The 115,343-nt window shown below is 42.4% G+C and carries 107 protein-coding genes (2 of these 107 only partly in view); 29 read left to right on the top strand and 78 right to left on the bottom strand.

Going from position 1 to position 115,343, the window contains the following annotated elements:
• From hemL to CYL31_RS06480, 3 genes are all read right to left on the bottom strand, one after another.
• Positions 1-877: the 5' portion of a glutamate-1-semialdehyde 2,1-aminomutase gene (gene hemL / locus CYL31_RS06490; RefSeq protein WP_212918123.1), read on the bottom strand. It extends 407 nt beyond the left edge of the window; only the first 877 of its 1,284 coding nucleotides appear in the window; the start codon lies at positions 875-877; the stop codon falls past the left edge of the window.
• Between the two features lie 126 nt (positions 878-1,003).
• Positions 1,004-2,671 (bottom strand): chloride channel protein, encoded by a 1,668-nt coding sequence (locus CYL31_RS06485; protein WP_249411714.1) that lies wholly within the window; start codon positions 2,669-2,671, stop codon positions 1,004-1,006.
• Positions 2,672-2,829: 158 nt separating this feature from the next.
• Positions 2,830-3,258, bottom strand: coding sequence for an Lrp/AsnC family transcriptional regulator (locus CYL31_RS06480; RefSeq protein ID WP_212918122.1), 429 nt, complete (start codon positions 3,256-3,258; stop codon positions 2,830-2,832).
• 157 nt (positions 3,259-3,415) lie between these two features.
• Here CYL31_RS06480 and yjeH point away from each other — a divergent pair, with 157 nt between their 5' ends.
• Positions 3,416-4,693: an L-methionine/branched-chain amino acid transporter gene (gene yjeH / locus CYL31_RS06475; protein ID WP_212918121.1), complete on the top strand. Its 1,278-nt coding sequence runs from the start codon at positions 3,416-3,418 to the stop codon at positions 4,691-4,693.
• 64 nt (positions 4,694-4,757) lie between these two features.
• A complete protein-coding gene (luxS, locus tag CYL31_RS06470; protein WP_212918120.1) occupies positions 4,758-5,270 on the top strand; it encodes an S-ribosylhomocysteine lyase in 513 nt (170 codons plus the stop codon).
• A 91-nt stretch (positions 5,271-5,361) separates the two neighbouring features.
• Here the strand turns inward: luxS and CYL31_RS06465 are convergent, their stop codons facing one another.
• Positions 5,362-5,997, bottom strand: a complete 636-nt coding sequence (locus CYL31_RS06465) for a LysE family translocator (RefSeq protein ID WP_212918119.1) — start codon at positions 5,995-5,997, stop codon at positions 5,362-5,364.
• Positions 5,998-6,310: 313 nt separating this feature from the next.
• Here CYL31_RS06465 and CYL31_RS06460 point away from each other — a divergent pair, with 313 nt between their 5' ends.
• Entirely contained in the window at positions 6,311-7,186 is an 876-nt protein-coding gene (locus CYL31_RS06460; protein ID WP_212918118.1) for a DMT family transporter, read from the top strand.
• On the opposite strand, the gene CYL31_RS06455 is transcribed toward CYL31_RS06460, so the two are convergent.
• The 3 genes from CYL31_RS06455 to CYL31_RS06445 form a co-directional block, all read right to left on the bottom strand.
• Complete coding sequence (locus CYL31_RS06455; protein WP_212918117.1) at positions 7,183-7,629, bottom strand: Lrp/AsnC family transcriptional regulator; 447 nt, start codon at positions 7,627-7,629, stop codon at positions 7,183-7,185. The genes CYL31_RS06460 and CYL31_RS06455 overlap by 4 nt on opposite strands.
• 101 nt (positions 7,630-7,730) lie before the next feature.
• Positions 7,731-8,222 carry an acetolactate synthase small subunit gene (ilvN, locus tag CYL31_RS06450; RefSeq protein ID WP_012069034.1) on the bottom strand — a complete coding sequence of 164 codons (492 nt, stop codon included), beginning with the start codon at positions 8,220-8,222 and terminating at the stop codon, positions 7,731-7,733.
• Position 8,223: 1 nt separating this feature from the next.
• Complete coding sequence (locus tag CYL31_RS06445) at positions 8,224-9,936, bottom strand: acetolactate synthase 3 large subunit (RefSeq protein WP_212918116.1); 1,713 nt, start codon at positions 9,934-9,936, stop codon at positions 8,224-8,226.
• Between the two features lie 438 nt (positions 9,937-10,374).
• Here CYL31_RS06445 and CYL31_RS06440 point away from each other — a divergent pair, with 438 nt between their 5' ends.
• Together CYL31_RS06440 and queG are read left to right on the top strand one after the other, a co-directional pair.
• Positions 10,375-10,635, top strand: coding sequence for a hypothetical protein (locus CYL31_RS06440; RefSeq protein ID WP_012069032.1), 261 nt, complete (start codon positions 10,375-10,377; stop codon positions 10,633-10,635).
• Between the two features lie 59 nt (positions 10,636-10,694).
• On the top strand, positions 10,695-11,768 hold the full coding sequence (queG, locus tag CYL31_RS06435) for a tRNA epoxyqueuosine(34) reductase QueG (protein WP_212918115.1): 1,074 nt from the start codon (positions 10,695-10,697) through the stop codon (positions 11,766-11,768).
• Positions 11,769-11,787: 19 nt separating this feature from the next.
• Here the strand turns inward: queG and CYL31_RS06430 are convergent, their stop codons facing one another.
• Positions 11,788-12,645 (bottom strand): acyl-CoA thioesterase, encoded by an 858-nt coding sequence (locus CYL31_RS06430; RefSeq protein ID WP_212918852.1) that lies wholly within the window; start codon positions 12,643-12,645, stop codon positions 11,788-11,790.
• 175 nt (positions 12,646-12,820) lie between these two features.
• Here CYL31_RS06430 and moaA point away from each other — a divergent pair, with 175 nt between their 5' ends.
• From moaA to CYL31_RS06410, 4 genes are all read left to right on the top strand, one after another.
• Positions 12,821-13,846 (top strand): GTP 3',8-cyclase MoaA, encoded by a 1,026-nt coding sequence (moaA, locus tag CYL31_RS06425; RefSeq protein WP_212918114.1) that lies wholly within the window; start codon positions 12,821-12,823, stop codon positions 13,844-13,846.
• A 13-nt stretch (positions 13,847-13,859) separates the two neighbouring features.
• Complete coding sequence (moaB, locus tag CYL31_RS06420; protein WP_212918113.1) at positions 13,860-14,399, top strand: molybdenum cofactor biosynthesis protein B; 540 nt, start codon at positions 13,860-13,862, stop codon at positions 14,397-14,399.
• A 5-nt stretch (positions 14,400-14,404) separates the two neighbouring features.
• Positions 14,405-15,598, top strand: a complete 1,194-nt coding sequence (locus tag CYL31_RS06415) for a molybdopterin molybdotransferase MoeA (RefSeq protein WP_212918112.1) — start codon at positions 14,405-14,407, stop codon at positions 15,596-15,598.
• A gap of 121 nt (positions 15,599-15,719) precedes the next feature.
• Positions 15,720-16,148, top strand: coding sequence for a HepT-like ribonuclease domain-containing protein (locus CYL31_RS06410; protein ID WP_212918111.1), 429 nt, complete (start codon positions 15,720-15,722; stop codon positions 16,146-16,148).
• Between the two features lie 17 nt (positions 16,149-16,165).
• On the opposite strand, the gene CYL31_RS06405 is transcribed toward CYL31_RS06410, so the two are convergent.
• On the bottom strand, positions 16,166-17,086 hold the full coding sequence (locus CYL31_RS06405; RefSeq protein WP_249411712.1) for a LysR family transcriptional regulator: 921 nt from the start codon (positions 17,084-17,086) through the stop codon (positions 16,166-16,168).
• 136 nt (positions 17,087-17,222) lie between these two features.
• Positions 17,223-18,134: a phosphoserine phosphatase SerB gene (serB, locus tag CYL31_RS06400; protein WP_212918109.1), complete on the bottom strand. Its 912-nt coding sequence runs from the start codon at positions 18,132-18,134 to the stop codon at positions 17,223-17,225.
• A 146-nt stretch (positions 18,135-18,280) separates the two neighbouring features.
• On the opposite strand from serB, the gene CYL31_RS06395 reads away from it, so the two are divergent.
• Positions 18,281-19,720 carry an AhpA/YtjB family protein gene (locus CYL31_RS06395; RefSeq protein WP_212918108.1) on the top strand — a complete coding sequence of 480 codons (1,440 nt, stop codon included), beginning with the start codon at positions 18,281-18,283 and terminating at the stop codon, positions 19,718-19,720.
• A gap of 72 nt (positions 19,721-19,792) precedes the next feature.
• Here CYL31_RS06395 and rpoS read toward each other — a convergent pair whose 3' ends face one another.
• From rpoS to CYL31_RS06330, 13 genes are all read right to left on the bottom strand, one after another.
• The gene (gene rpoS / locus CYL31_RS06390) at positions 19,793-20,809 is read right to left on the bottom strand and encodes an RNA polymerase sigma factor RpoS (protein WP_212918107.1); all 1,017 of its coding nucleotides are present in this window, start codon (positions 20,807-20,809) and stop codon (positions 19,793-19,795) included.
• 27 nt (positions 20,810-20,836) lie between these two features.
• The gene (locus tag CYL31_RS06385) at positions 20,837-21,583 is read right to left on the bottom strand and encodes a peptidoglycan DD-metalloendopeptidase family protein (protein ID WP_249411711.1); all 747 of its coding nucleotides are present in this window, start codon (positions 21,581-21,583) and stop codon (positions 20,837-20,839) included.
• A 130-nt stretch (positions 21,584-21,713) separates the two neighbouring features.
• Entirely contained in the window at positions 21,714-22,643 is a 930-nt protein-coding gene (locus CYL31_RS06380) for a DUF368 domain-containing protein (protein ID WP_212918106.1), read from the bottom strand.
• Entirely contained in the window at positions 22,636-23,301 is a 666-nt protein-coding gene (locus CYL31_RS06375) for a protein-L-isoaspartate(D-aspartate) O-methyltransferase (RefSeq protein ID WP_212918105.1), read from the bottom strand. Before CYL31_RS06375 ends, CYL31_RS06380 begins: the two co-directional genes overlap by 8 nt.
• Positions 23,298-24,044 (bottom strand): 5'/3'-nucleotidase SurE, encoded by a 747-nt coding sequence (gene surE / locus CYL31_RS06370; RefSeq protein WP_212918104.1) that lies wholly within the window; start codon positions 24,042-24,044, stop codon positions 23,298-23,300. Before surE ends, CYL31_RS06375 begins: the two co-directional genes overlap by 4 nt.
• Positions 24,022-25,116: a tRNA pseudouridine(13) synthase TruD gene (truD, locus tag CYL31_RS06365; RefSeq protein WP_212918103.1), complete on the bottom strand. Its 1,095-nt coding sequence runs from the start codon at positions 25,114-25,116 to the stop codon at positions 24,022-24,024. Before truD ends, surE begins: the two co-directional genes overlap by 23 nt.
• Positions 25,113-25,604: a 2-C-methyl-D-erythritol 2,4-cyclodiphosphate synthase gene (gene ispF, locus CYL31_RS06360; RefSeq protein ID WP_212918102.1), complete on the bottom strand. Its 492-nt coding sequence runs from the start codon at positions 25,602-25,604 to the stop codon at positions 25,113-25,115. The genes truD and ispF overlap by 4 nt, the downstream gene beginning before the upstream one ends.
• Positions 25,605-25,620: 16 nt before the next feature.
• Positions 25,621-26,370 (bottom strand): 2-C-methyl-D-erythritol 4-phosphate cytidylyltransferase, encoded by a 750-nt coding sequence (ispD, locus tag CYL31_RS06355; protein ID WP_212918101.1) that lies wholly within the window; start codon positions 26,368-26,370, stop codon positions 25,621-25,623.
• Positions 26,367-26,645 carry a septum formation initiator family protein gene (locus CYL31_RS06350; RefSeq protein WP_012069014.1) on the bottom strand — a complete coding sequence of 93 codons (279 nt, stop codon included), beginning with the start codon at positions 26,643-26,645 and terminating at the stop codon, positions 26,367-26,369. Before CYL31_RS06350 ends, ispD begins: the two co-directional genes overlap by 4 nt.
• Positions 26,646-26,754: 109 nt before the next feature.
• Positions 26,755-28,056, bottom strand: coding sequence for a phosphopyruvate hydratase (gene eno, locus CYL31_RS06345; RefSeq protein ID WP_212918100.1), 1,302 nt, complete (start codon positions 28,054-28,056; stop codon positions 26,755-26,757).
• Between the two features lie 195 nt (positions 28,057-28,251).
• Positions 28,252-29,886, bottom strand: a complete 1,635-nt coding sequence (gene pyrG / locus CYL31_RS06340; protein WP_212918099.1) for a CTP synthase — start codon at positions 29,884-29,886, stop codon at positions 28,252-28,254.
• A gap of 209 nt (positions 29,887-30,095) precedes the next feature.
• Positions 30,096-31,052, bottom strand: coding sequence for a PDR/VanB family oxidoreductase (locus tag CYL31_RS06335; RefSeq protein WP_212918098.1), 957 nt, complete (start codon positions 31,050-31,052; stop codon positions 30,096-30,098).
• Between the two features lie 74 nt (positions 31,053-31,126).
• Positions 31,127-32,230 carry an aromatic ring-hydroxylating dioxygenase subunit alpha gene (locus CYL31_RS06330; RefSeq protein WP_212918097.1) on the bottom strand — a complete coding sequence of 368 codons (1,104 nt, stop codon included), beginning with the start codon at positions 32,228-32,230 and terminating at the stop codon, positions 31,127-31,129.
• Positions 32,231-32,484: 254 nt separating this feature from the next.
• Between CYL31_RS06330 and CYL31_RS06325 the strand changes: the two genes are divergently transcribed.
• Positions 32,485-33,210 (top strand): GntR family transcriptional regulator, encoded by a 726-nt coding sequence (locus CYL31_RS06325; protein ID WP_212918096.1) that lies wholly within the window; start codon positions 32,485-32,487, stop codon positions 33,208-33,210.
• Here CYL31_RS06325 and CYL31_RS06320 read toward each other — a convergent pair.
• Positions 33,207-33,503: a DUF6482 family protein gene (locus CYL31_RS06320; protein ID WP_212918095.1), complete on the bottom strand. Its 297-nt coding sequence runs from the start codon at positions 33,501-33,503 to the stop codon at positions 33,207-33,209. The two genes, CYL31_RS06325 and CYL31_RS06320, sit on opposite strands and share 4 nt — an antisense overlap.
• 127 nt (positions 33,504-33,630) lie before the next feature.
• Here CYL31_RS06320 and CYL31_RS06315 point away from each other — a divergent pair, with 127 nt between their 5' ends.
• A complete protein-coding gene (locus CYL31_RS06315; RefSeq protein WP_212918094.1) occupies positions 33,631-34,311 on the top strand; it encodes a P-loop domain-containing protein in 681 nt (226 codons plus the stop codon).
• 333 nt (positions 34,312-34,644) lie between these two features.
• Here CYL31_RS06315 and CYL31_RS06310 read toward each other — a convergent pair whose 3' ends face one another.
• From CYL31_RS06310 to rpsB, 21 genes are all read right to left on the bottom strand, one after another.
• A complete protein-coding gene (locus CYL31_RS06310) occupies positions 34,645-36,690 on the bottom strand; it encodes an FUSC family protein (protein ID WP_249411768.1) in 2,046 nt (681 codons plus the stop codon).
• 19 nt (positions 36,691-36,709) lie between these two features.
• Positions 36,710-37,570 carry an efflux RND transporter periplasmic adaptor subunit gene (locus CYL31_RS06305; RefSeq protein ID WP_212918092.1) on the bottom strand — a complete coding sequence of 287 codons (861 nt, stop codon included), beginning with the start codon at positions 37,568-37,570 and terminating at the stop codon, positions 36,710-36,712.
• Between the two features lie 4 nt (positions 37,571-37,574).
• Positions 37,575-37,778, bottom strand: coding sequence for a DUF1656 domain-containing protein (locus tag CYL31_RS06300; protein WP_212918091.1), 204 nt, complete (start codon positions 37,776-37,778; stop codon positions 37,575-37,577).
• 139 nt (positions 37,779-37,917) lie between these two features.
• Positions 37,918-39,228 carry a tRNA lysidine(34) synthetase TilS gene (gene tilS, locus CYL31_RS06295; protein WP_212918090.1) on the bottom strand — a complete coding sequence of 437 codons (1,311 nt, stop codon included), beginning with the start codon at positions 39,226-39,228 and terminating at the stop codon, positions 37,918-37,920.
• An 84-nt stretch (positions 39,229-39,312) separates the two neighbouring features.
• Entirely contained in the window at positions 39,313-40,260 is a 948-nt protein-coding gene (gene accA / locus CYL31_RS06290) for an acetyl-CoA carboxylase carboxyl transferase subunit alpha (protein ID WP_212918089.1), read from the bottom strand.
• A gap of 126 nt (positions 40,261-40,386) precedes the next feature.
• Positions 40,387-43,863, bottom strand: a complete 3,477-nt coding sequence (gene dnaE, locus CYL31_RS06285) for a DNA polymerase III subunit alpha (protein WP_212918088.1) — start codon at positions 43,861-43,863, stop codon at positions 40,387-40,389.
• Positions 43,864-43,867: 4 nt separating this feature from the next.
• Positions 43,868-44,467 (bottom strand): ribonuclease HII, encoded by a 600-nt coding sequence (rnhB, locus tag CYL31_RS06280; RefSeq protein WP_212918087.1) that lies wholly within the window; start codon positions 44,465-44,467, stop codon positions 43,868-43,870.
• The gene (gene lpxB, locus CYL31_RS06275; protein WP_212918086.1) at positions 44,467-45,624 is read right to left on the bottom strand and encodes a lipid-A-disaccharide synthase; all 1,158 of its coding nucleotides are present in this window, start codon (positions 45,622-45,624) and stop codon (positions 44,467-44,469) included. The genes rnhB and lpxB overlap by 1 nt, the downstream gene beginning before the upstream one ends.
• A gap of 64 nt (positions 45,625-45,688) precedes the next feature.
• Entirely contained in the window at positions 45,689-46,465 is a 777-nt protein-coding gene (gene lpxA, locus CYL31_RS06270; protein WP_212918085.1) for an acyl-ACP--UDP-N-acetylglucosamine O-acyltransferase, read from the bottom strand.
• Positions 46,465-46,902: a 3-hydroxyacyl-ACP dehydratase FabZ gene (gene fabZ, locus CYL31_RS06265; protein WP_212918084.1), complete on the bottom strand. Its 438-nt coding sequence runs from the start codon at positions 46,900-46,902 to the stop codon at positions 46,465-46,467. The genes lpxA and fabZ overlap by 1 nt, the downstream gene beginning before the upstream one ends.
• A gap of 6 nt (positions 46,903-46,908) precedes the next feature.
• Entirely contained in the window at positions 46,909-47,940 is a 1,032-nt protein-coding gene (gene lpxD, locus CYL31_RS06260) for a UDP-3-O-(3-hydroxymyristoyl)glucosamine N-acyltransferase (RefSeq protein ID WP_212918083.1), read from the bottom strand.
• A gap of 3 nt (positions 47,941-47,943) precedes the next feature.
• A complete protein-coding gene (locus CYL31_RS06255) occupies positions 47,944-48,438 on the bottom strand; it encodes an OmpH/Skp family outer membrane protein (RefSeq protein WP_212918082.1) in 495 nt (164 codons plus the stop codon).
• Positions 48,439-48,470: 32 nt separating this feature from the next.
• Positions 48,471-50,786, bottom strand: a complete 2,316-nt coding sequence (bamA, locus tag CYL31_RS06250; RefSeq protein ID WP_249411710.1) for an outer membrane protein assembly factor BamA — start codon at positions 50,784-50,786, stop codon at positions 48,471-48,473.
• A gap of 10 nt (positions 50,787-50,796) precedes the next feature.
• A complete protein-coding gene (gene rseP, locus CYL31_RS06245; protein ID WP_212918080.1) occupies positions 50,797-52,143 on the bottom strand; it encodes an RIP metalloprotease RseP in 1,347 nt (448 codons plus the stop codon).
• Positions 52,140-53,315, bottom strand: a complete 1,176-nt coding sequence (ispC, locus tag CYL31_RS06240; protein ID WP_212918079.1) for a 1-deoxy-D-xylulose-5-phosphate reductoisomerase — start codon at positions 53,313-53,315, stop codon at positions 52,140-52,142. Before ispC ends, rseP begins: the two co-directional genes overlap by 4 nt.
• Positions 53,315-54,118, bottom strand: coding sequence for a phosphatidate cytidylyltransferase (locus tag CYL31_RS06235; RefSeq protein ID WP_212918078.1), 804 nt, complete (start codon positions 54,116-54,118; stop codon positions 53,315-53,317). Before CYL31_RS06235 ends, ispC begins: the two co-directional genes overlap by 1 nt.
• Positions 54,119-54,120: 2 nt before the next feature.
• Entirely contained in the window at positions 54,121-54,852 is a 732-nt protein-coding gene (uppS, locus tag CYL31_RS06230; protein WP_212918077.1) for a polyprenyl diphosphate synthase, read from the bottom strand.
• Positions 54,853-54,901: 49 nt separating this feature from the next.
• Positions 54,902-55,459 (bottom strand): ribosome recycling factor, encoded by a 558-nt coding sequence (gene frr, locus CYL31_RS06225; RefSeq protein ID WP_212918076.1) that lies wholly within the window; start codon positions 55,457-55,459, stop codon positions 54,902-54,904.
• Between the two features lie 7 nt (positions 55,460-55,466).
• Positions 55,467-56,189 carry a UMP kinase gene (gene pyrH, locus CYL31_RS06220; RefSeq protein WP_212918075.1) on the bottom strand — a complete coding sequence of 241 codons (723 nt, stop codon included), beginning with the start codon at positions 56,187-56,189 and terminating at the stop codon, positions 55,467-55,469.
• A gap of 130 nt (positions 56,190-56,319) precedes the next feature.
• A complete protein-coding gene (gene tsf, locus CYL31_RS06215; protein ID WP_212918074.1) occupies positions 56,320-57,180 on the bottom strand; it encodes a translation elongation factor Ts in 861 nt (286 codons plus the stop codon).
• Positions 57,181-57,265: 85 nt separating this feature from the next.
• Complete coding sequence (gene rpsB, locus CYL31_RS06210; RefSeq protein WP_072839633.1) at positions 57,266-58,000, bottom strand: 30S ribosomal protein S2; 735 nt, start codon at positions 57,998-58,000, stop codon at positions 57,266-57,268.
• Positions 58,001-58,331: 331 nt separating this feature from the next.
• Between rpsB and map the strand changes: the two genes are divergently transcribed.
• From map to CYL31_RS06185, 5 genes are all read left to right on the top strand, one after another.
• A complete protein-coding gene (map, locus tag CYL31_RS06205; protein ID WP_212918073.1) occupies positions 58,332-59,189 on the top strand; it encodes a type I methionyl aminopeptidase in 858 nt (285 codons plus the stop codon).
• Between the two features lie 88 nt (positions 59,190-59,277).
• Entirely contained in the window at positions 59,278-61,971 is a 2,694-nt protein-coding gene (glnD, locus tag CYL31_RS06200; RefSeq protein ID WP_212918072.1) for a [protein-PII] uridylyltransferase, read from the top strand.
• 6 nt (positions 61,972-61,977) lie between these two features.
• Positions 61,978-63,165: a succinyldiaminopimelate transaminase gene (dapC, locus tag CYL31_RS06195; protein ID WP_212918071.1), complete on the top strand. Its 1,188-nt coding sequence runs from the start codon at positions 61,978-61,980 to the stop codon at positions 63,163-63,165.
• Positions 63,166-63,211: 46 nt separating this feature from the next.
• The gene (gene dapD / locus CYL31_RS06190; protein WP_212918070.1) at positions 63,212-64,249 is read left to right on the top strand and encodes a 2,3,4,5-tetrahydropyridine-2,6-dicarboxylate N-succinyltransferase; all 1,038 of its coding nucleotides are present in this window, start codon (positions 63,212-63,214) and stop codon (positions 64,247-64,249) included.
• Positions 64,250-64,322: 73 nt separating this feature from the next.
• The gene (locus CYL31_RS06185; RefSeq protein ID WP_212918069.1) at positions 64,323-64,667 is read left to right on the top strand and encodes an ArsC family reductase; all 345 of its coding nucleotides are present in this window, start codon (positions 64,323-64,325) and stop codon (positions 64,665-64,667) included.
• On the opposite strand, the gene CYL31_RS06180 is transcribed toward CYL31_RS06185, so the two are convergent.
• A complete protein-coding gene (locus tag CYL31_RS06180; protein WP_212918068.1) occupies positions 64,664-64,867 on the bottom strand; it encodes a hypothetical protein in 204 nt (67 codons plus the stop codon). The two genes, CYL31_RS06185 and CYL31_RS06180, sit on opposite strands and share 4 nt — an antisense overlap.
• 79 nt (positions 64,868-64,946) lie before the next feature.
• Here CYL31_RS06180 and dapE point away from each other — a divergent pair, with 79 nt between their 5' ends.
• The 4 genes from dapE (at position 64,947) to panD (ending at position 67,225) form a co-directional block, all read left to right on the top strand.
• Positions 64,947-66,089, top strand: coding sequence for a succinyl-diaminopimelate desuccinylase (dapE, locus tag CYL31_RS06175; RefSeq protein WP_212918067.1), 1,143 nt, complete (start codon positions 64,947-64,949; stop codon positions 66,087-66,089).
• 42 nt (positions 66,090-66,131) lie between these two features.
• Positions 66,132-66,398, top strand: a complete 267-nt coding sequence (locus CYL31_RS06170; RefSeq protein WP_212918066.1) for a hypothetical protein — start codon at positions 66,132-66,134, stop codon at positions 66,396-66,398.
• A 4-nt stretch (positions 66,399-66,402) separates the two neighbouring features.
• Positions 66,403-66,777 (top strand): hypothetical protein, encoded by a 375-nt coding sequence (locus tag CYL31_RS06165; RefSeq protein WP_212918065.1) that lies wholly within the window; start codon positions 66,403-66,405, stop codon positions 66,775-66,777.
• A gap of 67 nt (positions 66,778-66,844) precedes the next feature.
• The gene (panD, locus tag CYL31_RS06160) at positions 66,845-67,225 is read left to right on the top strand and encodes an aspartate 1-decarboxylase (protein ID WP_212918064.1); all 381 of its coding nucleotides are present in this window, start codon (positions 66,845-66,847) and stop codon (positions 67,223-67,225) included.
• Between the two features lie 80 nt (positions 67,226-67,305).
• On the opposite strand, the gene tpx is transcribed toward panD, so the two are convergent.
• The gene (tpx, locus tag CYL31_RS06155; protein WP_212918063.1) at positions 67,306-67,803 is read right to left on the bottom strand and encodes a thiol peroxidase; all 498 of its coding nucleotides are present in this window, start codon (positions 67,801-67,803) and stop codon (positions 67,306-67,308) included.
• Between the two features lie 26 nt (positions 67,804-67,829).
• The gene (locus CYL31_RS20810; RefSeq protein WP_012068975.1) at positions 67,830-68,300 is read right to left on the bottom strand and encodes a cold-shock protein; all 471 of its coding nucleotides are present in this window, start codon (positions 68,298-68,300) and stop codon (positions 67,830-67,832) included.
• 289 nt (positions 68,301-68,589) lie between these two features.
• Between CYL31_RS20810 and CYL31_RS06145 the strand changes: the two genes are divergently transcribed.
• On the top strand, positions 68,590-68,802 hold the full coding sequence (locus tag CYL31_RS06145) for a SlyX family protein (RefSeq protein WP_072839623.1): 213 nt from the start codon (positions 68,590-68,592) through the stop codon (positions 68,800-68,802).
• Between the two features lie 11 nt (positions 68,803-68,813).
• On the opposite strand, the gene CYL31_RS06140 is transcribed toward CYL31_RS06145, so the two are convergent.
• The 9 genes from CYL31_RS06140 to cysM form a co-directional block, all read right to left on the bottom strand.
• Entirely contained in the window at positions 68,814-69,608 is a 795-nt protein-coding gene (locus tag CYL31_RS06140) for a class I SAM-dependent methyltransferase (RefSeq protein ID WP_212918062.1), read from the bottom strand.
• Positions 69,609-69,809: 201 nt separating this feature from the next.
• Positions 69,810-70,610 carry an undecaprenyl-diphosphate phosphatase gene (locus CYL31_RS06135; protein ID WP_212918061.1) on the bottom strand — a complete coding sequence of 267 codons (801 nt, stop codon included), beginning with the start codon at positions 70,608-70,610 and terminating at the stop codon, positions 69,810-69,812.
• Positions 70,611-70,614: 4 nt separating this feature from the next.
• The gene (tsaB, locus tag CYL31_RS06130; RefSeq protein ID WP_212918060.1) at positions 70,615-71,322 is read right to left on the bottom strand and encodes a tRNA (adenosine(37)-N6)-threonylcarbamoyltransferase complex dimerization subunit type 1 TsaB; all 708 of its coding nucleotides are present in this window, start codon (positions 71,320-71,322) and stop codon (positions 70,615-70,617) included.
• A 7-nt stretch (positions 71,323-71,329) separates the two neighbouring features.
• Positions 71,330-71,986 (bottom strand): adenylate kinase, encoded by a 657-nt coding sequence (gene adk, locus CYL31_RS06125; RefSeq protein WP_212918059.1) that lies wholly within the window; start codon positions 71,984-71,986, stop codon positions 71,330-71,332.
• A 225-nt stretch (positions 71,987-72,211) separates the two neighbouring features.
• Positions 72,212-74,842, bottom strand: a complete 2,631-nt coding sequence (ppc, locus tag CYL31_RS06120) for a phosphoenolpyruvate carboxylase (RefSeq protein WP_212918058.1) — start codon at positions 74,840-74,842, stop codon at positions 72,212-72,214.
• A gap of 69 nt (positions 74,843-74,911) precedes the next feature.
• Positions 74,912-75,721: a nucleoside triphosphate pyrophosphohydrolase gene (mazG, locus tag CYL31_RS06115; RefSeq protein WP_212918057.1), complete on the bottom strand. Its 810-nt coding sequence runs from the start codon at positions 75,719-75,721 to the stop codon at positions 74,912-74,914.
• Entirely contained in the window at positions 75,718-77,967 is a 2,250-nt protein-coding gene (relA, locus tag CYL31_RS06110; RefSeq protein WP_212918056.1) for a GTP diphosphokinase, read from the bottom strand. Before relA ends, mazG begins: the two co-directional genes overlap by 4 nt.
• A gap of 16 nt (positions 77,968-77,983) precedes the next feature.
• On the bottom strand, positions 77,984-79,300 hold the full coding sequence (rlmD, locus tag CYL31_RS06105; protein ID WP_212918055.1) for a 23S rRNA (uracil(1939)-C(5))-methyltransferase RlmD: 1,317 nt from the start codon (positions 79,298-79,300) through the stop codon (positions 77,984-77,986).
• Between the two features lie 153 nt (positions 79,301-79,453).
• Positions 79,454-80,347, bottom strand: a complete 894-nt coding sequence (cysM, locus tag CYL31_RS06100; protein ID WP_212918054.1) for a cysteine synthase CysM — start codon at positions 80,345-80,347, stop codon at positions 79,454-79,456.
• A gap of 382 nt (positions 80,348-80,729) precedes the next feature.
• On the opposite strand from cysM, the gene CYL31_RS06095 reads away from it, so the two are divergent.
• Positions 80,730-83,522: a response regulator gene (locus CYL31_RS06095; RefSeq protein WP_212918053.1), complete on the top strand. Its 2,793-nt coding sequence runs from the start codon at positions 80,730-80,732 to the stop codon at positions 83,520-83,522.
• Positions 83,523-83,528: 6 nt separating this feature from the next.
• Here the strand turns inward: CYL31_RS06095 and acpS are convergent, their stop codons facing one another.
• From acpS to glgC, 8 genes are all read right to left on the bottom strand, one after another.
• Positions 83,529-83,912 (bottom strand): holo-ACP synthase, encoded by a 384-nt coding sequence (gene acpS, locus CYL31_RS06090; RefSeq protein WP_212918052.1) that lies wholly within the window; start codon positions 83,910-83,912, stop codon positions 83,529-83,531.
• 28 nt (positions 83,913-83,940) lie between these two features.
• Complete coding sequence (recO, locus tag CYL31_RS06085) at positions 83,941-84,678, bottom strand: DNA repair protein RecO (RefSeq protein WP_212918051.1); 738 nt, start codon at positions 84,676-84,678, stop codon at positions 83,941-83,943.
• A gap of 5 nt (positions 84,679-84,683) precedes the next feature.
• The gene (gene era / locus CYL31_RS06080) at positions 84,684-85,586 is read right to left on the bottom strand and encodes a GTPase Era (RefSeq protein ID WP_169459435.1); all 903 of its coding nucleotides are present in this window, start codon (positions 85,584-85,586) and stop codon (positions 84,684-84,686) included.
• Positions 85,579-86,262, bottom strand: coding sequence for a ribonuclease III (rnc, locus tag CYL31_RS06075; RefSeq protein ID WP_212918050.1), 684 nt, complete (start codon positions 86,260-86,262; stop codon positions 85,579-85,581). Before rnc ends, era begins: the two co-directional genes overlap by 8 nt.
• A gap of 17 nt (positions 86,263-86,279) precedes the next feature.
• A complete protein-coding gene (gene lepB / locus CYL31_RS06070; protein WP_212918049.1) occupies positions 86,280-87,104 on the bottom strand; it encodes a signal peptidase I in 825 nt (274 codons plus the stop codon).
• A 50-nt stretch (positions 87,105-87,154) separates the two neighbouring features.
• Positions 87,155-88,960, bottom strand: coding sequence for a translation elongation factor 4 (gene lepA / locus CYL31_RS06065; protein ID WP_212918048.1), 1,806 nt, complete (start codon positions 88,958-88,960; stop codon positions 87,155-87,157).
• Between the two features lie 245 nt (positions 88,961-89,205).
• A complete protein-coding gene (locus CYL31_RS06060; RefSeq protein WP_212918047.1) occupies positions 89,206-89,838 on the bottom strand; it encodes a riboflavin synthase subunit alpha in 633 nt (210 codons plus the stop codon).
• 369 nt (positions 89,839-90,207) lie between these two features.
• On the bottom strand, positions 90,208-91,461 hold the full coding sequence (gene glgC, locus CYL31_RS06055; RefSeq protein WP_212918046.1) for a glucose-1-phosphate adenylyltransferase: 1,254 nt from the start codon (positions 91,459-91,461) through the stop codon (positions 90,208-90,210).
• Positions 91,462-91,554: 93 nt separating this feature from the next.
• On the opposite strand from glgC, the gene glgA reads away from it, so the two are divergent.
• On the top strand, positions 91,555-92,979 hold the full coding sequence (glgA, locus tag CYL31_RS06050) for a glycogen synthase GlgA (protein ID WP_212918045.1): 1,425 nt from the start codon (positions 91,555-91,557) through the stop codon (positions 92,977-92,979).
• Positions 92,980-93,065: 86 nt separating this feature from the next.
• On the opposite strand, the gene CYL31_RS06045 is transcribed toward glgA, so the two are convergent.
• On the bottom strand, positions 93,066-93,893 hold the full coding sequence (locus tag CYL31_RS06045; protein ID WP_212918044.1) for a substrate-binding periplasmic protein: 828 nt from the start codon (positions 93,891-93,893) through the stop codon (positions 93,066-93,068).
• Between the two features lie 285 nt (positions 93,894-94,178).
• Complete coding sequence (locus tag CYL31_RS06040; protein ID WP_212918043.1) at positions 94,179-96,479, bottom strand: transglycosylase domain-containing protein; 2,301 nt, start codon at positions 96,477-96,479, stop codon at positions 94,179-94,181.
• 288 nt (positions 96,480-96,767) lie between these two features.
• Between CYL31_RS06040 and CYL31_RS06035 the strand changes: the two genes are divergently transcribed.
• Positions 96,768-97,097, top strand: coding sequence for a Rieske (2Fe-2S) protein (locus CYL31_RS06035; protein ID WP_212918042.1), 330 nt, complete (start codon positions 96,768-96,770; stop codon positions 97,095-97,097).
• Between the two features lie 6 nt (positions 97,098-97,103).
• Here the strand turns inward: CYL31_RS06035 and CYL31_RS06030 are convergent, their stop codons facing one another.
• Positions 97,104-97,742: an HD domain-containing protein gene (locus tag CYL31_RS06030; protein ID WP_212918041.1), complete on the bottom strand. Its 639-nt coding sequence runs from the start codon at positions 97,740-97,742 to the stop codon at positions 97,104-97,106.
• 128 nt (positions 97,743-97,870) lie between these two features.
• Positions 97,871-98,485 carry an OmpW family outer membrane protein gene (locus CYL31_RS06025; protein WP_212918040.1) on the bottom strand — a complete coding sequence of 205 codons (615 nt, stop codon included), beginning with the start codon at positions 98,483-98,485 and terminating at the stop codon, positions 97,871-97,873.
• Positions 98,486-98,800: 315 nt separating this feature from the next.
• Here CYL31_RS06025 and CYL31_RS06020 point away from each other — a divergent pair, with 315 nt between their 5' ends.
• A complete protein-coding gene (locus CYL31_RS06020; RefSeq protein WP_212918039.1) occupies positions 98,801-99,676 on the top strand; it encodes a carboxylate/amino acid/amine transporter in 876 nt (291 codons plus the stop codon).
• A gap of 75 nt (positions 99,677-99,751) precedes the next feature.
• Here the strand turns inward: CYL31_RS06020 and CYL31_RS06015 are convergent, their stop codons facing one another.
• Positions 99,752-100,471 carry a YccT family protein gene (locus CYL31_RS06015; RefSeq protein WP_212918038.1) on the bottom strand — a complete coding sequence of 240 codons (720 nt, stop codon included), beginning with the start codon at positions 100,469-100,471 and terminating at the stop codon, positions 99,752-99,754.
• 264 nt (positions 100,472-100,735) lie between these two features.
• Here CYL31_RS06015 and CYL31_RS06010 point away from each other — a divergent pair, with 264 nt between their 5' ends.
• A complete protein-coding gene (locus CYL31_RS06010; protein WP_212918037.1) occupies positions 100,736-101,773 on the top strand; it encodes a GGDEF domain-containing protein in 1,038 nt (345 codons plus the stop codon).
• A 1-nt stretch (position 101,774) separates the two neighbouring features.
• On the opposite strand, the gene CYL31_RS06005 is transcribed toward CYL31_RS06010, so the two are convergent.
• The 8 genes from CYL31_RS06005 to CYL31_RS05970 form a co-directional block, all read right to left on the bottom strand.
• The gene (locus CYL31_RS06005) at positions 101,775-102,203 is read right to left on the bottom strand and encodes a GNAT family N-acetyltransferase (protein ID WP_212918036.1); all 429 of its coding nucleotides are present in this window, start codon (positions 102,201-102,203) and stop codon (positions 101,775-101,777) included.
• Position 102,204: 1 nt separating this feature from the next.
• Positions 102,205-102,684 (bottom strand): MgtC/SapB family protein, encoded by a 480-nt coding sequence (locus CYL31_RS06000; RefSeq protein WP_212918035.1) that lies wholly within the window; start codon positions 102,682-102,684, stop codon positions 102,205-102,207.
• A 171-nt stretch (positions 102,685-102,855) separates the two neighbouring features.
• Positions 102,856-104,847, bottom strand: a complete 1,992-nt coding sequence (locus CYL31_RS05995) for a hypothetical protein (protein WP_212918034.1) — start codon at positions 104,845-104,847, stop codon at positions 102,856-102,858.
• 204 nt (positions 104,848-105,051) lie between these two features.
• Entirely contained in the window at positions 105,052-106,470 is a 1,419-nt protein-coding gene (locus tag CYL31_RS05990) for an esterase-like activity of phytase family protein (RefSeq protein ID WP_212918033.1), read from the bottom strand.
• A gap of 153 nt (positions 106,471-106,623) precedes the next feature.
• Positions 106,624-106,896 carry a hypothetical protein gene (locus CYL31_RS05985; RefSeq protein WP_212918032.1) on the bottom strand — a complete coding sequence of 91 codons (273 nt, stop codon included), beginning with the start codon at positions 106,894-106,896 and terminating at the stop codon, positions 106,624-106,626.
• Between the two features lie 119 nt (positions 106,897-107,015).
• On the bottom strand, positions 107,016-108,833 hold the full coding sequence (locus CYL31_RS05980) for an ATP-binding protein (RefSeq protein ID WP_212918031.1): 1,818 nt from the start codon (positions 108,831-108,833) through the stop codon (positions 107,016-107,018).
• 188 nt (positions 108,834-109,021) lie between these two features.
• Positions 109,022-110,623: an isocitrate lyase gene (locus CYL31_RS05975; RefSeq protein WP_212918030.1), complete on the bottom strand. Its 1,602-nt coding sequence runs from the start codon at positions 110,621-110,623 to the stop codon at positions 109,022-109,024.
• Positions 110,624-110,683: 60 nt separating this feature from the next.
• Positions 110,684-112,855 (bottom strand): malate synthase G, encoded by a 2,172-nt coding sequence (locus CYL31_RS05970; protein WP_212918029.1) that lies wholly within the window; start codon positions 112,853-112,855, stop codon positions 110,684-110,686.
• Between the two features lie 143 nt (positions 112,856-112,998).
• Here CYL31_RS05970 and CYL31_RS05965 point away from each other — a divergent pair, with 143 nt between their 5' ends.
• Positions 112,999-114,525: a DUF3612 domain-containing protein gene (locus CYL31_RS05965; RefSeq protein WP_212918028.1), complete on the top strand. Its 1,527-nt coding sequence runs from the start codon at positions 112,999-113,001 to the stop codon at positions 114,523-114,525.
• A 532-nt stretch (positions 114,526-115,057) separates the two neighbouring features.
• Positions 115,058-115,343: the start of a hypothetical protein gene (locus CYL31_RS05960; RefSeq protein ID WP_212918027.1), read on the top strand. 305 nt of this gene lie beyond the right edge of the window; the window shows 286 of its 591 coding nt (coding positions 1-286); the start codon lies at positions 115,058-115,060; the stop codon falls past the right edge of the window.

Here is a 115,343-nt window from a genome sequence, read left to right as displayed (position 1 = left end):
AAACTGGACCTAACGGTGAAATACATTCCATGATGGCGCGTTTACCACCAAAAGCACCAACCGGCATACCAGCACCAATAACTTTACCTAGTGTTGTCAGATCAGGAACAATGCCAAAGTGATCCTGCGCACCACCAAGGGCAACACGGAAACCAGTCATAACTTCATCAAAAATCAATACAGCGCCTGATTCATCACAAACTTGACGCAAGGCTTCAAGGAACCCTTCAACTGGCAAAATGCAGTTCATGTTGCCAGCAACAGGTTCGACAATGATACAAGCGATTTGATCCCCGATTTCTTCAAAACAACGAGTCACTTCTTCAATATCGTTGTATTGCAGTGTAATAGTATGTTTCGCCAAATCTGCAGGTACACCAGGAGAATTCGGAACGCCAAGCGTTAATGCACCAGAACCCGCTTTAACAAGCAAAGAATCTGAATGACCATGGTAACAACCTTCAAACTTAACGATTTTATCGCGTCCGGTATAACCACGAGCCAAGCGGATCGCACTCATAGTGGCTTCGGTACCCGAATTCACCATGCGCACCATATCCATAGAAGGAACAAGTTCACAGACTTTCTCTGCCATTGTGATTTCAACTTCTGTAGGGGCACCAAAGCTCAAACCAAAATCAAGCTGCTTTCTAACCGCATCTAACACATCTGGGTGCGAGTGACCTAAAATCATTGGTCCCCAAGAACCTACATAATCTATATAGCGTTTTTTGTCTTCATCATAGACATAAGCCCCTTCCCCACGCTGGAAAAAAATAGGCGTACCACCGACACCATTAAAAGCTCGAACTGGAGAGTTAACACCTCCAGGAATACGGTGTTGGGCACGTGCGTATAGATCTTCTGAACGACTCATATTTATTCAAATCCCATAACTGATAATTTACAAAAGCAAGCAAGCTTTAACATAAGAAGCATTACTGCCAATAAAACTTTTAATAAAGAACTAGAAAACACTCCCCCTACTAAAAAACAGGTGCAACTAGTCACTTTTTAACAAAAACTGATCGAGACGATGACGAGAAACCAGACTAAAAGAAGAATCAGATACCGCCACCAGCACCTCTGGCAAACCTGTTTCCTGAAACCAACCCAACATAGCCTCTAATGAAGGAGGCTCATCAATCACAGAAACAAGAGTCGACTCTAATGCCAAAGATAAGTTCATCTTCACTCTATCGCCCTCTGAAACAAGCCATAACTGAGGGCCTTCCTCCAAAGTTTTCAATGTATCCAATACAGCAATTCTACGGACCAAACGCCGCTCGTTTTCAATCTCGAAAACTACATAGTCTACCATACTTGACGCTAAATCTTTCACCTGTTCGATAGCAACGACTTTAGGCAGAAGCAAAACCTCTTCAGCAACTGGCTTAACTGTATGGTGTCGCAGATATCGCTGAAAAGGGCTAATAGTCGAAGACATTCCCATAAAACTCAATCTTTCGACAAACACAGATTCCTGATGAAAAAACACTCGCATCAACAGACAAGAAAATACAATAACAAACAACGCAGGAACGATCGCTTCCGACGAATGGGTCATCTCTATAATAGCAACCAAAGCTGTTAATGGCGCCTGAAAGCTAGCCGCCATCATAGCCGCCATTCCTAGTAATGCGAATAAAGCCACATCCGCTACGCTATCATCAAACACCAAAGCAACCTGAACACCTGCCAATCCACCAATAATAAAAGTCGGCCCTATCATTCCTCCCGGAATTCCCAGACCTATAGTAAAAGCAGTCAAGACCGTTTTAACTAAAATCAATAACAGCAGAGAATATAAAATTAAATCACCAGACAACAAACGAGAAAGAGAAAGGTAACCGCTGCCCAATGATTCCGGCAAATAAATAGCTGCAAAAGACGTGGCAATTGCCACTAAAGAAAAACGCCACCAAACAGATACACCACTGAACCGCCAAAGACTCTTTTGCGTATGAAGAAACAAAGCAGACAGTAATACGATAAAAACAACTAAGACAAAACAAGCGATAAATAAGTCAGTTGAAAGCAGTACAGAAGAGATACTTTCGATACTAAAAATATCTAAAGGCCCAATAACGTAATGACTTACTAAGGTAGCAATAACAGAAGAGAGCAAAACAGGTAAAACATAACGCTGTCGATATTCCAGAAAAATCACTTCAAAGGCAAACAAAACACCCGCTAAAGGCGTTTGAAATACCGCTGAAATCGCTCCGGCAACACCACAGGCCAACAAGGTTTCAACGCCATACTGAGGCAATTTTGCTTTTCCCGCCAAGTAGCCACCAAGTGTCGCACCAAGGTGCACAGCAGGACCTTCCTTACCAATTGAAAGACCACCAGCCAAACCTATTGCCGCTGAAAAAAACTGCACCACCGCATTCCACACAGGCAAATTACCATGATGATAATTTAGACGTTCAACAACATAAGGAACACCCACTTTATGTAATCGGTTCGGCAGCAATGTAAAAAGCAGCGCCAAAACAACACAAGCAGCAAAAGAAAGTCCAACACGCCACTCAACAGCCAAAGACTCAAAAGAATCAAAATCAGCACCGATAAAGTATCGAGTAGGTAAATAAATGACGGCATAAAAAAACACCATCAAAAGCCCACTTAGTAAACCACACAAGGCACCAAGTATTGCCAGAATCAATAAATCATCGTAAGACTTTGCCTTACTAGACCACCTTTCTCTTAAATTTAACCTTTTCAGAGCACGACCTCACTTATAACGCGGGCGGATTTTGTACACAATTCAAGCAGTTATCAGATAAATTCGCAATTGCTCTGACAGAGCCTCTAAAATACGACTCACCAACGATCAAGACGATTTGATAAGCACATGTGCGTCACTATTTTATGAAGGTTCGGCCAGCTGTCCATCTCACTACGAATCGCATTTAAACGTGCCATGGAGCTCGCTTGAACTAAAAGCAACAAATCCAAATCACCACTAATAGAATGGGCAAGCTTTACCTCTGGAATAGCCTCAATCAAAGGCTGCACAAGATCGCAAGACAAAGGTCTAAAAGTTAAGGCCAAATAAGCAGTAACGCCGTCTTCTTTTGAAACCGAAGTATGTGCATGATAGCCAGTGATGGTTCGATTATCTTCCATGCGACGAATGCGCTCTGTCACCGCGGAACGAGATAAATTAACTTGCCGACTAATGTCTGAAACAGAAAGCCGAGCATCGTCAACCAGTAAAGCTAATATTTTTTGATCATAATGATCGGCCACCCAAACCCCCTTTTATTATTAGTTATTCAACTTGACGGTCATTCCGGCAAAATGCGCCTTAATGGGGTCAACTTGTATAGCGTATTGCTAATATAAGTATTTTATCCTTAGCGACAACAAATAACAGCTACAGAATTTAACAAGTAAAGGCAAACAAATGAACCAATACCAAAAAACTCTTGGCCCGCTACAAGGCATAGCAATGACGGTGACTACCTTTATTGGTACTGGCCTGATGATCTTGCCCGCCATGTCTGTTGCAGAGGCGGGATCCTTTGCTTTTTATGCTTGGTTAATCACCGCCACAATGATTATCCCAATTGCATTTATTTTTGCGTTACTTGGCTCCAAGTATCCTTCCGCTGGAGGAGCATCACATTATATTGGTCGAGCATTTGGGTCGCGCTATGAAAAAGCAGTGGGCTGGTTGTTTTTAAGTATTCTATTGGTTGGCCCTGCAGTTGCTATAAAGGTCGCAGCGGCGTATTTGACCATTATTTTTAAAACATCTGATGAATGGATTCTTGCCTTTAGTTTATTAACCCTTGCTGGCATGCTTTTCTTTGCCATCGTAGGCATGCAAACCTCAGCTAGGTTTCAAACTGCTATTGTCATCGTGATGATTGGTACTATTTTGTGGCTTTGCTATATTGGTGATATTTTAGACAGTCGCCAAGTTATTGAAGCACCCGTAACCGCCGTTGAGTGGCAACAAACACTTTACGCCACAGGCGTTATATTTTGGTGTTTCTTAGGCATTGAAGTCATGGCCCATATGGGCGCTGAGTTCAAAAATCCAACCAGAGATTTCCCAATCGCATTACTGGGTGGCATCACTATAGTTATTCTTGCTTACCTAAGTTTAGTACTACTCATTGCTTGGCATCACACTTACGGCGACGAAATTACCAACAGCCAATCTCTAGCATTGTTAGTTAGCAAATTAATGGGCGAAACGAGCAGTCGATTCTTTGCTGTTGGCGCTTATATTATCGCCTTCGCCAACGTGGCCATTTATATCTTAGGTTTCTCTCGTATGGTGCAATCTATGGCACAGCAAGGCGCCTTACCTAAAACTTTTATCGGGCTTAATAAAAATGGCGCACCTGAAAAAGCAGTATTACTGGTTGGTTTAATCACTTTATTCTCTATTGTGTTTTCAGAGGTCTCTGACTGGAAAATGTCATGGTTCATTGAAATGACAAACGGCAGCTTTCTGCTTATTTACACATTAACCTGCGTTGCCGCTTTCAAATTGGTCAATCGTGCAGCCCAAATATTGGCTATAGTTGCCTTAATAAGCTGTAGCTGCATGGTGTTTTTCATTGGTCAAAGCATGCTGTTTGCTATTATCGCTTTCTGCTTAGCTCTCAGTTATGAATATTTACGATCACCAAAAAGTCCGATCAAAGGTTCAAAACTTCATGTACAATAACGGCAATTGATATCACCATTTATAAAGCAACGATGATTTCGTTGAGTTCAGTAGGAGAGATTTTATGCCATTATTAGACAGTTTCCGTGTCGACCACACTCGTATGGATGCACCAGCCGTTCGTGTTGCTAAATCCATGTCTACACCTAAAGGTGATGACATCACAGTGTTTGATTTACGCTTCTGTGTACCAAACGAAGAAATCCTTTCTGAGAAAGGCATTCACACATTAGAACATTTGTTTGCGGGCTTCATGCGTGAACACCTAAATGGTGATAGCGTCGAAATTATCGACATTTCGCCAATGGGTTGCCGTACTGGTTTTTACATGAGCTTAATCGGCACACCTTCTGAAGACACTGTTGCTGCTTCTTGGAAAGCAGCAATGGAAGACGTATTGAAAGTAAAAGCTAAATCTGACATTCCAGAGTTGAACGAATACCAATGCGGCACTTACGAAATGCACTCCTTAGAAGAAGCGCAAGAAATCGCGAAAATGATTCTAGACCGTGATGTGAAAGTAAACAGTAACGAAGAGTTGTACCTAAGCGAAGAGTTCTTAAAAGAACACAGCTAAAAAAGTTATTTAAGCTAAAACACAAAATGTAAAAAATAAAAAAAGGTGACCTAGCGTCACCTTTTTTTATTTAAATTACACTACAAACTTTTTAAGAACGTGTTGCCGTTGCTAAAAAAGCACTCGCCAAAACGAACACACTGCCCATTCCGCGGTTAAGGTTTTTCATACCTTTAGGGCTGCGAATCAAACGGCGAATCTGCTTGCCGCTCATTGCGTAAATATAAGCCGCAATAAACTCCGTACAACAAAAAGTTAATCCCATCCAGAAAAACTGCATAGGAACAGGCTGACTAAGATCCAGTAACTGCGGAAAAATAGCCGTAAAAAGCAATACCGCTTTAGGATTGCCGATCGCTACTAAAAACTCTTGGCGCATTCTCGCAAGGTGTCCACGTTTCGCCTTGATTCCGACTTCACTTTCATGTTCTTCAAGCACCATGGCTGCACTACGCCATGTTTTGATGCCAACATAAAACAGGTAAGCGACACCGAACCATTTGATAACACTAAACCAAAAGCTAGAAGAAACAATAATAGCCCCTAAACCTAGCGCGGAAATTAACATCAAGATGCTAAAAGCTAGATTTCGACCAACCACAGCAATAACAGCTTTAGTCGCGCCAACCTGAATGCCATTGTGCATCGCAGTAAAATTATTTGGGCCGGGCCCTAAAGACAGCAACATTAACAACGGCGCCGTTGCCAACCAAACACTGAATGTCATAACAATTAATTCTCTTAAAATTGAGCTAAAGACGGTCTAAATTAACAGCTAAAATCGACCATATAATTTGGCGCAACTGTACAGCCTAATAATTCGCCTGTCAGCCTATTTTTTAACCTTTTAGGTGACACAAAAGTAAATATATTAAGATGTCCGAAAATCAATTAGTTAGAACTCTGCATTGCAAAAGAAAAACCTTAAATTTACTTTTTTATCCAAAGCCAAGCGCTCGAATAACCTTTTCTTTCATCTGTGGAAACTTACCATCACTCCGTAAAATAGCCACTCCGTTACCAATAATTGGGGATTAGCTATGTCTATTGCACATATTTTTTTATGGGCTACCGCCGCCATTTGGGGCTTTGCCTTTGTTGCCCAAAGTGTTGGCATGGAAAGCCTTGGGCCACACAGCTTTAACGCTATGCGTTTTCTATTAGCAACATTGTCGCTTTTACCTTTATTGTTTATTTTTAAACCCAAGCAATCTCAAAATAATCGAAAGCTTTGGTTAGGGGGGCTCGCTGCAGGAAGCTGCTTGTTCTTGGGCTTTACGTGTCAACAAATAGGTTTGCAATACACTACGGCAGGGAATGCTGGATTCATCACCAGCATGTATATTGTGTTCGTGCCGATATTAGGACTTCTGCTGGGCCATAAAACCGAGAGACATACTTGGATTGGAGTAGGACTAGCGTTAGTTGGCCTTTACAGTTTAACCGTTGGGCCAAACCTATCCATCAATAAAGGTGATGCGATAGAGCTACTAGGTACTCTTTTTTGGACAGGACATGTATTGCTAATAGGTTATTTATCTCGATATGTATCCGCTTTGCCACTTTCTATTGTTCAGTTTTTCGTAGCAACGCTATTAGCCTCTATCACCGCTTTCACATTAGAAACACCGACACTTGAAGGCATTAAAATGGCTTGGTGGCCTCTGGTCTATGCTGGCGTCGCTTCATCCGGTATTGCCTTCACATTACAAACGCTAGGGCAAAAAAATGTTTCGCCGAGTATAAGCGCTCTTATTCTCTCATCTGAAGCGGTATTTGCCGTATTAGGGGGCTGGATATTTATGGAGGAAATTCTTTCAACTCGTGCTCTGGTTGGTTGTGGTTTTATCATGACAGGGATGATTATTAGTCAGTGGCCAAGAAAAGCCATCACAGCAGAAGTCGCGGTAAGCTAATCCTCTTGAGCGATATTTAATGGCATGATGCGTTTGACTGGTGTGGTCATTATCATCATGGTGTTGGTATCGCTCAAATCAATTAACCGCTCTAACAATGCATCAAGTTTAGACATAGACTTCACCCCTACTTTGAGTACAAAAGCATAAGGCCCTGTTACGTTGTAGCATTCAATCACTTCATCTAAGCCCATAACGAGTGCTTTAAATTCTCGCTCTTTGGTACGATAAACCTGACATTCTACCAAGGCAGTAATCGGTATCCCTGCTTTTTCTAAGTTGACTTGGACACTGTAGCCAGTAATCACGCCAGACTCTTCTAATTTGCGTACTCGCTCCGCGACCGCAGGTGCAGTCAGATGAACCATTTTACCCAATTCTGCGTAGGTCAAACGGCCATTCTGCTCTAGCAACTTGAGCAGTTTCCAATTCGTTTTATCCATTTAACCCTCACTTAATACCCATCATTTACGCATAAAAAAAGCCGCGGATAAGCGCGGCTTTTTCAGTCTATCTATAAGACCACTACAAAAATAGTAGACGATTATAAAGACAGTGTCTTTTCACCGCGAGCGATACCAGATACACCAGTACGAACTACTTCAAGCAAATGAGCGCCGCCCAACGCTTGTAAGAACCCATCAAGTTTATCTGACTCACCAACGATTTGAATCGTATAAATAGACGGCGTCATATCCACAATGTTGCCACGGAAGATATCAACTGTACGTTTCACTTCAGCGCGCTGAGCACCAGTAGCACGAACCTTAACCAGCATCAACTCACGCTCAATGTGCTGACCTTCAGTCAAGTCCACCAGCTTCACCACATCAATCAACTTATTAAGTTGTTTGGTGATCTGCTCTACAACCTGATCTGAACCAAATGTCGTCAATGTAAGGCGAGACAAGGTTGGATCATCCGTTGCCGCTACGTTCAATGATTCGATGTTAAAGTTACGCTGTGAGAACAAACCAACTACTCGCGACAAAGCACCCGGCTCGTTTTCCATCAATACAGAAATAATATGTCGCATATTAGGTACGCTCCGTCTTGCTCAAGAACATATCTCGCATAGAGCCGCGAGGCACTTGCATTGGATATACATGCTCTTCTGGATCCACGTAACAGTTAATGAAGACCAATTGATCTGTCATTGCAAACGCTTCTTCCATCTTGGCATCGAGTTCATCTTTAGTTCGAATTTCAACATACTTATGACGGTAAGCATCCATCAATATTTTGAAATCAGGCAATGAGTCCATGTAGGAGTTTGAGTAACGACCTTCATAGTTCATGTCTTGCCACTGGCGAACCATGCCTAAGTAACCGTTGTTCAAACACAAGATTTTAACCGGTAAACCATATTGCAAGCAGGTAGAAAGCTCTTGAATATTCATTTGAATACTGCCTTCACCTGTTACACAAACTACGGTTTCTTTAGGGAAGTTCATCTTCACGCCCATTGCAGCAGGAAGACCAAAACCCATCGTGCCTAAACCACCAGAGTTAACCCAACGGTTTGGCTTATCAAATTTATAATACTGAGCGGCAAACATTTGGTGCTGGCCTACGTCAGACGCAACATAAGCATCGCCTTTAGTAGCACGCCAGCACGCCTCGATCGCTGCTTGAGGCTTGATCTTTTCGCTGCTCGTGTCATAGCGACCACCGTGCACTAAACGCCATTCATTGATTTGCTTCCACCAACCAACAAGCGCTTCTGTGTTTGAACTTTGACCTTCAACCAAAGACAGCATTTCTTCTAAAACCTGACTAACAGGGCCAACAATTGGCACATCTGAACGAATGGTTTTAGAAATAGCAGCAGGATCAATATCAATATGGATAATTTTTGCGCCAGGGCAAAATTTATCAGGATCATTTGTAACACGATCATCAAAACGAGCGCCAACAGCCAAAATCACATCACTGTGATGCATGGTCATATTCGCTTCGTATGCGCCATGCATACCTAACATACCAACAAACTGCTTATCTGTTCCTGGGTATCCACCCAGGCCCATCAAGGTATTAGTTACAGGTACGTTTAAAGACTTAGCCAGTTTCACCAAAGATTCAGACGCACCGCCCATAATAACGCCACCACCAGCATAGATGATTGGACGCTTAGCGGCTAACAGCAAATCGACTGCTTTTTTGATCTGACCACTGTGACCTTTCGTTGGTGGCGTATAAGAGCGAATAGAAACAGATTCTGGGTATTTGTATTCGTACTTATCACCTGGCATGGTCATGTCTTTTGGCACGTCAATCACAACAGGGCCAGGACGACCAGTACTGGCAATGTGATAAGCCTTTTTCATGATCATAGGAATTTCAGAAGGATGCTTAACCGTAAAGCTGTGCTTCACAATTGGACGTGATACACCAATCATATCGGTTTCTTGGAACGCATCTTCGCCGATCAGGTAGCTCATAACCTGACCACAAATAATGACCATGGGAATAGAGTCCATATAGGCTGTCGCAATACCAGTAACAGTATTAGTTGCACCTGGACCCGATGTTACAAGAACCGTACCCGCTTTGCCCGTGGCACGTGCATAGCCATCAGCCATATGCGTTGCAGCTTGTTCATGCCTAACCAGAATATGCTTTACGTCAGACTGACGATGCAAAGCATCGTAAATATGAAGTGCGGCTCCACCTGGATAACCATAGATATATTCAACTCCCTCATCTTTGAGGAAGCGGGCGATCATTTCACCACCGGATAATAACTCCACCTTGTTACCCTCTATAGTATTTATCTGTCTTTTAATTTTAGTGCAGCTATTGTAACCGCATAAGACAAGCAGATTAAAGTTGATAGAACGAAGTTTGCTAAACTAACTGAGGTAACTTTTAAAAATAAGGAACATTTATCTAAAAGTAAGAAACACTCAAACGCAATAAATCGCAGTTTTTACACTGCCCGCGTCTTTTCGCGAGGAGAAGTATAGGACAACAATATTGCGCCATTCTACACTTGTGCTTATCAGAACGAATCTGACTGAGATGAGCTAGTGGCCCATAAAAAGGAGTCATCGACATGGTGTCGTCGAATTATATTGCGTTTCATTTTGTCTTTGTGCCTCAGATTTGTCAACACAAAGCGTATAAAAACTTGCTCTAACCTACGCTTCATGGTGTCATAGCGGCATAAATTGATTAGGAGTTTTACCATGGCTAATGAGCTTAACCAACAACGAGTTATTGATGAATTTTTGCGCTGTTTTCGTAAGATGCTTATGGATCCAGAACTCGCTGGAGAATTAGTCCGTATCGCCAAAGAAAATATCAACCAGCCAAATGCTTACCAACGTATTGCAGAAGAAGTGTCCAACCAAACCACCATTAAAATACAAGAAGAACACACGGAAGCCGATCGTAAGTTCATCAAGCTATTGATGGATGTTGTTAAAGGCGACTCTCAGCTTTACTAATTTTTTGTTCTTCACGCTAGGCTGCTTTTTAGCCTAGCGTCCAATGTTTTGGTACTCCCTTGCTTCCTTCGTCTTTATCCAGCCCAAAAGAATTAAGCCAACTTGCTGATGACATCAAATCATGGGCAATTGAATTGGGCTTTGCCGAAGCCCGTATTGTCGAGCCTGATCTAGCGCAATACAAAGATGAATTTAATGAATGGCTGAATAACCAATACCATGCAGGTATGGACTATCTTGCCAATCATGGAGACATGCGTTTTTACCCAGAGCAACTCCATCCAGGGACGCGCCGTGTCATCTCACTTCGCATGCATTACCTTCCCCAATCGGTCGAAACAGTCGAAAGACTAAAAACCAAAGACAAAGCCTATATTGCACGTTATGCCTTGGGGCGCGACTACCATAAATTAATTCGCAAACGCCTTACTCAACTGGCTAAGAAAATAGAGCAACAAGTTGGCGATCATGGCTACAGAGCTTTTGTAGATAGCGCGCCTATTCTGGAAAGACAAATTGCGGAACAAGCCGGCATGGGCTGGATTGGCAAAAATACCTTATTACTAACACCAAAAGCGGGCAGCTGGTTTTTGCTCGGTGAAATATTTACTAACCTGCCGCTTCCTGTCGATAAGCCAACTGAGACAAGGCATTGCGGAAGCTGTACCGCCTGCCTCACTCAATGCCCAACCGATGCCTTTGTTGAGCCTTGGGTACTTGATGCGGGAAAGTGCATTTCTTATCTAACCATTGAGCATAAAGGTCCTATTCCAGAAGAGCTACGCAATAAAATGGGCAACCGGATTTTTGGTTGTGATGATTGCCAGCTAGTTTGTCCTTGGACAAAATTTGCCAAATACACGCAAGAAGACGATTTCCAACCTAGGCACAATCTCGATTCAGCTGATCTGGTTGAATTATTTGAGTGGGATGAAGAGACCTTCTTGAAAAATACCGAAGGCTCTCCTATTCGTCGTACAGGCTTTGAAAACTGGCGCAGAAACATTGCTGTCGCACTTGGGAACGCGCCGACAAACAAAGTCACTATCCAAGCCTTAGAAAGCGCACTCTCTCATTCTTCTGAATTAGTGAAAGAGCACATTATCTGGGCATTAAAACAACACAGCCTTTAACAAGATTTCGATCCAAAACCTAACGGGAATAACGTAATAAACCCTCCTGAGCAGTAGAAGCGACTAACTCCCCTTTCTGATTAAAGATTTGCCCGCGAACAAACCCTCTACCTGAATCAGCCGATGGGGAATCCGCCACATAAAGCAACCATTCATCCAATCTAAATGGGCGATGAAACCAGATTGCATGATCCAAACTAGCAGCAGTCAGATAAGGACTACCAATTGAAATACCATGAGGCATCAAGGCGGTTTCAATAAAACCGTAATCCGTTGTGTAAGCCAACATAGATTGATGGATTAACGCATCATCAGGCAAAGCAGACACACTACGAATCCACATATGGCGTTTAGCAATCCCTGGACGAGGACGAAATGGGTTCTGGTTTTCTACGATTCGATACTCAATTGGTCGATCAGCAGTGAATAATTCCCGTACTTTAGAAGGAATTTCATCAGCATGCTCACGATAGAGAGACAATTCAGACTTAAACGATTCAGGACCTGGGACATTAGGCATAGCATCTTGATGAGCCAGACCTTCTTCCTCAATATGAAAAGATACCGTCATCGCTAAAATACTTTTACCAAATTGCGAGGCAATTACCCGTCGGACACTAAAACTTCTTCCATCACGAACTGCTTCAACCTCGTACTCAATAGGATGAGATGAATCCCCTGGACGCAAGAAGTAACAATGTAGAGAATGCGGAAATCTCCCTTCAACTGTTTGAGTGGCCGCACTCAAGCCTTGACCAATAACCTGACCACCAAATAACTTGGGAAAGCCGATATCCTGACTACGACCAATAAACTGAGTCGCAGACACACGCTCCAGCTTTAACAAACCGATTAGATGATTAACGACTTGATTCACCATTTCCCCCTATGTATATGATTATCCATGTTTTGCCATTTTTTCAGTGACGACCTGAATAAAACCATCATAAACTAAAATAATATTAAAAATCTTATCGAAATCTTTTCTAGCGCTTTGCTAAATAGGCATTTTTTTGCTTTGATGAACACTTATATATAAAGGGTAATTTTTCTTGTCAACGTCCGCTTTAATCGATCCATTTGGTCGAAAAATAGACTACCTACGCATTTCCGTCACTGACCGATGTGATTTTCGCTGTACCTATTGCATGGATGAAGATGTCACTTTCATGCCTAGAGACCATATATTGTCTTTAGAAGAAATTGTTCACGTGGCCAAAACCTTTATATCTATGGGCACCAAGCGCATTCGAATTACGGGTGGCGAGCCTTTAGTACGCAAAAATATCCTTTGGGCCATTGAGCAAATAGCCAATACTGAAGGCTTAGAAGAACTCACCATTACCACCAACGGTTCTCAACTTTATAAAATGGCACAAAGCCTACTCGATGTTGGTGTATCGCGTATCAACATCAGCCTTGATACCCTTAAAGCAGAACGATTTTACGCCTTAACTCGCAGAGATAAATTTCAACAAGTTATCGATGGCATAGAAGCTGCCAGCAAACTGCCGTTTAAACGCCTAAAAATTAACAGTGTGATGCTTAAAAATCATAATGATGATGAGCTTTTTGATCTGGCTCAATTTGCCTTAGAACGAAAAATGGACATCAGTTTTATAGAAGAAATGCCGCTTGGCGTTATCACTGACCATAACCGAGCAGCAACTTACTTGTCTAGTGACGACGTCATCAATACGCTTGGCAGACATTATGAACTCACGCCAAGCTCGTCAACCACAAGCGGCCCAACCCGCTATTATCAGGTAGCAGGTTATGACCACAAAATCGGTGTGATTTCGCCACACAGCCATAACTTTTGCGATACCTGTAATCGCGTCAGGCTGACAGCTGAAGGCCGTTTATTACTCTGCCTCGGCAATGAACATGCAAAAGATTTAAAAACCGTACTGCGCAATAGCTCATATTGCTCAACGCCATTAGATTCAAAAAACCATAATTCAACAGAACTAGAAAACGCGATTATTGAAGCACTAGCACTCAAACCTGAAAAACATCATTTTAATCTCGATGAAGCCCCGCAAATTTTACGCTTTATGAGCGCTACAGGAGGCTAAACAAGGAATTCCCATGGCTAAAACACCGACACCTTTTCGTCCACTAAATATCAGCGTCTTAACCGTTTCTGATACTCGATCTATTGCAGAAGACACATCCGGTGACGCTCTAATTGAACTGTTGACTAAGGCTGGTCACACACTCAATGAAAGAAAGCTAGTGAAAGACGATGTTTACCAAATGCGCGCCGTCGTATCAAACTGGATTGCCGACAAACAAACCCACGTGGTTTTGATCACTGGCGGGACAGGTTTTTATTCACGCGACAGCACTCCAGAAGCCATGACGCCACTATTTGATAAAACCATCGAAGGCTTTGGTGAACTATTTAGACAAATTTCTTATACAGAAATCGGCACATCCACCATTCAATCGCGCGCGATTGCTGGATTAGCTAACCAAACACTGGTGTTCTGTTTGCCTGGCTCTACCGGTGCCTGCAAAACAGCATGGAATGGTATTTTAGAAGAGCAACTTAATGCCTCTCATAGACCCTGTAATTTTGTCAGCATGTTGATTGGCCCATACACAACAAACCAACATGAGGCATAGTTTACATGTCTACTTTACTCGCCTTTGAAGATGCTCTAGAAGAAATTAAGCGCAGCGCTAGCATTCGTGTGGAACAGCAGACAATCCCCCTTATAAACGCAGTTGGACGCATTCTCGCAACGGACGTTATCGCAGGAATATCAGTTCCTCCTCACGACAACAGTGCGATGGACGGCTACGCTCTTGCCTGTGCAGATTGGCACGCTGGTAAGCGCTTTAACGTTAGTCAACGAATTGCAGCCGGCCAACACCCTAAGCCTTTAATGCCGGGCACTTGTGCGCGTATTTTCACTGGTGCGAATATCCCAAGTGGCGCAGATACCGTGATAATGCAAGAAAATGCCGAGCTTGAAGGTGACAAAGTCATCTTCAGTAAACAGCCGACGACTGGCGACAATATTAGACCGTTAGGGCAAGATATGCAGATCGGCCAAACGGTCGTTAAATCAGGTGAAAAAATCACGCCAATACACATTGGCCTTTTGTCTAGCCTTGGGATCATTGAAGTTATCGTCTACAAGCAACTCAATGTCGGAATACTAACAACAGGTGATGAGCTGATTCCTACCGGCGAGAATCTAAAAGCTGGGCAAATCTACAACTCAAACGGTCCAATGTTAAGCGCGCTTGTCACTCAAGCTGGCCATAATGTCAGCCACTGTATTCACGCAGCAGACACAGTAGAAGACACTAAAGCGGCCCTAAAAACCTTGATACAATCCTGCGATGTTATTCTGTCATCTGGCGGTGTTTCTGTCGGTGAGGAAGATCATGTGAAAGGTGCCTTAGAAAAGCTAGGAAAAGTACATTTATGGAAAATTGCCATTAAGCCAGGCAAGCCACTCGTTCATGCAACACTTCAGGGTGTCCCCTTCCTTGGGCTACCTGGGAATCCAAGCTCGACCTTAGTGACTTATCATTGGTTCGCACAATTTTTGCTGTCTATTTGTTCCGGTCAAATTGCTGAACTCCCCCAGTATTATCATGTCGATGCAGGCTTCAACCGTAACAAAACGATCCAACGAGACGAGTTCTTACGAGTTTCCATTGGAAAAGATGGATTAGCTTATGCGCATCCACAACAAAGCTCTGGTGCGCTTCTCGCTGCGGCTGAAAGCCAAGGTTACTTGCACGTAAAAGCCAATACACAAGTAGAGTACGGTCATTCCTATCCTTTTTATCCTTTCTCTGCTTTCTAACTTTCCTCTTTCTTCATAACTCACCTAGACTAAGAGAACCAGCATGCTGAAAAATCAGTATGCTGGTTCTCTTGATTTGAAAGATACTAAAATCAATTAGCACTCAAAAGAGGCAAAGAATATGAGAGACGTAGAATGGGAAACATCCCTATATGAACATCAGCACGCGATGATCAAGCGACTCGATGCTTTTAGAAAGGGTGCGAGAACTATCACGTATTCAAAAGATGAAAATATGGTGATTGAGCATTCTTTTCAGCTACTTGTCGCTTCTATGCTAGATCTTGCTCGCTATGTTCTAAAACACCACTACAAAACCGAGATCTCGTCACGTAAAGAGGTTCTAAACGCGCTTATTGCGAATAAAGATGTTACCTATGAACAGGCGGAACAAATTAGATCTCTCATCGCTTTAAGGGACAAAATCCTTCACGACTACCTAGACGAGAATTTTGCAGATTTAGAAGAGGCCATGACACTTAGACGCTACAGCTTAGTAGAAGTATTAACAAAAGAGTGGATTACTCGCTTATCAAGTTCACCTTGTTAAGCGTCAAAAATTTTAAATTAAGCAGAGGCCTCAAGAAAAGCCTGCCTTAATAATCCTCGAAACCAAACATGAGCGGCATCATGTTGGAAGCGTTCATGCCAAATCATCGAATAATCAAATTCACGCGAAGCAAATGGCAGCTCATATACCACTATTTCAGATACCGTTGCCGCCATATCTTCAGCAAAAAGTTTTGGAACAGTCAGTAACAAATCACTGTCCATTACCACTCTTGCGGCCGGCACAAAATTAGGCAAATGCACAGCAACATGACGCTTATGTCCTAATTTATCTAATTCTCGATCAACAGCGAAATACTCTCGACGACCTAACACCACTTGCACATGACTTGCTTGCAAATAGCTTTCTAAGGTTAATTCACCTTGAATGCTAGGGTGACCTTTACGCGCTAAACACACCATACGATCGCTCTTTAAGCGCATTGCTCGAATACCAGCTGGAGGCTCCTTAGACAAAACAGCGACCGCTACGTCAATGCTCGTTTGATCTAATTCAGCCACCATATCTTCATTCCAAGACTTTACATCCAAGATAGCATCAGGGGCTTTTTGCCGAAATTGATCAAGAATTTTAGGCAAAACGGTTAGAGTGCCAAAGTCAGTAGTCGATAAAATAAACCGACGTTTACTATTTTCGGGAGTAAATTTACTCGGCTGTATAAGACTTTCGAGGCCCTTTAACGTATCTGCTAAAAGTGGTGACAAGCCTTGAGTCTTAGCAGTAGCAGACAAGCCATGAGAGGTGCGTATAAACAATGGGTCATCGAATACATCACGTAGTCGAGATAGTGAACGACTGACAGCTGGCTGAGAAACATTAAGTCGCGTGGCCGCTTTGGTAACATTCAGCTCTTCAATTAAAACCTGAAAAACATACAGCAGATTCAAATCTATATCAGACAAACGTATTTCTGACAAAACAACACCCCAACAAAGCTTGTTATCATTATAACTAAGAATCATAACAAGCTTTTAAAGGGGACAATAGCTGTCTCTATCGCAAGTACAAAAAATTACGTTAGCACCTTAACAAATGACGCCTGATGATGAATGACTAAACAGACAACGCTCTAATTTGTTCAGATGTCATACCTAATAAATATAAAATCCCCTCTAGACCAAGGTTATTCATAGGACATGGTGCCTGCTCTCGAACCAAAGGCTTAGCATGCAAAGCCACACCTAAAGCCGCATGATTTAACATCAGCAAATCGTTAGCACCATCGCCACAAGCAATCGTCTGTTGCCAATCAACGCCTTGCTCAGCCACAATATTCGTCAACAAACGCTTCTTACGCTCACCATCGACAATATCACCTAAATGCTTACCTGTTAGTTCATTGTTTTGAATCTCTAACACGTTCGCATGTACTTCAGACATACCATATTCTGCTTGAACACGATCTGCAAAATAGGTAAAACCGCCAGATAAAATCGCTGTATGCCAACCATAATGATGTAACACCTTCATCAAGGTTGAAATACCATCCATGTGCTGGATTCTAGTATAAACACCATCCATGACCTCGCTACTCAACCCCTTTAACAAAGCTAAGCGCTGCACAAAACTTTCAACAAAATCGATTTCACCACGCATAGCGCTCGCAGTAACAGCGGAAATTTGTTCGCCAATTCCAGCCTCAACCGCCAATTCATCCATCACTTCAGCTTTAATCAGGGTTGAATCCATATCGAACACAGCAATACCTGATGCTTTAATATCTAGCATTGTCGACTGATAAATATGGTCAATTCCGGTGTCATTAGATAAGGTTAACAGTTCAGCACGAATAACAGCGCTATCCATTACACCATCACCAACCATAACTTGTGCCACAGAAACGGCATCCTGAGCATCCGTCAATAAACGAATTGCCCCTTGCAGACCTCGTACGTCTAACCAAGCGTTAAATTTTTCAAGATATTCAGGGTTCAAAGAACCAATAAGAGTAATACTGGCAGACATAAACGCTCCTAATTCGATAAGACGCCTACTATAACAAATCGTTTTCTTTTCGCTAAGCACCTGTTCTACTTTAAAGAATTCAGAAAACGGCCGTTATGATGTGTATACTTTAGTTACTGTCATTTGAGTTACCCCGAAGGAAATGAATGGACACCCAATCGAAAACCAAGGCTATCGCTGCTTTTATACGCAAAAAACTGAGTGCATCAGTCATCACCGTTGCCACCTTTATCTCGCTCATGATCCTCACTGTGTGTATTTTCTGGTACACGATGACCCATGCGCTAGGCAATTATTTATCTCAGCAAACCGAAGTACTTGGCAGCAGCCTAGCAACTCAAGCCGCTTTCAACGCTACACAGTCTATCTTAAACAATGATTTATTAAGCTTGAATGTATTGCTCAACCGTCTCGTTGTCGATGACAATATTCTGAGTGCTCGAGTCTATAACAAAAAAGACGAGCTACTGGCTGAAGCGGATAGTGGTAATTCAGGTATGCAATCTGAACAAGACTTTCGACCTAGTGAAACCCACAGAGTGTATAGTTCCAGTATTAAGTTCCGAGACGAAATCGTCGGTCACGTATTAATTACGTTAGACAAAACTCCCGCCCAAGCAACATTACAGCATCTCAACAACTTATTAATTGGCGTGGCCATATTTACTTGTACGATTGCATTATTGCTAATCATCTTAATTACAAAATGGCTTTTTGCACCAATTAATGAAGCCTCTTCCGCCCTGATTCACTATAGCAAAGGCAGGAAACCAAACGATTTACCAGTACCTGCATACAAAGAAGCTAAAGCACTATTTCAAGCAGTTGAAACAATACAATCAATAGAACGACCAAAAGAAGCGATTGAACAACCTGTCAAGGCGGAAGAAACCATCTCGCCAGTGGTAAAACCTCAATTTGAAATAAACTTCGATGCCATCTTTGAAGAATCAAGACAACGCAGCTGTGTACTCTATTTTGATATTCTTAATTTAGAAGAATGGCATAAAGACATGACGCCACTGCAAGTAGCCAACTTATTAACACCGATATATCGAGCAATATTTCAAGCGAGCGAAGTCTACTTAGGCCAAGTCCATCAATACAAAAATGATTCTGCTATCGTACTTTTCAGTGCGCATAACTCTGAAGATAACCTTTATATAAATGCCGTTAGCACTGCACAACTATTTTTGGGCTTAGTCGATAAGTTATTGGAAAATGAACTCTATACTGACATCCCTAAACTAAACTTTCATTTAGGGATGCATCAAGGCAACATCCAAGTCACCAATATGGTAAAAGAAAATCGTTTCGAGCCAGATAAAATAGAAAATCTTTTAACCAACATTCATCAGCTAAGTGAATCAGAAAGTATTAACAAATTAGTCATTAGTGATGATATTTTCACATTATCCCATATCCAGAATCGTGTTTTCACAGGCCTTCCAGAAGTGATTGAAGATAATGGCAAAGAAATCTTGGCCTATGAGGTAAAAGGCATGTCTGATAAGTACAAACAGCAAATCCATCAACATATTCTTGAAATCACCAATCCAGAAGAGCAAGAAGATAACGGGTTATAGCTTGATTAAAAACAAGACACAAAAAAACCCGCTTAAAGCGGGTTTTTTTAAGTTCTATATTTGGTCGAAAACCTAGTCATCAAAACGAATTACATCGTCCAACGACAAACCTTCTTTATCCATAATCAAGCGTAGTTTTCGCAACGCTTCAACTTGAATTTGACGAACACGTTCACGAGTTAAACCAATTTCAGCGCCAACATGCTCTAACGTACTAGCTTCATGTCCACGCAAGCCAAAACGACGTGTAATAACCTCACACTGCTTCTCACTCAACTCATCAAGCCAAAGCTCAATACTGTGCAGGACGTCACCGTCTTGGCGATCTGCTTCTGGGCCTTGATGAATAGTATCCGCTAAAATTTCAACTAGGCTCTTGTCATTATTTTCTCCGCCGAATGTCGCATCAATGGAGCTAACCTTTTCGTTAAGGCCCAACATCTTTTGCACATCTTCGACAGGACAATCTAACATTTCAGCGATTTCTTCAGCGCTAGGCTCATGGTCTAGCTTTTGAGTGAGCTCACGAGCTGCTCGTAAATAGACATTAAGTTCTTTCACTACATGAATGGGCAAACGAATAGTTCGTGTTTGATTCATGATAGCGCGCTCAATGGTTTGCCGTATCCACCATGTCGCATACGTTGAAAACCGGAACCCTCGCTCTGGATCAAACTTCTCCACCGCTCGAATCAAACCAAGGTTACCTTCCTCAATCAAATCCAGTAGAGATAGCCCCCGATTTAGATAACGCCTGGAAATCTTCACCACCAAGCGTAGATTACTTTCTATCATGCGCTTACGCGCCTTCTGATCACCTTTTAGAGAAAGACGAGAAAAATATACCTCTTCCTCCGCAGTAAGCAATGGAGAAAAGCCAATCTCGCTCAAATACAACTGAGTCACATCAAGATTACGACTTGAATCAGCTTCAGCATAACGAGCGCTTACTGCGGACTCAAATTCTTCATCAATCATTTCCTCATCAACAAGCTCATCACCCACCAGCTCGTCGTCTACTGTATCAAGGTCAAAATCTCCAATATTCGAAACCTTAGCTGCTTCTTTATCCATGCTTGCAAACTTCATGTCCCCTCCTTAAAACGCTAATTTCGCTTAATTTATTTTGGGCAAAACATCCAACGGATCAATAGGCTGCCCATCACGACGAACCTCAAAATGAAGTAGCGGTCTATCCTCCCCCTTACCACCAATGACAGCAAGGGAGTCTCCTGCCCGAACATTTTGCTTTTCTTTTACTAGTATCCTTTCGTTATAGGCGTAAGCACTAAGATAAACATCATTGTGCTTTACAATAACGAGATTGCCATAACCAATAAGACCGCTGCCAGCATAAACAACTGTTCCATCTGCTGCAGCTTTGACGAGTGCTCCTTTCTCAGCCTTTATATCTATACCTTTACTACTAACGCCAGCATTTGAAAACCCCCTAGAGACTTTTCCATCAACAGGCCAAGACCAACCACCTGATATTTTTTCGTCTTTCGTGTCGCTTTTTGGCAATTTTTCAGGCGCTTTGATTGCAACAACTGGATCAGATTTGGGTGTTGTATTTTTAGGAGTTGATACAATTAATGGGATAGAAGATGTCGAACTATTTGTGGCTGAGGACGCCGTATTTTGAACACCATTCAAACGAATTTTTTGCTTAGGATAAATAGTGTAAGGCGGATCAATACGATTCGATTTTGCAAGCTCGCGATAGTCCAAACCGTAGCGAAAAGCGATAGAAAACAAGGTCTCACCGCTTTGAACACGATGAAAACCAGACGATGGAATAGAAGATACACTGGCATTATTTGAAGCATAAGTTCGATTATTTTTTGCAGAATAATGCAACACTTCATAAGAGCATCCAGACAGCAAAAAACACAAAAAAACAAGCCGACTTATTAACCAAGTTAGCGATGAAAAATCATGATTTTTAAAGACGCAACGGAAGATAATTCTTTACCCCAATATCCAATTCAAATTAATTATTACTATTTGTCGAATTTCGTAAAAATATGTAAGAAATAAGAATCACACTCAAAAAGCCTATAAAAACAAACACTACTGGCAGCAAAAAATCAGTCGGCCAATAATAGTTTGGCAGCCCCCAAGGCAATACAAGGTGCTCTTCTAATGGTAGCTTTTTGTCACCTACCACACTCCACGCATCCGTCACTTTCCAAGGCCACACTTTTACCAGAGCCCCCAGCATAACACCTGTAAGAAACGACAAAGTCATAGACCTTACATGATTTAGCAAATAATGAAGAATTTTAGAAAAGGTTAACAAGCCAATCAAAGCACCTACAGCAAAAGTAAAGATGACAGCAAAATCCATACTCTTAACTGCTGATAAGATAAATCCGTACATCCCCATCATCAGCAACAGAAAACTACCTGAGATCCCTGGCAAAATCATTGCACAAATGGCAATCATTCCAGAGAAAAAAACCATGACATAGGATGTATTTAACTGGGTAGGTACTAGTAATGACAAACTAGCGCCAACAGCCACTCCGACAATAAGCCCAAAAAAATGACGCCAAGAGAATCCTGATATCTGGTTAATCAAGAAATAAGCTGACGCCAAGATAAGTCCAAAAAAGAAACTCCACAGATAACTTGGATACACAGCTAAAAGATGTGTAATCAAGCCTGCTAGTAGAAAAATACTAGTGACAACACCCGCGCCTAATGGCAATAAAAAACCGCCATCAAAATGGCGCCATAAGGCTTTTACATCACCTTTAAATAACATAGCCAAACTCGCCTTATTAACACCACTCAATGCGTTAATAAGTCGATCATATACGCCCACAATAAAAGCAATCGTCCCACCAGAAACACCTGGGACAACATCTGCAGCGCCCATTAACACGCCACTCAAATATACTCTAAGCCATTTAGGCATGTTCCATTCCTTCTAATAAGGGTACAAAGTAAGCAGGCTCTGTCCCTAAGCACTTCCAACGATCACCCTCTTTACGCCAACAGCCTATCTGTGGACTAGGATGATCAATCGGCATAATTAAAATACCTTGCTGCTTCAGGCAATCCGTCAAGGCTAACGGAATTTTACTTGCCATTGCGGTAATAATAACCGCATCCATCTCTACTTTATTAGGCCAACCCATCTGCCCATCAGCAAATAAGTACTCGACATTTTTAATACCCATTGATGACAAGCGTTTTTTAGCCTGTACATAAAGCGGCTCGTGACGCTCGATGGTATGAACTTTATTAAAAAAATGCGACAAAATACGAGTTTGATAACCAGATCCAGTGCCAATTTCCAACACGCGACCAAGCCTAGAGTAGGCTAAAAGCCATTCGGTCATTCTCGCTACGGTAAGCGGCTGGCTAATGGTTTGATTGCGACCTATAGGAAGTGGCGTTGCTGAATAAGCCAGGTGCGAAAATGCAGGTTCCACAAATTCATGACGAGGAATAGAGCCCATAAGAGCTAATAATTCTTCATGTGTAATCCCATGATCTCTAAGCTGATCAACCATCTTAGAGGCTTTGGATTCAGAATGTGAAACTAACCAGTTGAGATCGTGCAGGCTCATAGCGTTATTGTGTCGGTCCATTTATTAAGAGGTAATTTAGCTTCATGGCAAGTCATATCCGTATGAATTGGCGTAATAGAAACATAACCATTTTTTACTGCACAAAAGTCTGTTCCTTCAGAAACATCATAAGGTTCAGACAAGGCACCAATCCAAAAGCTAGGCAAGCCTCTAGGATGCTGAGCAGAAATAGGTGCCTGTGCTTTATGGCGATAACCAAGACGTGTCACCTGTATTCCTTTGAGCTCACTATATGGGACATCAGGGACATTGATATTCAATAAAATACCAACCGGTAACTCAAGGGTATGAGAGTCTTTTAAAAGCTGCATGATAACCTTCGCAGCTGTATCGAAATGCTGATTACCAACCAGTGACACTGCCAAAGCAGGACGGCCTAAATGACGCGCTTCCATAGCAGCAGCAACCGTACCAGAATAAATAACATCATCACCTAAGTTAGCACCGTGATTTATCCCTGAAACGACCAAATCCACATCGCCATCAATTACTCCAGACAGTGCAAGGTTGACACAATCTGTCGGAGTACCATCGACACGATACTGCCCTTCTTCGACCTCAATAGGCTGTATAGGGCGGGATAAAGTCAAAGAATTACTAGCGCCGCTGCGATTACGATCTGGCGCTACCACTAAAAGGTCATACTTTGGGCGTAAATACCTAGCCAATGTTTGTATGCCAACCGCATCAAGACCATCATCATTCGCGATCAATATTCTCATGATATTTCTCTACTGACTTATCCGTATAATCTATCATTTCGCGCAATAGGCTGGTCGCAAAACACCCTTTAGGTAAAGAAAACTCCACGATTAACTGCGCATTCCCTTCTTTCTCTCTAAGCAATTCCCACGCCATATTCATTGGCACAAGGCGCGCCAGCCGGCTATCTCTAGAAAGATCAAAAGCAATTAAGGCATCCACTAAATCCATTCGCTCAGATAAAGACGCTTTCATCACTCGTTCACGCTGATGGCCAGTACCAGCCTCCCAACCTTCACTAATCATAGGCAAAACGGGACTTACGCTGCCACGCATTACACTCAAGTGCATCAAGGCATCAACCTCTTTCACTCGAAACTGCTCATCTTTATGCTGAAACTGAGCAATATCGCCATCACATAAACGCATCCACATACCGTTTTCAACTTGATCACTTAGCGCCTCATTGAAACACCAAGAACGTATAGCTGATAACCAAAAGGATTCTGTTTTTGATAATTTGTGGCGACTTTGCCGCCCTTTTAAAACAAAGTCCTTGCCGTAGTGCAAATTATTACCGTTTATCCCAAAACGCTGAGGACCATAATAATTCGGCACGCCAGCCTGTTGAATGAGATTTAAACGCCCTTCTAGCTCGTCTAAATCCCCATGAACACCACGTAATCTAATCACAAAACGATTAGCCAAATGTGCGCCTGTACGAAGCTTTTTAGAATGACGCAACTGCGCAATTACACGTACACTCTCTGGCTCTCTAAACGCTTCCTGAATGGTCGATAAATCAGGTTCTTGATTTAACACATGCAAACAAAACCATTGGCGCGTACAAGCATGACGATCTTTTACACCACTGTAAGTCACTTTGTTCGGAGCAATACCAGCAATTTGAGCCAAGCGCTTGGCGAGGAAATCCGTATTCACCCCTTCCTTCTCAATAAACACAAAACAAAACTCACCTTTGCCATCAGGTTCAAAACCTAGCTGTTCTTCAACATAAAAATCTTGTACATGGGTTTTCAAATCCCCGGTAACCGTCGGCTTTGACCAAGCGTATCGCCATTCGGTATTCATATTTGATCCTGTTTAAAAATGAGAGCAACCGCCTCGACAGCGATGCCTTCTTTTCGACCAGTAAAGCCAAGCTTTTCCGTCGTCGTTGCTTTTACATTCACAGCACTGATATCCACCGCTAAGTCTTCGGCTATATTTGCTCGCATAGCATCAATATAAGGACGCATTTTAGGTGCTTCAGCAATAATAGTGACGTCAATATTGCCCACACAAAAACCGAGAGCCCGTACCTCCTGATAAGCGCGCTTTAACAAAATCCGACTATCCGCACCTGCAAAAGCCACATCGGTATCTGGAAAATGCTTTCCAATATCCCCCAATGCCGCAGCACCTAACAAGGCATCGGTCAAAGCATGCAGTGCAACATCACCATCAGAATGAGCAATCAAGCCCTGAGAGTAAGGGATAGAAACGCCACCAATAACAATGTGATCGCCCTCACCAAATTTATGAACATCAAAACCATGGCCAATACGAAAAGGCGTCATGATAGTTACTCCTGTGCTATGAATTGCACTTACTGTTTAAACTTGAACTATTTGAATTAGAAAGATTAGAACCTAAAAGATAAGAAAAAAGTGCTTCTGCGATCAGCAGGTCTTCAGGTAAAGTAATTTTAATATTACTGCTTTCTCCAATAACAAGATCAGGATGCCAGCCGACAAATTCCATTGCAGAGCATTCATCTGTCACCATGACGCCTTGTGCTTGAGCTTGCTCCAATGCCTCTAATAACGCTTGGGCAGGGAATTTCTGTGGCGTCTGTGCCAACCAAATAGCACTTCGGTCAAGTGTGGCATCAACCGACGGTTGATCTGATACCTGAAGCTTCACCGTATCTTTTGCTGGCATTGCCAACAACGCACCTTGATCAGAGGCATGATGAATAATTCGATTCAGCGCAGCTTGGCTTAACAAAGGGCGCGCGGCATCATGCACCAAAACCTCTTGCTGCATGACGTCTACCGTATCCAATAAATAACGCAGACCTTTCTGTACAGTATCACTTCGTTCTTTACCGCCAATAAAGCTATGAACCAAATCGTGCTGCTGCCATTTTGAATCTAGCCAATAGGCATCATTTTCACCCACACCAATCAGTACACCAGCAACAAGCGGATGCGAAATAAAGATTTCGATAGTGCGGTCTAAGATAGTTTGTCCGGCAAGAGAGAGGTATTGTTTTGGGCAATTAGCTTGCATACGCTGCCCAACACCCGCTGCGGGAATGATAACCCACAAAGGCTTGATCATTTTTTATTCACCATCCGATAAAACACTTCACCGTCTTTTATGTATTGAAGTTCACTACGAACATGCTCTTCTACCGCCTCTTCCCCAAGGCGGAGATCATGTACTTGCGCTCTAAGGGCTTGATTACGGTGTTTCAGACGTAAGTTAATACGCTCTTGATAGGCGATCTGCTTTGCCAGTTCTTCTTGTCGCTTAACGCCCTGCTCACCAAAATACAAATGATAAGATTGATAGCCCACGGCACAGACAAAGAAGAAAATTAACAAACGTGCCATATAACACCCTCAACATCTACAAAATACATTCCTCATTATCAAAGGAATTGAAGCAAAAAAAAATAAAAAAAGGGAGAACCAAGTTCTCCCTTTATAAAATCAAGCGATATTAAGCCTGACCTTTGATCTCAGAACGACCTTTATAAGGTGCTTTACCACCTAATTGCTCTTCAATACGAAGCAATTGGTTGTACTTAGCAACACGGTCAGAACGGCATAGAGAACCCGTTTTAATTTGACCTGCCGCTGTACCAACTGCAAGATCAGCAATCGTCGCATCTTCTGTTTCACCAGAACGGTGAGAGATAACAGCCGTAAAACCAGCATCTTTTGCCATTTTAATGGCCGCTAATGTCTCAGTTAAAGAACCGATTTGGTTAAACTTAATCAAGATTGAGTTAGCAATACCGTTATCGATACCACGCTGCAAAATCTTAGTATTAGTAACGAAAAGATCATCACCCACTAGCTGAATTTTATCGCCCATTAGTTTGGTTTGATGTGCGAAACCATCCCAGTCAGACTCATCAAGACCATCTTCGATAGAAACAATTGGATATTGCTTAGTAAGGTCTTGTAGGAAAAAGTTGAACTCTTCTGAGGTGAATTTTTTACCTTCACCTTTAAGGTCGTAGATATTTGCTTCTTTGTCGTAAAACTCAGAGGCAGCACAATCCATCGCCAAAGTAATGTCTTTACCTAGTTCGTAGCCTGCAGCAGCAACCGCTTCTTTAATAACAGCTAAGGCTTCAGCATTAGAAGACAAATCAGGTGCAAAACCACCTTCATCACCAACCGCAGTACTTAAACCACGATCACTCAATACTTTTTTCAGTGCATGGAAAATTTCAGCACCGTAGCGTAAAGCTTCACGGAAGTTTGGTGCACCAACGGGTTGAATCATGAATTCTTGAATATCAACGTTGTTATCTGCGTGCTCTCCACCATTGATAATGTTCATCATAGGCACAGGCATAGAGTAAACGCCTGGTGTACCATTGATGTCTGCAATGTGAGCGTATAATGGTACTTTCTTAGAAATCGCTGCCGCTTTCGCCGCTGCCAAAGAAACCGCTAAAATAGCGTTAGCACCAAAAGTAGATTTGTTTTCTGTGCCATCAAGATCAATCATAATATGATCAAGTTCAGCTTGAGCAAGGGCATCTTTACCGATCAAAGCATCACGGATTGGACCGTTAACCGCTGCAACCGCTTTTAATACGCCTTTACCTAGATAACGACTTTTGTCGCCATCACGCAATTCTAAAGCTTCACGAGAACCGGTAGAGGCACCAGACGGTGCACACGCTGAACCTACGGAGCCATCGGCCAAAATAACATCAGCTTCAACAGTAGGGTTACCACGAGAATCTAAAACTTCTCTGGCTTTAATATCAACGATTTGACTCATAACAAACCTCTTAAAATAAATGAAAAATCACAAACTGCCTGTTTGCACGACTGAGTCCTTTGCACGATGTTACGAGCGAAGCCAAGACGAGGCAAAAATAGACGAAAAAGCGGAGTTTATAAATTATAAATGAGCATTTTGAGTCTATTTTTAACAAAGTATTGGCAAGCACAGTAGTCGTGCGAGGGACTCTATTTATTTTTCTTTTCCTGCGTATTTAAGTGCCGCATGTACAAAGGCACTGAACAGGCCGTGTCCATATCTAGGTGTTGAAGTGAATTCTGGATGGAACTGACAAGCAACAAACCATGGATGATCAGCAATCTCAATCATTTCTACCAAGGAGTTGTCTTCTGAACGACCTGAAATCGTCAAACCTGCTTTTTCCAATGCATCAACATAAAAGTTGTTCACTTCATAACGATGGCGATGACGCTCTTTAATGACTGCTTTACCGTAAGCATCAAACGCTTTTGTGCCTTCAGTAAGATTACAGTTCTGCGCGCCAAGACGCATGGTGCCACCTAGATCGGATTCCTCTGACCGGATTTCTTTGGAACCCTCTGCATTAGTCCATTCTGTAATCAGACCAACAACTGGGTTCTCTGCTTTTAAATTAAACTCGGTGCTGTGCGCACCGGCTAAATTTGCCACATTACGAGCAAATTCGATTACTGCTACTTGCATACCCAAACAAATACCTAAGTAAGGCACTTTGTTTTCACGAGCATACTGAGCAGTTAATATTTTACCTTCAACACCGCGCTCACCGAAACCACCAGGAACGAGAATTGCGTCCATTCCTTTCAGTACTTCCGTACCTTTTTCTTCAATGCTTTCGGAGTCAATATAGTGCAATTTCACTTTTGTACGGGCATGAATACCAGCGTGATCCATTGCCTCAATCAAGGATTTATAAGCGTCCAACAACTCCATGTATTTACCAACCATGGCGATATTGATTTGCTTCTCAGGGTTCAATTTAGCCTGAGTTACCTTGTTCCAAATGTCTAGATTTGGCATATCGCAATCTAGATTAAAATATTCAACGATCAAGCTATCTAAGCCTTGGTCATTCAACATTTGTGGAATACGGTAAATAGTGTCGGCATCGGGAAGAGAAATAACCGCACGTTCTTCAACACTGGTAAACAAAGCAATTTTCTTACGCTCTGGCGCTTCAATAGACACTTCAGAACGACAAATAAGAATATCAGGTTGAATACCGATAGAACGAAGCTCTTTTACAGAATGCTGAGTCGGCTTGGTTTTGGTTTCGCCAGCAGTACGGATATAAGGAACCAAAGTCAAATGCATAAATAATGCGCGACGTGGACCCAATTCTACTTTTAACTGACGAATAGCTTCTAAGAAAGGTTGTGACTCGATATCACCAACCGTACCGCCGATTTCAACCAAAGCAACATCTGAGCCTTCGGCACCAGAAATAACGCGACGTTTGATTTCATCTGTAATATGAGGAATTACTTGAACGGTTCCACCAAGGTATTCACCGCGACGCTCTTTTTTAAGAACATGTTGATAAACACGACCACTGGTGAAGTTATTGCGTTTGCCCATTTTAGTTGAGATGAAACGCTCGTAGTGACCAAGATCTAGATCAGTTTCAGCGCCGTCTTCTGTGACATATACTTCGCCGTGCTGGAAAGGACTCATGGTGCCTGGATCCACGTTGATGTATGGATCTAGCTTTAACATGGTGACTTTTAGACCACGAGATTCAAGGATTGCGGCCAGAGATGCTGCTGCCAAACCTTTACCAAGAGATGAAACTACACCACCTGTAACGAAAATATATCGTGTCGCCATGAGTGTTTAACCCGCCTTAAAATATAAAAAAATGAGATTTGAAAGCACATAACAATATACCTTCAGGACGGGGGAAAATAATAACATCGGAAGGCATTTCACTCAATGTAAAACACAGTTGTTTTACATTGAGTGAAAGATTCATACCAAGAGACCTTTGCACGAAGTCGCGAGCAAAGCTAAGAAAGAAGAAGCCAGTTGAAACAGGACTATAAGTCTAACTCCAAGACGGATGTTTTAGAACGAGAACAGCAAGGCATCACTAGCTTACCTTGAGCGTGTTCTTTGTCTGTTAAAAAGACATCTCTGTGATCAGGAACGCCATCTATAACACCTGTTTGACAGGTACCACATACGCCCGATTCGCAAGACACGGCAAGGAATACACCATTCTCATCCAAAACCTCAAAAATACTTTGATCAGCCCCGACATCAAAAACCTCACCAGTGCTATGGATTTTCACTTTAAACGGAGTATTTTCGCTAACATTTTCATCCAAGGCTGGTGCTGCGAAAAACTCTCGGTGCAAACGGTCTTCAGGCCAACCTAGCATTTTTGCCTGTAATAAGACGTAATCAATAAAGCCTGCAGGACCACAGATATACAATTCAGAGTCATTCGCATGACGAGACAAAACACTCACCACATCCATTTGACTAGATTCTGGCACTTCACTAAAGTGAAAATGCATTTTATCAGCAAAAGAACCACTTTCTAATGCCGATGCAAACGCAGCTGTCTCTGGAGTCCTTGCACAATAATGAAATTCAAAAGACAGTCCCATTTTTTGTAGCTTTTGCGCCATTGGCAATATAGGCGTTACACCAATACCACCAGCAATCAAAACACTATGACGTTTTGTGTCTATCAAAGGAAAGTGGTTCTTAGGCGCACTAATCAACAGAGCATCACCAATCTTCAAGCAATGTACCTCTGCCGAACCTCCTCTTGATTGCGGATCTTTTAATACAGCGATTTCATAATACTGCGCTTCAGGCTGTATACGACACAATGAATATTGACGAATCAAACCACTGGGCAAATGAAGATCAATATGAGCTCCAGGTTCAAAACTCGGCAAATTAGAGCCATCCTCAGAACCCAACACCAGCCGAACCACACCTTGTGCTTCGGTAACAACGTTTCTTACCACTACCGGAATCATCTGGCTCTCCTAACTTATTGTTTTTTTTTAAACTAGAGAGCAACTTACACTCCCCCTAGCTGGCATCGATTAAGTTAAAATGACGCTGTTTGAAGCGGTGCATTTGATGATGAAGACGCTTTAGGTTGCTGTTTAGCCGCCTGCTCTTTCGCAATAATTCGGTCAATTATTCGTCTTGATTGAACACCACCAGCATCTATATCCAGTTTTAATAAATCATAGTCTGGAAAAGCCAATAAGTTTTGCTGTTGACGCTCAAGCACTTCCAAATCTTCAGAAAATATTTTGCCCTGCCCTTCACGAATAGTATCCGTTAACGCCTGATCCTCTGGTTTGAAATTACGTGCCATACCCCAAAAATACCAAATAGAGGTTTCCGTTTCAGGGGTGATAAAATCCACTACAGTGCTACTGGCTTTTTTATCAGCTGGCGCATCAAATCCCCCATTTCCCGCATGGGCAACACCAACATCAATCATCACATGAGAAGGTGGACTGAAACGACAAATCTGCCAACGATCTACTAAAACATCATCCGCCAAACCATTACCACGTAACGCTGCTTGCCAAAAAGGTGGTGCCATAATATTTTCCATGAAGCGACTGGTAATAACCTTATCGCCATCCACCGTAGTAGAAACAGGAGACTCATCGATTTCTTTCTGCCCAATACTGCTGGCATGAACATAAGTCTCGTGAGTCAAATCCATTAGATTATCGACCATCAAACGATAATCGCAGTTGATATGATACAAGCCGCCGCCATAAGCCCACTCAGGACTTACCGCCCATTCTAAATGAGGAATCAAAGTTTTATCGGCTTGAGATTGGTCTCCTGGCCACACCCAAATAAAACCATAACGCTCTTCAACCGCATAGGATTTCATGCAAGGGAAACCTTTTACTCGCTGCAAAGGCATCTCTTTAGTTTTGCCATCAGCTCCCATTTTTAAACCATGATAGCCACAGACCAAAAGACCTTCTTCGACATAACCTAAAGACAAAGCGGCTCCGCGGTGCGGACAAAAATCCAATACCGCCGCAATTTCGTTATCGTGGGAACGGTAAAAAGCAATGCTTTCACCGCAAATTTTACGACCAAGAGGTTTGCTGCCCGCAACCTCTTCAGACATGGCTGCGACATACCACGTATTTTTAGGGAAAGTTTGCTGACTCATTGAAGTTCTCCTGCTGTTATTTTTATTAATTGGATCCAATATAAATAAAATAAATCAAAAAACAATAGAGTTATGCACTAATTGGATCCACTTGATGCATAATGAATAATAGTTTTGTGGCTAAACAATTGATAACTAAAAGTTTATGTATTGGATCCAATGGTTACTCTTTTCACTACATTTACGTTATGATTATTTTTCCATGAAAAGCACTGAGACAAGAGCAATGAGCACTTCCAAATGAGTACGTTCCAATGAGTAAACCTGGACAACAAGTAATCAGCCGATTGCGACAAATGATTTTGTCTGGAGAGCTAGAATCAGGACAAAGGCTTGTCGAAATACCCACCGCAGAGCAACTGAATGTATCACGTACGCCAGTACGAATTGCCTTTCGCACCTTAGAGCAAGAAGGTTTGCTAACGAAATTATCAGGACGTGGCTACATTGTGCGTCAAGTGACGCAAGCTGAAATTAGCGGATCTATTGAAGTACGAGGTGTGCTAGAAGGCTTAGCTGCAAGGCAAGCAGCTGAAAATAAGTTATCAAAATCACAGACCAATGAATTGCTAAGACTGTTAAAACAAGGAGATGAGTTGTTTGTCAAAGGCAGCATTAATGAGCAAGACCTCGCCATCTACCACGATATGAATCAGCGCTTTCATCAAATTATTATAGAAGCCAGTTTAAACCCAGCCATATCAGAAGCACTGAGCCGAAATGAGCACTTACCCTTCGCATCGGTTAGCGCACTGGCCTTTGATAGAAACAACCTAGCTCAAGAATACCGCCGCTTTAACTTCGCTCACATGCAACATCATGCGGTATTTGACGCCATTACCCACGGACAAGGAAGCCGCGCCGAAGCTATCATGCGCGAACACGCCAATGCCACACTTGGTTATGCCAAAATATTTTCCCAGATGGAAGATAACGGCGAAAAAATGCATATTTTAAAAAATATAGACTCGATCATTTAAGCCAAATCTGTATTACCAAGCGGCACTTCTAATGTATTACAAGCACCAATAGGCTGTCCGACCATTTCGTCATAAGCACTCTGATGACAAAGCACCATAGCTCCAACGCTTTTACCTTTGAACAAGGCCTGAAGGTCTAACTTGTTATGACTTGTTAGAAAACGACCTTGATCCGTTTGTATGTATTCTTCTGTCCCTGCGATTATCACGGATAACTGATATAGATTTGACTCCAAAGAATGTAGTTTCACTTTATCAACATGAGAAATCTTTTTAAGCTCTTGTAATAGCATGACAGTGCACCTTTTCTGCTTTTCCTTAGATACGTATTTCAACATCATTCAGTTCACATAAAAGTACGAATCATGGCAATAAGTTCATGCTAAAGTACTGCGATAGAAAATAAAAACAGGAAAATTTATGGCCCTTCATATGATTAATGACAGCTACGCAAGTTCGACCGATATACAAAACGCTTTAGATAAAATACAAGCTTATATGAACAAACCAAGCCGAACCCTAATTGGCCTAACTGGTGGACCAGGTTCTGGTAAAAGCACGCTTGCAGAATATTTACTCGATCATTTTGCAAAGCAACAAAACTCACAAGTCACTTGCCTTTCAATGGATGGCTTTCATCTATCTAAAGCTCAACTTAGCGCCCAACCTAATGCAGAAGAAGCTTTTGCAAGACGAGGGGCTCCTTGGACATTTGATAGCACGGCCTTTGTAGAACGTGTTAATAAGATTAAACAAAGCTATCAGCAAGAAGATATTTTGTGGCCAAGCTTTGATCACACCCTTGGCGACCCCGTTGAGGATGATGTATCGATAAAGAAAGAAACAAACGTCATACTGATTGAAGGCTTATATTTACTCCACCAGCAAGATGGCTGGCAAGAATCCAAAGCGCTGTTCGATGAACATTGGTTTTTAGATATTCCTATCGAAGTAGCAATAGAGCGTTTAGCAAAACGCCACATGAAGGCTTGGGGCTTCAGTCATGGACAAGCCATGGATAGAATCAATCAAAGCGATGGATTGAACGCGGAATTAGTTGCGACATACAAAGATCAAGCGAATTGGCTATTAAGAGTCTAGAGTTTCTCTAGGGAAGGTGCGAATAAGTCTACTAAGCCTCAGTCTTTCAGAGAAATCGTCAGATAAGGCGCGGCTCTGAAAGAATGTAGGTACCTTTCAAAGAGTCGCAACGACATGTGGCCTGTTACTTTTAATAGTAAGCTCTGAAAGACCCGCAGGGCATGGTCTAAAAGCCTGTATTCTTTGTTGAGCACCTCGAAAATAGAACCACTATTCACATTCGGTACTCGTCTCGAATAACAGGCTTTTATCAACATGCTGAGGCAAGAGGACTTGTTCGCACCTTCCCTAGGTACTTAGCCGTTCCACTTATTTTGTTATGGCTTTCCCTATTTACCCCCTCCCTCTCTGAGCAGCAATAGCTTCTGCGCTTCTTTCAAAGGTCAAGTTGATCCGCAAGAACATACCTTCAATAGCTTCAACCTGATTAGAGTCTCCCACCAAAGCCAGCAATTCTTCATATAAAGAGCTGCTGGCTTTTTCAAAGCTATCATCACAGCGACCTTTACTTGCCAATAAAAAAGCATTTGCCAAGGCAGCCTGCCAATTTTCTAATAAGCGCAGCTGCTGCTTACCAGCCAAGCTTTCACAAATCGAACGCAAACGAATGGAGACATGCCCAAGGTTTAAAGCAGTTAATGCTAAATCTGTAATTGCACGCGATTTAGAACCTTGGTCATAATTTGTCAGGCGCAACAATCGATCAGCCATACGGCGGTTATACCAAGCTGTTGGACTGGTATGTTGATTAATCTCCAATAAGTCTTGATAGGTTGTTTTAAAAATACGATGCACTAATAATTGAACACTTGGCCCAGTAATCAGATGAAACACCCAAAATAAAATACACACGCCGGCAAAAATTGCCATAGCAGAGCTTACAGTATAATCGATAGAAAAAGCCCGACTCATGTCCCTACTTGGGCTCACTAGAATGGAAAAAGGAATACAGAAGCCCAAACCATATGGCAGAGTTTGCCTATCAGCAAGAAGCAATAAACCAATAAAATACGGAGCGGCTAACACAAGCAATAAAAGCTCTAGCTGACCCGAGCTTTGCGATAAGAGATTAAGCGCGAAAAAAACCGCAACAATAACCGCTGCGACAACACCAACCAGCAACCTTTTTAAAACTACTTTTAAGATCATCAAGGGCAATCGGGCCAGCATAATGGAAAAAATTACTGGCAAGATCATAATCATTAGCGCCGCAGCCGAGCCTGTACTAACCCAGATACAAGCACCAATCAAAAATACAACAGTAGTACGAACACCTATAATTAATCCTGCTAACGGGTCTCGATAGGTCAACATACTAGGCGCATTTAACAAGGTGCTATCCCGTTCTTCCAATGCTCGATAAGCTCTCAACAATACAGTCAGCTCAGATGTAATCTCTGCACCGACATTCAGCATATGGGATTCGAAAGGAACATCCGAATCATTACTCGAACGATAATTTGCAAGGTCGCTTCGTAATGCTTTAACCTGCTCCAAGCAATAATCAAAATCATCAGACTCTGCAATTCGCCCAAATGCCCCACGCAATCGATCGAGAAGCTCAGTTAAAGCCGGCGTCATTAGCTCTGCGTGTCGACGCTGCAGGCGACCAAATATTTGCACCAAAGCCAATAGAGATAACACTTTTTGGGCTAATTGATTCGCCGCTCTTGTTCGCCCTGGACCTTTTGGCCCCTCATAGCTAACCGCGCTAGAGTCTTCACTCACCATCCCCAATGTCGCCATAATACTATCTATTTGCTTATGGCGAGTTTCGTGAGTACCTGATTTATCTAGCTCGGTTACTAGGTACTGTAAAGTCTGATTGATGACCGATCGTGCCTGCCGCTGCAGACTGTCTTTCACTTTGACAGGCCAAAACATGTGACTAACAACACCCGCACAAATGGACCCTATAATAATCTCACTGACACGAGCTTGAGCGATATCAAACACGGCCTGACTGTCTGCTGTTGACGGGCTTACCATCACCATCAGTACAATAATCTCTGATGTTACTGCAGCCATTGCAAACGCATAAACAAAATTCGCTTGTCGCACCATAGCAGATAAAGCTGAATTTAAACCTAACCACAACGCCAATATCCCCAGAGCCAAATAGGGATACGGCATAAATTGAGTCAACAATAAAATGCCAAATAAGCCACCGATAATGGTGCCGACAATTTGGCAAATGGCCTTTTCAATAACCAAGCCACTTTCAGGGCGCATTTGCAAAAAGACAGCGGAAACTAACGCCCAATAAGGGCGATCAAGATTTAAAGAGAGAGCAATCGTTAACGCCATCGCCATAGCAATGACACCTTTAAGCGCAAAAATAACCGCCTGCTTTTCAGGTAAAAACAGATTACGAAGCACGATTCCCAAGGCTATCTCCTTACTGCTTAGTAAGATGAATAGTGGCCGTCATACCAGCGCTCAATAGTGTTTCTTCTGCTAACGGATCTAACTTGATATCCACAGGAATCCGCTGCGACAAGCGTACCCAGTTAAACGTTTGTTGAATCTGGGGTAAAAGCTGGCCATTACTTTGAGTATTGGTATTCGCGATAGCCTTACCAACACTCACCACATGACCTGTTAATGGCTTACCGCCACTGAGCAAGGTTATTTTTGCTTCTTGATTCAAATGAACCAATGGTATTTTGGTTTCCTCAAAATAGCCTGTTACATAAAATGAATCAGACCGGACAATGGCAAAAACTGCGCTACCTTGCCCAACATAATTCCCCTGACGTAAATTCAAGTTAATAATATGTCCGGACACGGGAGCACGCACTTGGGTTCGATCTAAATTAAGCTGAGCGGTTGCCTGCTGAGCGACAGCCAAATCATAATTGGCTTTCGCTATTTCTGTGCTAATACGTGACGATTCTAAATCTTCAGCACTAATGGCTTTTTGGCTAAGCAATGCCGTGCGTCGCTCATATTTATGTTTCGCCAACTGCCAAGAATACAAAGCATTTTCGGTATTCGCTTTACTCTGACTAAGTGCCGCTTGATAACGCTGTTGGTCGACACTAAACAGTAAATCACCTTCTTTAACAGCTTGATCATTGGTGATATTCAAGTTCGTGACCCAACCAGAGACATCGGGTGCGACGGTTACTATGTCTGCACGAATTCGGCCATCACGAGTCCAAGGCGAATGCATGTAATCATTCCACACCCAACGTCCTGCAAAAATCGCAGCCACAACAACCAACACAGTCACAAGAATACGCAGATATTTCGCCATTGAGTTATCTTCCACCTAATAAATAAACAGTTAATGCCAAATAACAAACAAATAACGACACTTCAAACCAAGCCACTCGCCAAATACGATCGTGCCAGTCCAAGCGATGAAGAGCAAAACGAGTGAACGCTGCCAATAAGAAGGCAATTGGAAAGTAAACAACCAAGGGACTAAATTCTAAGCCACCAAAAACAACCACATGAAGCATTATAAATATCCTGTCGTTAAGACATTAGACAGTGTTACGAATCACTCAAAAACAGATAACCTATTAAGAATAGAATTTTATCGCGATAACACCAACTAAATGTGCAGCTAACAGCTAAATAAAAACACAATAATAACAACTAGCTAGAATTGGACTTTAGCAATGGTAGCGCTGAACTCGGTTGCCATTTAATCCTGAGATAAGAATAACTTGGATGCTGCCAAAGATCGCCAATAGCAACTAGGGTATCACCCAGATACAGATAAGGGAGATGATCCCTCCACCAGCTAGGGATAGCTTCATCGTTAAGCCACTTTTTTAGCTTACGAGTTTTACCATTGGACATCAGTAAACTCTCTCCCCGAGGACGAACTTTCAATACACAAAAATCGCTACCAGTTACACAAATACTATCAAAAGGACGCTGCAACATTTCACCAGAGACTAAAACAGACAGTTTCACAGCATTATCAGGAGGCAGAAGATAAACCGCATTTTGATGCCGCATAATACGACCACCGGGAAATTCAAATTCAGGTTGCTTATCCTCTGCTGCAGAAAACATAGCTTCTACGCTTTCTAGCTGAGATTGTGTCAATGAAACACCTTTCCCCTGTAACAAATGTCGCCACCAAAACAGCCTCTCATCCATAGGTTTATCATTAATATAAGATAGATCCAACCCACCAAATTCATTGCACCAAGCCGTTAGTTGCTGCTGTGCGAATCGAGAAAGCATAGTGTAATCCGTCGCAATACGTCGTGTACTGGAGAGGATATTTTGCTCCATTTTCGGAAAGCGCTTTTTTAGACCAGGCACGACACTTTGTCGAAGAAAGTTACGGGTAAAGTGCTCGTCAATATTAGACTCATCATGAATCCACTCAAGCTGATGCAGCTGAGCATAATCCTCAATATCATTTTTTGAAGCCGCTAACAGAGGACGAATCAAACAAGCATTACCAAGTGACCTTTGGTATGGAATACCAGATAATCCTTTCCCCCCCGTCCCTCGCAATAAACGAAACAACACAGTTTCAACCTGATCGCCAGCATGATGAGCGAGCAAAATTATATCCTGATCACCCATGACCTTCTGAAAAGCATGATAACGAGCATTACGAGCGGCATCTTCTAAAGAAGCTTGAGCCTCCAACTGCACGCGTTGAGCAACAAAAGACACACCAAGCTTGCCACAAGTCGCCTCACAATGCGTTAGCCAATCATCGGCATTAGCACTCAAACCATGATGTACATGAAGTGCTGCGAGCTTTTGTTTTTGTTCAACAGATATTTGATTCGCCAAAGCATGAAGTAATACATGAGAATCTACCCCGCCACTAAAACCAATCCAGACTTTATTCACCGTCGAAAATACAGAGCTAATCCACTCAGCGTTAAATCTAAGGGGAGATGCAGAAATAAGTGGTTTAGATATGGAACGTTTCATCATAAGGTCTAGGTGCAAAACATCTTAAACGTAAGAAACAAAAAAGCCCCCTAAATATAGGAGGCTTTTTAAAGAAACTAAAAATTATAGACCGTAAGACATCAAACGGTTGTAACGACGAGCTAACAACTCTTCTGTCGTTAAAGCTTCCATACGATCCAACGCCGCAAGAACATTTTTCTTTAGGCTCTGAGCCATTTCTTCATGAGAAATATGCGCACCACCAAGAGGCTCTTGGATAATATTATCAACAAAACCTAACTCTTGTAGACGCTGAGCCGTAATACCCATGGCTTTCGCGGCATCAGAAGCACGATCTGCACTTTTCCATAAAATAGAAGCACAGCCTTCTGGTGAAATAACAGAGTAAGTACCGTATTGCAGCATCATTAGCTCATCACAAACGCCTATTGCCAAAGCACCACCAGAACCACCTTCACCAATTACTGTAGAAATAATCGGCGTTTTAAGGCGAGACATAACTGCCAAATTAAAAGCAATTGCTTCACTTTGACCACGCTCTTCCGCGCCGATACCAGGATAGGCTCCAGGTGTGTCAATTAATGTCACGATAGGCATATTGAAACGTTCAGCCGTTTCCATCAAACGTAGCGCTTTACGGTAACCTTCAGGTCGAGGCATACCAAAGTTACGAAGTACTTTTTCTTTTACTTCACGGCCTTTTTGGTGGCCAATCACCATTACTGGACGGCCATCTAAACGAGCAATACCACCTACAATGGCACGGTCGTCAGCATAATGACGATCACCATGCATTTCTTCAAAATCTGTAAAAGCGTGCTTAATATAATCAAGAGTATATGGGCGCTTTGGGTGACGCGCTAACTGAGAAACTTCCCATGCCCCTAAATTACTAAATAGGCTCTTGGTTAGCGCTATTTTTTTATCTTCAAGACGACTAATTTCATCGCTTATGTTGAGTTCATTATCGTTACCGACTAAACGTAACTCTTCAATTTTCTGTTCGAGCTCAGCAATCGGCTGCTCAAAAGGGAGATAATTTAAATTCATGGTTTAATTACACTACTGTTTGGTTGCCATCAAATACAAAGGCAAAAGGCGGCTAGCCGTTTGCTCTATAGCTCTTTTCAAGCGTATCGCTACGCTGCATTCCATTGCTAAAACTATTAAATGAGTCTAAGTATACACTAACTGAACATTTTGTTTACCGTATTGTTTCTGAAGTTGGTGAATTAATTCGTCATCCGGACGAACTTTCCAACCTGATCCCAAGCGTATGTCACCACATGCTTGCGGCGTATCAAACCCTATCACCACATCGCAGCCATCGCCCCGATATGATTCCATATAGTTTGCTAATGTCTGTATTTCTGTTGGTGTTACTGTCTCTGACGTCCACGTAATTCGCAATGCTTCCACATAACGAACTCGAGCCTGAGCAATATCTAGAATATTTCTAGCAATAACTTTTTGTCCGCCACGAAATTCATCAACGGTAATTTCACCTTCAACTATGACCACCTCATCTTTGACAATAACGTCTTTAAAGGTGTCGTAGTTATCAGGAAATACCGTCACTTCTATTCGGGCAGAACGGTCATCTAATGTGACAAAGGCGATGTTACCACCTTTTTTGCTCTTGGTAATACGCAAGTCAACGATCAGACCCGCCATAACCTGCGTATCACCACGCTTTGGTTGTAAATCCACAATTTTTGAACGAACAAAGCGACGAATCTCTTTTTCATATTCATCAATTGGATGACCTGTCACATACAAGCCAAGCGTATCTTTCTCGCCATCAAGACGCTGACGTGGTGGCCACTCATGCTGAATACCGATTTCCTTATAAGCATCCTCGGTATTTTCTTCTACCGCGATACCAAATAGATCCATCATGCCAGCATCTTGGTTTTTAGCGTCTTGCACGGCTCTTTTCAATGCTTCGTCAATACAAGCAAACAAGGTTGCTCGATTCGGGCCTATAGTGTCAAACGCTCCGGAACGAACCAAAGCCTCCATAACACGTTTGTTAACTTTACGTCCAACTCGTTGGCAAAAATCAAAAATATGCTCGAAAGGACCTTCTTTGCGAGCTTCTACAATGGCTTCAATCGGACCTTCACCAACCCCTTTAATCGCCCCAAGCCCATAGACTATGGCACCCTTTGGATTAACGGTAAATTTGAAAACGGACTCATTAACGTTAGGCAGTTCTAATGCCAACTTCATTGAGCGACATTCTTCAATGAAGATGACGATCTTATCCGTATTCTGCATATCGGCAGACAATACCGCTGCCATGAACGGCGCTGGATAATGATTTTTTAGCCAAGCTGTTTGATAAGAAACCAGTGCATAGGCCGCCGAGTGAGATTTGTTAAAACCATAACCAGCGAATTTTTCCATCAGGTCAAATATGTTGCCTGATAAATCCTTATCTACATTGTTTTTAAGCGCGCCTTCCATGAAGATCAAACGCTGCTCAGCCATAACTTCAGCTTTCTTCTTACCCATAGCACGACGAAGTAAGTCAGCGCCACCGAGAGAGAACTTAGCCAATACCTGAGCAATCTGCATTACCTGCTCTTGATACAAGATAATGCCGTAAGTTGGTTCCAATACAGGAATCAAATCTTGATGTTGATAATCTGGATGAGGGAAAGCCAGCTCAGCACGACCGTGCTTACGATTGATAAAGTCGTCCACCATGCCTGACCCCAATGGGCCGGGACGATATAAAGCCACCAAGGCGATAATATCTTCAAAGCGCGAAGGCAAAAGCTTTTTAATCAATTCTTTCATACCACGTGATTCCAGCTGGAATACCGCGGTGGTTTCAGCTCGCTTCAATAGGTCATAAGTTGATTTATCTTCAAGATCTATCAGAGAAATATCGAGCGGTGGCTTGCCTTCCAACTTATTAATGGCGTCAATGTTTTTAACGGCCCAATCTACAACTGTTAGCGTTTTCAAACCCAAGAAGTCGAACTTTACCAACCCCGCTTCTTCTACATCGTTCTTATCGTATTGGGTAACCAGACCAGAACCGTCTTCTTCACAATAAAGCGGGGCAAAATCAATTAGCTTAGTTGGCGCGATTACCACGCCACCAGCGTGCTTGCCAAAGTTACGAACCACACCTTCTAAAGAAATCGCCATCTCCATGACTTCAGCAGCGTCTTCATCACCAGCTAAAAATTCAGGTAAAGCAGGCTCTTCTTCCAAAGCTTTCTTAAGCGTCATACCTATTTCAAAAGGGATCAGTTTAGACAGCTTATCCCCTAAACTATAAGGCTTACCTTGAACCCTTGCTACATCTCGAACCACGGCTTTTGCCGCCATTGCACCGAATGTAATAATCTGAGACACCGCATCACGCCCGTAAGTACGCGACACATAATCGATCACTCGGTCACGGTTATCCATACAGAAATCGATGTCAAAGTCAGGCATGGATACCCGCTCTGGGTTCAAGAATCGCTCAAATAGTAAATCGTATTCGAGTGGGTCAAGATCGGTAATTTTAAGGGCGTAAGCCACCAAAGAACCGGCACCAGAACCACGCCCTGGCCCAACGGGAATATCGTTGTCTTTAGCCCACTGGATAAAATCCATTACGATCAAGAAATAACCTGGAAACCCCATTTGGTTAATAATAGTTAATTCAAAATCCAAACGATCCCAATATTCCTGACGGCGCTTTTCGATACGTTCGCCATATTTTTTGGTGAGGAAATTAAAACGCTCTATCAAGCCGTCATAAGATAGCTTGCTAAAGAACTCCTCCATTGTCATACCTTCTGGTACAGGATAGTCTGGCAAAAAATACTCGCCTAACAGAACATCAACGCTGCAGCGCTTAGCTATTTCTACGGTATTTTCTAGCGCCTCAGGAATATCTTGAAAAAGCTCAGCCATTTCTTCTGGCGTTTTAAAATATTGCTCTTCGGAATAACGACGCTTGCGACGCGGATCATCCAAGGTCACACCATCATGAATACAAACCCGCGCTTCATGAGCCTCAAAGTTCTCACGTTTTAGAAAACGTACATCATTGGTTGCCACAACAGGACAATCTAGCTCGCCAGCCAGTGGTACTACTGCATGAATATAGCTTTCTTCGCCAGGACGACTGGTTCGTTGCAACTCGACATAAAAACGATTGGGGAATATTGACATCCAATGTGCCAATCGATTTTTGGCCTGCTCGTGTCGACCTTTTTGTAGTAGGTAACCAATATCCCCAAAACCAGCACCAGATAATGCAATAACATCCTCGCTATGGGCTTCTATCCATTCACGCTGAACGATAGGACGACCTTCTACCTGCCCTAGCTGATAGCCCTTCGAAATAATGGCGATAATGTTTTTATAACCCTTATTTGATGTCGCTAATAAGGTAAATCGATAACGAGAATCCACATAATCGTCTTCGGCAACAACAACATCCGCACCACAAATAGGCTTAATGCCTTTTTCCATAGCCCCTTTATAAAAGCGTACAAAACCACATAGGTTATTTTCGTCCGTAATAGCGACAGCAGGCATAGACATAAACTCGGTAGTACCGAGCAAGCCTTTTATTTTCACCAAGCCATCCACCAAGGAAAACTCGGTATGGACTCGTAGATGTATAAATGACGTGGACAAAATATTATCCCTCTAAAATCTTCTTAACTGGACCAAAACTGCGTCTATGAATCGGCGTGATGCCATGCAAACGAATCGCTTCTAGATGCTGGGCAGTAGGGTAACCTTTATGTTTTTCAAAGCCATATTCTGGGTAAATCTGTGCAGCTTGTGCAATATCTCTATCACGAGTGACTTTCGCCAAAATAGAAGCAGCCGAAATAGCTGCTTGCCGAGCATCACCTTTCACCACAGCTTCTGCAGAACAAGGTAAATTGGGCGGAATACGATTACCGTCAACCAATACATGTTCAGGCACAATGGAAAGTAAAGCAACAGCACGAGACATTGCCAGCATACTGGCATGCAGGATATTTATCTCGTCAATTTCTTCTACCGTGGCGCTGGCAATACCATAAGCCAAGGCTTTTTCTTGTATTTCAACAAATAAAGCTTCGCGCTTTTTCTCACTTAACTTTTTGGAATCTGCTAATCCAATAATGGGTCGTGCTGGATCTAAAATCACCGCAGCAGCAACCACCTCTCCTGCTAACGGACCTCTACCAGCTTCATCAGTCCCAGCCAATAAATTTCCAAAATATACCTGACTAACAAAAGGCTCCATTATTTCCCTTTTCCTTCAAGCATAGTAACAATTGCTTGCGCTGCCTGCGCACCCGCATTTTTGCGTAACATTGTATGCAAATCGAGATACTTAGCTTGAATCGTTTTATCGGTTATAAAAGACCGCCAAGTTTGTAACAATCGTGTCGCCAAATTATCTGGCGTCGCATCATCCTGAAGAAGCTCAGGTACTAACGCTTCATTAGCCAACAAATTAGGCAAAGAAACATAAGGAACTTTAACCATTCTAGACATGATAGCGAAAGTAAGCTTATTGACCCGATAAGACACAACCATTGGCCGCTTCACTAACATGGCCTCTAATGCGGCCGTCCCAGAAGCCAGCAAGATAGCGTCTGATGCCGCCATAACCGTACGCGATTGCCCATCGATTAAAATCGCTTCGGCATTAGCTTCATGCAATATTGCTTCTATTTGGTTGCATCGGTCTTTATTCGATGCTGGAATCAAAAATCTAGCAGATGGCTCTTTCTGCTTAATCAGCTTAATGGTTTCAATAAAAAGCGGCGCCAAACGAGACACTTCACCTTCACGAGACCCAGGTAAAATACCAAAAATAGGACCATTGATAGACCCTAGATTAAGCTTTTCTCTGGCAAGAGTAGCATCACTTTCAAGAGGTATATCATCCGCTAACGTATGCCCAACACAAACTACCGGAATCTTATGTTCATGGTAAATAGGCAATTCAAACGGAAAAAGTGCCAACATAAGATCAACAGATTTTTTGATATTAAAAATACGTTTTTGGCGCCACGCCCAAACGGACGGACTAACATAATGAATCGTCGGTATGCCGGCTTGTTTTAATTTTCTCGCAAGCGGCATATTAAAGTCGGGTGAATCTATACCGATAAAAGCGGTTGGAGGATTTTTTAAGCAAGACTGATATAGGCGCTTACGAATGCCCAAAAGCTCTCTAAGACGCCCTAAGACTTCGACTAATCCCATGACAGACAATCGATCCATTGGCACAATACTATTGAACCCTTGCGCTTCCATTAATGGACCACCAATTCCTTCAAAAATCGCATCTGGTTGTAACATCTTTAGGTGAGCAATCAAATTTGCGCCCAAAATATCACCCGAAGCTTCACCAGCTACCAACACATAACGTGTCGCAGACGTTACTTGCATTTATACAACCTCTAATAATAAAAAACCCCGAAACAGTCCGGGGTTTTCTTTTAAAACATGGTGCCTATCGAACAATTCCACGTTTTGAACGCCGAATTGACAAAATGTACTCTGCCACCTCAGGAATATGAAATATATCCCCTTGTTCAAGCTCTAGTAACGCAGACTCTAAGGTTAAGCCCTTTAGGTATACTGTCTTGTATGCAGTGCGTAATGCTCGAATAACTTCTGCAGGTACGCCTCGACGACGCATCCCCTCAAAGTTCATTCCGTGTGCTTTAGCTGGACTACCGGAAACCATGACATACCGAGGCACATCTTTAGAAACCATTGACCCCATACCACACATGCTAAAGGAGTTAACCTGACAAAACTGATGAATACCTGTGTATCCACCAAGGATTACATGATCACCAACTGTCACATGCCCTGCAAGGGCTGCAAAGTTCGCTAATATATTGTGATCACCCACAATGCAATCATGACCAACGTGCGTACTTGCCATAAACAAGTTATGACTACCTACCGTCGTAATACCATTGTCTTGAATAGTACCGCGATGAATTGTCGCATTCTCACGAATAACATTACTGTCACCAATCACAAGCTGTGTTGGTTCACCCTTATACTTTTTGTCTTGGTTCGCTTCTCCAACAGAAGCAAACTGATAAATCTCATTATTACACCCTATTGTCGTATGACCATTAATGACAACATGAGATTTAATAATACTACCAGCACCAATTTTTACATTCGGTCCGATTACACAAAAAGGACCAATCTCCACGCTGGAGTCAATCTCTGCTTTCGAATCGATCAAAGTAGTTGGATGTATCGCCACTATATATTCCTGACTGCACACAAAATAGTTGCAGAACAAGCTAACTGACCGTCAACTGTTGCTCTACATTCGAATTTCCAAATACCGCGTTTTTCAGTAATTATTTTTGCTTCTAATTGCAAACGATCCCCAGGCACTACTGGTCGCTTAAAACGCGTATTATCTGCGCCTACAAAATAATAGATAAAACCATCTTCTGGTTTTTTCTCCATTGTTTTGAAACCCAATACACCGGCTGCCTGAGCCATGGCTTCAATAATTAATACACCGGGCATTATTGGATGGTCTGGAAAATGGCCATTAAAAAAAGGCTCATTAATCGTTACATTTTTATAGGCTACAATGGAATCGTTCAGATTTAACTCAACAACGCGATCTACTAATAAAAATGGGTACCTTTGAGGTAAATACTGACGAATTTCATTTATGTCCATCATTAAACATCAACCTTTTTCTGAAAGCTTTTTAATTTGTTGTCCCAGTGATGAGATCTGCTTTGCCATATTATCAATTCGTCTAAATCTTGCGACTGAACGTCGCCACTTAGCAGTAGGCTCCATCCCCGTACCTGAAGAATATGAACCGGCCTCCTCAATGGATCTGGTTATCATAGTCATCCCTGTAATATGGGTGTTATCAACTATTGAAATATGACCAGCAAGCCCTGCCCCACCAGATATAGTACAGGAAGCACCTATTTTCACACTACCTGCAATCCCGACACACCCTGCAATCGCCGTATTATCGCCAATTACGACGTTATGAGCAATTTGTACTTGGTTATCTATTTTAACACCATTACCTATCTGCGTATTCTCTATAGCACCACGATCAACTGTTGAATTCGCCCCTATTTCAACATTATTACCGATAACGACAGAGCCTAGCTGATCAATTTTCTCCCAAAACACATCATTTGGAGCAAAACCAAAACCATCAGCTCCAATCACGGTACCGCTATGAATAATGCACGCACCACCAACTTCGACATCATGATAAAGAGTGACATTAGGGTATAGGCGAGAACCCTGACCAATTTTAACACCTCGACTAAGAACGCAACCTGCGCCAATGACACAACCTTCCGCAATCAAGACATCATCATCAATAACAGCATTAGGCCCTACCACGACATTTTCAGCTATTGTCGCTTTAGGCGATACTACAGCACTTTGGTGAATACCAGACCAACCATGTGTTGCTGGCACAAAAAGATGTGATATTTGAGCAAACGCTAAATAAGGATTGGAAACAATAATGGCATTACCCACTAATTGAGCCAGCTCTTCCGTTTTTACAAGGACTGCACCTGCAGATGTCGACCCAAGCAGACTTTGATACTTGGAATTTGCTAAAAAGCTCAACTCGTTTTGAGTCGCATTTTCTAGCGACCCTAATTTATCTATAACTAGATCAGCATCACCTTTTACAACACCCTGCACCTTGGCGGCTAATTGCCCTAGCGTATAACTCATAGATTAATTATCCTTATTAATACGTTTTACTAATTCATCTGTAATATCTGCATTTGCGTCCGCATACAAACTTAACTGTCTATTTAGTACCAATTCTAATTTACGCTCTTCAATCAAAGACTTTAGAGCGGCTTCACCTTTGGGCGTCAAAGATTGTATTAATTGTTGTTCTAACTCTTTAGCCTGACGCTGCATATTTGCAGCCATTGCTCGAACTTGATTTTGGCGCTCACCTAATTGCTGACGACGTTTTTTGAATTCATCCTCAGACAATGTTAATTCATCACGCTTCAAATCTTTTGCTGATGCTTCAAGATCTTCTTGCTCTTTCTTCAAGCGAGCATCCATCTCGGCCACTTTTTTCTTAGGCTCTTTGGCGGCTTCTTGACCAGCATTACTTTGTAACAGCGCCGCTCTGAAATCAACCACAGCAACTTCGGTTGCTTGTACACTACCAATAAAGCATAGAGTAAAAATCACAGTTATGAGTTTTTTCATTTTTAAAATCCTATTACATAGTACTTTTCAAATTAAAAAGTCGTTCCTAATTGGAACTGGAAGAAATCTGTTTTATCGCCACTTCTTGAATTCAAAGGACGTGCAAAGTTAAATGACAGAGGTGCAATCGGTGTAATCCATGTCCAACTTAAACCAACACTATAACGTAGCTCAGCGGGATCTATACCTTCATTACACTCACTATTACCAGCAAGACAAGTATCAGTAAATACGTTACCACCATCCAAGAATAAAGCGGTTCTTACAGACTTATGATCCTCCACCATAGGCAATGGGAAAATAAGCTCAGCCGACGCTGTCATCAGAATATTACCACCTAGTGCAGAAGTACTATTGCTCGACCCGGCATCATAAGAGTTTTTAGGCCCCAAGGATGAAGCACCATACCCTCGTACGGAATAAGACCCACCAGCAAAATAGTTTTCAAAGAAAGGAAGGGTATCAGTATCCCCATAGCCTTTACCGTAACCTAAGCGCCCTTTCAAATGGAACAACCACAAATCTGAGCCATTCAAATTCCAAAAACGCTGAGAAGTTAGACCTAATTTAGTGTATTGCTGATCACCAACAGGCAAGGCAACTTCTAATGTGGCTTTTGTTGAATAACCATTTGTCGGTAATACACCACCAACCAAATCGCTATCACTCCAAGTTAGACTTGCAATAACGTCATCATAGTTATCACCTTGATTATCCACATAGTCTTTTGTTTCATTGGATGGGTCATAACCCAATTTCACCGTACTTTCTTTTACAGTCATACCGAACGATAGACGCTGAGTATCAGAAATCGGATAACCGTAACTAACCCCTGCACCAATTTCGTCTAGATCGTAATCTTCCACATCATCGTCGGCATGATCACTGGTTTTATAGAAAAGCTGGAAACCACGACTCACGCCATCTACAGTAAAGTATGGATTATCGTAGCTAACAGAATAATCTTGCGTTTGATTGGTACGTTGCGCATTAAAAGACAGCTTATTACCTGTTCCTAAAAAGTTACGCTTCGAAATACCAAAACCAAGCACCGTACCATCTTCTTGTGAATAACCAATACTAGCTTGAATACTGCCTGATGCTTGCTCCTGCACTACAACATCAAGGTCAACCTGATCAGACGTTCCCGCCACAGGTCGTGTACGTAAATCAACACTACCAAAGAAACCAAGTCGCTCAATACGACGCTTAGATGATTGGATTTTAGAGTGCGTTGCTAAAGCCCCTTCGAATTGCGTCATTTCACGGCGCAACACTTCATCTTGTGTTTCACTATTTCCACTGAAAGTGATGCGACGCACATAGACCTTAGGCCCTGGTGCTATTTGATAACTAAGATTAACAGTATGGTTATCTAGCTTCTCAGGAATAACATTTACGTTAGTGAACAAATAACCATCATCACCTAACTCAGTCGAAATACCTTCAATAATTTTTGTCACTTCACTACGAGAAAAAACGTCGCCTTTTTTCTGAGTGATTTGCTTCCAAACACGATCTTCAGCAATAGGCAAACTGCCACTCAAAGTAACGTCATTAATACTATAAGGTTTACCTTCATCGACGTTAATAACGATATAAACATCACGTTTATCTGGTGACAAACTCACTTGACTTGAAACCACATTAAAATCTAAATAGCCCTTATCCATATAAAAGCTTTTTAGAGTGTTAATATCCCCTTCAATTTTAGCCTTAGCATACTCATCAGCCGAACTGAAGGGATTCCACGAGCCAGTTTCAGCAGATTCGAAATCTTTGGTTAATGTTTCTTCGTCAAAATCTTTATTGCCAACAATATTGATATGAACAATTTTAGCGGTATCACCCTCATCAATATTAATCACAATTCCAGTTCGGTTACGCGGCATATCTTCAACAGAAATATCGACCTTCGCACTGTAACGCCCCAAAGCGTAATACTGACGCTGCAACTCTTGTACTATCTGATTTAGAGTTTCTGGCTTATATATCTCACCAACCTCCAAACCTGACAACTTCAAACCTCGTTCTAAATCTTCGGTTTTAATGAGATCGTTACCTTCAATCGTCAAATTACCAATTGAAGGCCGCTCTTCAACGTCAAACACCAAGACGTCATTGTCTTCATAAACATCGATGTTACTAAAGTAACCCGTATTAAAAAGAGAGTTAATAGCTTGATACACTTTATTGGAGTCATAGGACTCACTTTTATCAAAGCCTATAACATCAAATGCTCTAGCTGATGGCATTTGTACTAAGCCATCAATTCGCACGTCCTCTACCGTTTTTGCAAAACTCTGCACGCTTATTAAAGCCAAAAATACTGCTGAAACGACTTTCACATATACCTCTCTACAAGCGGGCAATATCATTAAAAATGGCAACAGCCATTAGAGCAAATAAAAGAGAAGCACCAACTCGATAAGCCATACTCTGGATTTTCTCAGAGACAGGCTTTCGACGAATAGCTTCAATGCCAAAAAATAACAAATGCCCACCATCTAACATTGGAATAGGCAACAAATTAAGTACCCCCAAACTAACACTGAGGTAAGCCATAAATTTCAAAAAAGATTGCAAACCTGAATCTGCTGACGCACTCGCCACTTTTGCAATCGTTATCGGTCCAGATAGATTATCAACAGAAATCAATCCCTGTAACATCTTCCCGATAGAAGAAACTGTTAAAGATACCATCTTAGAGGTCTGTGCAACACCATAAGAGAAGGCTTCTAGTGGACCATAGTAACGTTCTCTAATAAGATCTTCATCCCATTTTGGCGGAACCACTGCTAATCCAGCATATCCTATCGTTTTGCCATTTTGCTCGGTAGATTTAGGCAATAATAATAATTCCAAAAAATCTTGCGAGCGCTGCACATCAACCTTCAACGTCTTATTGGGATTTGCTTGAACCAATGCAACAACTTGCTGCCAGTTAGAAACAGGGTGATCATTTATCCCTAAAATCTTATCGCCTGCTTGAAACCCTGCTGCAGACGCAGCGCCATCACCAACAACCTGAGCAATAATAGGAAGCACTTCAGGCTGCCATGGCGATAATCCAAACGCTCGTATCAAATTACTTGGCTCATCGCCAACCAACCATCGATTTAGCTCTACCGTATCCTCCTGCAAAGAACCCAGCCCTTCAGGTTGGTAACGAACGATAATGGTTCCTGTTTTACCGATCAAGCCTGCTAGCACTAAATTTACATCTTCCCATGACGCAACCGGTTCACCAGCAAGAGAAACAAGCTCGTCTCCTGCCTTGATTTGAGTTTGAGAAACAGGAGTATTTTGATCAATAAAACCGATTTTTGGAGCAACAGATTGAACACCCAGCAAAGCAACAATTGCATAGATAACAATTGCCAAAATAAAATTGGCAACAGGACCTGCTGCGACAATAGCAATGCGCTGCCAAACACTCTTTGTATTAAACGCTTGGTCTCTCAACTCCGCAGGAACATTACCCTCACGCTCATCAAGCATTCGCACATAGCCGCCAAGAGGTATCATTGCCAATGTATATTCCGTTCCCGTTTTACCGACATAACGATAAATCGGTTTTCCGAACCCCACAGAAAAACGCAGCACTTTGACACCACAACGACGAGCAACAAAAAAGTGCCCAAATTCATGAAAAGTAATGAGAAGACCTAAAGCAACAACAATAGAAAGAATATTCTGTATCATGAAAAATTACCGCTAGAAATCATATCCAGTGCCAAATGGCGTGAATATCGATCAGCTTCGAAAACATCATCAAGGTCATTCACAGTAACCACATTCGCTGCCATCAATACCCGCTCATTCAGCTTTGCAATATCAAGAAAACCAATCTGACGACTCAAAAAAGCCGCTACCGCAATTTCGTTTGTTGCATTCAATACAGCCATCGCTGTACCGCCCATGAACCAAGCATCTGCGGCCAATTTCAAATTAGGGAAACGCATCAAATCAGGAGATTCAAAATTCAAACGAGCAATATCGATCAAATTTAAAGATGGGACATTTGTCTCGACACGGCTTGGCCAACTCATGCCGTAAGCTATTGGAATTTTCATATCAGGATTCCCCATCTGTGCAATCACAGACCCATCAAGATATGACACCATCGAGTGAATGATACTTTCAGGATGAACAACAACATCCACCTGATCCGGTGTGACATCAAACAACCAGCACGCCTCAATTAACTCTAAACCTTTATTCATCAAGGAAGCTGAATCTATGGATATTTTTTGCCCCATGGACCAGTTTGGATGCTTACACGCCTGTTCAGGAGTAACTGAAGCCATCTCACTTAAAGACCAAGTTCTAAAAGGCCCTCCAGAAGCTGTCAAAATCACCTTAGCAACATCTTGCTTATGCGCACCACGAGCTGTTTGAGGCAGACTCTGATAAATTGCATTGTGCTCACTATCGATAGGAAGAAGCATAACATCATGACGAGCTACTTCGTCCATGAAGAGCTTACCGGCGGTTACCAAGGACTCTTTATTAGCTAACAGTGTTCGCTTACCAGCACGTATGCCAGCCAAAGTAGGCTTTAGCCCAGCAAAGCCCATGATAGCAGCCATGACCTGATCAACCGCTGAGTCAGAAGCAATGCTATCTAAAGCATCTTCCCCCCACTCAAACGAAGTGGCTAAGCCTTGACATTTTTGAGCTAGTTCATCGCGCGCCTTTTGAGACCCCATTACGACACGTTGAGGTTTAAAACGACGACATATTTCCGCCATTCTATCCACACTCTCATTCGCCGACGCATTAACCAAGGCAAATTTATCAGGGTGCTGAGCAATGATATCTAGCGTACTTTGGCCAATCGACCCAGTTGCACCTAACAAGCAGATTCCTTGCATCAAAGCCATCCTGCCAAACTAAGCAATAAAACATAAATAGGAGCGGCGGCAGTCAAACTATCAACACGATCCATAATACCACCATGACCAGGAATAAGATGACTAGAGTCCTTCACCCCCTCATGGCGCTTAAATAAACTTTCCGTCAAATCACCTAACACCGAAACAAACGATGTTATTAACGCGATAACAGCCAACACGCACCAATTAGAAAGAGTGAAATCACTTAATTCTGCAAAAACAATCACACCAACCTGGGTTAATACGGCCCCACCAATAACACCCTCCCAGGACTTCCCTGGGCTTACAAAGCGTGCAAGCTTTCTTTTACCAAATGCTCTCCCTGCGAAATAGGCACCGGAATCCGCCCCCCAGATCAAGCCCATAAGAAGCAACACCCAGACAACAAAATTGTCTGATTGTTTTAACACGACTAAAGCAGACCAAGTGGTCACCAACACGAGAATACCGAACAGCAAACGACTAAAAACATGTTTCCAAATTAGTTCTGTTGGATAACGCATTACCCAATATAATGCGAGCAACCATAATATCGGGCTTAAATTAAGTAAGGCCTTTTGCACGCCATAATGAAAGACTAAGAAGCAGATCCCCCCAATAAGAGCTGCAAAGAAAATACGCCCGAAATGATTCGTCACACCAGACAAGCGCGCCCATTCCCATCCGGCCAAGAACACGACAGTCCCCATAGCCAAAATAAAACTAGAGGCCTCTAATACAAACACGGCGCAAATAAACAAAACAGCCATAACGATGGCACTAAGAATTCTAGGGAGTAACATGGTTATCGACCACCATAACGACGTTGACGGTTTTGATAAGTCCGAATAGCCTCATCAAAATGTTTTTGATCAAAATCCGGCCACAACACCGGAAGAAAAACAAACTCGGAGTAAGCCGTTTGCCAAAGTAAAAAATTACTAATGCGCTCTTCTCCAGAGGTACGAATCAGCAGATCTGGCGCAGGCAAATCAGCTAATTGCATATGTTCGGCTAATACAGCCTCTGTAATATCTTCTGGTGAAAGCTCTCCCTGTGCGACTTGTTCAGCCACCGCTTTCGCGGCTTGAGCAATATCCCAACGCCCACCATAATTTGCAGCAATCACCAAGGTCATTTGATCATTGTCTTTTGTAGCATCTTCAACATTTTTGATTTGCTTTTGCAAACCTACACTGAAACCAGACAGGTCACCTATCACTCTAAGCCTGATCTTATGTTCATTTAATCGTTTAAGCTCTTTCTTCAAAGACCGCATAAACAATGTCATCAGCCCATCCACTTCTAGCTTTGGACGCTTCCAGTTTTCACTAGAAAACGCAAACAACGTCAACACTTCGACACCAGACTTAGCTGAAGCCTCAACCACTCGTCGAACAGCTGCGGCTCCTGCTGTATGGCCAGCAATACTCGGAAGGTGTTTTTTCTTTGCCCAGCGATTATTACCATCCATTATGATAGCAATATGAGCTGGACTGACAGCTGAATCAAAATCAGCGCCATCCAATTCAGACATAGCGTTACCCTAGTCAATAAAAAAAGCGAGCCAAGGCTCGCCTTTTTCATTAAATTTCCATCAAGTCTTTTTCTTTTACAGCAAGACGCTCTTCTATTAAAGCAACATACTTGTCCGTTATTTTTTGCACTTGATCCTGACCACGACGATCGTCATCTTCAGAAATTTCTTTTTCTTTCACTAAATCTTTAAGACTACCATTTGCATCACGGCGAATGTTACGGATAGCAATACGCCCATTTTCCGCTTCATTCTTTGCTTGCTTAAAGTAGTTCTTACGAGTTTCCTCAGTCAAAGCAGGCATAGGAATTCGAATCAAATTACCATTTGTAGCTGGGTTCAAGCCAAGATCAGATTTCATGATGGCTTTTTCAATTTCAGGAACCAAATTATTTTCCCAAGGAGACACACCCAACGTACGCGCATCTTCTACGGTAATATTTGCCACTTGACTTAATGGTGTTTCAGAACCGTAGTAGTTCACTTTCACTGAATCTAGAATACTAGGGTGCGCACGACCTGTACGGATTTTTTTAAACGCAGACTCAACAGAAGCAACAGCTTTGCTCATACGATCTTCTGCGTCTTTAAGAATTTCGTTAATCATAACTTCCTCACTTAATCAGTGTACCTTCACTGCCACCAACCATGATATTTACCAAGGCTCCCGGCTTATTCATATTAAACACACGTATCGGCATGCCGTGATCACGGGTTAAACATATTGCAGTTAAGTCCATGACACCTAATTGTTTTTCAAGAACTTCATCGTAGCCCAATGTATCATATTTCACTGCAGTAGGATCTTTCATTGGATCCGCAGAATAAACACCGTCAACTTTAGTCGCCTTCAATACGACATCTGCATCAATCTCAATACCGCGCAAACAAGCAGCAGAGTCAGTTGTAAAGAAAGGATTACCTGTGCCAGCAGAGAAAATGAGCACATCACCTTCTTTCATCAAGCGCATGGCACGACGTCTATCGTAAGGCTCTACAATGCCCGTCATAGTGATAGCCGACATCACACGAGTAGCAATATTTGCACGCTCCAATGCATCTCGCATTGCCAGCGCATTCATTACCGTTGCTAGCATCCCCATATGGTCGCCAGTAACGCGATCCATACCAGCCTGACTCAACGCCTGACCGCGAAATAGATTACCACCGCCAATAACAATACCAACTTCAACACCAATACCACGTAACTGACCGATTTCTAGAGCGATACGATTCAACACTTTAGGATCGATACCAAAGGACTCATCACCCATCAAGGCTTCGCCACTCAGCTTAAGCAAAATTCTTTTGTATTTTGGACTCTTTTCTTTTGGCATATCAACCTCCGGCAATGATTTTATTTCTTGAATAACTGAGGTCAATATAACCGACTCTCATCGCATTCATCTCTCATAAAAAGGGGCAGTCAAGCTGCCCCTTTTTTTTGCAAGACATTACAACAAAGAATTAACCTCTAAGTTGTGCTGCTACTTCTGCTGCAAAGTCCACTTCAGCAACTTCAATACCTTCACCTACTTCAAGGCGAATGAAAGAAGTAACAGTTGCGCCAGCATCTTTAACTAACTGACCAACTTTAATTTCTGGATTCTTAACAAAAGGCTGCTCAGTCAAGCTGTTTTCAGCCAAAAACTTCTTCATACGACCAACAATCATTTTATCAACGATTTCAGCTGGCTTGCCAGCCATGTCTGGCTGCGCACGAATAATTTCTTCTTCTTTTGCAAGAACTTCAGCAGGCATATCTTCACCGCGAACAACGCGAGGAGACACTGCAGCAACGTGCATAGAAACATCTTTAGCCAATTCCGCAGAACCGCCTTCCAATTGAGTCAATACAGCGATCTGACCGTTACCGTGAAGGTAACCACCTACTAAGCCACCCTCAACGATAACAGCACGACGAGGAGAGATGTTCTCACCGATCTTCTGAACCAAAGCTTCGCGTGCTTGGCCAATTTCGCCAGCAAGCAATACTTCGATGTCAGTTTCTTTCGTTGTGAAAACAACGTCAGCTACCTTGTTAGCGAAAGCAATAAAACCTTCGTCACGAGAAGCGAAGTCAGTTTCAGAGTTAACTTCAACTAAAATAGCGTAAGAAGAATCGTCTGCTACGCGCATAACCATCGTACCTTCCGCTGCAGTACGGCCCGCTTTTTTAGCTGCCTTCATGCCACTTGATTTACGTAGTTCTTCGATAGCCACTTCGATGTCAGCGTCAGCAGCGACAAGTGCTTTTTTACACTCCATCATGCCTAGGCCAGTACGTTCACGTAGCTCTTTTACCAATGCTGCAGATACTGCGGCCATGTTAAATCCTCTTTATACCAATTCAAATTTAAAAAAGGAGGTAAGACACCTCCCTTTAGAAACCAGAACAAACTAGAAAGTTTGCTTACGCTTCAGTAGCTTCGCTTACTTCAACGAATTCGTCAGCAGTACCAGCAGTCGCATTACGACCCTCTAGAACAGCATCAGCAAAAGCACCAACGTACAATTGAACAGCGCGAATCGCATCATCGTTAGCTGGGATGATGTAATCAACACCATCTGGATTACTGTTAGTATCGACGATACCGATAACAGGAATACCTAATTTGTTTGCTTCTTTAATTGCAATACGTTCATGATCAACGTCAACTACGAACAATACATCAGGAAGGCCACCCATATCCTTGATACCACCCATAGAAAGCTCTAATTTTTCAAGCTCACGAGTACGCATCAAAGCTTCTTTTTTAGTCAGCTTATCGAATGTACCATCGGACATTTGAACTTCAAGCTCACGAAGGCGCTTGATAGATGCACGAATTGTTTTGTAGTTAGTCAACATGCCACCTAACCAACGGTGGTTAACATATGGCATACCAGAGCGAGCAGCTTGCTCTTTAATCGTTTTAGATGCAGCACGCTTAGTACCAACAAACAAAACCTTATTCTTGTTTTCAGCCATTTTTTTAACAAGCTCAAGAGCGTTATTAAGAGCTGGAACAGTATGTTCAAGGTTAATGATATGAATCTTGTTACGAGCACCGAAAATGAAAGGCTTCATTTTTGGGTTCCAGTAACGAGTTTGGTGACCGAAGTGTGAACCAACCAATAATAGGTCGCGCATAGAAACTGTAGGCATTTTACTATCCTTTAAATTTGGGTTATTTATGCTTACCAGCTAAAAGCGTCAGTCAAATAAGGTTTAAGGCAACCTAAGACACCCAAGACACTTTCTTTTATAGCGGCAAGATCGTTGATTTAAGTAAATTCACTTATTTTAGGCACAAGCCCAACAAGCCGGCGTTTTATACCACATTTAACCCAAAACCAAAAGACTTGAACGGATTTTTTACACGCAACCCGAGGCACGTTTTTTTCAGTTAGAGAGGCGATTCTGTTGCTTAAGTCATGTAGAATATCCCGCAACATACTATCAACATAGATACAAACCATTTTAAGACATGTGAATTATGAGCAACGAAATCCTACAAAAAGTTGAAGAGCTGACCAAAAATGGTCGAATTGACGCACCAAGCTGGACTCCGCGCCCAGCATCGACACGCTTCACAGACATCAGCGATATAGAGGGTATGCGTACCGCTGGCAAACTAGCCGCTGACGTTTTAGTTATGCTTGAAGAGTTCGTGGTTCCTGGCGTAACAACAGAGCAGATCGACATTATCGCCCACAACTACATTATTGAAGTTCAAGGCGCCATCCCTGCACCATTGAATTATCACGGCTTCCCTAAGTCATGCTGTACTTCTGTGAATGACGTTATTTGTCACGGCATCCCAAATGACAAAGCGCTAAAGAAAGGCGATGTGGTCAATATTGACATTACCATCATTAAGGATGGTTACTATGGGGACACAAGCAAAATGTTTTTTGCAGGCCCAGCCCTACCACACGCTGAACGCTTAGCCACCATCACTCAAGAATGCCTTTATCTTGCCATCGATATGGTAAAACCAGGCACGCGCCTTGGTGATATTGGTGCCGCTATTTCAGCCCATGCACACAAACATCACTATACGGTAGTTGAAGAGTACTGCGGCCACGGAGTGGGAACGACCTTCCATGGCGAACCACAAGTCGCTCATTACGGCAAAGCAGGCACTGGCGTCATGCTTGAAGAAGGCATGACTCTTACTATTGAGCCAATGATTAACGCAGGCAAAAAACAGGTTAAGCACACAGGTCCAGATAACTGGATTGCCAAAACCAAAGACGGCCGCTTATCAGCGCAATACGAACACACCCTTCTCGTCACTGCCGATGGGGTTGAAGTACTTACCCGCAGACCAGAAGAAACTCGCTTTTCATAAGAGAAGCGAGTTTTAAATTAAATAGTTTAGCGACTTTAAATTTATTACAAACACCCTATAACAATTATTCATTCTTCGAGGCTCTTGTATGGACTTCCCTGCTTTTCCAGACGCTCCGCCATTATTAACACAGGAAGAGAAACATGAGCTATCGCTACCGAAGTGCTCTGTTTCACGCTACAAAGCAATCATTGAAGAAAAGACAGCCATATTCAACGACCTTTTCCACTCTTTATATCCAATAGAAAAGCTCGTAAAAGGCCTATCTTCTTTTTATGACGAAGTAATGCAGGCTGCCTGGATATCAAAAGGATTAGATAGCGAATCACATGTAAGCCTTGTTGCAGTTGGCGGATATGGGCGCGGAGAATTACACCCAAAATCCGACATTGACCTACTGATTCTAATGGAGAATGAAATCTCCGCACCCAAAAACAAAATCGAAGCTTTTATCACTTTTCTTTGGGATATTAATCTAGATGTCGGTCACAGCGTGCGTACCATTGACGAATGCTCTGAGATGGCGGCCAAAGACATTACTATTATTACCAACTTGATTGAGTCGCGTACACTTATAGGACCAATTGAATTATTAGCCACACTCAAACTACACGTTGATATATCCCAAATGTGGGATGGGCACTCCTTTTACCAAGCTAAACTAGCCGAGCAAAAACAACGTCACGCAAAATATCAAAATACAGCATATAATTTAGAGCCAAATCTAAAAGAATGCCCTGGCGGCCTAAGAGACATGCAAGTCATTGACTGGGTAGCCAAACGCCACCTTCACACACATCGATTAAGCGCTTTAATTGACAAACACTTCCTGTCCGAAGATGAATACATCCAACTTAAAGGCGCAGTAAGCCATCTATGGCGCATTCGCTGGGCTTTACACATGGTTGCAGGACGCAAAGAAGATCGACTTCTTTTTGATCACCAACGCACCTTAACCAAACTATTTGGCTTTGACGACGACGATTTAAAGCGCAACGTTGAACGCTTTATGCAGGGATATTACCAAAGTGTCGCCGCCATTCAGCAACTCAACGACTTGTTACTTCAACACTTCGAAGAGTCGTTTTTAGCCAAAGACGCCATCAATACAGTTGAAGTCATCAATGATCACTTTCAGATTGCCAACGGTCAACTTGAGGCGCGCTCCAAAACATTATTTCAAGACACCCCTTCCAGCATGCTGGAAATATATGTCTTGCTTGGAGCCCATGAAAACATCAGAGGCATCCGCGCCAATACGATGAGACAACTGCGCGACAACTTAGACCTGATTGATGATGATTTTAGAAACGACAAAATAAACACAGACCTGTTTCTCGATATCATATCCAGCCGATATCGACTGACAAGTATATTACGCTCAATGAAACACCTAGGCTTACTGGGTCGCTATCTACCCGAATTCGGAGCAATCATTGGACAAATGCAGCACGACTTATTTCATATCTACACAGTTGACGCTCACACCCTACAACTAGTAGAGAACCTACGTCGCCTTTGGCTACCAGAATTCAAACAAAAATTCCCTATTTCAGGACAAGCAATCCGCCACGTAGCAAAAGTTGAATTACTATACATTGCAGGTTTATACCACGACATAGCCAAAGGTCGAGGTGGTGATCACTCTGAGCTAGGTTGCGTCGATGCACAGGCCTTTTGCGAGCGCCATGGACTGTCAAAACAAGACACAGATCTTGTCGTTTGGCTAGTTCGTAACCACCTATTCATGTCAGTTACCGCACAGCGTAAAGACATCTCTGACCCTGAAGTGATTTGGGAGTTTGCCAGCTACGTCAAGGATCAAGAACACCTAGATCACTTGTTCATCCTTACTGTTGCTGACATCAACGCAACCAACCCAACCATGTGGAACAGCTGGCGAGCCTCTCTAATGCGTCAGCTTTATTTAGAAACAAAACGCGCACTTCGCCGCGGGCTGGATTTCCCTATTGATGCTGACATGATAAGTGACGAGCACAAACAACGCGCTTTGGAAATCATCATCGAGCGCAACGTCGATATCATTGAAGCAGAAGCCATTTGGGAAACCATTGAAGAAGAGTACTTTATTCGCTCAAACGGCGATGAAATCGCTTGGAATACCGAAGCCATTTTACGCCACCGCCCTAGTGATAAGCCATTAATTGCCATCACACCACTAGGTGGTCGAAACTTCTCTGGTGCTAGCAAAATCTTCATCTACACCCTAATAACTAAACACCTATTTGCCGTCACTGCAGCGACATTTGAACAACTTGGCCTCACCATTCTAGACGCTAAAATTAGTCACACCACAGACAACTACAGCTTAGACAGCTTTGTTGTCATGGACAGCAACGACAGCGACACCAATCTACATCTAGACAAAGAACGCATAACTCTTATTCGCAAAACACTGATGGAGCAACTAGAAACACCATCGCTTTACGAAAGTGTCGTTCAGCGTCACACACCGAGGATTCTGAAGATTTTCAACTCCCCGTCGACTGCTCACTTTGTCAGCCAGCCAGAAGAAGTCTGGTCAGCTCTTGAAATAACCGCTCCTGACAGGCCCGGCTTGCTAGCCTTAGTGGGACAATTTTTCATGAACAACAACATCATGCTTCATAAGGCGAAAATTGCCACTCTCGGCGAACGTGTAGAAGACACCTTTTACATCACTGAAGAAAACGGCGATCTCATTACCGACCCAGAAAGCATGAATAAGATTTGCACCCTTTTAAAAGAGAAAATAGACCGTTTCTCTCAAGCCATGGACTAAAGACCAATGAACCCCCTTATACATTCTTTGCACCCATACCCTTTCCAAAAGCTTGCAGAGCTTATAGAAGGGTTGATACCAAACCCAGAAAAGCCACTGATCAAATTAACGATTGGGGAGCCGCAACACGATGCACCAGCCATCGTCCTTGAAACTCTCGCCAACAGCCTAGCCGGCGTTAGCAAGTACCCAAGCACCAAAGGCGAACTTCCACTTAGAGATGCCATTAGCAAATGGGCGAAGCGTCGCTTTCATTTAGAAAAACTCGATCCTGACACGGAGATTTTACCCGTTACTGGAACCAGAGAAGCACTGTTTGCCATTACCCAAACGTTGGTTGGCGAAAAACAAAACTCTCTTGTTATCAGCCCAAACCCTTTTTACCAAATTTATGAAGGCGCAGGCATTCTTGCTGGTTCAGAGCTGTATTTCCTACCTTGCGGTTCAGAAACAAACTACAAAGTAGATTATCAACTCGTCGATGACGCCACATGGCAACGCTGCGAAGTATTGTTTGTTTGCTCCCCTAACAACCCTAGCGGCAGCATCACCACGCTAGAGGAATACGCTTACCTGATAGAAAAAGCCAAAGCCTTCAACTTCACCATTGTGGCAGACGAATGCTATTCCGAAATTTATTTTGGCGATAAAGCACCACTAGGATTATTAGAAGCTTGCGAGATTTTGGGACACAAAAATTATAAACATTGCCTTATCTTCCAATCCCTATCAAAGCGCTCCAACCTACCAGGCCTTAGATCTGGTTTTGTCGCAGGTGATGCATCTATTCTTAAGCCATTTTTGCTGTATCGCACCTACCAAGGATGCGCTATGCCAATTCACCATCAAGATGCATCGGTCGCGGCATGGAATGATGAAGAACATGTAATTAAAAATCGCGAAATTTATACACGTAAATTTGATTCGGTTTTAGAAATACTGTCACTTATTATGCCAATATCTAAGCCCGAAGCGGGCTTTTACCTTTGGCCAGAACTCAGCATGACAGATGAAGAGTTTTGCACTTCACTGTATCAAGAAGAGTCCGTTTTAGTCTTACCTGGCAGCTATTTAGGCCGTGAAGTAGAAGGCGTCAATCCTGGCAACCGCCATGTACGAATAGCTCTAGTTGCAGAAGAATCAGAATGCGTTGAGGCAGCCAAAAGAATTAGAGACTTCCTCAGTCGCAGATAAACTATTAGTAACCCCCTTTAGACAGATAACTCAGCTGGAGAATCACATGAGTAATACAATTTTCGCGTTCGGTCTTGGTATCGGCTCACAGAACAAAGAAGGCAACTGGTTAGAAGTATTCTACTCAGCACCGAGTCTAAACGTAGAAAAAAGTACGCAAGATGCACTTTTAGAAAGCACCAACTACGAAGGTGGAAACAGCACATTGGTATTAGATGAAAGCGACTTAAATCGCTTGCACATGAGCCTTTTAAAAGCTGGCAACATCGAACAAGCAGAATTGGCATCTCGCTTAAAAGCCTCCACAAAACCTGTTATCCTTTGTATATTGGCCACTGACGAAGCACCAACCAATCCAGCTGAAGTGTACTTGAAGCTACAACTTATCTCCCATCGTTTAGTAAAACCTCACAACACAGTACTGGACGGTATGTTTGGCCTATTGATCAACACTGCATGGACAAGCGAAGGCCCTATTGATGTTCGTGAACTAGCAGACCGTCAACTAAGCGCTCGTATGGAAGGACGTACAATCGAAGTATTCAGTGTCGATAAATTCCCTAAAATGCTGAACTTTATCGTACCAACTGGCATTCGTGTTGGCGATGCCGCTCGCGTTCGTTTAGGTGCCCACCTTGCTGAAGGCACAACCGTGATGCATGAAGGTTTTGTAAACTTTAATGCTGGAACACTTGGCAACAGCATGGTTGAAGGCCGTATTTCTGCAGGCGTTGTTGTAGGTAACGGTTCCGACCTTGGTGGTGGCTGCTCAACAATGGGCACACTTTCTGGCGGCGGTAATATCGTTATCGCAGTTGGCGAAAAATGCTTGATCGGCGCGAATGCCGGAATCGGTATCGGCCTTGGAGATCGCTGCATCGTTGAATCCGGTCTTTACATCACAGCGGGCTCTAAAGTTGCCGTTCTTGATGAAAACAATCAAGTTGTTTCTACAGTAAAAGCGCGCGAGCTTTCAGGTCAATCCGACCTATTGTTCCGTCGCAACTCAGCAACTGGCGCAATCGAGTGCAAGACCAACAAAACAGCTATTGAATTAAACGAAGCGCTTCACGCTCACAACTAATCAATAAAAAGCACCAACCACCAAAGAGCGCCATTTGAACATATCCTCAAATGGCGCATTGCGGGATAAAAAAATGATTGAAATATTTGGCATCAAAAACTGCGACACCATGAAAAAAGCTTTTCGCTGGTTAGATGAAAACAACCTAGAATACTGTTTTCATGATTATAAAAAAGAAGGTGTAGGCGAAGCCATCGCAAAAGTGTGGGTAGAAGAACTAGGCTGGGAAAGCATCATCAATAAACGCGGCACCACGTGGCGCAAGTTAGATGAAGAAACAAAAAACACTATGGACAACAATAGCGCCATCCAAACTATGGTAGCTCAACCCTCTATCATTAAGCGCCCTTTAGTGATGGTTAATGAATCCATTTATTTAGGCTTCAATGCAGAAGATTACGCGCAAAAGTTACTTTAGCGTAAGACTGGTGTGTAAATACGTGGCCTCTCTCTGTTCGACTGAGGCGACGACATAGGTGTCACTGTTGGCGTATAACCTGAAGATGACACATCCGAGCGGATCACTGGGACAAAATATGATTCCTGAATGACAGGCGGCTCAAAAAGACTACAACCAGTAGAAATCAAACCCAAAAAAACAACGACACCTAACTTCATAACCCCACCTTTATTTGAATCTCCTGTTATAGTAACAGAATCTTCCATAAGGTAGCGAAAACCAATACAAAGGTAAAGAATGTCTGACTTGTCCCCTACACTAAAACTTGCCCTAGATCTTATTTCTCGCCCGTCAGTCACCCCTGAAGACGCAGGTTGTCAGGATCTAATGATAGAGCGATTAAAAAACATTGGTTTTGAGATCGAATACATGCCCTTCGGCGAAGTAAAAAATTTCTACGCAAAACGTGGAACATCCGGACCCAACCTCTGTTTTGCTGGACACACAGATGTCGTACCAACAGGACCAGAAACGGAATGGAAAGTACCACCATTCTCTCCAACAATCATAGATGGCATGTTATTCGGACGCGGCGCTGCCGATATGAAAGGCAGCCTTGCCGCTATGGTGACTGCTGCTGAAGATTTTGTAGCCAAGCATCCAGATCATGATGGGCAAATTTCTTTTTTGATCACCAGCGACGAGGAAGGCCCTTTTGTAGACGGCACAACTCGTGTGGTGGATGCTCTTATGGAACGAAATGAGAAAGTAGACTGGTGCATTGTTGGCGAACCCTCAAGCACTAAAACGCTTGGCGATATTATCAAGAATGGTCGCCGTGGGTCATTCAGTGGCGACTTAACGGTTTACGGCAAACAAGGCCATGTCGCCTACCCACACTTAGCTGAAAACCCAATACACCTCGCAGCTCCAGCTCTTGCTGAAATGGCGAGTGCACACTGGGATGATGGTAACGACTTTTTTCCACCAACCAGCTTCCAAGTATCAAACATTCATTCTGGAACAGGTGCAACTAACGTTGTCCCCGGCAAACTAAACGCTCAGTTTAATTTTCGTTTTTCCTCCGAACTAGACTTTGATGCTATTAAAGTTCGCGTACTTGAAATCTTAGACAGACACAAATTACGCTACGACATTGAGTGGACATACAATGGTCTCCCCTTTTTAACTCGCCCAGGCGAATTAGTTGATGCGATTGTTGACGCCGTACAAACAACGGTTAATATCACCCCTGAATTATCCACCTCAGGCGGCACTTCAGATGGTCGATTTATTGCCAAAATGGGTACTCAAGTCGTGGAGCTTGGTCCTATCAACGCAACCATCCATCAAATAAATGAGTGCGTCGAAGCCGAAAGCCTAAACCAGCTTTCAGAAATTTACGCCCGTATACTTGAGAATCTCTTTACTAAAAAATAGCCCAAAGCAAAATAACCCGAGAGAACATAAATAAGTATCCAAATGAGAAACGCCATACATAAACTAGCAATGAAATTGGGCAACAACCCCAGAGTTGCCCTTATTAAGATGATCCAAGGCGGATTAATTTTCGTCTTTGGCGTTCTTATGCTTATGGTGGCGGATCGTGTTGTTGTCGAGTCTCTTGCCCAAGAGATTATGGCGCTATTTGGACTGATACTTGCGGGTTGCGGCGTGCTATGGACTCTCGTTGGCTATTTATCAATGAGCGTTCTCAGAATTTACCACATGATTAAAAAGAAGGATTAGAACGATGCAAGCTGACATTGAAATATATGTATTGTCCTGCCCGACAGAAAAGATCATTTCTTGGCTAGAGAGCGCATTCACTCTGGTTAAAAAAAGCAGCCCATCACCACTCTGCTCTAAAGTCACCATAACATCAAATGATAACGAAATTGAGGTAACCATTTTAGAACAAGCAGCAGGAAAGCGCTTTACCTCTATCTGGTTCGACTCAGACAAAACCCCTTGGGATGATGATATAGCTTGCGCCAAACAGGCATTCGAATCCCTAAACTGCGAAGTACGTTGCAACTTTCAAGGATGGGAAGAAGAAAGCAACCAAGATCCAGACCAATGGTGGCGCATAAATAGCCACGAAGAAGGCCCATTTATTTGGAATTAATACGGCAAATAATAGACACGCAAAAAAGCAAACATGCTCCACAGAAACACTTATAGAGACTTTATACATGCAAATTACACTTCTTAAAGGAAAACTCCATATGGCAAGCGTCACCCAAGCTGAGCTTTGGTATGACGGATCTTGCGCCATAGACAAAGACCTTGTGGAACTCGCTGGATTTAGAGAATTTGAACAAATCGATATTTATAACGTAGACAACGGTGAACGCTTTCACACCTATGTTATTTTGGCTGAATCAGGATCAGGCACCATCTCTATGAATGGCGCAGCAGCAAGAAAAGTACAGGTTGGTGATCGCGTAATCATTGCCGCTTACGGACAAATGAACGAAGCTGAAGCCAATGAGTTCAAACCTAAATTAGTCTATTTAAACAAAGATAATAGTGTTGAAAGAACCACAAACACTATCCCAGTACAAAAAGACTAAACTAACGCCCTGCACTTTGTGTAAAGACAAAAAAAGCCGCTTCTAATCGACTTAGAAGCGGCTTTTTTATGATGATAAAATTATGCCAGTACAGCCAAAGCCGCTTCATAATTAGGCTCATCTGCCGTTTCAGCAACTTGCTCTGTATAAATCACAGAACCTTTTTCATCTAGCACTACAACTGCACGAGACAAAAGACCAGCAAGAGGGCCAGTTGCAAAAGCAAGACCGTAATCTTTACCAAATGTTGAACGGAAAGTAGAGCCAGTATCAACATTATCGATGCCTTCTGCACCACAAAAACGCGCAGCAGCAAAAGGTAAGTCAGCAGACACACAAAGTACGTTAACACCTTTCAAAGAAGCCGCAGACTCATTGAACTTACGAACCGATGTAGCACAAGTAGGTGTATCAACTGATGGAAAAATATTTAATACCAGTTTAGCACCTTGATAATCTGCCAATGTAGCGACAGACAAATCCGTTTTAACAAGCTCGAACGCAGGAGCTACAGCCCCCACAACAGGAAGAGAACCCACAGTTTCAAAAGGGTTACCTTTTAATGTTACCGTTGCCATAAATACCTCTTAAGTCTAATGAAAAATTAACCGCGGATTATAGATACATTTTCAGCTTGTTTGCCTTTCTCACCTTCAGTGACATAAAAGCGAACCAACTGACCTTCAACCAAGAAACGGCGACCACGTCCACGGATTGCACGATAATGAACAAACACATCATCACCATTTTCCATAGTTAAAAAACCAAAACCTTTTGAAGAGTTGAACCACTTAACCGTTCCTTGCTCACGGTCATCATCTTCATCTTCTTCAGACTCAGAATCATAACCGGCAGAACTAGCCTGGCTGACCATAGCACCGACATAAACAGATACTAGAACAAAGCCAAAATATACTAGGAAATTTGTGCCCATTTCTTCTTTTAATACCCCAGCCAAAAGCAGAGGCACGATCAAAGCAATAACAAGGCTAACTATAAATGTGCGCAACGAAAACAAACCGGAACCAACAGAAGACCCTTTATTACGCGAAACATTATCCTGATGATCATTCATAACAGTATATCTCTTATTAAATTAAATATTATTGTGAAGCAAAGCCATTTCTAAAAAAATAGACTCTGTGTTAGTACAAACGTGAATAAATGAATATTTTTACTAAACTCTTTCCGAAATCACCATGTGAAGCTAAAGAAGATAGTAGTAAAATACTCAACTTCTTTATGAGAGCAATTTTCACGCCACTCTTACACTTAAAATGACCAATACTTGCGTCATGTTTTTGTATAGAATCGCTCATTAAATACGAATTTAGCCTAGTAAGGTTAACACACAGAAGGTATCTATGAACACCTCACAAATCAATCAACGCATCGACGAATTAGAATTCAAACTACAATTTCAAGAAGACACGATTGATAGTTTAAATCAGGCGCTTATCAGCCAGCAAAAAGACATGCTATTGATGAGAGAAAAACTGGTTCTATTAGGCAATCAGCTAGAGTCCTATCGCCAACAACAGCCTATTCATGATGGTGATCGACCACCACATTATTAATAACTAATAAATTAAGCAGAAAGCGTGTCGAGCGATTTTAAAACATAGATATCAAATCGACCTGACTTCCCTTCCAATTGATAAGTTGGTTCGACACTGTCTAAAAACGGAGCGCCTTTAGGGCGTTTCACAACTACTCTATATTCAGCTAAGCGCAATGCGTAAGACAACAAGCTATCAGCATCTAAGTCCTTACCAACCAAATCTCTAAAAAAAGCCATTTCTTTTTTAGCTGCTGCAGAGGATTTATCCGTATGCGGATACATTGGATCCAAATACACCACATCAAACTTCTCACCGCTATCTATACCGGCTATATCTGTATCAAGCAAAGACATCTTAGAAACAATCGTAGCCACCTCATGATGAAAAGAGGCCCTGTACAAGCCATCTTCCAGCATCGCCCTAACAAAGCCTACGCGTTCACAAAGAGAAACAGAGCATCCCAAGCATGCTAATACAAAAGCATCACGCCCTAAGCCTGCTGTCGCATCAAGTATAGACACATTAGCGCGCTTGTTCAGCCCTACTGCTTTCGCAATATCCTGCCCTTTTCCACCACCAAATCGCCTTCTATGATCAACAGCCCCAGAGGTAAAGTCTACATAAACGGGCTTCGGCGCGCCTTTTCCAGTTTTAGCTACCGCAATTCCATCCGGTGTTTTCAATAAAAGATAATCATATTTAGTGACAAACTTGAGAGGCTCATGCAGCAGCATAAAATCAAGACTCAACGACTTAGCCAATGAGCGAGACTCCGACTCCAGAAACTTATCTGTTGTTGCTACTGCGATAGAATTAAGCAAAAGCCTCTCCCCAAAATACTATAAAACAAGAATCAACAAGCAAGCCTGTATGTCCACTTTCTGTTAAACCACACTGACAAGATTATCCAATAGTAAAATAGAAAAAAGCCCCTCAGAAATTAGAAGCTTTTATCTTAACTAAAAAAACGAACACCTCTAATACAGCAAGACACTCAATATGGAATAAATCTCTTCAACGACTTAAACATAAACAATCATCAAGAGAACGGAGCCTAAAATTAATCTATAGACAAAAAAAGGAAAAAAGCCAATCCTATTAAGCCACTTCAAAAATAGATAAATACAGAGATAAGCACTGATTGCTGAAAGAATAACTCCCATAAAAATACTCCACCAATCCACTGCAATATCTGAAGATACAAGTTCAATCGACTTTAAACCACCAGCAGCTAAAATAAGAGGGATAGACAAAAGAAACGAAAATCTAGCCGCACATTCACGACTAAAACCGAGAAAGCGTGCCGCCGTCATAGTAATACCAGAGCGAGAGGTTCCAGGAATTAAAGCAAGCGCCTGAGCAAAGCCAATATACAGCACACTTTTCAAACCAAAGTCTTGCTCAGCTTTATGAGAAGCACCATAGCGGTCTGACAACCAAAGTAAAACACCAAAACCAATGGTGGTATAAGCAATCACTTCTAAAGAACGCAAGTTCGTACTAATAAAGTCATCAAATAGAAGGCCTGCGATACAAGCTGGCAAGGTGGCAAGACAAATCCACCAAGCCAAACGACTATCCTGTGTAGAGCGCTTATCTCGAATAGAAACACACCAAGCAACAATAATTTGCACGATGTCTTTTCTAAAATAACCAACAATGGCCATTAATGTCCCCACATGAACAGCCACATCAAATGCTAAACCTTGATCAGGCCAATTAAGCAGCTGTGCTGGGAGTATTAGATGAGCAGAACTTGAGATAGGCAGAAACTCAGTTAATCCCTGAATAACCGCCAAAAAGACAATGTGATACCACAACATATATTTAACGCTTCCCTATACGCGGAGCCTGCTTTTCCCAGCTAATTTCATCTCTTAAATAGGTTGGAATAGCATCATAAGAAGATACCACTTCACCTCGTTGGAATTGCAACAATCCCAATTCTGCAATACATGCCGCGCGAGGCGCTAATTCAGTTAAAATATGAGTAGGGTGTGTCGGGAGCAAAGACGTTAAAACATCTTCATAACACCAGCCAGAACCAACACCATCAAAGCTGGTTGAAAACATAGATAAAGCAGCAGGCTTCACAACACATTCATCGATCAATGAATCTATTTGGTAGCGCCCTTCCACTTTATTGACACTATAGCCGCCCATGTAAATCTCACCCATACGAGCATCTAGAGCAGCGAGCCAATTATTTTTACCCGTTTTTTGAAAGCCTTCTAGTGACAAGGCAGCAAGTGTCGAAACAGGGATAACCGGCAAATCTGCACCAAAGGCGAGCCCTTGCACAACCCCTGCGCTTATCCTGAGCCCTGTAAATGATCCTGGACCACGCCCAAAAGCGATGGCATCAAGATCGGTCAGAGTTAGTCCCGCTTGCCCAAGAATCTGATCTACCATTGGCAAAATCAAATCATTATGAAGACGCGGAGCCATACGGAAGTCTTCCAACACCACGCCATCAATGTTCAACGCCACCGAACAAGCTGGCGTTGATGTATCTAATGCTAAAATAACCGTCATTGAATGATTAAGCCTTTAAGGATGCCAATAGACTTTGCTTGATCTCATTCAAATCACCAATGCCGTTGACCTTTACAAACTTAGGTGCTGTTGCACTGTCTGCTTTTAGCCAATCTTGGTAATAGCCAATTAGCGGCGCTGTTTGATCATGATAAACCCCCAAGCGTAAACGAACAGTCTCTTCCGTATCATCAGCTCGCTGCACAAGGTCATCCCCTGTTACATCGTCTTTGCCTTCTACTTTAGGTGGATTATAAACAAGATGATAAGTACGACCTGACGCTTCATGAACGCGACGCCCACTCATACGTTTAACAATTTCCTCATCAGCCACATCGATTTCAACAACGTAATCAATTTTAACGCCCGCGTCTTTCAAAGCGTCTGCCTGAGGAATAGTACGAGGAAAACCATCAAACAAAGCGCCTTTAGCACAATCGTCTTGGGTCAAACGCTCTTTTACCAAACCAATAATAATGTCATCAGAAACAAGTTGGCCAGCATCCATTACCGCTTTGGCTTTTAGACCCATTTCGCTTCCAGCTTTTACAGCTGCGCGCAACATGTCTCCTGTAGAAATCTGTGGGATGCCAAACTCTTCCGTAATAAATTGAGCTTGAGTGCCCTTACCAGCGCCCGGCGCACCTAATAATATTACTCGCATAAAAAGTCTCCAAAAGACAGCGTTAACTGAATAGCAAGGCTGGCTGACACGGTGCATCATCAACGTGCAATAAGCACGGCAGCAAGGCGAACAGACAAACCAATTGCATAATAAAAAATTGAATGGCCGCCAAGCATACCCAAGCAGCCATCCAATATGCAAATTTACGTGTCTTTTTTTATCATTTTCTTACTCATACTGAGCATTTATCAACCACATTTGCAATTAGCCCGTATTTTGCATACCACTGGCAATACCTGCCATGGTAATCATTAAGGCTTTATTGACCTCTGCATTGTCTTCATCTTTTCGGCTGCGATACAAAAGCTCCGCCTGTAAATAGTGCAATGGATCAATATAAGGATTACGAACATCGATAGACTGACGAATTGTTTTATTGTCTTCAATAAGTCGCTCTTGCTTCTTAAGCACCTTCACAAGCTCACTGACTTGCTTGAGCTTACCACGCAATAAACGCCCCAAACCTTGCAATTCTTCACCAACCAGACGTTTTTCATAGTACTCAGCAATTTCGGGTTCTGCTTTTGCCAATACCATGTCCAACATGTCTAGATAAGCGCCAAAAAACGGCCATTTTTTATGCATCTCACGTAATTTTTCCAAATTACCAGAGTCTACACCTTGCTGTAATGCACTTTCAGCACCCAACCAAGCAGGCAACATAAGACGAATTTGCATCCAAGCAAATATCCAAGGAATCGCTCGTAAACTCTCCACACCGCCATCGGAACGACGACGCGCAGGGCGAGAACCTAAAGGTAACTTAGCTAGCTCTTGCTCTGGTGTGGTTGCTCTAAAGTAAGGCACAAAGTCGTCATGACCACGAATAATAGAACGATACTGATTCATCCCTACTTCGGCCATTTCATCCATAATGGCGCGCCATTCTTCTTTAGGCGCCTCAGCAGGAATCAAAGATGCTTCCATCACTGCCGAGCAGTAAAGCTCCAAAGATCGAACCGCGATATCAGGAATACCAAATTTAAAGCGAATCATTTCACCTTGTTCAGTAACCCGAATCGCACCATTCACAGAACCAGGTGGTTGAGACAGAATTGCCACGTGAGCAGGGCCGCCACCGCGACCTACGGTACCGCCACGCCCATGGAACAAGGTCAGGTGAATACCATGTTTTTTACAAAGGCGAGTCAACGCCTCTTGCGCTCGATATTGCCCCCACGTTGCGGCAATTTGTCCAGCATCTTTGGCAGAATCCGAATAACCTATCATCACTTCCTGACGACCATCGATATAAGCTTTATACCAAGGCAAAGAAAATAACTGCTCAATAATAGGCTCAGCGTTATCCAAATCGGCAAGAGTTTCAAATAAAGGCACGATGCGCATTGGAAAACTCACACCGGACTCTTTCAGCATCAAAGCAACCGCCAACACATCGGATGGCGCACTGGCCATAGAAATGACGTAAGAGCCAAAGGAGTTTTGCTGGCCTTTTGAAATCATTGTAAAAGTATCGAGTACTTCTTTGACTTCGGCGGTTGGTGTCCATTCCATTGGTAAAAGCGGACGTTTTGAATTCAATTCGGTCAGTAGGAAAGCCTGACGAGACGCTTCGTCCCACTCAGCATAATCACCAAGACCATAGAAGCGAGTAATCGCAGATAACGCATCAATATGACGGGAAGCATCTTGGCGAACATCAAGGCGAACTAAGGTCGCACCAAAGGTTGCTGCACAGCGAATAAGATCAAGCAATGATCCATTAGCAATCACCTTCATACCGCAATCTAATAGAGATTGATAACACAAAATTAGATCATCAGTGAGCTCTTGAATATCAAGAAAAATATCCTCATCAGATGTTGGCTTGCCATCTAAACACGCTTTCGCCCAATTTTTGGTGGCTAGCATTTTATTTTCTAGATGACGTAATACTTCACGATAAGGCTGTGCACTGTCACCAACACGAGCACGCAAAGCATCATTGCACTGCGTCATAGAAAACTCTGAACGCAATACATTTAAATCTTTTATATAGAGATCCGCTGCCATCCAACGAGCCAATAAAGTCACTTCTTTGGTTACTTTATGAGTCACATTCGGATTACCATCGCGGTCACCGCCCATCCAAGTTGCAAAGCGAATAGGCGCTAAATCAAGAGGCAAACGGTCTTCTTTGGAAAACTGGCTAAACTGCTCATCAAGTTGACGAAAAAAGCGAGGCACAGCTTGCCACAAGGATTGCTCAATAACCGCAAAACCCCATTTCGCCTCATCAACAGGTGTTGGTCGTTCTTCACGAATTTCGTCTGTATGCCAAGCCTGAGTAATAATTTCTTTCAGGCGACGAATGTGCTTTGTTTCTTCTAACGGAAGAATATTATCTTTGTCGAGAGCTTCTAATTCACTGGAAATATTGTCATATTTTCGAATCAGCGAGCGGCGTACCACTTCTGTTGGATGCGCCGTCAAAACAAGTTCAATAGATTGCGATTGCAATGATGCAAGCATTTGTTCAGCAGTAAAATTTTGTTTGGAAAGACGAGTTAACAAGTCTCCCACTGGGTTGTGGTATACCCCCAAACTCTCATTAGTACGGCGGCGATGCACTCGGTGGTATTGTTCTGCAATATTAGATAAGTTCAAGAACTGATTAAATGCACGAGCAACGGGCACAATCTCTTTATCTTCTAATGCCTCCAAGGCTTTAATAAGAGCAGCTGAATCGCCAGATTGACGTCCATCTTTAGAAAGTAAGCGGATATTTTCCACTTTTTCTAGAAAGCCTTCCCCCAAATGATTACTCATGCTTTCGCCAAGGCAATCTCCTAGCAACCTGACATTTTCGCGTAATGACGCCTGACTATCACTCACTTCACCCTCCTAATGTTGCCAATGACGCTCTTTAAAAGCGCCTTATTATCCATCACACAGATTTCCAGCTTATAGGCCTTCACGCTTGGTTTGATCCCAATAACGATCTAACTCTTCTAAAGAACAATCTGTTAGTGTTTTATTTTGTGCCGACACAAGAGCTTCGATTCTACCAAAGCGACGACGGAATTTTATATTTGTTTTATTCAATGCTACATCAGGCGAAACGTTTAAATGACGAGCCAAGTTACTGACCGCAAACAAAACGTCTCCCATTTCTTCTTCGACATGAAGGCGATTTTGCTCCTTCATTGCCTCTTCGAGCTCATCCAATTCTTCTCTAATCTTGTCAAAAACTGGCGCCACATCAGGCCAATCAAAACCAACTTTAGCGACTTTTTGCTGAATTTTCACCGCCTGCATTAACGCTGGCATAGAAGCAGGCACTTCATCTAACAAGCTATTACCGTCTGGTTTTTTTCCTTTTTCTTGCGCTTTAATCTGCTGCCACTGTTGTGCTATTTGCTCTTCACTTAGCATTGTTGGTTCGCCAAAACGAGTGATATCACCCTCTGGAAAAACATGCGGATGGCGTCGCAGCATTTTCTCAACAATACCTGCTGCAATATCATCAAACGTAAAGCGTTGCTCTTCTTCGGCCATTTGCGCATAAAAAACCACTTGGAAAAGTAAATCACCTAGCTCTTCTTTTAAATGATCGAAATCTTCACGCTCAATGGCATCCAACACCTCATAAGCTTCTTCTAAGGTATAAGGTGCAATGCTTTTATAAGTCTGCTTTGTGTCCCAAGCACAACCGAACTCTTTGTCTCTCAGGCAACTCATCAAATACTGTAGCTGTTCAACCTTGCTGCTCAAAAGTCTCTCTCTCTGAACACATTCAACACATTAGGTAACTGATTAATACGGTGCAGCAACTTACTTAGCACGCTCAACTCACCCACTTCAATGGTGAAGCGAATACTTGCCGTGTGGTTTTCTTTTGCAGACAAGGTGTTCATCGACAGCAGGTTTACTTTTTCATTCGCCAACAAACTAGTGATGTCATTCAGCAAGCCGGTACGATCATAAGCTTCCACCTGTATATTGACAGGATATTGATTATCAAGCTCTTCACCCCAGCTCACATCAATAATACGCTCAGGCTCTTCTAAGCCCAACTGAACGATATTAATACAATCTTGCCTGTGCACAGACACGCCACGACCCTGAGTGATAAAGCCAACGATGTCATCGCCAGGAATAGGCGTACAGCATTTAGCCATCTGCGTTAATAATTTGCCGACACCCAAGATATGAATATCGTTATCTGAAGATTTATGACGGCTCTTTTTCAAACGAATTGGGCGTGGTGTGGCAGTCTCGCCATTTAGGTTGTAGAAGTCATCAATGACACGCAACACTTTAGATAACTGAATGTCTCCAGCACCAAGCGCTACGTATACTTCTTCAGCATAAGAAAAGTTAAAGCGAGAAGAAATAGCCTGCAAATCGATACGATTGTCTTCAAGACCAAGGCGTTTCAATTGCTTGTCTAATAAGTGCTTACCAGCATCCAGATTTTTATCTCGATCTTCTTTTCTAAACCAGTTCTGAATCTTGGCTCTAGCACGGTTAGTTTGTACATAACCTAATGTCGGATGCAGCCAATCACGGCTAGGACCACCCTCTTTAGTGGTGAGAATTTCGACTTTGTCGCCGGTTTTTAAGTGAGTGACCAAGGAAATGATTTTGCCGTTTACCTTGGCACCACGACAGCGATGGCCAATTTCAGTGTGAACTCGATACGCAAAATCCACCGCTGTGGCATTAATAGGCAAGTCAACCACGTGCCCATCAGGTGTAAAAACATAGATACGATCTTGCTCGATGTCACTTCGTACCTGTTCAGACAAAGACTCCAAATCACCTTGCACTTCGTGGAAGTCTAAAATAGTTCTTAGCCACTGAAGTTTTTCTTCGTAGCTGCTGCTATTGGAGCTTAGATCCGTACCTTTGTATTTCCAGTGAGCACAAACCCCAAGTTCTGCATCTTCATGCATTTTATGGGTTCGAATCTGAATCTCTAAAGCACGGCCTTGGGGACCAACAACCGCCGTATGCAATGACTGATAGCCATTCGATTTTGGGTTACTTATGTAATCATCAAATTCCTGCGGTATTGGACGCCACAGATTGTGAACGACACCGAGAACCCCATAACATTCCATTGGTTCGTCTACTAAAATGCGCACAGCTCGAACATCATAAACTTCATCAAAGCCAATATTTTTGCGCTTCATTTTGCGCCAAATACTATAGATGTGTTTTGCCCGCCCCATGAGATCAGCGTGAATATTAATGCCTTTTAAACGATCATCTAATAGCTTAATAACATCATCAATAAACTGCTGGCGATCAAGACGTTTTTCGTCTAACCAAGTGGCGATGCGCTTGTAATCGGAAGGATAAAGATAGCGGAAAGAGAGATCTTCCAATTCCCATTTGATATGGCCGATCCCCAAGCGATGAGCCAACGGCGCGTAAACACTCTGAACCTCAAGCGCAACGGCAACGCGACGCTCTTCATTCTGATGCTTGGCTTCTTTAATCGCGCAAGCACGCTCGGCGAGTTTAATCAGTACGACACGCACATCATCAATGATAGAGACCAACATTTTGCGCAATGATTCTAGCTGGTTCTCACTGCTACCCAACACCTCAGCCGCAGAGTCTGCCGTCAAATTTTTCGAAACTTCCCCCATTTTCATCACCCCTTCGACAATCGAAGAGACTTTACGACCAAACATGTCGGTCACACGGGAAATGGGGAGTTGATCTTCTCTCACAACACGATATAAGGCGGCAGCGACTAATGAATCTTGGTCTGCTCGAAAACCAGAAAGGATTTCCACCATTTCCAGCCCAGCACGAAAAGTACTCGCTTGCGCGCCCCAGTAAGAAGGTCGAGCGCACTGCAGTTCAGCTTGACGCGCCAACTCACAGGCCATACGCAAAGGAACTCGCGCACTGTCATCAATAAGATGTGCAAAATGCCCCATCCAAGCGTCAATATCAACACTACCATCTTCTAATACAGGGTGATCTTTTCTTACCGTTACCATCTATCTGCCCTTAAATTTACTTCTTTTTCTGCAATAACATCATCGTTTCTACATGGGAGGTTTGTGGAAACATATCCATCAAACCAACACGTAAAACATGATATCCTTTTGCAACTAAATACTCGGCATCCCTTGCTAAAGTAGAAGCATTGCAAGAAACATACAATATTTGCATCGGTCCAATTTTTATTATGCTGTCTAAAAATTCAAACGCCCCAGCACGAGGTGGATCCAACAATACTTTGGTAATGTTCTGCTTAAAAAGTTCATTTTTGACAGGCTTAGTCAAATCCGCTGCCACAAACGACAAATTATCAAAGCCATTAAGTCGTGCGTTTTCCCGTGCAGCTTCAACCATAGTTTCTTGCACTTCAACGCCAATAACCGTTTGTGCATGCTGCGCTAACGGTAAAGAAAAATTCCCCACACCGCAAAACAAATCCAATATCACATCGTGCTTATTTGGACTTAGCCAGTCCATTGCTTGTGTCACCATTTTTTGATTCATGGCGGCATTTACTTGAATAAAGTCTTGCGGGTGATATTTCAACCTTAGATCACCAAGATCATAATAGCGCATTTTCTCAGGCGCAACTTCGGCCTTGCTCGATTTTGGTGCTTGCCAATATAAAGTGACCTGAGCCTTTTCAGCCCATTTTTCCCACGTACTTTCTAGCTCTGCAGAAATTGAAGAGGTTAATCGAAACAAAACAGACACACCTTTGGTGTCTTCAAGCAGCTCCACATGACCAAGTTCACTCGCTAAATCATTTTCTGACAGCGCTTGCTTGAGTGAAAGAAAGGTATTTTGCAAATTACTGGTAAGCACAACACATTGATCAATCGATACGATATCGCTGGAAGCTTTACCACGGAAGCCCAATGCAATCCGTGATTTTTTTAGATTAACAGCAATACGAGCTCGTCGACGATAACTTGTTGATTTATCAGAAAGCAGCTCTAGCTCTTGGGTTGTGATCACATTGCGCAATTGCCCTTGTAACCAATTAGCTTTTGCTGAGAGTTGTTGCTCATCTGCTAAATGCTGAAAACTGCAGCCGCCGCAGACATTAAAATGTTGGCAAGAGGGATCGACTCGATAAGCACTGGGGTCAATGATATTCACCAAAACGGCTTCATCAAAACGACGCCCCGCTTTGGTAACTTGCGCCTCGACGGTTTCACCGGGTAAAGCGCCTTCAATAAAGGTCACTTTACCTTGCAAACGGGCGACGCCTTTTGCTTCATGCGTCAAGCCATCCACATTAAAGGACTGCACTGGACCTATAGGCTGTGGTTTAGCTGTTCTACGTTGGGGTGTTCTTCTTCTCAAAAGTGGCTCTCTTGTTCCCGACTCTCTTTTTGGGATAAATAGGATAAATGCGCAACCATTCTATCGCATCTGAATACAGAACAGTACGCGAAAGCGAGCCTTAATAATTGAAAGCCCCAGAGATCTTTGCACAATGGCGCAAGCAACGACCTCCTAGCTATCAAAAACACCGGTAGACAAATACCTATCGCCACGATCACAAACAATCGCCACAATGACTGCATTGTTTAGCTGTTTAGACAACTCTAAGGCCATAGCAACGGAACCTCCAGAAGACACACCGCAAAAGATACCCTCTTCTTTTGCCAAGCGACGCATCGTCACTTCCGCCGCCTCTTGAGACACGTCCATAACGGTGTCTACACGAGTTTCATCAAAAATAGATGGCAAATACTCTTTTGGCCAACGACGAATCCCTGGAATACTTGAACCGTCTTGAGGTTGAAGTCCGACAATTTGAATGTCTTGATTCTGTTCTTTCAGATAATGCGAAACCCCCATGATGGTACCTGTGGTTCCCATAGAGCTTACAAAGTGTGTCACCGTACCTTGTGTTTGCTGCCAAATTTCTGGCCCAGTCGTTAGGTAATGAGCATTAGGGTTGTCTTGGTTAGCAAACTGATTCAAGACAATACCAACACCTTGATCTTGCATCTCTTGCGCAAGATCTCGAGCCTTTTCCATACCTTCTTCTTTTGTCACTAAATGCAATATAGCGCCATATGCTGTCATGGCTGACTTACGCTCCTGACTCATATTATCTGGCATGATCAAGTGCATTTTATAACCTTTAATCGCCGCAACCATGGCGAGTGCAATCCCTGTATTACCACTGGTCGCCTCAATCAAACTATCGCCCGGTTTTATATCTCCCCGTTGCTCTGCTTGAAGTATCATATTTAAAGCAGGACGATCTTTTACTGAACCAGCGGGATTTTGTCCTTCTAGTTTTAATAAAACAGTATTGCTTGGATTAGGGTTGATACGCTGTAAGCGAACCAAGGGGGTTTGCCCAATTAAGGACTCGATACTAGGGTATTGGATCATAAAAAACTTCATTGACATTGATGACTTAGGGAATGAAACTTAACGCATTTAGTCTATTTAAGAACACTTATACTAAACAGTACAATAAGAAAGCGTTATAAACTTAGTTTCGAATTCGCATTCTAGGGCAAAAGATATGCTCATAGCACGTATTTCCACCGTACTTTTTTTATCACTAATGATAAGTAGCTGTGACAAGTCCACAAAAGATCTAAGTGAGCTAAACAATGCAGAGCTCCGAAAGAAATGGCGCGAGTGTGCTTACATTCGCAATCCTTCTAGCAGCGAACAGCAGATATGCGACAACTATGAAAGAGAATGCAATGATCGTAAAGACAAAGGCAACTTATCCTGCTATTAACTCACCAACCAGACCCTTAGCATGAAGAAATCACCTTTCGCAAACCTCCCCCCCCTCACCCTAAGTAATAAACTTTTTTGGGCATTATTCGCACCTGTTTTTGTCGTGTCATTGCTGGCCGGAACTTTTCTTTTATCTACCCGTTTTAATGACCTGAATCGCAACCTCTACGAACGCACATTACATATCACGGAACAAGTCGCCACAACTAGCGAGTATGCCATTGTTTTTTCCGATCAAAATATGATGTATCGGATATTACAAAATGCACTAAACAATCAAGATATAAGCAGTGTTCAACTCTTTAACAGTGAACAGAAACTCATTGCAGAACTTGGCAAAGCACCCGAACAAAGTGACACAAGCTTTCCCGAAGACATCAGCATAAAAGAATATGACAATCATCTAGAATCCATTAGCGCCATTCACTATACCAACAACTCCCTCGATGGTGCCTTTAATACACAAGCAGATTTATTCAACTCTATAGATCAACGTAGCCTCATCGGCTGGGTAAAAATTGAGACCAACAAATCCGCTATCCAAATAGAAAAATACCAATACGCCAGCCTAGTCATTTTTATTCTACTAATCTTCAATATTTTGATTATTTTAGGAGCCTTTCACCTATCAAAAACATTAACTCTACCAATAAATAGACTCTCCTCTACGTTAAGTAAATTAGTTAAAGGGCAGTTTTCTAGCGCAAAACTAATGAAATTGCCACCTGAGTACGATTCCCTCCAAAAAGACTTACTTGATCTGGCGGAAAGGTTAGAGCACCACAATGAGGAACTGATTGCAGGTATTGAGCAATCAACCGAAGACATTCGCCGCAGCATGGATAGTATGGAAGAAAAAAGCGCGCAACTACACATAGCAAACCGCGAGGCGATGGAGTCAAATCGTTTAAAATCACAGTTCTTAGCCAATATTAGCCACGAAGTCCGAACTCCTCTGAACGCTATTTTGGGTTATACCAAAACCTTACAAAAAGATATTACAGATACGCAACAACGACTTTATGTAGACACCATTGAACAATCAACCAACAGCCTACTCGCGATCATTGGCGATATATTAGATTTTTCAAAAATTGAAGCTGGAAAATTAAACCTTGAGAGCAACCACTTCAACCTAAAAGCACTGTTAGATGATGTTTATCAGATACTTAGTATTAACCTACTCACGAAAGAAAAACAAATCGATCTAGTACCAGAGGTCCGCCAAGACGTGCCTGAATGGTTTGTCGGAGACAGCACTCGAGTACGTCAAATTTTAACAAACCTGATAGGCAACGCCATTAAGTTTACTCATCAAGGGTCGGTGCGCACTAAGGTATCCATCGCTTCGCAAAGCCCAAAGGAAATAACATTATCTTTCCAGATTATAGACACTGGAATAGGCATAGCAGAGCACAAAATAAACCGTTTGTTTAAGCCTTTTTCACAAGTAGATACCAGCACCACTAGACAGTTCGGTGGCACTGGACTTGGGTTGGTTATTACCAAAAAGCTGGTCGAGCAAATGAATGGTAAAATTGAAGTTAGCAGCGATCCAAGTATTGGCTCGACCTTCCGCTTTACCATTAGCCTTAAAGCCTCACCAAAGCTAAGTAATGACAAAAGCGCACTAAATCGCCATGTGGTTTTACTCGAACCTAGTGCAACCTATAAAAGCTATTTAAACAGTTACTTACAAAGTATTGGAGTCAGTTGCACAACTTGCTCTGACTTAGAGCAAATGGTCTCTTTGCTAAACAAACAACACAATACCATTGACGCCATTCTATTAAGTGTTATGCCTGACGATCAAAGTGTTGCAGAAGCACGCGAACTGATTACTTACGCAGCACAGCAGTTTTCCATTCCCTGTATTTTAATGATTCAACCGCCTGGCCAAATAGCACATTACCCAGAATTAAAAGCGCTATGCAGTGATATTTTACTTAAACCTATCAGCCATGATCGACTATACAATGCATTGCAACACCTCAATAGCAACTGCACTTCCTCTACAGAGCCCACAACCAATGCGCTACACGAAAAAATTAGCCACCTTAAAATCCTAGCGGTAGATGACTCACCGATCAATTTACAACTACTCAAACACTGGCTAACCCCAATTGGTATAGAAGTATCTTTGGCTTACAGTGGGCAACAAGCCATTGATATGGCGATGCGAGAGAAGTTTGATCAAATTTTTATGGACATCCAAATGCCAGAAATGGACGGCATGGAAACCACACAACGACTTAGGGAAATAGAGCAGTATAAAAACACGCCTATTATTGCCCTAACCGCTCACGCACTAGGTTCAGAACAGCAACAGATACTTGCAAGTGGCATGAATGCATACCTTACTAAGCCGATTAACGAGGAACTACTACTTAACACCATAGACACTTGGCGTTCCAATACGGAAACCTTTCAGGATCAAGTCGATGCTAAGCTGATCGGTATTTTCGACTTAGAAAAAGCTCTGGAAATTGTTGATGGTAAAGAAGACATTGCGAAGGAAATGTTTGACATGCTAGCCGACTCTCTAGACGCAGAGAAAAAGCTTATTAAGCATCATCTTGAAAACCAAGACACAGCAAAACTCATAGAAGTAGTACACAGAATACACGGCGCGTCTAAATACACAGGAACAATCAATATTGCACGCCACGCAGGATTTCTAGAAACACACCTAAAGGAATTAGGATTAGAAGACGCAGACGGCGTGGCAGAAGATTTTATTGAAGCAATAGACGACCTATTAAGTCACAGACAACTAATTCCTTGGCCTCAGTCTTTGAACTCAACTATTTAGATTCAACTATTTAGACTCAAGAACGACAAAAGCCTGAGCGTAGGCTTTTTCATCGGTCAAACTTAGATGCCACGATACAGGAAAGTCGTAGCGAGCAATGATGCTGTCATCGACCACAAGTACTGGCTGGCCAGAAGGCAAGTTACTGACATTAAAATGTTGAAAACTAACACCAGAACCAATGCCAGTGCCCAACGCCTTAACTGCCGCTTCTTTTGCAGCAAAACGCTTCGCAACATAGGCATTCGCCTTATCTACATTGCTAATTTGCGACCAACGTTGTTTCTCATCGACGGTTAATATTCTATCAATGAATCGCTCCCCCAAACGCTCAATTGACTGAGCAATACGAGCTATTTCAACCAAGTCTGTTCCAACACCAATAATCAAACATTCACCTCTTTCATAGAATCAATCATCATAGAGCACGAAAAATAGGCACACCTAAATGTCGTTCTCCTTGAAAAGGTTGTTTTGGTAACAAACGCCTAGAGACAACTGGCTTGCCATTTAACAAACTATCCAACCAATTACGATGCAACTCTTTAGCAAGACTTAAAACCTGCTTATCCATCCACTTGCCTGCATGGTAATTAAGCGCAACCTGACCTTCGACAAACAGCATAGGCATCTGTTTCGGTATTTCACCATAATAGGGCCGTAGACCAAACTTATAGTGAAATTGATAAAGCTGACGTGCCTCAAGCACCTCGCCACGCCCCGTTGATATCATATTAATGCCCACACCTAACTCGGAGAAGAGCCCGACCTCAAAACGCCTTAACAAAGGCGCAATCGGAGCACCTGAGTGCAAGCTTTCAATTAGCCACTTATACAATTCAAAAACATCAGGCAATGGAAGATTAATCGGTAAAAGCTTTTCGAGCAGCTCATGCACATAGAGCGCCGCATATAAAGGCAAGCCTTCCAAAGAAGACGCGGACTTTATCGACTCCAAACTTTTTACCGTTTTTAAATCACTACGGCCAGCGAACTCAATTTCGTAACATAAAAAAGGCCCAGGTATCACCCGAGCCTCTTTTTTTGGTAATCGCCATACTCCCCTAATCAAACCCTGCTCAAGAGTTAACATATCAAGCAGGATTTTACTGTCCTGAAAAGGGCGAGTATGAATCACATACGCAGAAACGCGCATCGGAACTATTCTTCCTGATAGCCTAAACTGGCTAGCGCACGCTCATCATCAGACCAACCAGACCGTATTTTGATCCAAAGATTTAGCATCACTTTATGCTGAAATAAATTCTCCATATCAATACGAGCTTCTTTACCGATAAGCTTAATTTTATCACCACGTTCACCGATAATAATGCGTTTTTGACCATTTCGCTCGACCAAAATTAACGCACTAATATGAATAGCAGATTCTTCGTAAACAAACTCCTCGATCTGTACAGCCACTTCATAAGGTACTTCTTGGCCAAGCTGACGAGTAATTTTCTCACGCACTATTTCCGCAGCCAAAAAACGTGAACTACGGTTAGTAATCTGATCTTCAGGATAAAACTGCGTACCTTCTGGAATATAACTTTCTACCAAGCGCTCCAAACGATCCAAGTTGTTATTACGCAACGCTGAAATAGGCACGATCTGAGCAAAATTCATTCGATCAGATAAATTAGCCAAACGCGGTAAAAGATCTTCTTTCTGATCCAATTGATCCACTTTGTTCACTACCAAGATAACTGGGCAGCGCGCATGCTTAACCTTCTGAAGAACAGACTCATCTTCCTCAGTCCATCGATCTGCATCAATAACAAACAACACCACATCCACATCTTTCAATGCCGCAGCGGCCGTTTTATTCATAATACGGTTAATGGCTTTTGTTTCACCTAGATGCAAACCAGGTGTATCAACATAAATAGCCTGAACGTGACCTTCGGTTTTTACACCGAGAATTTGGTCACGTGTTGTCTGTGGTTTACGTGAAGTAATAGATAACTTTTGACCCAAGATGTGATTAAGCAAAGTCGACTTACCCACATTTGGGCGGCCAACAATGGCAATATAACCACAGTGCGTAACTTCAACTTCAGACATCTTTCTTTTCCAATTTTTTCAATGCTTTCGCAGCGGCATTTTGCTCTGCGATTCGGCGGCTATTACCCTTACCTTCAATGAACTCTTCACAAAGTTCAATATGACAATGAACATGAAAAGTCTGGTCATGAGGGTCACCTACAATATTAACCACATCATATTGAGGCAGCGCATGCTTACGGGCTTGCAAATATTCTTGTAGTCGAGTTTTAGCGTCTTTAGTAACAATTTTTAGTGATGTCGCATCCAAACGCTCTTTGTACCATTCTAAGATATGCTGGCGGCAAACATCCATACCGGCATCTAGATACATAGCGCCAATAATCCCTTCTACGGTATCTGCTAAAATTGAGTCGCGTCTAAAACCACCACTCTTCAACTCCCCAGCACCTAGTTTAAGATAGTCGCCTAACTCAAACTCCCTTGCTAGTTCTGCCAAGGTATCGCCTTTAACTAACGAAGCACGCAAACGACTTAATTCGCCTTCTTTGGCTTTCGGGAAACGATGAAAAAGATCTTCCGCAATCACGTAGTTAAGAATCGAGTCACCCAAAAACTCAAGGCGCTCATTATTTTTCCCACCAAAACTACGGTGCGTTAGCGCCAGCTCAAGCAGTCCAAGGTCGGCAAAAAAGTACCCTATTCGCCGACTCAGCTTCTGATACAATGAACTCAAAATGTCTCCAAAAATACTTATTCAATCAAACCGTTATTTTTAAAGCTTGGGATACTGAAAAATTTATCCCAATGCAGCCAAACATAAAAGGCACGACCTTTCATATTTTCATCTGGGACAAAACCCCAAAATCGGCTGTCAGCGCTATTATCTCGATTATCGCCCATTACAAAGTAATGCCCTGCAGGTACAGTCCATTCGCCTTCATGTGGCGTAAATCGGTAACTATTATAAATATCGTGTTGCACACCACCCAAGTTTTCACTAAACAAGTCAACAGGCTCTTGGTCTGGGTTCAATGATACTGGCAACTTAGCTAAAAACTCTTTGCTCACTTGCTCGCCATTCACCGTCAGAACTTTATTGTGATAACTCACTTGATCACCAGGCAGTCCCACTAAGCGTTTAATGTAGTTTAGACTAGGATCGCGAGGATATTTAAAAACAACTACATCACCACGTTTAGGTTCTGTAGTAGGAATGATAGTCGTATTTAGAACTGGCAAGCGAAGACCATAGTCAAACTTATTCACCAGAATAAAATCGCCTATTTTTAATGTAGGTAACATAGAACCTGATGGAATCTGAAAAGGCTCAACAACAAAAGAACGAAGACCAAAAATAACCGCAATGATGATGAAGTATGACTTCACTTCCACAACAAACTTAGGTGTTTCAGCCAATCGCTGCTGAGCATCTTTACTTAAAGCGCTTCGTGTTTCTGTCGCCATATTTGCCAAAACGACCTTACGCTTTGGTAAATACACAATGCGGTCGTAAACCCAGAAGACACCTGTCACCAAAAACGCAATGGCCAGTATCAATTCGAAATCAAAACCCATACTTCATTTCTCCACCAAGGTGTGCATTAGCACACCTGTTGATTATCTGGCTAGCTATCCAATTGTAAAACCGCAAGGAAAGCAGATTGTGGCACTTCAACGTTACCAACCTGTTTCATGCGCTTTTTACCGTCTTTCTGTTTCTGTAACAATTTCTTCTTACGACTTACGTCACCACCATAACACTTAGCGATAACGTTTTTGCGCAATGCTTTGACTGTTGTACGAGAAATAATTTTCGCACCAACAGCCCCCTGAATAGCCACATCAAACATCTGACGAGGAATCAAGTCTTTCATTTTTTCGCACAATGCTCGGCCTTTAAACTGCACATTATCTTTGTGCATAATGAGCGCCAATGCATCTACACGTTCGCCGTTGATCAATATATCCAAACGACACAACGGTGCAGGGCTAAAGTGAGAAAAGCTGTAATCCAGAGAGGCAAAACCACGACTACAAGACTTCAGTTTATCGAAGAAATCCATTACCACTTCGTTCATTGGCAATTCGTAACGTAATTGTACTTGTCGACCAACGTATAGCATGTCCTTTTGAACACCGCGTTTTTCAACACATAAGGTAATGACGTTACCTAAATATTCCTGTGGCACCAATATATTGGCCTCCACAATAGGCTCACGCATTTCTTTAATTGTGCCTGGGTCGGGCATTTTTGAAGGACTGTCTACATTGATCACATCGCCGTTATTGAGCTCAACTTCAAACACCACTGTTGGTGCTGTAGAGATCAAATCAAGATCATATTCACGCTCTAAACGCTCTTGAATGATCTCCATATGCAGCATACCCAAAAAGCCGCAACGGAAACCAAAGCCTAACGCATCGGAGCTTTCTGGCTCAAAAAACAATGATGCGTCATTCAATGTCAGCTTATTCAAAGCAACACGAAAATCTTCATAATCATCAGAGCTCACTGGGAACAAACCCGCATAAACTTGTGGTTTAACTTTTTTAAAACCCGCTAACTGAGCAACATCAGGTGTCGAAGCATGAGTAATGGTGTCACCCACTGGAGCACCATGAATGTCTTTAATGCCCGCAACAACGAAACCCACTTCACCCGCTTTCAACACGCCTGTTTCTTTACGTTTTGGGGTGAAAATACCCGCCATATCAACAGGGTGCGTTTGCTTAGTCGACTTGATATAAATTTTGTCTTTTTTGCGCAAAGTACCTTGTTTAATACGAACAAGAGAGACAACACCTAAGTAATTATCAAACCATGAATCGATAATAAGAGCTTGAAGCGGTGCATCGACATCACCTTCTGGTGGTGGAATAGTCGCGACTAAACGCTCTAGAACATCATCAACACCCATGCCTGTTTTTGCTGAACAGGTCACGGCATTCATCGCATCGATACCAATAATCTCTTCAATCTCAGCACTAACACGTTCTGGTTCAGCCTGAGGCAAGTCGATTTTGTTCAATACCGGCATAACTTCGAGGCCTTGCTCGATTGCGGTATAACAGTTGGCAACAGATTGAGCTTCAACACCTTGCGCAGCATCAACCACCAGCAATGCACCTTCACAGGCTGCTAGAGAACGTGAAACTTCGTAAGAAAAATCCACGTGTCCAGGTGTATCGATAAAGTTCAATTGATAAACTTGACCGTCTTTTGCATGGTAATCAAGAGTTACGCTCTGCGCCTTGATGGTAATGCCTCGTTCACGCTCGATATCCATAGAATCGAGAACCTGAGCTGACATTTCACGCTCGCTCAAACCTTCACAAGTCTGAATGAAGCGGTCGGCTAACGTCGATTTTCCGTGGTCGATATGGGCAATTATAGAAAAATTGCGTATGTGCTTAAGATTATTGGAAGACACTATTTACTCACACTTTAAAAGCGATGTTTGAATGATTACCTGTTGATAAATACGCCACATATGCACATTTTTTAATCTAAATCGTGCATTAGTTAGCCAACATTATCACGCCAGCTCAATGAAAAACTTACCAACAAGTATTCAGGATAGAAATTGGCGAGCATTCTACCGAAAATCGAGCTAGGACTCCATTTATTTCAGAGATCAAACAAGATAGAGTCCCAATAATTCACATGAAACAGCCTTTACGGTAAGACAATCCCTCGCTCTTTTAGAATGCGCTCAACGGTATCTACTGTCGCCTGTGTATGAGCATCTATTTCAAGGTTCACTTTATCGCCAACCGACAAGCTACTAAACGTCGTTAGCCTAAGCGTTTCAGGAATCAAAGAAACTTCCAACCAATCATTACCAATATCACTTATCGTCAAACTAGCGCCATTCAAGCCAACATAACCTTTATTGAATAAATAACGTCTAGCGTCCACTTCTTTTTGACGATCCGTGGTAAAGCGAATATGCACACTTTCTTCAATTCTCTCGATACGCGATACGGTGACAGAGGTCATAATGTGGCCAGACATAACATGACCACCAATCTCATCGCCCATTTTTGCAGCACGCTCAAAATTAACCACATCTCCAGTCTGCAACAAACCAATGTTGGTTAATGCCAAAGTAGTATCAATAACATCAAATGTCAGCACATCATGGCCAATTTCCGCAACCGTAAGACAAACACCATTGATCGCAACACTGGCACCAAGTTGCTGACTCAACATCACACCAGCAGGAAACATAATTTCAAGACGCTTATTACGCCCAACTTGACTCGCGGTCTGGACCGTCGCTTTGCCCTGAACAATACCCGTAAACATAAAACATCCTCATTTTCAGGTGAAAATATAAACACATCTGCCAAATAACGTATGTTAAACCAAACACTGCAGAAGAAATGAACACCTATACCAAAAGCTGCATAGTGACTGCTTTTGCGTAAGTTATCAAAGGTTCACCAATAGGGTTATCCACAGGTTACGGGGATAACCGACACACAATCTAATAACGAAAATCTAAACCCTACTAATGCGCCCAATTTATCTTTTTTCAAGCATAAGAGAGAGATTAGTTTGATATAAGTTACCCAGTGGCAGCGAAAAACAACATAGCCACTTACTTCAGGCATAAAAAAACCGCTTAATAAAGCGGCTTTCCGTCACATAAAAAAACAACCAAACCACAATAAACTAGTCAGATAATGCTTCGATCATGCCTTGTGTCACCAAAGTAATGCCATCCGAATTGCGGTAAAAGCGCGCTGCATCAGCAACCGGATCTTCCCCGATGACCGTTCCTTCTGGAATACAGCAATCCGAATCCACAACTACTTTATTCAAGCGACAATGTCGACCAATATCGCAACGCGGCAATATGACAGACTTATTCACGTGAGAGTAAGAGTTCACTCGAACGTTATTAAACAAGATGGACTGCTCAACCGTTGAGCCAGATACAATACAACCCGCAGACACAACAGAATTCAGCGCAGTGCCAATTCGCTCTTCGTAATTGTAGTTAAATTTAGCAGCTGGACGCTGATATTGAGCAGTACGAATCGGCCACTCTTCATCGTATAAATCCAATTCAGGAACCAAACGAGTCAGGTCCATATTGGCTTCCCAATAGGCCGTCAACGTCCCTACATCACGCCAATAAGGCTCATCAGGATAGCTCTTGTTATCTATGACACTGTTCGCAAAATGATGCGCCTTAATTTTACTGCGACCAACAAATAAGGGGATCAAATCCTTACCGAAATCATGGCTCGATGCATCGTCACTCGCATCTGAACGCAAGTTATCAGACAAGAATTTAGTGTTAAAAATATAAATCCCCATGCTCGCAAGGGACACATCAGGCTTGCCGGGCATAGTTGGAGGGTTAGAGGGCTTTTCCTCAAACGCAATAATATTGTCGTCTTCATCCACATGCATGATGCCGAACTGATCCGCTTCTTTCAGCGGAACTTCTATGCAAGCAACAGTTACATCCGCTCCGCTTTCAATATGCTCTTGTAGCATAAGACTGTAATCTTGCTTGTAAACATGGTCACCAGCAAGAATCAAAATATACTCACTTTCCAAACCATCAATCATGCTCAAATTTTGATAAACCGCATCTGCCGTACCACGATACCAATCACCACCAGTCTGTTGCTGAGCAGGCCACAGCTCTATAAATTCGTTGAAGTCTGAACGTAGAAAATTCCAACCCCTTTGAACATGTTGATTTAGAGTGTGGGAGCGGTATTGGGTCAGTACAGCGATGCGACGCATGCCTGAGTTAATGCAGTTAGATAGTGGAAAATCAATAATTTTATACTTACCGGCAATAGGCACTGCAGGCTTTGAACGATTATCTGTTAATTGCTTTAATCTTGAACCACGTCCACCGGCTAGAATAATGGACAGAGTTTTCATACGCGCCGTATTTAAATCCATGTGATGCCCTTAAAATTTTTATCAACACACTCTATTCGAGGTTTCATTTAGGTATACTCTTATCATTATTCCAAATCAATAAGATGCCTAATAATGAAAATACTATTTGCTGCCTCCGAAATTTACCCTCTAATTAAAACCGGTGGATTAGCCGATGTTGCAGGCGCTCTACCCGTTGCTTTGAGAAAAAAAGGCCACGATGTCAAACTTATCATGCCTGCTTACCAAGGCATACTTGAAAAGGTAGCGCCAATTCAAAAGAGTATCAACCTAGGAAATCCATTTGGCGTCGGAGATTTGTTACTTCTTGAATCCCATATCCCCGAAAATGATACGCCAATTTGGTTACTACAATGCCAAGCACTCTATGAGCGAGAGGACGGTCCTTATGTCGATAAAGACGGCCTTGATTTCGCGGACAACCATCTGCGTTTTGCAGCGCTATCATGGGCTACAGCTACGTTAGCACTGCATGGAGACCTAATGGATTGGCAAGCAGATATACTGCACTTAAATGATTGGCAAACAGGCTTTGCCGCCGCTTATCTTGAAAGCTGGAAAACAGAGCACATACCTGTTGTCACAACCGTACATAATTTACGTTATAACGGTAGTTTTGACATGAATCAATTTTCAGCCATGCACTTATCGCCGGAATTACTCAGTATGCACGGCATGGAGTTTTACGGGCGCTTCTCTGGCCTTAAAGCTGGACTAGTCTATGCGAACGCAGTCACTACAGTCAGCCCAACCTATGCGCAAGAAATCCTCACCCCGGAATACGGCGACGGTTTAGATGGGACACTCAGAGCGATGCAAGACAAGTTAGTTGGCATTTTAAATGGTGTCGACTACGACCAATGGTCTCCAGAGAAAGACACTCTAATTCCACAAAATTACAGCACAGACACACTTATTGAAAAACAAGCAAATAAGCTCGCTTTATTGCAAGAAAATGGCTTATCAGAAGACTTAAACCAACCAGTGTTTGGTGTTGTTAGCCGACTCACTGAACAAAAGGGATTAGATCTTGTTTTACAAGTTATGCCAGCGTTATTGGAAAAAGGCGCTCGACTTGTCGTACTGGGTTCAGGTGACAAGCATTTAGAATCTGGGTATTTAGAACTTCAAAACAATTACCCAGATCAAGTTGCTGTGCGCATAGGATATTTTGAAGACTACTCACACCGACTTCAAGCAGGCATCGACGCGCTTCTCATTCCATCACGCTTTGAGCCTTGTGGCTTAACACAACTCTATGCGCTCAAATACGGAACATTACCCGTAGTAAGACAAACTGGTGGGCTAGCAGATACCGTGTTCGAAGAAGGTGAACGAGCAAATGGTTTTGTTTTCAAAGACGCTAATGCAGCGTCCTTACAGGCAGCAATGGAGCGCAGTATTGAATGCTTTCATGATAGGAATCGTTGGCAGGAAAAGCAGAAAAATGCGATGGGTTATGACTACAGCTGGGAGGCTGTTACGGACCAATGGATTAGCCTATATGAATCTTTGTAGCAGAAAAAATAATCAATAAAAAACAAGATAAAGGGAGACAGCGGCCGTATGGCTTTATCTTCCTTTCTCTTTTTATTGGTTAGCTACTATTGTAGAGCGATACCAGCTCGACTTCGGGCCTCCCATTCCTGAACACCATCGAGCACAGCTTGTTCAGTGACTCCCTCTTGTTTCATTTCCTGTAAAGCAATGGCAATCTTTTGCTTGATGGCCGCGATGTTGCAAGGGGATTTCTTAGACATAGTCAAATAAAGACCCTCGCTACTGATATAAGGCAGTACAGGAACAATAGTATCAGATAGTCCTAATATGGCGGCATAGGCCTGCGCTGGATTTTTTTCATACAACACATAATCAACGCGATCCGCAGCCAACATACGTAACGCTTGTGACAAGCTAGCTACCGCTAAAATATTAAGGTTACGTTGGGCATATTGATCAAAGTCTTGACCAAAACTGTTATTAATGACAGTCACTCCCCACTTTCCGACTAAGTCTTCTTTTCTACTAAATGGAAAACGCTTATCTTTACGCTGCCAAACTCCGCTTGCCGTATGCAACATCACTGGTGTGAAATAATCCATATAATCGGCTCGTTCATTGGTGTAAAAAGCACCAGCCATAAGATCAACGCGACCACTCTTTACTTCACCTTGAGCACGTGACCAAGGCCCCACATGAATCAACTTAATAGGAATATCAATACGGTGGCTTAATTCATCAATAATGATGCGATTCACACCATGAAGCTCTGTTGATGTAGAGGTTTCGCGCCACAAAAAAGGCGGATATTCGGAGTTACCAGACGCGGTAAGAAACTCACAAGAGGACGCTTCTTCTTGTGCGAGAGCAATATCGGTATTAAAAAAAGTCACCGCTAATAAACAGCAAACCATGTGTGTGTGCAGCCGCATATAGCGCCACTCCCTTACAAATAAAATTCAAACGATAAGCGAAGCTTTTTTCTTTTGCATATATAAGGTGGTGTTATTTCTAAGAAGCATTGTAACGTGCTTCTCATCTCGGCAACTTTTCCCAAGTCGCCTTAATATCCTACTTCCATAAAGGCACCAATAACCTTCAACAACAATTACTTAACTTTTAAAAATGAAAGCAATTTATTAATTTTCAACAAACTAAAAGGCTATATAAGAACAAAACAATTATCAATCTTCTTTTCTAATTTCATCTAGATGAATTTAGAAAGGCCAAAAACATGAAGTACTATCTTTTGGCTCAGTACCCAAAATAAAAGCTAACGGAGTCTTGTCTTTGCAACGGTCTGCAGCGATCTCAAACTTACTACCCAACACATTGTAACGAGCAGCTCCGTTAGGCAAAGTATCAGGCAAAGATCTTGGGTTTACATTTTTGGTAAAATCCACCCACACTTTCAATGCGCCAGTGCTACCAGTAATACTTAGCGGCACATTATTATCATCACCAAGCCATACCGTAGAGGAATAATCCCCCGTAATACCAACAAACCAGCTGTCTTTTTGCTGATTGGTTGTTCCTGTTTTCGCTGCGAAATTCAAATCAGGGAAAGCAGCCTGAGCAGCTCTGGCAGTACCAATTTTCGGCGTTTTCGTCATTCCATCCAGAGTTACAGCAAGTAAAGCATCAGTAAAAGGCACATCATTTTGCTGATTAAAGCGTTTCATTAGTTGATCTTTTTGATCCATGACCGCAAGCACGACGCCTAGTTCACTACTTTTTCCCTGAGAAGCAATCGGTTGATATAAGCGCGACACTTCGAACGGCGATAATTCTAATGCACCCAATGCCATTGCTGGATGCATTGTAAAGTGGCGCTTCACACCCAACTGTCGCAAAGTATCACCCACTCGATCAAAGCCGATTTGCTGAGCTAACGAAACAGTCGCTAGGTTATAGGATTTCGCCATGGCTTCATAAAGGTGTACGACGCCATGAGTTCTTCGATCATAGTTTTCTGGCTCCCAGATCTGACCACCTACATTAAATCGCAGCTTTTTATCTTCTATTTCAGTCCACCATGTATAACGTCCTGTTGCTAACGCCGATAAATAAAGTGGTGGTTTTACTAATGATCCAATTGGCCTGACCGCCCCTAGCGCTCGGTTAAAGCCGGTATAATTCTGTCCACTAGAGCCAACCACGGCACGTACTTGCCCCGTTAGTCGGTCGGTCACAACCATGGCACCTTGCAAACCATTTAGTCTAGGGTCGCGCTTTTCCAATGCAGCCACTTGACGCTGCATTGCTAAACTTGCCGCTCGTTGCGCTCGTATATCGACACCGGTATAAATGCGTAGGTTTTTCGTCGCTAACGTCGTTTCATCAAAATCTCGTGACAATTGCATGGCAACCAAATCCAAATAGTCACCAAACACAGAACGTTCTTTTTGCTTATCAGCAAGTCGAATCGGTTGCTTTATGAGGCTGTTATAATCTGCCTCAGACAATCGCCCCTGGTTCTTTAATATTGCTAATACGGTATTACGACGATCTTTTGCACGATTTGGAGAGCGCTCAGGATTATAAAGTGAAGGACCTTTAACCATACCAACGAGCAAAGCGAATTCATCGAGGTTCAACTCATTCAATGGACGACCAAAAAAATGCTGACTTGCTGCAGCAAAACCATGCAAAGCACTACTACCTAACTGCGCTAAATACACTTCGTTCATATAAGCCGTGAGAATGGCTTCTTTTGAGTAATGGTACTCAAGCAATAAGCTCATCACCACTTCGGTCAGCTTGCGCGTGTAAGTTCGCTCAGAAGTAAGGTACATGTTCTTCACAAGCTGCTGAGTTAACGTTGAGCCACCTTGGCGTCTTGAGCCATGAGTTAGGTTAACGAACGCTGCTCGCGCAATCCCCGTTGGGGAAATCCCCCAATGCTGATAGAAGTCACGATCCTCTACTGCAATCAAAATATCAATCAGGGGCTTAGGAATATCATCGTAGGTTAAAATCTGGCGGCTTTCGGTATTACCACCATAGAGGAAGCCAATACGTTGAGGCTCAATTCTTGCTTCGTTTATTTCATCACCGTTCAGAGCTTGGATAATCAAGCGACCATCTTGGAACGAAAAAATGCGTCTTTCACTTTCATGAAAACCAAGATGATCAACATAGGAACGCAAATGCGCACTGACTTTTGTTTGACTACGAGCCGCCCACCCTACGTTTTGACTGTTTCGGCCAAATCGATAGCCAGTTTCTTCCAATAAATTTTCTAAATCTTGTTTTTTCCAAGGTGCCCCACTCGATAAAATAATAGGTGCACTGTAAACCTCTGAAGGAACTTGCCACTTTTGCCCCTCAAAACGGCTAACAACTTGTCCGTTTAGCCACCATACCCAGCCGGCAAAAGGAATACTCCCAATCAAAGCAATAATTAACCCCCATTTAAAAAAGGCACGGAACATCCTCTTCAAAAAGGAAGATCTAGGTGTTTTTTTCTTTTGAGTCGGGGACTTACGTGAAGGTTTTGCTGGAGTTTTTTTAGTCATAGCGGGCAATTATAAGGAGCTTGCCATAAGCAAGCAACGATCTAAAATCAACTAACTCAATTCTTGCATATTGACTCATCACTCATAGCGCTTTAGAGTCTTTACTCACGGAAAGTTTATTTAACTGACGCTTTGCTGAACTTCATTCACTTAGTAGACAGTATAATTGAAAAGAAAACACCGCTAGAATGCGACATCTTTTGCTCTCACTCTAGTTCGCATGATTATGGAAAGCGTCAATTCTACTGAAATAAACAACATTCATTATAAAAAAAGTGCGGTAATCACGTGTTTAAGAAGTATCTTATCCCTAATGCGCAAAACCTTCCTGAAGGTAAAGCGTTAAACATAAAAGTAGAAAAAAACAACTTTTTAGTCACTAAGCAAAAAGGTCAAATTCTTGCTTATGAGAACTTATGTCCTCATCAAAAAAAGCAACTGAATTGGTCATCTGACCCAGCATTAGATGACGAAGGTGATTATTTAAAATGCCATCATCACGGTGCCCTTTTCTCTCCACTAGACGGCACCTGTATCGCCGGGCCCTGCCAAGGCAGTCACCTTAAAAAAGCGACCGTCGGAATAGAGCAAGGTAATTGTTACTTACTGTTTGCTTGAGCATATTTAAATTTCTAACGCTAAATAGTCTAAAAAAACACGCATAACCTCTTGACGCCTTCTTCCCTCTAACTGTGCAGAAGGCGTGTTCAAACTATCCGCAATACAAAATAGCTTAGTATAAAAATGATCAATAGAGTAAAGCGCATCATTAGGCTCACGCGTTTCACAAAACGGGTCGTTCCAAGAGTATAAAGGACGATTTAAGGCGCCACTCACTTGCATACAGCGCGCAATACCAACCGCTCCCAGCGCATCTAAACGATCAGCATCTTGGACGATTTTGGCTTCAAGAGTGTTTGGGGGAATATTGGCGCTAAAGCTGTGTGCACGAATGGCATGATGTATTGCATCGAAATACTCACTGGGATAATAAATCGACGTTAAGAACTCAATCGCTTTATCGCCAGCCAATGTTGAGGCTAAGTGCCGCTCTGGGTGATTTTTTGGCAAAGAGACGCAATCATGAAGCCAAGCAGCAGGAACCACAACAGCTAAGTCTGCGCTCTCTTCAAGAGCAAGTTTTTTTGCAACTTTTACCACGCGGGAAATATGGCTCAAATCATGAGCTGAGTCCGCATGCCCTTGAGCTTGCAAAAAAACACGGCAATGACGTTCAAGTTCGGGTGAAAATTCTAATGACATTGTTTTTCCATGAGAAATGAGGCATCTACATTAAAATGAAAAAGCCTACCTCAGTCTTATGAAATAGCACAATAAAAAAGGCTTTGATTAGAAAATCAAAGCCTTTTTTTTAACACTTAGATAAACCTTTAGAAGGTATAACCAACACTTGCCATAAAGGTAATTGGGTCAATGTCTGCATCAAAAGTACCAGCAACAGTATGTACATCAGTATTGATATCCATGTACCAAAGAGAAGCATTGGCAAACCAGTTTTCAGCAAAGTTCACGTCTACACCAACCTGAGCCGCTAAGCCCAAAGAATTATCAAGGTTTACGTCCGTTCCACCCAAAGTCGATCCTTTACCTTTTTCATCAAAGAAAATAGTGTAATTCAAGCCGGCTCCAATATAAGGACGGATTTGGCTGTTCGATTGACCAAAGTAATATTGCGCCATGATAGAAGGAGGCAAGTGAGATACTTCAGCTATTTCACCTAATCCTTTAGTCGATACTTTATGTGTAAACGGCGTCGCCGCTAGCACTTCTACACCAAATTGATCGGTCAGCATGTAAGTAAGCGTCACACCAACTTGAGTATCATTGTTAAGTTCTAATTCACCTGAGTCCGCAACATCATCACTACTCTCATTTGGCATCACTACCGCAAGACCACCACGAACAAAAATATCACCAGCATCATGCGCTAACACAACAGATGAGCAAAGCGCAGAAACAAGAGCAACAGGAAGTAAAGCTTTCATAATCGATTCCTTTTTTGATCAAATAAAATGTCTGTGACAAAAAAGGTAACAGGATAAAAAATTAAATTATTAATCTAGATCAAGGTTTTGCAGTAACTAGAAAGGTAATGTCGACAATACCGAAGACAGATCAACAAAACGCTGATTATCTGAATAAAATCATTTTCCCCCCAATCTTGCAGATAAAAAGATCCACCAACAAAAGGCACACTATCGACACATTAGTAAACTAATAAAAATAAAAAAGTAAACTGTTTTACCATTCATCTAGAAGTCGGTAAACTTTGCGAAAATTTTCATCTGGAATCAATCAATATGCCAATACTCATTGCGGTCACCCTACTATGGGCTTTTTCGTTTAGCTTGATTGGGGTATATCTTGCAGGTCAGGTCGATGCCTGGTTCTCTGTGTTAATGCGTGTCACACTTGCAACAGTGGTTTTCTTACCCTTCTTAAAACTTCGTCAGATTGAGGCGAAAATTGCCTTTAAATTAATGATCTGCGGTGCTTTACAGCTTGGTATTATGTATGGATTTTATTATCAATCCTTCTTGTATCTGTCCGTTCCTGAAGTCCTGCTTTTTACTGTAATGACACCTCTGTATGTCACACTCATTAATGACATGCTTGATCGCCGTCTTAATATTGGCTTTGCCATCAGTGCAATACTAGCGATTCTTGGTGCCGTAGCCATTCGCTATCAAGGAATAGATGAAGGCTTTATTAAGGGGCTATTAATCGTTCAAGGCGCTAATATTTGCTTTGCTTCTGGTCAGGTAGGCTATAAACGTATAATTGCAAAAGAACGTCCAGACCTACCTCAACGCACTGTCTTTGGTTGGTTCTTCCTTGGCGCATTAGCGGTTGTTATTCCATGTTACCTAGCACTAGGAAATCCAGATAAGCTGCCAACAACAACGCTGCAATGGTCTATTTTGACTTACCTAGGTGTGATTGCATCGGGCTTAGGTTACTTTGCTTGGAATAAAGGCGCGACCATGGTGAATATTGGTACATTGGCTGTGGCTAATAACCTGCTAATCCCTGCTGGCATATTAGTCAATGTGATTTTCTGGAACCGAGATGCAGATATTTTACGCTTAAGCATTGGCGGCGGCATTATATTATTAGCACTTTGGGTTAATGATAAATTCAACCAAAAGTTTGCTAAGACCCAAGCAACCGCTTAAGAAATATTTAATAGATCAAAAAAAAACGCTCAACTAATATTGAGCGTTTTTTTTGATCAGACAATTAGGTATATGCTATTCAACAAGCCAAGCCTGAAAGGCTTTTTTCGCTTCTCTGTCTGCTTTGTTGAACCAAAACTGAGACATTTCTAACTGAATATTTGACACCGTTGGTTTGTACATATCATCAGCAATCCAAATACGCATTTCTTTTCGCGTTGCTTCATCGGATCGGTTGTACCAAAACTGCATCATTTCTAATGCAACATCTTCCGTCAGTACAATCGGAGCAGCAGCAGGTCCATCACTTGGAGCAGGAGCATTCTTTGCTGTTAAACGCTCAATTTCTGTCACGTAATCGCGGGTATTTTGAAAACCAGATTTAGTCGTCAAAACTTGTTGTTGATAATTAATTTCTTTGCCACTCTTTTCATCAACAATCGTAAACTGAGGATCCTTAGCATTCGCCTCTGCTTGCTTTTGAGTCGATATGTAAGGCGCTTTTAAGGTGAAATGGGTATCTTTTTCAAACTGTAAATCCAGAACAACCGGCTCAGATTGAAACACTTGAGTATCACCGCCACTGCGAAACAAATTATTAAAACGTACAACAATTTGATGCTGACCTTCATCAATATCTACTTTAAAATCATTACCAAATTGCCTCGCCCCTTCAAGGTCAACATACATAATTTCAAAAGTTCTTGGTACTTCAAAAGTTGCCGCAGCAGCAGGCAAAGCCGCTAAACCACACCACAAAGCACCAAATGCCATTAAACGATTCTTTACCTTCATTAAATACTCCTTACAACACATAACAACATAGCGAATGAATCTAGCATATAGTTGTGCTTTATTTGCTTGGTTTACTCTACTTTGAAGCCACTTACTAGATTTTGTCTTTTTTCGTTGCTAAAAAGAGACAAAAATATAGAGACTTAATTGAAAAAGAATCGAATAACCATCTCGCTCTAGAGTAAAGTTGGCGACTGGAAACCATGAACACCTTCTCTCTAAACTCTTTTACTTATATCTAAAAAAGGACAGTGGCACAAAACTATGCCAGACAATACACAACATCAGCTGAGCCATAAACTCATATTGCGCATAGTGGAACTATCAATTTTAACCTTACTTATTGATCTAACCTTACGCCCCTTGCTTGTTCAACTCCCAATCTACTTTACTTGGATTGGCCTGTTAGATTTAGCAATAGTGACAAGTCTCTATATTATTGTTCGTTTTAACATTTTTCCCACACTAGAGATCATATTGTCTCTACTCGTAGCCATCATCATTATCACTCCTTCATTTGCCCTTTCCGGTGGTGTAAATAGCCAAGTAGCCTATCTATTACCTCTTTACCCGATTATGGCGGCTCTTATTGGAGGCTATCGGGAGTCTTTAATTGTCACTATCATTTTAGCGATAGCTATCATATTAGCGACTATTTTCAGTCAGCATATTACTGACTTAACGGGGGCGATGTATTCCGAACAAAAATCAATAGACCGAGGTTTTTGGTTAACAACGTCTATCATTTTTAGTGGCGTTTTTGGTCGCTTTTTCTTAAAAAGATATACTGAACTTACGCAACAACTAAAAAATGAAAACATCCAAGACCCCTTAACAGGACTATTCAACAGAAGAGGCTTAAACCTACATTTCAGCAAAGAATTAGACAGTGCAGACGCCAGCTCATCCTCTTTAAGCCTGATACTTATTGATATTGATTACTTTAAAAAAATAAACGATATGTATGGGCATGACATTGGCGATATCTGTTTGATAGAAATAGCCAGCAATCTTTCACAAGCCATAAGAAAGAACGACATTCTTGCTCGCTTTGGTGGAGAGGAATTTATCATTATTTTGCCAAATACGACAAAAAGTGAAGCCGCGAGTATCGCAGAAAAATTAAGAGTCCTTATTTCTAAACAAAAATTCAGTAGCCTTAATTTAGTACTGACCATTACTCAAGGCTTGACTGAATACAACAAAGACAATGATAACGCGCTAAAAATGATCAAACGCGCAGACAAAGCCCTCTATAGAGGTAAAGATAAAGGGCGAAATTGTGTAGAGCAGTCTGAATAGACTATCCCTTATAAATGTCAGGCTGCCATTTTTGCATAAAGGTTGCTGGCGAACTTAACGGTGTGTAACCAAACTGTTGATATAAGCCATGAGCATCTTTGGTCGCTAATAAGATTCTTCGCAATCCCTGCAGTGATGGATGGTCATGAACTTCCTGCATCAGCCACTTTGATAAGCCTTTGCCTCGATGTGCTTCATCAATAAACACATCCGCCAAATACGCAAAGGTTGCTTGGTCCGTTATCATCCTAGCAAATCCAACTTGCTTCCCTTCTGCCGAGAAAACACCAAAGCACAGCGAGTTATCCAGTGCTTTTTTTAACGTTTCTTTAGGTATGCCTTCTGCCCAATACGTGTTTGATATGTAACTATGAATAGCATCAAACTCCATTTCTTCACGATCACAACTAACCCGATAACCTGACACCATTTTAATCTCTCTTACGCCAACGACTGTATTTAGAATGTACTCCACGGGTAAAAGCGGACGAATACTCCTCCAAAATATCCACACCATATAAAATAGCGACCACAATAATAGACAGCTTTATCGCCACATAAGAACCGATAATAGCAATACAAACACCAATTGCAGCAAGCGTCCAGATTGTCGCAGCAGAAGTAACACCAATAACAGCACCATCCTTAGACAACATCACGCCAGCACCAAGAAAGCCAATTCCGGTAATCACCTGACCAATAATTCGTGATGGATCCGTCGTCTCAGCAGCAACAAACATCGATGAGGCAATAAACACATAAGTACCTAACACGATTAACGCTGAGGTTCTGATCCCTACTGGCTTACCTCTTAGCTGTCGTTCTAAACCAACAATGACACCACAAAAAATAGCAGTAGCAACCGAGCTCCAACTAAAGGGAGTAATTGAAAATAATGACTCTAAATTCATACAATATTTCTTAGGACAAACGCCATAACTAGAAGAATAAAACCTTCTTATTAAGGTACTCAATTTTTAATATTAGTACAGTGATTAATCAGTGATTTAGTTAGAAAAATAAGAAGGAGAAATGAAATAAACCATGAACGTCTTCCATGACATCATGTTGATATATTCACATTAACAAGGAACAAGCACCCAAGAAATGACCGTATTCTCATAACCATCTTGGCATTTGTATTCACGATATCCATTCGATCTCGCAGCGCCAATAAGATACACCTGATCATCCATCCTAATGGCCGTAGCAGTACTACCATCTCGGTACAACTCGGTCATATTAACCGTAGGAAAAAAGACACTCCCAATAGCATGAGCATCTGATGAACTCGCAATAACTAAGCCTTTTTCCGAGGTAAACAAAGCTTTAGTGCCCGCTTTAATAACACCATTGTCACTTGGCAAAATATCCTTAAGAATGGCATGAAACTCCACAGTAGAATCAAATACGACACCAATGCCACCAATCACTTCATTGTTTTTTTGTGAACTACGAATGGCCGCATTATAAATGTAAGTATAAGCGCCATCATAGCAATCGAAAGGTAAAAATGGCGACACACTATAAGCGTAGATATCTTGCATGTGAAACACGGCCTGACCACCAGAATTGGACTCGATATGCTGCCCAACTCGATGCTGACAAGCATCATCTGAAAACGCAATATAACGCCCGTTCTGATCATAAACGTATAACGTGTGATACACCGTATACAAAGAATGAATTTTTACTAACGTCTGGCGAATACTTTTTTTATCGACATCGGGAGCAGATAATGCCGTTTGTAGCGAAGTGCTCAACCCCCACCAGCGACAATCATTTGCACGTTCGTACAGGTTACGATCCATAATGTCTACGGCCAAACTGGCTTGCAATCGTATCGCGTTCAATTGGCCGGATATAATGGTAGAAAATAAAGAATCGATGGAGTTTGCAAACACATTGTCTATATCTCGACCAATTTTTTTGATCGCTTCTAATACTGGCATAAACTCTACAGCATCTTTGCGAGCCGCCGTAATAATACCATTCAATACAATCAACTCTAAATCATCATTGATAGAGATAGACCGATGACGGATATCAAACAAATCAGCTGAAATAAGCCCAGCAAGATCAGAAATTAAGGTTTGATGATCCTGTGTATCGCTTACCCCTCGATCCATATTTTCTAATGCCAATAACGATCCCATATGCCAATTTTCAGGCCCCGTATAACCTTGATAAGGCTGACCTTTAGTCGTCACTTGAACCCTGTCTTTATGGTGAACCGATACCACTTTTGGCGAAGCGCTTAAAGATAGATGAGTCGGACAAAACTGTTGGTAACTTTGTGGAGCAAACAGCACATTTCCCGCGCTATTTAAGAGCAGAAAATGATTCTCTTCCTGTTCGAATAAAAGATGATTGGTAATTTCTTCTAGTTCATTTTGGAAACGAAAACACAAAATAATAATCCCAACAACACGCCCTTCATCCCTTACCGCATTGGCGTACAAGAGATTTGGCTGGGAACCTGCCATCAAATCTGTTTGCCCGAAATACTCTACATAATGTTCTGGATCTTTAATCGCTTGCCGGATTAACTCATCCTGTACTTTGCCACCTCGAGAAGGCTGGCTCAGCTGAAAGATCAACTCACCATCAGGCGTTACTAATAATGCATCTTGATAGACAGAATAAATATCAACATAAGCTTGTAGGCGCTGCCTTAAAAACACGCTATCGCCTTCATTTCTATCGCTATTTTTAAAAAACTGGAGAACATCACGATCTGTAGCCAAAAAGCCAATATCCGCGGTTCGCTCAAAAAGATTACGAATTAACACATCAATAGCCATCTGACAACGGGACAAATCTTGCATAACGACCTTTCGTGCATGCTCGTTTGTCAGGCTTTCAATCAAGCGTTTTTGAAGAAGATGGAACTGCCCCAAGGTATTATCCATGTCTTCTAAAATCGTCGAAGCGACTTCAAAGCTATTAATCTTGCCAATTAAGGCTATTTTTTCCCACCAAGTACTCAGCGATTTTAATGTTTGATCGTATCGATCAATTCCTTTTATAAAACGTTTAATCGATGATTGATTTTTAGAAAGGAACACGTCCACTACAAATATCCTAGAAAGCATTAAAGATCGCCATAAACAGCAATTAGCCTGCCAAATTCGATATAACTAAGAAAAAATAAAATAATAGTGAATCACACATAATAAAGACCAAGAAAATAGATAATGACGCTAATTATTTTAGATATAAAAAAAGGAATGCTCTTTAGCATTCCTTTATAAAACGGTTCAAATAAAGGCTAAAAATCAATCACCCATCAAATCCGCTTTAATTATGTAGAGTCGATTTGAATCGATGGTGTTTTTATCAAGATGCTTTTGCTCCAATTTGCCGTTGGTCGCCCAAGTAGCGAAATCATCGTCATTCAATACACCAAGGTGATCCTGATCAATCACCCACAAACCTTCCATTTTATCGTGCGGATAAGCAACCGCTTTTACCATATCTACCACTAATGTTTTGTTAACTGGTTTAATTCCCTTTTCTGCTAACGCTTCCCAGCCATTTTTAATAGTGAACTGCTCTAACGTTAAGCCATCAATCATTAACCCATGGCTCTCATCACGAGTGATAGAAGAGGACAAAGCGACATTAGAAAGCGGCGTTCCTGTGCTTAAATCGATACGGTAAACATGCTTTTGAGCGCTCGGTTTAGCTTTAGATTCGCCATCAGGGCCGCCTAGCAAAAAAGCGCCATCTCGCTCGATAACCAAAAACTTATTCGCCGTTAAAGTGGATATTTCAGAATTAGAGTTTTCATTTTTTTCTTGGCGATACAAATACTGCTCAGTTTTACCTGTGCTTAAGTTCACTGTGACAATACGCGTCAAATCACTTTTTTGTGCCGCTTTATCAGGGTTCTGCAACGTCGATTGCATAATACCTACCAAGGTAGATTCATCTGGTGTGATAGCTAAACCTTCCATACCTCGGTTAGCACGACGATGCTGGAATACAGCAGGAAGATGATAAATATCACGGCTGTCCTCCTTAAAGGCATTAATGCGACCAATTTCAACACCATTACTGTCAAAGTGGACAATATGTGGGCCATATTCATCACTCACCCAAAAAGTCCCGTCTTTCAGAGCGACTAAACCTTCACCATCTAAACCGTAATCATCTAATTTAATTGGATTAGTTGCTTTGTCATAAGGCTTATTATCATTCATTAAAACAGGCTGGCCATTTGAATGATAAGGCGTCTCCCCTGTGCCTCCTAACGCAGAAGTATTTGGTAATCCTGTAATCAAACTGCCTTCTGGACGTTTCAGTAAAATACTTTTCACCATCGAAACTTTACCATCAACAGAGACTTCGAATAAACCAATACGCGGAGTATAAGACGCCACAGGGAAGCTCTTACCTTTACCATATTCACCACTGTAATCAGCATTCGGCCCGCGGTCTGTTAGAGCATAAAACTGGTTAGCTTGATTTGGATTCGCCGTCATAGCAGAACCAAAGCCACCATTACGAATTTCAAATGGCTGATTCGTTTTGTTATCAATCAGATCGTCACGCAATATGGAATGCGGTAACTCGCTACCTTGCTTTGGGAAGTTATCTGCAAAACGAGATGTCGGCGTTATCAATGAATTATTTGCACAACCAGACAACACGCCAACTGAAACCAAAGTTGCTAACCAAATTTTACCTGTCATTTTCCACCCCTTTTGTGAAATCGCACATCAGTGCATTTTATAATTCTCACTTCAGGGTAAAGGTTTGCCATGACGGTTTGATGAACAGGCATTAAAAAGCCCGAGCATTGGCTATCAATGACTCAGGCTTAAAAGAGTATTCTTTTGATGTAATTATTGACTCAATGGACCAGTCGGGCCACCACCACGATGATCCCCTCCTGAGTAAACATCAGCGTCTTCTTTGACTGCATTTTTACCAGTATCATCCTTCTTAACAGGCTCAACTTTAGCAGCACTGGCCGTTCCCGTCAGCGGCCCTGTTGGACCTCCGCCACGATGATCACCACCGTGATAACCATCATTCGAAAATAACGAGCACGCAGCTAAACTTCCCAAAAAAACGCTAACCACCAGCCCTTTCAGTATTTGATTTACAACTTTCACACAGATACTCCGCTCAATCTTATTGGATTATGCTAGGTAGTTTATCAATGAAAGGCAAAGCTAGTATCCAAAAAATGAGGATGTCTATAAAAGACAAAAAATGGGCCTTGTATCATTTTTCAGGTTTGTTGATTGATTATCCCACCACTTCGAACCTTGTTAATCACTGACTCTAAATCTTCAAACAAAAAAGGTTTACTGATAAAAGTATTCATACCTGACTCAAGGCATTTTCGTTTAATATCTTCTTCTACATGAGCCGTCAGTGCAACGATTGGCACTTGATTTAAACCTTTGTCTTTCTCAATTTTTCGGATAGCGATGGCAGCTGAAAAACCATCCATTTCTGGCATATTACAATCCATAAAAATCACATCGTAGCGCTGTGAGCTATTGAATCTATCCAGAGCGATTAAGCCATTCTCAGCCAAATCAACAGAACAGCCTAACTTTAAGAAGAATTGCTCGCAGATCATTTGATTTACTTTATTATCTTCGACCAACAAGACATGTAAATCAGGTTGAACCTTAGGACTTAGGCTAGACCTTTCCGGCAACTTAGTTGATTCCTTAGGGCTCACTTCAAAAGCACGAGCAAACGGAAGAGTAACAGTAAACTGACTCCCAGCGCCAACGTCACTTTCAATCGAGATAGTCCCTCCCATGAGATCAACTAAACGCTTAGTAATACTTAGCCCAAGCCCAGTCCCTCGAATGTTAGGGTGAAACTGACTAACTTGATAAAACTGCTCAAAAATCTGTTGCTGATCCTCATGCGCAATACCAATGCCAGTATCTCGAATAGTAAAAGACATCAGTACAGGATCCATGCCATCTTTTTTAGGGCAAGATACTTCTACAGAGATTTGGCCTTCTTCCGTAAATTTAAAGGCATTTCCGATCAGGTTATATAAAATCTGATGAAGCCGATAAGGATCGCCTTGGACGGACTCAGGTATACTATCGATAGCACAAGTAAGCTGAATTGGCTTTTTATCAAACTGAGGCGCAAGCAACAACATCACCTCTTCAACGACATTACGTGGGCTGAATGCGATTTTTTCTAACTCCAACTGCTCTGCGTTAATCTTAGAGTAATCTAGAATATTATTAATTATATGCATCAAGGTTCGGCCAGCATTATTGATTACTGTCACTTGCTGCTGCTGCTTTTCGTTGAGATCTCCCATTGCCAGTAATTGAGCCATGCCAAGCACTCCATTCATTGGCGTTCGTATTTCATGTGTCATCGCGGATAAAAAATCGGCTTTAGCTTGCCCTGCCAATTCGGCGGCTATTTTTGCTTTCTCTAGTTCCTCAGCTTGCTCTGAAAGCTTTAAATTATCATTAAGTGCCTGCCAATAAGCGCGATTCTGTTGTTTTCCTGTGACCAAGATAAACAGGCCATAACCAAGAATTAAGCCAACAACAATCAAGTTTCCTGGCTCATTGAGAAAAAAACCAGCAGCCAAGGCAAAAGGCCAACAAATCAGCAACCAGTAACTGCGCATTGTTTTATAAGAAGGTGCCAATACGGTGATTCCACCAATACTAATACCAGCCGCGGCCATCATGTTAATGGTCACAGGTAAGTCGACAATCGGATTAACGTAAAAAAGCCAAGCAGAACCACTTACCCACACAATTGCAGAAGAATTGTAAATAAAAGCATAACGGGAGAAATAGGACGGGTAGTCAATTTCGTGTGAGGAAAACACTTTGAAAAATAAAAACAAACGATAAAGCTGAAGCAGTAAAAAACAACCAGAGAAAAAGCCAATAATAACTAGGTGTTCACGAGCCGTTGCTGAACTAAAAACAGCCGCCCAAAATGCAAGTAGATAGAAGATTCCGCCATACCTAGAACGTTTAGCTAAATCTTTTAAGCTAATGTCATTGACTTGCTTATCACCCAGCGCATAACGTGAATTATTCAATAAGGCTCTCAGATTCAATGGTCGTTAAAAATTTTAAATACTTCAGCAAAGAAATACAGATTGATTAGATAGTAGAACATTTCGATTATATTGAAAACCGACTAGTAGCGCCTTAATAAACGCTTTACGAAAAAAGGCCAGCAGGGGGAAAACTGCTGGCCTTTGTTATCAATACACTCTGATTTCAATCAGACTGCAAATTGATTCATGGTGTTATCTTTGCCAGACGCTTTCAGCGCCTGCTCACCAGAGAAGTACTCTTTATGATCATCACCAATGTTTGAACCGGACATATCTTGATGTTTCACACAGGCCAAACCTTGGCGAATTTCTTTACGCTGAACTTCTCTTACATAACCCAACATGCCAAGTTCACCGAAGTAGTCTTTCGCTAAATTGTCCGTAGACAAGGCGGCCGTATGGTATGTCGGCAAGGTAATCAAATGATGGAAAATCCCTGCTTGTGCCGCTGCATCTTTTTGGAAGCTACGAATACGCTCATCTGCTTCGTCTGCCAACACACTACCATCGTAATCTTGAGACATCAGTTTCTCGCGTTGGTATTCGCTAACGTCTTTACCTTCAGCCAACCAAGCATCAAACACTTGCTGACGGAAGTTCAATGTCCAGTTAAAAGACGGGCTGTTGTTGTAAACCAATTTCGCGTTTGGTATGACGTCACGAATACGATTCACAATGGCAGCAATTTGACCGATGTGTGGTTTCTCCGTTTCGATCCACAATAGATCCGCGCCATTTTGCAAAGACGTAATACAATCCAATACCACACGATCTTCACCTGTATTGGGTTTAAAGCGCACCAAACCATTGGCTAAACGAGTTGGCTTAATCAAACGCTCCCCCATTTTGATCGCCATATCGCCAGACTTCATTTGCGCAAGTGACGTTACTTCTTCGCCATCAATAAACGCATTGTATTGTTCCGCCAAGTCGCCAGCCGTTTGTGATACTGGGATCTTTTGCGTTAAACCCGCGCCCAAAGAGTCAGTACGAGCCACGATCACGCCATTGTCCACGCCCAACTCCAAGAAGGCATAACGCACCGCGTTAATTTTCGCTAAGAAGTCTTCATGAGGCACGGTTACCTTGCCATCTTGGTGACCACATTGCTTGGCATCAGATACTTGGTTTTCGATCTGGATACAACAAGCGCCCGCTTCGATCATTTTCTTCGCTAGCAAATAGGTCGCTTCTTCGTTACCAAAGCCCGCATCAATATCAGCAATAATTGGCACAACGTGGGTTTCAAAGTTATCGACTTTTTGCTGTGCGGCATGTTCGCGGACTTGATCACCCGCCGCTCTCGCTTCATCCATCTCTTTGAATAAATGCTGTAATTCACGGGCATCCGCTTGTTTCAAAAAGGTGTATAGCTCTTCGATCAAAGCGGGCACTGAGGTTTTTTCATGCATAGATTGATCTGGCAATGGGCCAAATTCAGAACGCATGGCCGCAACCATCCAGCCTGACAAGTACAAGTAGCGGCTGCGCGTGGTGCCAAAATGTTTCTTAATAGAAATCATTTTTTGTTGGCCTATAAAGCCGTGCCAGCAACCTAAAGACTGAGTGTAGTTCGCTGGGTCTTTGTCGTAGCTCGCCATGTCTTCGCGCATGATCTTAGCTGTGTATTTGGCGATGTCTAACCCTGTATTGAAACGGTTTTGCAATTGCATTCTAACCACAGATTCTGGGTTCATCGCGGCCCAAGTTGGACCTTGTGAATGAATCGTTTGGCTAGCTTGTTGCGTTTTATTTTTGTAAGTATGCATGGTATTTCTCGCTCTTTAGGTTGTTTAAATGGGTACAAACTCTTAACAATTAATTCGTTTTCAATGCGTATCCTTCACCTGTATTCGGTAGACATGTAACAAGGGCTCTGTATAACCGTTAGGTTGAATGGCACCTTTGAAGATCAAATCCTGCGCGGCTTTGAAAGCGACGCTATTGGCATTGTTCGCCATCGGACGATATCCCTCGGTGGCTTTATTTTGTTCATCTACCACCAATGCCATGCGTTGCATCACCTCATCAATTTGCTCTTTGCTACAGATTCCATGCAGTAACCAATTAGCCAAGTGCTGACTGGAAATTCGCAAGGTGGCACGGTCTTCCATCAAACCCACATTATTAATATCAGGCACTTTCGAACACCCAACGCCCGCTTCTACCCAGCGCACCACATAACCGAGTAACCCTTGAACATTGTTTTCGATTTCACGTTCAATCACTTGCTGCGACAAAGTAAGGTTGCTTGGAATCGTTGGGATAGTTAATAAATCCGTTAGATTCGCTTTTGGGCGATGTTTAATACGCTCCTGCACTTCAAACACATTCACTTGGTGATAGTGCAAAGCATGCAGTGTGGCCGCTGTTGGTGATGGCACCCAAGCCGTATTGGCGCCGGCTTTTGGGTGGGCAATTTTCGCTGTCATCATGGCCGCCATTTCATCTGGCATGGCCCACATGCCTTTGCCGATTTGGGCTTTGCCTGGCAAACCACATTGCAATCCAATGTCTACATTGCGGTTCTCGTAAGCTTGGATCCAAGGTTGATTCTTGATTTGGTCCTTTGGTAAAAAGGCACCCGCTTGCATACTGGTGTGAATCTCATCACCAGTACGATCCAGAAACCCCGTATTGATGAAGAAGACTCTTGATTGCGCCTGACGAATGCACTCTTTCAAGTTCAGAGTGGTGCGACGTTCTTCGTCCATAATGCCGATCTTGATGGTGTTTTCTGGCAAGCCAAGCATCTGCTCTACTCGAGCAAAGAGTTCACAGCTAAACGCCACTTCTTCTGGTCCGTGCATCTTTGGCTTAACGATATAAATGCTGCCAGTACGACTATTACGCATGCCTTGAGTACGCTGTAAATCCAGCGCACCAATCAAGCTTGTTACTACCGCATCCATAATGCCTTCCGGTACAAAGTTACCTAGCTCGTCTTGCATCAAGTCACATTCCATCAGGTGACCCACATTGCGTACCAACAATAATGAACGCTCATGTAGACGGTATTCCTGATTGTCTAAGTCCGTGAAAATACGATCAGGGTTCATGCGGCGCGTTTGCGTTTGTCCATCTTTGTTAAAGCTGGCCTCTAGCGTGCATTGCATCAGTCCTAACCAATTGCGGTACACTTCAATTTTGTCTTCCGCATCCACCGCTGCCACAGAGTCTTCACAATCAATAATGGTGCTTAATGCCGACTCAATTAGAATGTCATTGATATTGGCTGGGTCTTTCGCACCGTTTTTACCGTTACGATCAAACTGGATTTCTACGTGCAGTCCATTGTTTTTCAGTAAAATGGCTTCTGGTTCACTGCGTTGGCCATTTACCGCCACCAGCTGACAAGGCTGCTTCAAACCGGTTTGATGACCATCTTGGAAAAAGGCCAACAAATGGTGGTAATAAACAACATAGCTGACCACGTCTTTATGGGAACCAGACTCCAGCGGAAACACTTGGTCCAAAAAGTCTTTGGCTTTGGCAATCACGGCGTCACCACGAACTGGGTTATAGGCTTTACCAGTGGCTAGCTCGTCTGTTTTGCTAATCACATCTGTACCGTAAAAGGCATCATACAAACTACCCCAACGAGCATTGGCGGCATTCAATGCAAAACGAGCATTTTTTACTGGTACAACCAATTGAGGTCCAGCCAAGTGAGCGATTTCTTCATCGACATTCGCCGTAGTGATAGTGAAATCTTCGCCCTCTTTGACCAAGTAACCAATCTCACGCAGGAACGCTTCATAGGCATTTATGTCCATGGCTTGGCCTTTTCGAGCTATATGCCATTGGTCAATTTGTTGTTGCATATGGTCACGAGTTGCCAATAGTTGGCGGTTAATCGGTGACAGATCAGCAATCAGCTGTTCAAGATCGCGCCAGAATTTTGTCGGTTCGATAGCGTGAAGTGGCAGCACTTCTTCATTGATGAAGTGGCAAAACCCTGGATGAATCACACTGTTATTTTTAGCTTGGGGCATATTCATCTCACTTTCCTTCTTTCTCATATCACTCTGATTCTTAGGGTTAGCAATTCGTTTGATCTCTCTTACGATTGCTTGATTTATAGTCTATGCCCTACTAAGATAAAATTTCACAATAAGAATTACACAGTGTAAATTTTACAAAAATGAAAAATAAAAATAGCCTCAATCGCAAAGCCCATTTTTTGGGTACTAAGATCCGCAACCTGCGTAAACGCAACCGTTTGACGATGGAAGACCTGTCGGCGCGATGCATAAAAGTAGACGCAGAATCGGCTCCATCTGTGTCATATTTGTCCATGATAGAAAGGGGGAAACGCATCCCCAGTGAAGACGTATTGGAAGTCATCGCCAGCGTTTTTCAAAAAGATGTCGAATGGTTTTTAGACGATATTCCGGAAGAAGAAGCCATCACTCCAACGAAAGGATCTGGTGGTGGCATTAATGGTATGGCGTTAGAGCCAAACTTTTTGTTCTCCAAAGAAATACTACAAATCGCCATTCCTGAGATGCTTTCGCAAACGGGCACCAGCGGTCGTCAATTTGCGCATTTATTGATTCGTGCCCACCAAGAACACCATCAAAATCATTTCCCAGATTTAGAACGCGCTGCGGAAGAAGTGGGACTCAAACGCTTACCATTGAGCCTTGATGAAATTATCACCATCACCAAGCAAATGGGTTTGCAAATTAAGTGGTTTAGAAAAACACCCTTAGCGGTGTTACAAGAAATGGGCATTAGTGAAAGCCATGTGGTGACATCTTTCTTTGATCCACCAAGTACGATTTACATCAACCAAATCATGAAAGCCCAGCCACAACGGTTAAAATACAATCTCGCAGTGCATATTGGTCACACGGTATTGCACGACAAAGACGGCATGAAAAACGTCTTGGTCACAGGGCGAAATGAGATATCACCCTTACAAGCGCAGAATGCGAAAATACAATCGTCAGGTATGGACGCTCAGGATATTTTGTACGCTTGGCGAGACTTCGAATGTAGCTTTTTTGCTGGGGCTTTGCTTTGTCCAAAAGTGCCGTTTAGACAAATGCTGGATCGCAATGGCTACGAAATTAATACTGCACAATTAGCAGGTGTTTCTGAATCCGTCACCATGCGCCGCATGACGGCAGCATCGCCTTATCCCCATTGGCATTATTTTGATGCCTACGCTCCCGGCAAACTCAAAGCCGTGTATCGAGGTAATGGTATTCCACTACCTTGGGGCAATATGAGCATGGTGGAAGACCCTTGTCAGCACTGGTCGGTATTTCGCAAAATCAGCGAACCTAGTACTGGCACTTCAGCACAAATATCGATTCTTAATGTCGGCGACGAGCCACGAATATACGCCTGTGAATCAATCAAGGTGCAAGATCTTGCCGGCAATAGCCACGTACTTTGCTCCGGCATTGACTTGAATCCTGCTATTGATGCCCAAGGCAAAGACGCCCTCTCCATCGCGGCAGATCTACGGGAAGCTTGCGTCACCAAAGGCGGTTCCTCACAGATCCCGAGAAGCATCAAAAAAGACCTGATGAGCGTAGCAAAAATTCTCAATATCAATTGGATCGAACGCGGCATAGACAACGATGCGAGATTGATTTGCTCTCGCGGCGCCGTCTGCCCAAGAAAACCGAGTTGTTATCAACAATGTGAGGCACGTTAGCTTGTTTGAGGAGAGTTTATCGGTGGAAGCCAAGCCGTGTGGTGTTTTGCTTGCGTCACTGACGTCGTCAGCGCAAAACACCACACGGCTAACTTCTACTTATGTTTTTTTATCGTCTCGGTTTTTGGTGATAGTTTGAACTAAAATAAAGATAACGGATTAAAAAGTACGAATAATGACGTACAATAAAAAGGTACGATTTATTTCGTACAAAAAGAAGTAGTGATGGGTTTCAAGGATGTGAAATCACAAGTGATAACTTGCTTAGAAAATGGCTCATACGACCATGAAGTGAGAGAAAAAATTGATGTCAAAAACCTTTTCCAGTGCGGTCAGTTAACCGATGATGAGGTTATTGAGCTGATACGCCATACTCGCGGCAACGAGTACGAAATGAGCCCTCATCATCAAGTTCCCACTATCAATGTGCACGTGTTAAAACCATTCAAGAATGGAAAACGATGGTATATAAAATTTTACTTTATCGAACCCGATGTCATGTTTATCAGTGTTCACGAAAGCGGAGTCTGAAATGAAAATAGTCAAAGAAGGCGATTCAAGACAGGTGATTTGTCCAGAATGTGGCTTAACGAAAGCGACTTACCTGCTTAGAGATGTGAGTTTTAATGATGATTCTGGCGTGGTAAAAAATATCTTAGCAGCGGTTTGTGATCACTGCGATACGGTCGTTAGTATCCCAAAGCAATCTACAGCAAAAGTAAGAGCAGAATACAATAAGATCAAAACACCAATTGATGTGCGTTTGCCAGCACACTTTTTAGACATTCTGAATGTAGCGACTCAGAAGATAGATGCCA

It is taken from the genome of Marinomonas sp. A3A, from assembly GCF_018336955.1.
Taxonomy (GTDB): Bacteria; Pseudomonadota; Gammaproteobacteria; order Pseudomonadales; family Marinomonadaceae; genus Marinomonas; species Marinomonas lutimaris.
Note: the sequence above shows the minus strand (reverse complement) of the source record. Positions and strands in the feature narration are given on the sequence as shown.

Coding starts and splice junctions, on each gene's coding strand:
- surE (WP_212918104.1), bottom strand. CDS start 24,044: ATGAGAATATTGATCGCGAATGATGATGGTCTTGATGCGGTTGGCATA.
- rseP (WP_212918080.1), bottom strand. CDS start 52,143: ATGATACAGAATATTCTTTCTATTGTTGTTGCTTTAGGTCTTCTCATT.
- tilS (WP_212918090.1), bottom strand. CDS start 39,228: ATGAAACGTTCCATATCTAAACCACTTATTTCTGCATCTCCCCTTAGA.
- tsf (WP_212918074.1), bottom strand. CDS start 57,180: ATGGCCGCAGTATCTGCAGCATTGGTAAAAGAGCTACGTGAACGTACT.
- pyrH (WP_212918075.1), bottom strand. CDS start 56,189: ATGCCAAAAGAAAAGAGTCCAAAATACAAAAGAATTTTGCTTAAGCTG.
- fabZ (WP_212918084.1), bottom strand. CDS start 46,902: ATGATGGACATAAATGAAATTCGTCAGTATTTACCTCAAAGGTACCCA.
- CYL31_RS06410 (WP_212918111.1), top strand. CDS start 15,720: ATGAGAGACGTAGAATGGGAAACATCCCTATATGAACATCAGCACGCG.
- CYL31_RS06060 (WP_212918047.1), bottom strand. CDS start 89,838: ATGTTTACGGGTATTGTTCAGGGCAAAGCGACGGTCCAGACCGCGAGT.
- CYL31_RS06330 (WP_212918097.1), bottom strand. CDS start 32,230: ATGAGTCAGCAAACTTTCCCTAAAAATACGTGGTATGTCGCAGCCATG.
- ilvN (WP_012069034.1), bottom strand. CDS start 8,222: ATGCGACATATTATTTCTGTATTGATGGAAAACGAGCCGGGTGCTTTG.
- CYL31_RS06325 (WP_212918096.1), top strand. CDS start 32,485: ATGAGTAAACCTGGACAACAAGTAATCAGCCGATTGCGACAAATGATT.
- glgC (WP_212918046.1), bottom strand. CDS start 91,461: ATGGATTTAAATACGGCGCGTATGAAAACTCTGTCCATTATTCTAGCC.
- CYL31_RS06010 (WP_212918037.1), top strand. CDS start 100,736: ATGCCAGACAATACACAACATCAGCTGAGCCATAAACTCATATTGCGC.
- CYL31_RS06395 (WP_212918108.1), top strand. CDS start 18,281: ATGGACACCCAATCGAAAACCAAGGCTATCGCTGCTTTTATACGCAAA.
- CYL31_RS06305 (WP_212918092.1), bottom strand. CDS start 37,570: ATGGCGAAATATCTGCGTATTCTTGTGACTGTGTTGGTTGTTGTGGCT.
- ispD (WP_212918101.1), bottom strand. CDS start 26,370: ATGATCAAGCCTTTGTGGGTTATCATTCCCGCAGCGGGTGTTGGGCAG.
- CYL31_RS05970 (WP_212918029.1), bottom strand. CDS start 112,855: ATGAATATGCCCCAAGCTAAAAATAACAGTGTGATTCATCCAGGGTTT.
- rnhB (WP_212918087.1), bottom strand. CDS start 44,467: ATGGAGCCTTTTGTTAGTCAGGTATATTTTGGAAATTTATTGGCTGGG.
- lpxB (WP_212918086.1), bottom strand. CDS start 45,624: ATGCAAGTAACGTCTGCGACACGTTATGTGTTGGTAGCTGGTGAAGCT.
- relA (WP_212918056.1), bottom strand. CDS start 77,967: ATGGTAACGGTAAGAAAAGATCACCCTGTATTAGAAGATGGTAGTGTT.
- adk (WP_212918059.1), bottom strand. CDS start 71,986: ATGCGAGTAATATTATTAGGTGCGCCGGGCGCTGGTAAGGGCACTCAA.
- CYL31_RS05990 (WP_212918033.1), bottom strand. CDS start 106,470: ATGACAGGTAAAATTTGGTTAGCAACTTTGGTTTCAGTTGGCGTGTTG.
- CYL31_RS06135 (WP_212918061.1), bottom strand. CDS start 70,610: ATGTTGTGGTATCACATTGTCTTTTTGGCGGTTATTCAGGGATTAACT.
- dapE (WP_212918067.1), top strand. CDS start 64,947: ATGTCTGACTTGTCCCCTACACTAAAACTTGCCCTAGATCTTATTTCT.
- rpoS (WP_212918107.1), bottom strand. CDS start 20,809: ATGAAGTTTGCAAGCATGGATAAAGAAGCAGCTAAGGTTTCGAATATT.
- frr (WP_212918076.1), bottom strand. CDS start 55,459: ATGATTAACGAAATTCTTAAAGACGCAGAAGATCGTATGAGCAAAGCT.
- dapD (WP_212918070.1), top strand. CDS start 63,212: ATGAGTAATACAATTTTCGCGTTCGGTCTTGGTATCGGCTCACAGAAC.
- CYL31_RS06040 (WP_212918043.1), bottom strand. CDS start 96,479: ATGACTAAAAAAACTCCAGCAAAACCTTCACGTAAGTCCCCGACTCAA.
- era (WP_169459435.1), bottom strand. CDS start 85,586: ATGTCTGAAGTTGAAGTTACGCACTGTGGTTATATTGCCATTGTTGGC.
- glgA (WP_212918045.1), top strand. CDS start 91,555: ATGAAAATACTATTTGCTGCCTCCGAAATTTACCCTCTAATTAAAACC.
- truD (WP_212918103.1), bottom strand. CDS start 25,116: ATGAATACCGAATGGCGATACGCTTGGTCAAAGCCGACGGTTACCGGG.
- CYL31_RS06045 (WP_212918044.1), bottom strand. CDS start 93,893: ATGCGGCTGCACACACACATGGTTTGCTGTTTATTAGCGGTGACTTTT.
- ispF (WP_212918102.1), bottom strand. CDS start 25,604: ATGACGCCTTTTCGTATTGGCCATGGTTTTGATGTTCATAAATTTGGT.
- CYL31_RS06015 (WP_212918038.1), bottom strand. CDS start 100,471: ATGAAGGTAAAGAATCGTTTAATGGCATTTGGTGCTTTGTGGTGTGGT.
- CYL31_RS06185 (WP_212918069.1), top strand. CDS start 64,323: ATGATTGAAATATTTGGCATCAAAAACTGCGACACCATGAAAAAAGCT.
- CYL31_RS06335 (WP_212918098.1), bottom strand. CDS start 31,052: ATGATTCCGGTAGTGGTAAGAAACGTTGTTACCGAAGCACAAGGTGTG.
- CYL31_RS06165 (WP_212918065.1), top strand. CDS start 66,403: ATGCAAGCTGACATTGAAATATATGTATTGTCCTGCCCGACAGAAAAG.
- CYL31_RS06465 (WP_212918119.1), bottom strand. CDS start 5,997: ATGACATTCAGTGTTTGGTTGGCAACGGCGCCGTTGTTAATGTTGCTG.
- CYL31_RS06455 (WP_212918117.1), bottom strand. CDS start 7,629: ATGGATAAAACGAATTGGAAACTGCTCAAGTTGCTAGAGCAGAATGGC.
- CYL31_RS06300 (WP_212918091.1), bottom strand. CDS start 37,778: ATGCTTCATGTGGTTGTTTTTGGTGGCTTAGAATTTAGTCCCTTGGTT.
- CYL31_RS06025 (WP_212918040.1), bottom strand. CDS start 98,485: ATGAAAGCTTTACTTCCTGTTGCTCTTGTTTCTGCGCTTTGCTCATCT.
- panD (WP_212918064.1), top strand. CDS start 66,845: ATGCAAATTACACTTCTTAAAGGAAAACTCCATATGGCAAGCGTCACC.
- accA (WP_212918089.1), bottom strand. CDS start 40,260: ATGAATTTAAATTATCTCCCTTTTGAGCAGCCGATTGCTGAGCTCGAA.
- tpx (WP_212918063.1), bottom strand. CDS start 67,803: ATGGCAACGGTAACATTAAAAGGTAACCCTTTTGAAACTGTGGGTTCT.
- dapC (WP_212918071.1), top strand. CDS start 61,978: ATGAACCCCCTTATACATTCTTTGCACCCATACCCTTTCCAAAAGCTT.
- yjeH (WP_212918121.1), top strand. CDS start 3,416: ATGAACCAATACCAAAAAACTCTTGGCCCGCTACAAGGCATAGCAATG.
- pyrG (WP_212918099.1), bottom strand. CDS start 29,886: ATGGCGACACGATATATTTTCGTTACAGGTGGTGTAGTTTCATCTCTT.
- moaB (WP_212918113.1), top strand. CDS start 13,860: ATGGCTAAAACACCGACACCTTTTCGTCCACTAAATATCAGCGTCTTA.
- CYL31_RS06180 (WP_212918068.1), bottom strand. CDS start 64,867: ATGAAGTTAGGTGTCGTTGTTTTTTTGGGTTTGATTTCTACTGGTTGT.
- CYL31_RS06020 (WP_212918039.1), top strand. CDS start 98,801: ATGCCAATACTCATTGCGGTCACCCTACTATGGGCTTTTTCGTTTAGC.
- CYL31_RS06145 (WP_072839623.1), top strand. CDS start 68,590: ATGAACACCTCACAAATCAATCAACGCATCGACGAATTAGAATTCAAA.
- lepB (WP_212918049.1), bottom strand. CDS start 87,104: ATGGGTTTTGATTTCGAATTGATACTGGCCATTGCGTTTTTGGTGACA.
- CYL31_RS06315 (WP_212918094.1), top strand. CDS start 33,631: ATGGCCCTTCATATGATTAATGACAGCTACGCAAGTTCGACCGATATA.
- CYL31_RS06460 (WP_212918118.1), top strand. CDS start 6,311: ATGTCTATTGCACATATTTTTTTATGGGCTACCGCCGCCATTTGGGGC.
- CYL31_RS06170 (WP_212918066.1), top strand. CDS start 66,132: ATGAGAAACGCCATACATAAACTAGCAATGAAATTGGGCAACAACCCC.
- CYL31_RS06320 (WP_212918095.1), bottom strand. CDS start 33,503: ATGCTATTACAAGAGCTTAAAAAGATTTCTCATGTTGATAAAGTGAAA.
- lpxD (WP_212918083.1), bottom strand. CDS start 47,940: ATGAGTTATACGCTAGGGCAATTAGCCGCCAAGGTGCAGGGTGTTGTA.
- CYL31_RS06005 (WP_212918036.1), bottom strand. CDS start 102,203: ATGGTGTCAGGTTATCGGGTTAGTTGTGATCGTGAAGAAATGGAGTTT.
- serB (WP_212918109.1), bottom strand. CDS start 18,134: ATGTCTGCCAGTATTACTCTTATTGGTTCTTTGAACCCTGAATATCTT.
- map (WP_212918073.1), top strand. CDS start 58,332: ATGAGCAACGAAATCCTACAAAAAGTTGAAGAGCTGACCAAAAATGGT.
- CYL31_RS20810 (WP_012068975.1), bottom strand. CDS start 68,300: ATGAATGATCATCAGGATAATGTTTCGCGTAATAAAGGGTCTTCTGTT.
- rpsB (WP_072839633.1), bottom strand. CDS start 58,000: ATGCCTACAGTTTCTATGCGCGACCTATTATTGGTTGGTTCACACTTC.
- CYL31_RS06380 (WP_212918106.1), bottom strand. CDS start 22,643: ATGCCTAAATGGCTTAGAGTATATTTGAGTGGCGTGTTAATGGGCGCT.
- CYL31_RS06030 (WP_212918041.1), bottom strand. CDS start 97,742: ATGTCATTAGAATTTTCACCCGAACTTGAACGTCATTGCCGTGTTTTT.
- CYL31_RS06350 (WP_012069014.1), bottom strand. CDS start 26,645: ATGGCACGTTTGTTAATTTTCTTCTTTGTCTGTGCCGTGGGCTATCAA.
- uppS (WP_212918077.1), bottom strand. CDS start 54,852: ATGTCTGAATTGGATGGCGCTGATTTTGATTCAGCTGTCAGTCCAGCT.
- eno (WP_212918100.1), bottom strand. CDS start 28,056: ATGAGTCAAATCGTTGATATTAAAGCCAGAGAAGTTTTAGATTCTCGT.
- CYL31_RS06095 (WP_212918053.1), top strand. CDS start 80,730: ATGAAGAAATCACCTTTCGCAAACCTCCCCCCCCTCACCCTAAGTAAT.
- CYL31_RS06255 (WP_212918082.1), bottom strand. CDS start 48,438: ATGAAAAAACTCATAACTGTGATTTTTACTCTATGCTTTATTGGTAGT.
- CYL31_RS06415 (WP_212918112.1), top strand. CDS start 14,405: ATGTCTACTTTACTCGCCTTTGAAGATGCTCTAGAAGAAATTAAGCGC.
- CYL31_RS05965 (WP_212918028.1), top strand. CDS start 112,999: ATGAAAAATAAAAATAGCCTCAATCGCAAAGCCCATTTTTTGGGTACT.
- cysM (WP_212918054.1), bottom strand. CDS start 80,347: ATGATCCAATACCCTAGTATCGAGTCCTTAATTGGGCAAACCCCCTTG.
- CYL31_RS06000 (WP_212918035.1), bottom strand. CDS start 102,684: ATGAATTTAGAGTCATTATTTTCAATTACTCCCTTTAGTTGGAGCTCG.
- recO (WP_212918051.1), bottom strand. CDS start 84,678: ATGCGCGTTTCTGCGTATGTGATTCATACTCGCCCTTTTCAGGACAGT.
- ispC (WP_212918079.1), bottom strand. CDS start 53,315: ATGCAAGGAATCTGCTTGTTAGGTGCAACTGGGTCGATTGGCCAAAGT.
- CYL31_RS06235 (WP_212918078.1), bottom strand. CDS start 54,118: ATGTTACTCCCTAGAATTCTTAGTGCCATCGTTATGGCTGTTTTGTTT.
- luxS (WP_212918120.1), top strand. CDS start 4,758: ATGCCATTATTAGACAGTTTCCGTGTCGACCACACTCGTATGGATGCA.
- CYL31_RS06440 (WP_012069032.1), top strand. CDS start 10,375: ATGGCTAATGAGCTTAACCAACAACGAGTTATTGATGAATTTTTGCGC.
- CYL31_RS05975 (WP_212918030.1), bottom strand. CDS start 110,623: ATGCATACTTACAAAAATAAAACGCAACAAGCTAGCCAAACGATTCAT.
- tsaB (WP_212918060.1), bottom strand. CDS start 71,322: ATGACGGTTATTTTAGCATTAGATACATCAACGCCAGCTTGTTCGGTG.
- glnD (WP_212918072.1), top strand. CDS start 59,278: ATGGACTTCCCTGCTTTTCCAGACGCTCCGCCATTATTAACACAGGAA.
- CYL31_RS06375 (WP_212918105.1), bottom strand. CDS start 23,301: ATGAGCCTGCACGATCTCAACTGGTTAGTTTCACATTCTGAATCCAAA.